The following is a 110,588-nucleotide window of genomic DNA, read 5'->3' on the forward strand; positions in this document are numbered from 1 at the left end:
CACGAGCCCGCAGCAGCTCGCCTTGTACGTGCTCGGCCCTGGCGCGGCGGGTTACCTGCTGCCGAAATACTGGGTCACGCGGCGCGTCGAGGAGCGCAAGGAGGAAATCACCGACGGCTTTCCCGATTCCCTAGACATGCTTCTCGTCTGCGTCGAGGCCGGGCAGTCCCTCAACCAGGCGATCATCCGGGTCGCCAGGGAATTGCGGGCCTCCTTCCCCTCGCTTGCCGACGAATACGAGATCGTCAGCCACGAGATGAAGGCGGGCAAGGACAAGGCGCAGGTTCTCACCGACATGGGCGAGCGCTGCGGCGTCCAGGACGTGTCGAGCTTCGTCACGGTGCTGATCCAGAGCCAGACCTTCGGCACGTCGATCTCCGAAGCGCTCCGGGTCTACGCCGCCGAGATGCGCGACAAACGGGTGATGCGCGCCGAGGAAAAAGCGAATAAGCTGCCGACCAAGATGACGCTCACGACCATGATGCTCACCGTGCCGCCGCTTCTGATCATCCTCATCGGCCCCTCGGCCATCGGCATCGCGAAGCTGGGCGAGATGTCCGGCAACTAGCGATGAGGCGGGCGGGGGCGCTTACGACGATATCGCTGACGCTCGCCCTCGGCGCCTGCTCCGTCCTTCCCGGTGCGCCCGACGAGGCCACCCCCTTCGCCCCTGCCATCGATCCGCGCGGCGAGGCCGTCGACGGGCTGGTGGTCGGCCACCGCCTGATGGAGGCCGGAGAATACGAGCTTGCCCTCGATGCGTTCCGGCGCGCGGGAGCGCGCGACGGGCTCACACCCGAGGTGCTGAGTGCGCTTGGATCGGCCAATCTCGGGTTGGGGCGCCTCAATCAGGCCGAAACGCTCCTGCGGCGCGCAACCGACAGCGGCGACGCATGGCCCGAGGTCTGGAACAATCTCGGCGTGGTGCTGCTGGAACGCGGAAATACGGCCGAGGCGGTGCAGATCCTGCGAAAAGCCTACGCGCTCGACGATGGCGAAAGTGACGCGATTCGCGACAATCTGCGACTTGCGCTCGCAAAACTCGACGAAACCGCGTATGCTGTGGACGCTGAGCAGCAAAATTACAAGCTGGTGCGCCGCGGAAGCAGCGAATACCTGATCCGCCGCGTACCTTGAGAGGCAAGAGCAGCAAAAGGACGCAGGCAAATGCGCCACCCCATCTTCGTGTCCCTCTGCCTAGCGGGGGTCGTCGCCCTGTCCGGCTGCGCGGGGACGAACGGCAATGCCGTGGACCGCAAGCTGGCCGATCTCAACGTCGTCGATGAAAGCAACCTCAACGACGTGATGCTGACATCCGCCGACCCGGGCGAGGCGGTGAACTATTTCCAGCGGGCCAGCGCCGCCGAGCCGGAGCGGATCGACCTCTTGCGCGGTCTCGCCACATCGCTCGTGCGCGCCAAGCGCAACACCGAGGCCGTCCCGGCCTGGGAAAAGGTGGCGGCCCACGAGGAGGCCACCGACGAGGACAGCGTCGCGTTCGCCGACGCGCTGATCCGGGCGGACCAGTGGGGCCGCGCCGGCGAGGTGCTCGACTCGATCCCGCCCACGCACGAGACGTTCCGGCGCTACCGCCTCGAAGCGATGATCGCCGACAGCGAGAAGGACTGGAAGAAGGCCGACAGTTTCTACGAAACGGCGGTGGGGCTGACCACACAACCCGCGAACGTGATGAACAACTGGGGCTTCTCGAAACTCTCGCGCGGCGATTACGCGGGGGCCGAGCGGCTCTTTCTCGAGGCGATCCGGCAGGACGAAAAACTTTTCACCGCCAAGAACAATCTCGTCATGGCCCGGGGCGCACAGGGCAACTACACCCTCCCCGTCATCCCGATGAGCCAGGTGGAGCGCGCCCAGCTGCTGCATACCCTCGGGCTCGCCGCGGTGAAGCGTGGCGATACCGAGACCGGCAAGGGCATCTTCCGCGAGGCCATCGAGACCCATCCGCAGCACTTCGAGGCCGCCGCAAGAAGCCTGGCGGCGCTCGAAGGCAACACCCGCGGCTGACCGGGACGGCTCGCAGATGCTGCAGATCAGCGCCGCGTCAGCGCAGTGGTTCCTGCCCTTCGTGGTGCCGGTCTGCCTTTACGTCTGCTGGTCGGACATGCGCGCCATGAAGATCCCCAACCGGGCGGTGCTGGCGCTTCTGGGCATCTTCCTCGCCGTGGGGCTCGTGGCGCTGCCACTTGCGGAGTACCCCTGGCGGCTCGTGCAACTTGCCGTGGTGCTGGCGCTCGGGATCGTGCTGAACGCGGCCGGCGTCATGGGCGCGGGGGACGCCAAGTTCGCCGCCGCCGCCGCGCCCTTCATTCATCCCGGCGACATGCGGTTTCTGATCGCGCTCTTCGCGGCGGTCCTGCTGGCCGCCTTCGTGTCGCACCGCCTCGTTCGCGCGACGCCGCTGCGCCGCCTCGCGCCGGACTGGGAAAGCTGGCCCCGCGGGCGCGACTTCCCCATGGGCCTCGCCCTGGGCGGCACGCTCGCGGCCTATCTGGCGCTCGGCGCCGTGTGGGGCAGCTGAGAGGAGGGGACGGCACGAAATGCCACGAAAACGCCACCGTTATTCCCTGTCGCGCCCGCGATCCGGACGCATCTTCGCCGCCGTGCAGGCAAAACCGGGGGACCGCCGATGAACATGCAACCCGCCGCGAGCACGAGAGTGGAACCGCCACCGCCGCCCAGGCGCCTGGACGAGATGGAACTTCCGCTCGTGATGATGCGCGACATCCTGCTCAAGACGATGTTCCGCAAGAACCTCGACCTCGCCTCCGATCTCGCCCGCGCGGTCTGCCTTCCGGTGAACGTCACGCAGGAACTCGTGGACCTCGCGCGCCAGCAGAAGCTGGTCGAGGCGACCGGCACGCTAAGCGCCAATGCCGGCAACGAGATGGGCTACCAGCTGACCGACGCCGGGAAGTCCCGCGCGCTCGACGCGCTCTCGCAGTCGGAATATTTCGGTGCCATGCCGGTGCCGCTTCAGGCCTACCGCGAGCAGATGCGCCGCCAGTCGATCCGCGACATCCAGATCACCCGCGCCCAGCTCGTCAACGCGATGGGGCACCTCGTTCTGCCCGAGGATCTGCTCGACCATCTCGGCCCCGCGGTCAGCTCGGGCCGGTCGATCCTGATGTACGGGCCGCCGGGCAACGGGAAATCGTCGATCTCGAACGGCATCCGCGACGCGATGGGCGACAAGATCTACGTGCCCCGCGCGATCGAATACGCGGGCCAGGTGATCACCGTCTACGACCCGATCGTGCACTCCGCCGCCGAGGAGGAAGTTGACGACCCGACGAGCCTGCGCCGCAGACGCACCTTCGACACGCGCTACGTGCGCTGCGAGCGGCCCACGGTGATCACGGGGGGCGAGCTTTCGCTTTCCATGCTCGATCTCGTCTACAATCCCACAGCGCGCACCTATCAGGCGCCGCTTCAGCTGAAGGCCTCGGGCGGCATCTTCATCGTCGACGACCTCGGCCGCCAGGCCGATCCGCCCCAGGCGCTCGTGAACCGCTGGATTGTGCCGCTCGAGGAATCGAAAGACATCCTCGCGTTGCAGTCGGGCGAGAAGTTCGAGGTGCCTTTCGACACGCTGGTGATCTTTTCGACGAACTTCCACCCGAACGAGATCTTCGACCAGGCCGCGCTGCGCCGGATCTTCTTCAAGATCAAGGTGGACGGACCGACGCAGGAGAATTTCCTGAAGATCTTCGCGCTCGTGGCGCGCAAGAAGAAGATGCCGCTCGACGAGGACGCGCTCATCCACCTGCTTCAGAACAAGTATCCGACGATCGGGAACGTCTACGCCAACTACCAGCCGATCTTCCTGATCGACCAGATGATCTCGATCTGCGAGTTCGAGGGCATCCCCTACCAGATGTCGCCCGAACTCGTCGACCGGGCCTGGGCCAACATGTTCGTGCGGGACGAGAAGATCGTGAAGTGAGCCGCCCGGCCCGGGCGGGCGGAAAATTCTTCGAAGAATTTTCCCAAGAGTTTTCGAAAACTCTTGGGCCCCTCCCTATCTATCGCGCATGACCGCCCTGCCCGCCCCGTTTGCCCAATGGTTCGCCGCCCGTGGCTGGCAGGCGCATCCCCACCAGCTGGAGCTGCTGGCGCGCAAGGACGCGCGCGCGCTCCTGCTCGACGAGATCCACGCGATCGCCGAATCGAACGCGGGCTTCCTGCCCTCGCTCGCAGAGCTCGCCGACGGGACGCATCGCGGTCTTCACACGCTCTACGTCTCGCCGCTCAAGGCGCTCGCCGCCGACATCCGCCGCAACCTCGCCCGGCCGATCGAGGAGATGGGGCTGCCGGTGCGCGTGGAAGACCGCACCGGCGACACCGCCCAGAGCCGGCGCACGCGCCAGCGCGCGGACCCTCCGCACATCCTGCTGACGACGCCCGAAAGCCTGGCGCTCCTGACCTCCTACGAGGATGCGCCGCGGATCTTCGCCGGGCTCGAGCGGGTCGTCGTCGACGAGATCCACGCGATCGCCGAATCGAAGCGCGGCGACCAGCTGGCGCTCGCCCTCGCCCGCCTGCAGACGCTGCGTCCGGGGCTGCGCCGCGTCGGGCTTTCCGCGACGGTGGAGGATCCGCCCGCACTGGCCCGCTTTCTCGCGCCCCATCCCGTCCCCTGCGACGTGCTCGCGGCCGATCCGGGGCCCGCGCCCGACATCGCCATGCTGGACACGGCGCAGGCGCCGCCCTGGGCCGGCGGCGGCGGGGTCTACGCCGTGGGCGACGTCCTGCGGGAGATCCGACGCCACCGCACCACGCTCGTCTTCCACAACACCCGCGCGCAGGCGGAGATCTTCTTCCGCGCGCTCTGGATGGCCAATGACGACGGGCTTCCCATCGGCATCCATCACGGCAGCCTCGACCGCGCCCAGCGCGAGCGGGTGGAGACGGCGATGGCGGCGGGCGAGCTCCGCGCCGTGGTCTGCACGGGCTCGCTCGATCTCGGGATCGACTGGGGCGACGTGGACCTCGTCATCCAGGTGGGCGGGCCGAAGAACGTCAAGCGCCTCGTGCAGCGGATCGGGCGCGCGAACCACCGCTACAACGCGCCGTCGAAGGCGCGTCTCGTGCCCGCCAACCGCTTCGAGGTGGTGGAATGCGTGGCCGCGCTCGAGGCGGTGCGCGCGGGCGAGCTCGACGGGGCGCCGCGCGGCCCGGGCCCCCTCGACGTGCTCTGCCAGCACATCCTGCTGACGGCCTGCGCGGGACCCTTCGATGCCGACGCGCTTTTCGCCGAGCTGCGCCGCGCCGGACCCTACGCGGATCTTGCACGGACGGATTTCGACGCCTGTCTCGATTTCGCGGCGACCGGCGGCTACGCGCTGCGCGCCTATGACCGCTGGCAACGGCTTCGGCAGGGGCCGGACGGGCGCTGGGCGCTGCGCGACCCGCGCACCGCACGGCGCATCCGCATGAACGCGGGCACCATCCAGGACGCGGAGCTTCTGAAGGTGCGGATGCGCGGGCGCGGCCCGTCGCTGGGCGAGGTGGAAGAGGCCTTCGCCGCGACCCTGACGCCGGGGGATACCTTTCTCATCGGCGGGCGCGTGGTGCGCTACGAGGGGCTGCGCGAACTGACGCTGGAGGTCTCGAACGCCGCCACCGGCACGCCCAGGATCGCCGTGTTCGGCGGCACGAAATTCGCCACCTCCACGCAGCTTTCCGAACGCATCCTGCGCCTTTTCGCCGCCGGGCGCTGGCCGCAGTTTCCCGCCCACACGGCGGAGTGGCTGGCGCTTCAGCGCGAGGTCTCGCGCCTGCCGGAACCCGGGCGCCTACTGGTCGAGACCTTCCCGCACGAGGGGCGCGCCCATCTCGTCGCCTACGGCTTCGCGGGGCGGAACGCCCAGCAGACGCTCGGGCTTCTCCTCACCAAGCGGATGGAAGAGGATGGCCTTGCGCCGCTCGGCTTCGTGGCCACCGACTACGCCACGCTGATCTGGGGGCTCGAGGCGGTGGCCGACCCCGCGCCGCTCTTCGATCCCGACGCGCTCGAGCGGGGGCTGGCGCGCTGGCTTGCCGCGAACGCGGTGATGAAGCGGACGTTCCGCGCCTCGGCGACCATCGCGGGCCTCATCGAGCGCAACATGCCCGGCCAGCGCAAGACGGGACGGCAGGCCACCTTCTCCTCCGACATCCTCTACGACACGCTGCTCAAATACGACCCCGATCATCTGCTCATGCGCATCACGCGCGACGAGGCGATGCGGGGGCTCGTGGATTTCGGGCGCCTGCGCGCCATGACCGAACGCGTGGCCGGGCGGATCGACCACGTCGCGCTGAACCGTCTCAGCCCGCTCTCGGCGCCGCTCTTCCTGGAGCCGGGGCGCGTGCCGGTGGAGGGGGCGGGGCGCGAGCGCCTGCTCGAGGAGGCCGCGGCGCAGCTGATGGAAGACGCGGGCCTCCCGCCCTGAGGCGCCCGGGCGCGCGCACCTGGCCGCGTCTCTCCCCTTGCCTCGCGCGCTGAAACGGGGCAGGGAACAATGCATGAACGGGTACGCCTTCACCCTCGCCGGCGCGGCGCTTGAGGCGCTGGGCTCCGGCGCGCTCTGGTGGCCGGCGCGGCGGCTCCTCTGCGTCTCCGACCTCCATCTGGGCAAGGCCGAGCGGGTGGCGCGGCGCGGGGGTCCGACGCTTCCACCCTACGAGACGCAGGACACGCTCGACCGGCTCGCCGCAGATCTGGCCGCGACGGGGGCCGCGACGGTGATCTGCCTCGGCGACAGTTTCGACGACGACGACGCGGCCGCCGCCCTGCCCGAAGAGGTGCTGCTGCGGATCGCGCGGATGCAGGCGGGGCGGCGCTGGATCTGGATCGCCGGCAACCACGATCCGGGGCCGGTGACGCTGGGGGGCGCCCATCTCGTGGACGCCGCCGAGCCGCCGCTCGTCTTCCGCCACATCGCGGGGCCCGGTGCGGAGGGCGAGGTCTCGGGGCACTACCACCCGAAGGCGAGCCTTTCGGGGCGCGGCGCGCGCATCACGCGGCCGGCCTTCCTGATCGACACGCACCGCGCGATCCTGCCCGCCTACGGCACCTACACCGGCGGTCTGCGCACGGACGCGGATGCGCTGCAGGCGCTGATGGGGCCGGACGCCCGCGCGGTACTGACGGGGGCGCGGCCCGTGGCGGTGCCCATGCGTCATGGGCGCGCCCGGCCCCGCCCGCTTGCCACATTGGGCCGCGGCGGGCGAAACTGAGCGCGCACTGCAAGGGAGCCTGAGAGCCGATGCCCGATCCCGCCCCGACCCCGCCACTCGGGCCCGCGCGCGAGGCCAGCATCCGTGAAAGCTTCGCCGCGCAGAGCATGATGACGACGCTCGGCGCGCGTCTCGTGCGTCTTTCCGAAGGCGCGGCGGTGATCGAGGCCCCGGTGGTAGAGGGCGCGCGCCAGCAGCACGGCTATGCCCACGCGGCGCTTCCCTTCGCCATCGGCGACAGCGCGGCGGGCTACGCCGCGCTCACGCTCATGCCCGAGGGCGCGGAGGTGCTGACCGCGGAGATCAAGATCAACCTGCTCGCCCCGGCGCGTGGCCCGCTGCTGACGGCGACGGGGCGCGTCGTGCGCGCCGGGCGCCGCCTCAGCGTGGTGAGCGCCGAGGTCTGGGACGCAGAGACCCAGGTGGCGCTCCTGCAGGGCACGATGGTCGCGGTCGCGCCCCGCGGGCAGGGCTAGGCTTCAGGCGGTCAGGCCCTCGGGCTCGAGCAGCCCGTTGGCGCGGCAGCAGGCGGTGAGCGTGTTGGCCAGGAGGCAGGCGATGGTCATGGGGCCGACGCCGCCCGGCACCGGCGTGATGGCGCCCGCGACCGCCGCGCAGCTCTCGAAATCGCAGTCGCCGACGAGGCGCGTCTTGCCCTCGCCCTTTTCGGGTGCGTCCACGCGGTTGATGCCCACGTCGATCACCGTGGCGCCGGGCTTGATCCAGTCGCCCCCGACCATCTCGGGCCGGCCCACCGCCGCCACCACGATGTCGGCGCGGCGCACCACCCCGGGCAGGTCGCGGGTGCGCGAATGGGCGACGGTGACGGTGCAGCTGTCGCCGAGAAGCAGCTGCGCCATGGGCTTGCCCACGATGTTCGAGCGCCCGATCACCACCGCCTCCAGCCCCGAGAGGCTGCCCAGATGGTCGCGAAGCATCATCAGGCAGCCGAGCGGCGTGCAGGGCACCATCGCCTTCTGCCCCGTGCCCAGCAGCCCCACGTTCGAGATGTGGAAGCCGTCCACGTCCTTCGCCGGGTCGATCGCGTTGATGACCTTTTCCGCGTCGACATGGCCGGGCAGCGGCAGCTGCACAAGGATGCCGTGCACCGCCGGGTCCGTGTTGAGCCGGGCCACGAGATCCAGAAGATCGGCCTCGGGCGTGTCGGCGGGCAGGCGGTGCTCGAAGCTTTCCATCCCGGCCTCGAGCGTCTGGGCGTGCTTGTTGCGGACATAGACCTGGCTCGCCGGATCCTCGCCCACCAGCACCACGGCGAGACCCGGCTGGATGCCGTGCGCGTCCTTCAGCCGCGCCACATGCTCCGCCACCTCGCCGCGGATACGGGCAGCGAAGGCCTTCCCGTCGATGATTGTCGCCGTCATGCCGATCCTCGCTCTTGTTCTGCTGTCATGTCCCGCGTCTGCCATAGCGGGTGCGTGCGAGCACGCACCCGACAGCAGCGCCTGGCGCAGGGTGCGTGCTCGCACGCATATTCCCTTTATCCCCCGGTCAGAAGAGCCCCTCGATGAAGCCTTCGTCGCTCAGCCGGATGGTTTCGGCCGCGGGTGCCGAGGGCAGGCCCGGCATGGTCATGATCTCGCCGCAGATCACCACCACGAAGCCCGCGCCGGCCGAAAGGCGCACCTCGCGGATCGGCACGGAGTGGCCGTTGGGCGCGCCGCGCCGGGTGGGATCGGTGGTGAAGGAATACTGCGTCTTGGCCATGCAGACCGGCAGATTGCCGTAGCCCGCGGCCTCCCATTCCTTCAGCTGGGTTCGGATCTTCTGGTCGGCCAGCACCTCGTCCGCGCGGTAGATGCGCTTGGCGATCGTCTCGACCTTCTCGAGAAGGCCCATCTCGTCGGGGTAGAGCGGCGCGAAGTTGGCCTCGCCCTTGTCGGCGATCTCGGCCACGCGGGTCGCCAGTTCCTCGATCCCCGCGGAGCCGTCGGCCCAGTGCTTGCAGAGGATCGCCTCGGAGCCCTGCCCGGCCACGTAGTCCTGCACCGCCGCGATCTCGGCCTCGCTGTCCCCGGCGAAATGGTTGATGCCGACGACGACCGGCACGCCGAAGCTTTTGACGTTCTCGATGTGCCGGCCGAGATTGGCGCAGCCCGCCTTCACGGCGTCGACGTTCTCCGCGCCGCGATCGGCCTTGGCGACGCCGCCGCTCATCTTCATCGCGCGCACCGTGGCCACCACCACCACCGCCGCGGGCGCGAGGCCCGCCTTGCGGCACTTGATGTTCATGAACTTCTCGGCGCCCAGATCGGCCCCGAAGCCCGCCTCGGTCACCACGTAGTCGGCGATCTTGAGCGCGGTGCTCGTCGCCATCACGGAGTTGCAGCCATGGGCGATGTTGGCGAAGGGCCCGCCATGGACGAAGGCGGGGTTGTTCTCCAGCGTCTGCACGAGGTTGGGCTGGATCGCGTCCTTGAGCAGAACCGCCATCGCGCCGTCGGCCTTGAGGTCGCGGCAGGTGATCGGCGCCTTGTCGCGGGTGTAGGCCACGATGATGTCGCCCAGCCGGCGCTCGAGGTCGGAAAGCGAGGTGGCGAGGCAGAGGATCGCCATCACCTCCGAGGCCACGGTGATGTCGAAGCCGGTCTGGCGCGGGAAGCCGTTGGCCACGCCGCCGAGCGAGGTGACGATGTCGCGGAGCGCACGGTCGTTCATGTCGAGCACGCGGCGCCAGACCACCCGGCGCTCGTCGATGCCGAGCTCGTTGCCCCAGTAGATGTGATTGTCGATCATCGCGGAAAGCAGGTTGTGCGCCGAGGTGATCGCGTGGAAATCGCCGGTGAAGTGGAGGTTCATGTCCTCCATCGGCACGACCTGCGCGTAGCCGCCGCCCGCGGCCCCACCCTTCATCCCGAAGCAGGGGCCGAGCGAGGCTTCGCGGATGCAGATCGCGGCCTTCTTGCCGATCCGGTTCAGCCCGTCGCCGAGGCCCACGGTGGTGGTCGTCTTGCCCTCGCCCGCGGGGGTGGGGTTGATCGCGGTCACGAGGATGAGCTTGCCGTTCGCGTTGCCCTGGACCCGGTCGATGAAGGCCTGGCTGACCTTCGCCTTGTCGTGGCCATAGGGCAGCAGGTCCTCGGCCCCGATGCCGAGCTTCGCGCCGATCTCCTGGATCGGTTTCTTCTGCGCCTCGCGGGCGATCTCGATGTCGGATTTGTGGCTCATGGCTCGGCTGTCCTTGTCTCTGGCCGGCGCGTGGCGTCGCGCCGGCGGGGGTCCGGCCCGCCTATACCGCGCGGGCCCCGGGGGGCGGCGCGCGTTTCCGACATTTCCGGTCGCGCTTGCGGCGAGGTGTCGCGGCTCGCGTTTCGGATCGGAAACGCCGCGCGCGCCGGCCGGCTCAGACCGCGGGCCGGGCGTCGGGAGGCGCCCAGGCCGGCTGGTCGGGGACATGCAGGCGCAGCGCGTCGCCGAGGCGGATTGCGCCTTCCCGCTCCACCCAGGCGGTCACGCCGCGCCGGCCGCGCGCGGCTGCCTTGAACGTCCGGCCCTTCCCCGGCGCGACCGCGTCGATGACCTTCGCGGGCAGGTGGCAGGGCCGGTTTTCCATGTCCACCACGAGCGTCGCGCCCGCCGGCGCCTGCAGGCGCGAGGACGGCGGGACATGCGAGAAATCCGCGATCCCCTGCACCACGAGCGACGCGCCGAGCCAGGCGGGATCGAGGGCGGCAAGCCCCAACTCGGCGGCGATCAGGGCGATCTCCTCGGCGGAGAGCACGGAAAGCTGGCGCACGTTGCGGATCTCGGTGCCCTTGGGGTGCTGCGCCACCACGCGCGAGCAGGACCGCCGCGTCAGGCCGCCGTGGCTTTCCCCGGCGATCCCGGCGAAGGTCAGCTCCGCCTCCGCCAGCGGCTCGGCGGCGAGGGCGGCCTCGCGATCGGCCACGCGGCCGATCCAGGTGACGGTGCCGAAGAGCCCCGTGGGCTTGAGCGCGGGCATGGGCGGAACCTCCTTCCGGGTCGGCGCCAGACTGCCGCGCCGGGCGCGCGCCGGCAATCGGAAAGCGGGCCGGTCCGCGGCCTCTGGCCAGCGCCCGGCGCGGTGTCTATCGTGGCCAAGCGTCAGAGGGGAGCATCGCGCCTTGGTCATCGGAACGCTCGCCGACGGGCTGGCCCGCGGGGTCGAAAGCGTCGGCGACAGGATCAGCGAGACCTTCTTCGAGCCCGTCATCCGCCTTGGCGTGACCGGGCTGTCGCGGGCGGGCAAGACCGTTTTCATCACCTCGCTCGTGGCCAACCTGATCGAGCGCGGCCGGATGAGCGGGCTCGCCGCCGCCGCCGAGGGACGGATGGAGGCCGCCTACCTTCAACCGCAGCCCGACGACACGGTACCGCGCTTCGACTACGAGACGCATCTTGCCGCGCTCACCGCCGCCGCGCCGCACTGGCCCGAAAGCACGCGCTCGGTCAGCGAGCTGCGCCTGTCGTTCCGGGTCCGGCCCACGGGGCTTCTGGGCGGGTTGGCGGGGCCGCGCATCGTCCATCTGGATATCGTGGACTATCCCGGCGAATGGCTTCTGGACCTGACGCTGATGGAACGCAGCTACCGCGAATGGTCCGAGGAAACGCTCGCGCGGCTCGACGCGCGGCCGGGTGGCGGGGACTACCTGCGCGCTGCCGCCGCAGCGTCCGGCCGCGCCGACTGGGAAGAGCCCGAGGCGAAGGCGCTGGCAGAGGCCTACACCGCCTATCTGGCCCAGGCGCGCGCGGCGGGGTTCTCGGATCTCTCTCCGGGCCGGTTCCTGATGCCCGGCGACCTCGCGGGCTCCCCGGCGCTGACCTTCGCGCCGCTGCCGCCCGAGGCGTCGCCGCCCCGCCGCGGGCTCTGGCGAGAGATGGAGCGGCGCTACGACGCCTACAAGCGCGCCGTCGTGCGCCCCTTCTTCCGCGAGCATTTCGCCCGGATCGACCGGCAGGTAGTGCTCGTGGACGTGCTCGGCGCGATCCACGCCGGCCCCCGCGCGTTCGAGGACCTGCGGCGCACCATGGCCGACATCCTGTCGGCCTTCCGCCCCGGGCGGAACGACTTCCTGCGCCAGATCCTGCGCGGCAAGCGGGTCGAGAAGATCCTCTTTGCCGCGACGAAGGCCGACCACCTGCACCACACGCAGCACCCGCGCCTCACCGCGATCATCGAAGCGATGATGCGCGAGGCGCGCGAGCACGCCCATTTCGCCGGCGCGGAGACATCCGCGCTTTCCATCGCGGCGTTGCGCGCAACCACCGAGGAGATGGTGACCCACGAGGGAGAGGAATTGCCCTGCGTGCGCGGCCGCCTCCTGGAAACCGGCCGGCAGGCGGTCTTCTACCCCGGCGCGTTGCCCGAAAATCCAGCAGACCTGCTCGCCCCCGCGCGCGAGGGCCGCGCGGAGTGGCTGGAGGCGGACTTTTCCAACATGCGCTTCGCGCCCGCGCCGCTGACCCTGAAACCCGGCGACGGGCCGCCCCATATCCGGCTCGACCGGGCGGCGCAGATCCTCTTCGGGGACCGGCTGTGAAGGTCGCGCTCGCCCCCGCGCGCCCATGGGACGCGCGCCCGCTCGCCCGGATCCTCGGCGCGCGGAGCCGCGAGACGCCCTGGATGCCGGAGCCGTTCGGCACCATCGAGGACCGCGCCGCCCTCGCCCGCCTGATCCGTGAGAAAGGGGTGATCACCCTGCGCGGCCGGCGCGGCCCGGTGGCCTTCCTCGCCCGCCGCGACGCGGAGATCCATGCGCTTTACGTCGCGCCCGCCGCGCGCGGGCAGGGCCTTGGAAAGCGGCTTCTCGACGAGGCAAAGGCGCGATCCGACCGGCTGACGCTCTGGACCGCGCAAGCCAATGACGGGGCGCGGCGGTTCTATGCCCGCGAGGGGTTTCACGCCGTGCGCCTCGGCCGCGGCGAAGGCAACGACGCGCAGCTGCCGGACATGCGGCTCGCCTGGCAGCGGGAGGAGGCGGGATGACCCGCAAGCAAGGTCCGGTCCTGATCGAGATCGACGAGGAGCAGGCGCCCGGCGCATCGCCCGCGGACGCGCCGCCCGTTCCCGACCTCGACGCACCCGCCGCCGAGGGGCGCGCGATGCAGACGGCCGCGACGCTCGCCGCGCGCCGCGGCGGACGGCTCGGCGCGTGGTTCTGGGGCCTTCTGCTCGCCTTCGTGGCCACGGCGGTGTCCCTGGCCGCGTGGGATTTCGTCACCGGCCTCATCGCGCGGCTGCCGGTGCTGGGCTGGACGCTGGCGGGGATGGGCGCCGCGATCCTGATCCTGCTCGCCGTGATCGTCGTGCGGGAGGCGGCCGCCATCGCGCGGCTCGGGCGGATCGACCGGCTCCAGCGCGAGGCCGACGCCGCGCTCGCGGGTCAGGATCTCGACGGTGCCCGCGCGGTGATTCGCCGTCTCGAGGGGCTTTACCGCCAGCGTCCGGATACCGGGTGGGCGCGCGCGCGGCTGGCCGAGCGCGAGGCCGAGATGCTCGATGCCGACGCGCTTCTGGGGCTCGCCGAGGCCGAACTGCTCGCCCCGCTCGACGCCGCCGCCCGCCGCGAGATCGAGGCGGCGGCGCGGCAGGTGGCCGCCATCACGGCCATCGTGCCGCTGGCGCTTGCGGACGTGATCGGCGCGCTCACCGCCAACACCCGCATGATCCGGCGCATCGCGGACATCTACGGCGGCCGGTCGGGCACGCTGGGCAGCCTGCGTCTCTTGCGCGCGGTCTTCACGCACCTGGTGGCCACCGGCGCGGTGGCCGTCGGCGACGACATGCTGTCCTCCATCGCGGGCGGCGGGCTGGTGAGCCGGCTGTCGCGGCGCTTCGGCGAGGGCGTGGTGAACGGCGCGCTGACCGCGCGTGTGGGCGTGGCCGCGCTGGAGGTCTGCCGCCCCCTGCCCTTCCGCCGGCTGTCCCGGCCTTCGGTGAGTTCGATCGTGAAGCGCGCGCTGACGGGGCTTTTCGCCTCGCCCCGCTGACCCGACGCGGCACGCCATCCGCGCGTGACGGAAAGGAAAATCGCGCCCGAAGGCGCGATGGAGGCCGGAGTGCATCCGGCGGTGCGGGGACCGGGGCGCGCATTCTGCCCGCCGCCGGCGCCCGTCATGGCGCTTGGGGCCTGGGGCTCAGGCGATCTCGACCAGTTCGATGTCGAAGCTCAGATCCTTGCCCGCCAGCGGGTGGTTGGCGTCGAGCACCACCTCCGCGTCGGTGACTTCTGCCACGGTGACGGGCATCACCTGCCCCTGCGGCGTCTGCACCTGAAGCTGCGTGCCGACGTCGAGCGGGATGTTGTCGGGGATCTCTCCGCGCGGGACGGATTGACGGGCGTTCGGGTCGTGCTGGCCATAGGCATCGTCCGCGACGATATCGACCTTCTTGGTGTCGCCGACGGTCATGCCCGGCAGGGCCGCCTCGAGCCCGGGGATGATCTGGCCCGAGCCCACGGTGAACTCCAGCGGTTCGCGCCCCTCGCTCGAGTCGAAGGTGGAGCCGTCGGCCAGGCGGCCGGTGTAGTGAATGCGGACGGTATCGCCCTGTTTGACCTCGGTCATGGTAATTCCATCAGTTGTTTTGGGGGGAGTCGTGCTTTCGAGGCCGCGTCTCACGCCGCGGGTTCTCGTGTTGATCGCCCAAAGGTGAGGTTTCCTTCCCCGGATGTAAACCCCGCCGCCCCGGCTTTTCGCCTTTCCCGCTGCGGCGCGCCGTGCCAGTCTCCGGGCCCGACCGGGAGGGAAAGCATGGCCATCACCACCTGCGTGTTCGACGCGTACGGCACGCTTTTCGATGTCTCCGCCGCTGCCCGCGAGGCCGCCGGGGAGCCCGGCCGGGCGGCACTGGCCGAACGCTGGGCGGCGCTCGCCGAGGCGTGGCGGCGCAAGCAGCTGGAATATTCGTGGCTCCGGGCGGTGACCGGCGCACATGCCGATTTCTGGACCGTGACCGCCGAGGCGCTCGACTGGACGCTCGAGGCCGAGGGGCTGGACGGAGACGACGAGCTGCGGAGCAGGCTTCTCGCGCTCTACCGCGAACTCGGCGCCTATCCGGAGGTGGCGGGGGTGCTCGGCGCGCTGAAGGCCGGCGGCAGGCGATGCGCGATCCTGTCGAACGGCAGTCCCGACATGCTGGCCGGTGCCGTGGAGAGCGCCGGCATCGGCGACGCGCTCGACGCGGTGCTTTCGGTCGAGGAGGTCGGAATCTTCAAGCCGGCGCGCGCGGTCTACGACCTCGTCGAGGCCCGTCTCGGCGCGGCGCGGGGCGAGGTGCTTTTCGTGTCGTCGAATGGCTGGGACGCCGCGGCCGCCGCGGGATACGGCTTCGTGACGGCCTGGGTGAACCGCGCGGGCGCGCCAATGGACCGCCTGCCGTGGCGGCCCGCCCATGTGCTTCGGGACCTCTCCGACATCCCCGAACTCGCGAGGTCGGCATGACGCGACAGTTCCGCTCCGATGACGGGCGCACGCTCGCCTATGACGACACGGGCACGGGCCACCCGCTGCTGTGCCTCGCCGGGCTCACCCGGAACATGGAGGATTTCGCGCCCGTCGCGGAACGCTTCGCCGGGTGCGCGCGGGTGATCCGGCTGGACAGCCGCGGCCGGGGCCGGTCGGACCACGATCCGGACTGGCGCAACTACACCATCGTCCGGGAGGGGCAGGACGCGCTCGCCCTGCTCGACCATCTCGGGATCGCCTCGGCGAGCATCCTCGGCACCTCGCGCGGCGGCCTGATCGCGATGTGGCTCGCCGCGGCCCATCCCGAGCGCGGGCGCGGCATCATCCTGAACGACATCGGCCCGGTCATCGAGCCCGACGGCCTGGCCGCGATCATGGACTATCTCGGGCGCCGCCCCGCCTATGCCACGATCGCGGAGGCCGCGCGGGCGCTGCGCGCGGCGATGGCCCCGGGGTTTCGCACCGTGCCGGCAGAGACCTGGCGCGCCCATGCCCAACGGCTCTGGACCGAAACGCCCGAGGGGCTCGAGATCCGCTACGACGCGCATTTGCGCGACGCCGTTCTGGAGCAGTCGGCCACCGGGTCGCTGCCCGATCCCTGGACCCTTTTCGACGGTCTGGGCGATATCCCGCTCGGCCTCGTTCGCGGCGCGAACTCGGACCTGCTGAGCGCCGCCACGGCGGCCGAGATGCGCCGCCGCAGGCCCGACATGCTCTTCGCAGAAATCCCGGACCGGGGGCACGTCCCGTTCCTAGACGAGCCCGAGGCGGTGCGGCTGATCGAGACCTACCTGGAGCGCGCGGCATGACGCCCGAACTGGTAACCGCTGCCGAGGCGCGGCTCGATGGGGTCGTGCGGCGCACGCCGCTTCTGTCCTCGCCCTTTCTCGACGAGATCGCGGGCCGGCGCGTGCTGGTGAAGCCCGAATGCCTTCAGCACACCGGCAGCTTCAAGTTCCGCGGCGCATGGTCCGCCCTTTCGGCGCTGGAGCCCGAGACGCGGGGGCGCGGCGTGATCGCCTATTCCAGCGGCAACCACGCGCAGGGCGTGGCGCTGGCGGCGCGGAGGCACGGGGTGCCGGCGGTGATCGTGATGCCCAAGGACGCGCCGCGCCTGAAGATCGAGAACACCCGCGCGCTCGGCGCCGAGGTGGTGCTTTACGACCGCGCGAATTTCGACAGCCGCGAGGAGATCGGCGGCCGCCTCGCCGCCGAACGGGGCCTCACCCTCGTGAAGCCCTACGATGATCCGCAGGTGATCGCGGGACAGGCGAGCGCGGGGCTCGAGATCGCGGCGCAGGCGGCGGAGGAGGGGATCGAGGCGGCCGACGTCCTGGTCTGCTGCGGTGGCGGCGGGTTCTCGGCGGGCATCGCGGTCGCGCTGGAGATGCGCGCGCCGGGGCTGCGCGTGCGCACCGTGGAGCCCGAGGATTACGACGATACGGCGCGCTCGCTCGCCTCGGGGCGGCGGGAGCGCAACGCGGCCGAGGCCGGCGGGCTCTGCGACGCGATCCTGACGCCCTCGCCCGGCGAGCTGACCTTCCCCGTCCTCCGGCGCCTCGCCGGGCCCGGCCTCGTGGTGACCGACGCCGAGGCGATGCGCGCGATGGCGCTGGCCGCCACGCGGCTCAAGCTGGTGGCGGAGCCGGGCGGCGCGGTGGCGCTGGCCGCCGCGCTCTTCCACGCCGACGAGATCGAGGGGGACGCCGTGATCGCGACGATCTCTGGCGGCAACGCGGATCCCGGGATCCTCGCCCGCGTGCTGGAACGCTTCGGCTGAGCCCGGCGCGCATTGACTTGCCTTGGCCGAGCGGATTTCCTCCGCGCAGGAAATCCAGGGAGGGCACATGCGCACGCAGGTCGCGATCATCGGGGGCGGGCCGTCGGGGCTTCTTCTTTCGCAGCTTCTGCACAGCGCGGGGATCGAGAGCGTCGTGCTCGAACGCCGCTCGCGCGACTACGTGCTCTCGCGCATCCGTGCGGGCGTGCTGGAAACCGGTCTCGTGGACCTGATGCACGAGGCGGGCGTGGGAGACCGGATGGAGCGCGAGGGCTTCGTCCATGACGGCACCCTTCTCGCCAACGGGAACGAGCAGTTCCGGATCGATTTCAAGGCGCTCACGGGCAGGCACGTCATGGTCTACGGCCAGACCGAGGTGACGCGCGACCTCTACGAGGCGCGCGATGCCGCGGGCGGCACCGTGATCCATGAATGCCGGGGCGTGCAGCCCCACGACCTCGACACCGCGGCGCCCTTCGTCACCTTCCTCCACGACGGGAAGGTGAACCGGCTCGACTGCGATTTCGTGGCGGGCTGCGACGGCTACCACGGCCCCTCGCGCCAGGAGATCCCGACGGCCGAGCGGACCGAATACGAAAAGACCTCCCCGTTCGGCTGGCTCGGCGTCCTGTCCGAAACGCCGCCCGTCGCCGAAGAGCTCATCTACGCCAATTCCGAGCGCGGCTTCGCGCTCTGCTCCATGCGCAACGACAGCCTGTCGCGCTACTACATCCAGTGCGACCTCTCCGACAGCCCGGACGACTGGACCGACGACATGTTCTGGGACGAGCTGAAGCGCCGCATCCCGGAAGAGGCCGCCGACCGGCTGGTGACCGGGCCGTCCATCGAGAAGTCGATCGCGCCGCTGCGCAGCTTCGTCTGCGAGCCGATGCGCTGGGGGCGGCTTTTCCTGTGCGGGGACGCGGCGCATATCGTGCCGCCGACCGGCGCGAAGGGGCTGAATACCGCCGCCTCCGACGTCCACTACCTCTTCAACGCGCTCAGGCACTTCTACCACGACAGGGACGATGAAGGGCTGGAGAAATACTCCGAGACCGCGCTTGCGCGGATCTGGAAGACCGAGCGCTTCAGCTGGTGGTTCAGCTCGCTCATGCACCGCTATCCCGACCAGTCTGGGTTCGACCTGCGCATGCAGCAGGCCGAGCTGGCCTTCCTGCGCGACAACGAGGCCGCGCAGAAGGCCATGGCCGAAAGCTACGTGGGGCTGCCCTACTGATGCGCGCGGCGGACGTGAACGGGGTGCGCCTGCACTGGCGCGAGGACGGCGACCCCGAGGGCGCGCCGGTGGTCTTCGCCAACTCGCTCGGCACCGATCTGCGGCTCTGGGACGCGGTTCTCCCGCACCTGCCCGCGGGGCTCAGGATCATCCGCTACGACAAGCGCGGCCACGGCCTTTCCGAGGCGCCGCCCGCGCCCTATGCGATGGGCCAGCTCGTGAGCGACGCGGAGGCGCTGCTCGACCATCTGGGCGTGCGGAACTGCGTCTTCGTCGGGCTCTCGATCGGCGGGATGATCGCGCAGGGCCTCGCCGTGAAGCGGATGGACCAGATCCGCGCCGTAGTCCTGTCGAACACCGCCGCCAAGATCGGCACCAAGGAGATGTGGGAGGACCGCATCGCCACGGTGCGCGCCCAGGGCATCGAGGGCCTCGCCGACCCGGTGATGGAGCGCTGGTTCTCGGCCGCGTTCCGCGTCACGCCCGAGCTCGCGCTCTGGCGCAACATGCTGGTGCGGCAGCCGGCCGACGGTTACGCCGGCTGCTCGGCGGCGATCTCGGGCACCGAGCTCTACACGCCGACGAGCGGGCTGCGCCTGCCCACGCTCGGCATCGCGGGGGACGCCGACGGCTCCACCCCGCCCGACCTCGTGCGCGAGACGTTAGAGCTCATCCCCGGGGCGGAGTTCCGGCTCATCCGCGGCGCGGGGCACCTCCCCTGCGTCGAGAAGCCCAGGGAATATGCCGAGATCCTCGCGGAGTTCCTGCGGCGCGTGGGGCATGTCTGAGCTCCTGCTGGTCCACGGCTCCTGCCACGGCGCGTGGTGCTGGCGCGACGTGATCCCGGCCCTCGCCGCGCTGGGCCACGAGGCGCGCGCCCTCGACCTTCCGGGCCACGGGGCGGACGCCACGCCGCTCGCGGAGGTCACGCTCGACGCCTATGCCGACACGATCCTCGCCGCGCTCGACCGCCCGGCGATCCTGGTCGGCCATTCCATGGCGGGCTTCGCGATCACCGCGGCGGCCGAGAAGGCCCCCGAGAAGATCGCGCATCTCGTCTATCTCTGCGCCTACGCGCCGCGCAGCGGCGTCTCGCTTGTCGAGATGCGGCGCGAGGCGCCGCGCCAGCCGCTTCTTGATGCGCTCGAGAAATCGGCCGACGGGCAGAGCTTCACGGTGCGCCCCGAGGCGGCGGCGGGCGTCTTCTACCAGGACTGCCCCGAGGAGGCGGTGGCCTTTGCCGTCCCGCGGCTCTGCCCGCAGGCCATCGCGCCGCAGGCCATGCCGATCACGCTGACGGACCGCTCCACCAGCCTGCCCAAGAGTTACATCTGCTGCACCGAGGACGGCACCATCCCCTACGAGTACCAGGTGACGATGACCGAGGGCTGGCCGGGAGGCAGCGTCGAGGACATGCCGACCGGCCACTCGCCCTTCTTCGCCGATCCCGAAGGACTCGCCGCCCGCCTCGCCCGGATCGCGGAGCGTGGGCGATGAGCGGGACGTCCACGCTTTACGGGCGGCTCTTCGCAGCGGGCGAGGGCGCGCGCCTCTTCACCGACGCGGCGGAGCTGCGCGCAATGCTCCTCGTCGAAGGCGCGCTGGCGCAGGTGCAGGGCCGGCTCGGCGTGATTCCCGAGACGGCGGGCGCCGCGATCCACCGTGCATCGCTCGAGGTGACGCTCGATCCGGCGGCGCTGGCCGAGCCGACGCGCCGGAACGGCGTCACCGTGCCGGGGCTCGTGGCCGCCTTCCGGGAGGCGATGGGCGCGCCCGAGCACGCGCAATACGTCCATTGGGGGGCGACCAGCCAGGACATCCAGGACACCGCCCTGATGCTGCGGCTGCGGCAGGCCCTGACGCTCGCCGAAAACGCCCTCGCGGAGACGGCGGGCGCGCTCGGGGCGCTCGCGGAGGCCCATGCCGAAACGCCGATGGCCGCGCGCACCTACGGCCAGGTCGCGACGCCCACGAGCTTCGGCGCGGTGGCCGCCGGGTGGGGCTGGCCGCTCCTCGAGCTCGTCGAGGAGCTGGAGGCGCTGCGGCCGCGATGCCTCTGGGTGTCGCTTTCGGGCGCGGCAGGGACGGGGGCGGCCCTCGGCGCCATGGCCGCGGACACCCGGGCGGGCCTCGCCGCGGCGCTCGGACTCGAGGATCCGGGACGCAGCTGGCACGCCGACCGGGGCCCGGTGCTGCGCCTCGCGGGCTGGGCGGAACGGCTCGCCGCCGCGCTCGGCAAATTCGCCGAGGATCTCCTGCTCATGACCCAGAGCGGCCTTGCCGAGCTTCGGCTGGGCGAGACGGGCGGCTCCTCCACCATGCCGCAGAAGGCGAACCCCGTCGGCCCCTCGGCGCTTCTCGCGCTGACGCGGAAGGCGCGCGCGGAAGCGGCGCTTCTGGCCCAGGCCGGCAGCCCGCGGCAGAACCGCGACGGCGCGGCCTGGTTCACCGAATGGCTCGCCCTGCCCGCGCTCTGGCGCGCCATTCTCGCCGCCGCGACCCGCGGGCAGGACATCGCCGGAACCCTCGCACCCGACACGGGCGCCATGGCCGCGGCCCTCGCGGCGGGCGGCGGCGCGCCCTATGCCGAGGCGCTGAGCTTCGCGCTCGCCGGGGAGATGCCGCGCCCGGAGGCGCAGGCCGAGGCCAGCCGCCTCGCCGCCGAGGCCGCCGCACGGGGCCGCCCGCTCGCGGAGCTCGCGCGCGCGGCCCATCCCGGGCTCGACCCCGCACTCTTCACGCCCGCGCGGCAATTGGGCCAGGCGCCCGCCGAGGCGCGGGCCTTCGCGGCGGCGGTGGCGCGGCGCGGGGCATGAGCGCCCCGGGCGAGGCCGGGGCGGCGAGCCCCCGCCTGCCGATCCTCTTCATCATGATGACGGTTATGATCGACTCCATGGGGATCGGCCTCATCCTGCCGGTGCTGCCCGATCTCATCCTCGAGCTGAACGGCGGCACGCTCGCCGCCGCGGCGATCTGGGGCGGCATCCTCTCGACCTCCTTCGCGGTCATGCAGTTCCTGTGCGGGCCGCTTCTGGGAACGCTGTCGGACCGCTACGGGCGGCGGCCCGTGCTTCTCGTCTCGGTGGGCGTTATGGCGCTCGACTACCTCGTGATGGCGCTGGCGGGCACCATCTGGCTTCTGCTCGGGGCGCGCGTCGTCGCCGGCGTCACCGCCGCCACCCAGTCCACCGCCACGGCGTTCCTGGCCGACATTTCCGCGCCGCACGAAAAGGCCGCGCGCTTCGGTCTTGTCGGCGCGAGCTTCGGCCTCGGCTTCGTGCTGGGCCCGCTCCTCGGCGGTCTGCTCGGCGAGATGGGGACGCGAGCGCCGCGGCGCTCAACCTCGCACTGGGCTGGCTCGTCCTGCCCGAGACGGTGACCGACGCGACCCGCCGCGCCTTCCGCTGGCGCGCGGCCAACCCGCTTGGCGCGGTGCGCCATCTCGGGCGGCTGGACGGCGTGCGCGTGCTGCTTGCCGTCTATTTCCTCTACCAGCTGGCCTTCTACGTCTATCCCGCCACCTGGGCCTATTTCACGCAGGCGCGGTTCGGCTGGGATCCGGGCCTCATCGGCGTGTCGCTGGCCGTCTTCGGCATCTCGATGGCCGGCGTTCAGGGTGTCCTCATCCGGCCCGCCCAGCGCCGCCTCGGCGAGCCGCGCATGGTGCAACTGGGCCTCTCGCTCTGCATCGCCGCCTTCATCACGCTCGCTGCGCTCACCGACGGGCGGGTCGCGCTCGCGCTGATCCCGGCGGCAGCGCTCGGCGCGGTGGTGGCGCCCTCGCTTCAATCGCTGATGTCGCGCGCCACGCCGGGCGACGAGCAGGGCGCGCTGCAAGGGGTGCTGACCAGCGTGAACGCGGTGGCGGTGATCCTCGCGCCGCTTGTCATGACGGGCACCTTCGCCGCCTTCACCCACCCCGCCGCGCCCGTCTACCTGCCCGGCGCGGCGTTCCTGCTCTCGGCCGCGCTGGTCGCGCTGGCCCTGGGCCTCTTCCTGCGCCGCGGGCCTGCGTCCGGCTAAGCGGCCCGGAACGAAGACCCGGCGCGAAAGCAGGCCGCGGCGCACCCACCGGGCCGGTTCGGGACGCCGGCGATCGGCTTGCAGGGGGCGTTGCGCCGGACATGGGCGCTGGCGGCGCGCGGCGAAACGTGATCGTCTCGGCGCGGCATGCAGCGCGACAGCGAAAGGAGCCCGGATGAGACTGGCCGACCTCGACGTCATCGTGACCGCGCCGCCGGCCCCCGGCTGGGGCGGGCGCTACTGGAGCCTCGTGAAGGTGACGACGGACACCGGCATCACCGGCTGGGGCGAATGCTACGCAAGCGCGGTCGGCCCCTCGGCGATGGATGCGGTGATTCGCGACGTCTTCGCCCGCCACATGGAGGGCGAACACCCCGAGAACGTCGAGCGCATGTTCCGCCGTGCCTACTCCGCGGGCTTCACCCAGCGCCCGGACCCCACGGTGATGGGCGCCTTCTCGGGGCTCGAGATCGCCTGCTGGGACATTCTCGGCAAGGATCGCGGCCGCCCGGTCTGGGCGCTGATCGGCGGGCGGATGAACGAGCGCGTACGCGCCTACACCTACCTCTACCCGCGCCCGGGCCACGACATGACGGCTTTCTGGACCTCGCCCGAGATGGCCGCCGAGAGCGCCGTGGCCCTCGTCGAGGAGGGGTACACGGCGGTGAAGTTCGACCCGGCGGGCCCCTACACCATGCGCGGCGGGCACCAGCCGGCGATGTCGGACATCTCGCAATCGGTGGCCTTCTGCCGGGCCATCCGCGAGGCGGTGGGCGACCGGGCGGACCTTCTCTTCGGCACCCACGGGCAATTCACGACCGACGGCGCGATCCGGCTCGGCCAGGCGCTCGAGGCCTACGCGCCGCTCTGGTTCGAGGAGCCGATCCCGCCCGACAACCTTCTGGAATTCCAGGAGGTCGCGCGCGCAGTGCGGATCCCGGTCGCCACCGGGGAGCGGCTGACGACCAAGGCGGAATTCGCCGCACTTCTGCGCACGGGCGGGGCGCGCATCCTGCAACCCGCGCTCGGACGCGCGGGCGGCATCTGGGAGGCCAAGAAGATCGCGGCGATCGCCGAGGTCTTCAACGCGCAGATGGCGCCCCACCTCTATGCCGGCCCGGTGGAATGGGCCGCCAACATCCACCTCGCCGTGTCGATCCCGAACCTGCTCGTGGCGGAGACCATCGACACGCCGTTCCATCGCGACCTGATCCGCGGCGCGATCGCCGTGGAAGACGGCTTCGTGCCCGCGCCCGAGGCGCCGGGGCTGGGCATCGAGGTGGACGAGGCGCTGGCGCGCGCGCATCCCTACACCGGCGGGCAGCTGCACCTCGAGATGCAGGAGGCGCCCTGCAATTACCGTGATGGAAATGTCTTCCTCGGAGGCGCGCCACCAGAGCTCCCTTGATTCGCGCCCGCCTCGCGTCATATTCTTTCCATGTGATACGAATGGAGTCGCTTGCCATGGCCGATCCGGCAATGGAAAAGATCGCGGCGATGTTGGCGCCGGCCGCCCCCCCGGACGAGATGGCGCGCAACGCAGCCGACGCCGCGGCCTACCTGAAGACACTGGCCCACGAGGGCCGGCTGATGATCCTGTGCCATCTCGGATCGGGCGAGAAATCCGTGGGCGCGCTGGAGCAGTTGCTGGACATCCGTCAGGCGGCCGTAAGCCAGATGCTGGCCCGGCTTCGCGACGAGGGGCTGGTGCGGACGCGGCGCGAAGGCAAGACCATCTACTATCGCCTCGCCGACGACGGCACGCAGGAGGTCATCGGCCTGCTCTACCGGCTGTTCTGCGAACGGCGGGCGGGCTGACACCACCCCCCGCGCCGAGACATCCTAGGCAGCAGTGCCGGCCTGCGCGGGAACCCGCTGCCACGGGCGGGTGAAGGCGCCGAGGACATGCCCGACGGCCTCGTCGTCGGCCGTGCCCTCGACCTGCGCCACCAGTCCGCGCTTCTTGTCGTCCACGACGTCCACGATGCGCGCGTCGAGGCCCGCCTTCTCCAGCGCCTCGCCGTAGACGCGCCGGATGGCGCGCTTGCGGAGGTCCGGCTTGAACACCTTGCCGACCGCCGTCTTCGGCAATTCGTCGAGCACCTCGATATGCTTGGGGAAGGCCGCGCGTTCGTGGATGTGCACCTTGCAATGCTCCATCAGCTCCTCGGCGCTCACGCTTCCGCCCTCGACGAGTTCCACGAAGGCGCAGGGCAGCTCCCCGGCATAGGCGTCGGGTTGACCGATCGCGCCGGCGAAGGCCACGTCGTGATGGGCCAGCAGCGCTTCCTCGATCTCGCCCGGATCGATGTTGTGCCCGCTGCGGATGATGAGGTCCTTGGCGCGGCCGGTGATCCAGAGATACCCGTCCCCGTCCACCCGGCCCAAGTCGCCCGTCCGCAGGTAACGCCCCTCGTGGAAGAGATCGCGGTTCTTGTCGTCCTCGGTGTAGGTCTTCCCGGCATAGACGCCCGGATTCGAGACGCAGATCTCGCCGATCTCGTCCACGTCGCATTCGCGCGGCCCGCCGTTCTCCTGCTTGACGATCTTGACGTCGGTGTAGGGGAACGGAATCCCGATGGAGCCCACCTTCTTCGTGCCCTCCGGGGGGTTGCAGGAGACGAGGCAGGTGGCCTCGGTCAGCCCGTACCCCTCGACGATGGTGACCCCGCTGGCCTTCTCGAAACGGTTGAACAGTTCGAGCGGCATCGGCGCCGATCCCGAGAAGGACGTCTTCACGCTGGAGATGTCGGCGTCCACCTTGCGCTGCATCAGCGCCGCCACGGCGGTCGGCACGGTGATGACGAAGGTGGTGCGCCACCGCTCCACCAGCTTCCAGAAATTGTCGAACACCCCCTCGCCGCGATAGCCCGCCGGCGTCGGGAAGACGACATGCGCGCCGGAGGCGAGCGCGGCCATCACGATGACGTGGCAGGCGAAGACGTGGAAGAGCGGCAGCGGGCACATGATCGAGTCCTCCTCGGTGAAGAGGAGGCGCTTGCCGACCCAGCCGTTGTAGATCATTCCCGAATACCGGTGCTGCGCCACCTTGGGCATGCCGGTGGTGCCGCCCGTGTGGAAATAGGCGGCAACCCGGTCGCCTGACGCGTCCTCGAACCCGAGCGTGTCGGAATGGCGCGCCACCTCCTTCGCGAAATCCTTCACGTCGGCGTGGTGGCCGTGCGGCGGCTTCGGACGGATGAGCGGCACGATCCAGCTCTTGGGCGGGGTCAGGTAGCGATTGAGGTCGACCTCGAGCACGGTGTGCACGCGCGGCGCGTGGCGCACGGCCTCGGCCACCTTTTCCGCGACGTCGGTCTTGGGGAAGGGCTTCAGCGTCACGACGACCTTCGCGTCGGTCTCGCGCAGGATCGCCCCGATCTGCTCGGGCTCGAGCAGCGGGTTGATCGGGTTCACGACGCCCGCGACCATGCCGCCCAGAAGCGTGACGATGGTCTCGTTGCAGTTGGGCATGACGTAAGCGACCGTGTCGGTCTCGCCCACGCCGAGATCCCGGAAAAGGTTGGCGGCGCGGTTCACCCGCGCGCGCAGCTCGCGCCAGCTCAGCGTTTCCGCCTTGTCCTTCGGGCCCGACAGGATCTGGAAACTCGTGGCCGGGCGGTCGGGAAACTTCCCCGCCACGGCGTCGAGAAAGCCATGGATCGTCCTGGGAAGGTCGCGCGCCTCCCAGCTCATCTCGTTCTCTATGGCGTGCTTGTCCTCCAACGACGCGAAAGCCATGCGGTGTCTCCTCCCTCCAGGGCCAGGGGCCCGACACGCGTCCATGCGACACAAAACCCGCCGGCCGCGCAACCGCGCAAATCGCCCTGGCCGCGACGTCACCGCGGGCGCGGGCGTGTCGCGGTGCGGCTCTATTCCGCCGCCATGCCGTCGGTGAACTGAAGCCGCGCGAGACGCGCGTAAAGCCCGTCCTCGGCGACGAGCCGGTCATGCGGCCCCTCCGCGACGACGCGGCCCTGTTCGAGCACGACGATCCGGTCCGCCTTCTTCACGGTCGCGAGGCGGTGCGCCACGATGATCGTCGTGCGATCGCGGCTCAGCCGGTCCACGGCCTGCTGCACCGCGCGCTCGCTTTCCGCGTCGAGCGCCGAGGTCGCCTCGTCCAGAAGCAGGACCGGCGCGTCGCGCAGGATCGCGCGGGCGATGGCGATGCGCTGTTTCTGCCCGCCCGACAGCATCACGCCGCGCTCGCCGAGGTAGCTGTCATAACCCTCCGGCAGACGCTCGACGAAATCATGCGCGGCGGCGGCGCGGGCGGCGGCCTCCACCTCGGCGTCGGTCGCGTCGGGCCGCCCGAAGCGGATGTTCTCGCGCGCCGAGGCGGCGAAGATCACCGGATCCTGGGGCACCAGCGCGATCGCGGCGCGGAAGTCGCGGCGGCGCATCGCCGCGAGATCGGTCCCGTCGAGCAGGATGCGCCCCTTGTCGGGATCGTAGAAGCGCAGCAGAAGCTGGATGATCGTGGTCTTGCCCGCCCCCGACGGTCCGACGAGCGCCACGGTCTCTCCCGGCGCGATGCGGAGGTCGACGCCGTCGAGCGCGGGATCGCCGGGCCGCGCGGGATAGGCGAAATGCACGTCCTCGAAGCGGATCTCGCCCGCCACCGGGGCCGGCACGGGCGCGGGCGTCTCGGGGGCGCGCACCGCATCGGTCGCACGCAGAAGCTCCACCAGCCGCTCGGTCGCGCCCGCGGCGCGCTGCAACTCTCCCCAGATCTCCGACAGCGCGCCGACCGAGCCCGCGACCATCACCGAGTAGATCACGAACTGCACCAGCGTGCCCGGCGTCATGCCGCCGCCTCGCACGTCGCGGGCGCCGATCCAGAGCACGCCGACGATGCCGGTGAAGACCAGGAAGATCACGATCGCCGTCATCAGCGCGCGCGTCTCGATGCGCCGCCGCGCGGCGTCGAAGCTCTTTTCGGTGACATCGGCGAAAAGCCCGCGGGTCTGGCGTTCCTGGGTGAACGCCTGCACCGTCTGCACCGAGGAAAGCGCCTCCGACGCGCTGCCCGAGGAGGCGGCGATCCAGTCCTGGTTCTCGCGCGAGAGCGCGCGCAGCCGCCGGCCAAGCAGGAGAATCGGGAACACCACGGCCGGCACGATCAGCAGCACCATCGCCGTGAGCTTGGGCGAGGTGGCCAGCATGAGCGCCAGCCCGCCCACGAAGATGAGCGTGTTGCGCAACGCGATCGACACCGAGGATCCGATCACCGACAGGATCAGCGTGGTGTCCGTGGTGATGCGCGACAGCACCTCGCCGGTCATCAGCTTCTCGTAGAAGGCCGGGCTCATGCCGATCACCCGGTCGAACACGCTCTTGCGGATGTCGGCCACCACCCGCTCGCCGAGGCGCGTGACCAGCATGTAGCGCACCGCGGAGCCCAGCGCGAAGAGCCCCGCGATGGCCAGCGCCGCGGCGAAATACTGGTCGAGGATGCGGCCGTCCTCCACGCCGAAATTGTCCACCACCCGGCGGACCGCCAGCGGCAGGATCAGCGATACGACCGCCGTCGCCACCAGCATGACGAGCGCGGCGCCCAGCAGCACGCGGGAAGGGGCGATGAAGGGCCAGAGCTCGGACAAGGCGCCGATCCGGCGCGACTTCGCGCGATCGGCATCCTGCTTCGGCGGGGCGTCGGCCATGCAATTCTCCTAAGACACCGCCTGTTAATGCCACGCCGGGCGCGGGGGTCAAGCGGGGTCGGGCGGAGCGGCGGGTTCCGGGGCTGGAGCGGGCAGCGGGAATCGAACCCGCACCAAGAGCTTGGAAGGCTCGTGTGATACCATTTCACCATGCCCGCGCCGATCTCGTGACTAAGACATGGCGCGGGGACGGTCAAGATACCGGCGCCCTCGGCGCGGGCTCACGCCCCGTCGTCGAGCGGCTCGATCAGCCCGGGCCCTCCCGCGCGGTTCGAGTTCACCCGGCGGTCCACGCGCCAGGCGCGCAGCGTGCCTTCGGGCGCCGGCCGCATGAGCCGCGCCGCGCCGTGGCCCGCCTCGCCCAGCCAGAGCGCCCAGTCGTCAGGGGACAGGATGACCGGCATCCGGTCGTGGATGTGGGCGATGTCGGCGCTGGCCGGGCAGGTGACGATGGCACAGCTGCGCACCGTCTGCGTGCCGTCGGTCCAGTCGCGCCAGATCCCGGCGAAGGCCATGCCACCCTCGGGGCCCGCGAGATACCAGGGCAGCCGCGCGCCGCTTTCGTCCTTCGTCCATTCGTAGAAGCCCGAGGCCGGCACGAGGCAGCGGCGCTCGCGCGCGGCGCGGGCGAAGGCGGGCTTCTCGGCCACCGTCTCGGCGCGGGCGTTGATCAGAAGCGGCCCGTCCGTCGGCGTGTCGTACCAGTGCGGCAGGAACCCCCAGCGCATCGCGCCCAGCCGCCGGCCCGTCTCCTCCCGCCAGACCGCGGCCACCCCCGTCGTCGGACAGATGTTGTAGTCGGGCAGCGCCGGCAGGTCGTTTGCGGGCTGCGCCTCGAAGACGCGCGCCATGGCGTCGGGGGGCAGGGTCAGGGCATAGCGTCCGCACATGGGTCGCGAGCCTAGCGCGCGGCGCCGGCACGCTCCAGCCCCGCGCGGACGCGGCGCACGCCCCGGCCCCGCATGGGGGCCGGGGCGCGGCAGATCACTTGCGGGTGATGCGGCCCTCGGTGAAGGGCGTGTAGGGGCCGTTCCGGGCCAGGTAGTCGGCCACCCCCTCCTCCAGCCCGGGACCGTAATCATAGGCGTTCATGGCCTCGCTGGCGAAGACCGAGTAGCCGTCGCCACCGCCCCGCATGTAATTGTTGGACACGACGCCATAGGTGGCCTCTGGGTCGAGCGGCTGCCACGCGCCGTCCACCATCACCTGCACGTCGCTCACCCGCGCGCCCGGCGCCGCCGCCGGGTCGAACGCATAGCGCAGCCCCGCCACCTGCGGGAACCGGCCCGCGCCCTCCTCGATCTGGCTCACGCCGTTCTCCAGCGCGGTCAGAACGTCGGCGCCCCCGAGCTGGAAGGTGGCGAGCGTGTTCTGGAAGGGCAGCACGGTCAGCACCTCGCCCATGGTCACCGGGCCCGCGTCGATCGAGGCGCGCAAGCCGCCGCCGTTCTGGATCGCGATCTGGATGCCCTGGTCGCGAACCCGCGCCAGCATGGCGTCGGCCACCAGGTTGCCCATCTCGCATTCGCCCGCGCGGCAGCTCGACCGGTCGCCGTCTATCGCTGCCGCCGTCTCGGCCACCAGCCGCGCCTTGATCTCCTCCAGCGGCTGGGCGAGCTCCGCGACCCGCGCCGCGATCGCCGCGTCCTCGGGCACGGAGGCGTCCAGAAGCAGTGTGTCGCCCTCGGCCGAAACGACCTGACCGGCCGCATCGAAGGTGACGACGAGATGCCCGAGATACTTGCCGTAGGCATAGGCCTGCGCGATCGGCACGCCGTTTTCCAGCTGAGGATAGGCAAGCGCGCCCTCGGTGGTGTTGGACATCAGCGTATGGGAGTGCCCGCCAAGGATGACATCGATCCCCGGCACCGCGCCGGCGATCTCGCGGTCCTTCGGCAGCCCTACATGGGTGAGCGCCACGATCCTGTCCACGCCCTCCGCCTCGAGCGCCTCGACCTGCGCGCGCAGGCTCTCGATCTCGTCCTGGAAGATCACGGCGGGGCCCGGGCTCGCGGTCTCGGCGGTGTCGGTGGCCAGCGCGGAGACGATGCCGATCCTCTGCCCGCCCGCCTCGATCACCACCGCCCCGCCGACCCGGCCCTTGAGCAGGTTCGAGCGCGACAGGTCCAGGTTGCCGGACACGACCGGGAAACTCACGTTGTCGAGCAGGACGGAAAGCCCCTCGGGGCCGTCGTCGAATTCGTGGTTGCCGACCGCCATGGCGTCGAAGCCGATCCGCTCCATCATCTCGGCCGCGACCCGGCCCTTGTAGGTCGTGTAGAAGAGTGAGCCCTGATACTGGTCGCCCGCATCCAGCACCAGAAGCGGCGCATCGCCGATCTCGGCGCGTTTCGCCTCGATCGCGGCGGCCAGCCGGGCCGCGCCACCGAAGCACTCTCCGGCGGCGTTGTCCTCGGGCGCGCAGGTGCTGTCGAACCTGTTGATCGGCTCGATCCGGCTATGGAAATCGTTGACGTGCAGGATGTGCAGCATGTCGTCCGCAACCGCCGCCCCCGCGTTAAGGGCCAGGGCCGCGGCGCCGCAGAAGAATCTTGGAAGCATCTTGTGTCCTCACTCGCGGGTTCTTGCCGCGAAACGGTGCCGCGCGCGGGAGCGCGTGGCAACGGTATTCTGGGCCGCCGCCCGTCGCGGAGCGCGCCCGGGCGCCGGAGCGCTTGACCGCCGCCCGCCCGCGCGGCAGGAGTGCCGCCATGTTGATCTACAAGATCCTGAGGCCCGCGGAGTGGGCGGCGCTCGACGCCCGGGGCGAGACACGCGGCGCGCCCGTGGACGTGGACGACGGATTCGTCCATTTCTCCACCGCCGAGCAGCTTCGCGAGACGGCGACGAGGCATTTCGCCGGCGAGGAGGACCTCGTGCTGGTGGCGATCGAGGCCGACACCCTCGGCGCGGCGCTCCGCTGGGAGCGCTCCCGCGGCGGCGCGCTCTTTCCGCATCTCTATGCCCCGCTGCGCCGGGACGCGGTGCTGTGGCACGCGCCGCTGCCCCTCGGCCCGGACGGGCGCCACCGCTTCGGGCGGGACATCCCGTGAGGGCCGTGGAACGCGCGGGGCTCGCGCTCCTGCGCCGGATCGACGCCGAAACAGCGCACGGTCTCGCGCTTCGCGCGCTTCGGGCCGGCGCGGTGCCCATGCCCGGCCTCGTCACCTCGCCGCGGCTGCGCACGAGCATCGCTGGGCTTGCGCTTGCGAACCCGATCGGCCTTGCCGCCGGTTTCGACAAGAACGCCGTCGCGTTGCACGGGCTCGGGCGCGCCGGCGTCGGTTTTCTGGAGGTGGGCGCGGTGACGCCCCGCCCGCAGCCCGGCAACCCGCGCCCGCGCCTTTTCCGGCTGCCGGAGGCGCAGGCCGTCATCAACCGCTTCGGCTTCAACAACGACGGGATGGAGGCGGTGGCGGCGCGCCTCGCCGAGCGCCCGCGCGACACGGTGATCGGCCTCAACCTCGGCGCGAACAAGGACAGCGCCGACCGCGCCGGCGACTTCGCCCGCGTGCTCTCCCATTGCGGCCGCTGGCTGGATTTCGCGACGATCAACGTCAGCTCGCCCAATACCGAACGGTTGCGCGAGCTTCAGGGCCCCGAGGCGCTTGCCGCGCTCGTCGCGGGCGTGCTCGAGGCCCGTGACGCGCTCGCGCGGCCGGTTCCCGTGTTCCTGAAGATCGCGCCAGACCTGTCGGGCGCCGAGCTTGCCGATATCGCCGCGGTGGCGGACGCGGCCGGCGTCGACGGGATCGTGGCGACGAACACGACCGTCTCGCGCATCGGCGTCTCGGGCCCGGTCGCGGAGGAGACCGGGGGCCTTTCGGGCCGGCCGCTCTTCGAGCGATCGACCATGGTGCTGGCACAGCTGTCGCGGCTCACGGACGGCGAGATGCCGCTGATCGGGGTCGGCGGCGTCGCGTCGGCGCGCGACGCCTACGACAAGATCCGCGCCGGCGCCTCGGCGGTGCAGCTCTATACCGCGCTCGCCTATCGCGGCCTGTCGCTCGTGGAGGACATCGCCCGCGGCCTCGACGACATTCTGGCCCGGGCGGGGTTCGCGAATGTCGCCGAGGCGGTGGGGACGGGCCGGGACGACTGGCTCTAGCGCGCCGCCGCCCGCTCGAGCGCGGGGTAGCGAAGCCCGAGCGTGACGCCGCGCGCCACGAAGGACACCAGCAGCGCTGCCCAGAGCCCGTGATTGCCGTAGGCAGGCACGAGCGCCAGCGCGGCCGCCAGATAGATCGCGAAGCTCAGCGCCATCATGTTGCGCATGTCGGCGGTGCGGGTGGCGCCGATGAAGATGCCGTCGAGCATCCAGCTTGCCAGCCCGAGAAGCGGCGCGGCGACCATCCAGGGCAGGAAGACGCGCGCCTCGGCCCGCACCTCGGGCGCGGTCGCCATCAGGTCGATGATCGCGGGGCCGCCCAGCGCGAAGGCCACCGCCATGCCCGCCGAAGAGAGCCCGCCCCAGATGCTGGAGACGATCGCGCCGCGCCGCAACGCGGCCACGCTCCGCGCCCCCATCGCCTGGCCCACGATCGCCTCGGCGGCGAAGGCGAAGCCGTCGAGGGCGTAGGCCGTGATCTGCAGGAACTGCATCAGCACCTGGTTCGCGGCCAGCGTGACATCCCCGAAATCCGAGCCCACGAAGACGAAGGACACGAACACCGCCTGCAGGAGCAGCGACCGGATCAGGATGTCGGTGTTCACCACCGCCATGCGACGCAGGCGCTCGCCGTCCATGACGCGGGCCCAGTCGCGCCACTCGGGCCGGCGGAAGGCGTCGCGGCAGAGCCAGAGGCCCAGCGCCAGCGCGGACCACTCCGCCAGGAAGGTGGCGAAGGCCACCCCCTCCACGCCCCAGCCGAGGCCGAGGACGAACCAGAGATCGAGCAGGATGTTGACTCCGTTCATCCAGACCTGCAGCACCAGCACCGCGCGCGTGCGCTCCAGCGCGATCAGCCAGCCGGTCAGCCCGTAGATCGCGATCGCGGCGGGCGCGCTCCAGATGCGGACGGAGAGGTAGCCCTGCGCGAGCGCCTCCACTTCGGCGCTTGCCGGGGCGAGGCCCAGCGCGGCCGCGAAGAGCGGCAATTGCAACAGGAAGAGCGCCGCGCCGGCCGCGAGACCGATCAGGACGACCCGCGTCAGAAGCGCCGCCACCTCCGCGCCGTTCCCCGCCCCCTCGGCCTGCGCGACAAGGCCCGTGGTGCCCATGCGCAGAAAGCCGAAGACCCAGTAGACGGCCGATATGACGATGGCCCCGATGCCCACCGCACCGATCGGCGCGGCCTCGCCCATCTGGCCCACCACGCCGGTGTCCACCGCGCCCAGAAGCGGGATCGTCGCGTTCGAGATCACGATGGGGATCGCGATCTTCAGCACACGGGCATGGGTGACGGGGCGCGGGCTGCGCGGCGTCGCCTCAGCCGTCATCGTCGCGCGGGGGCATCAGGAAATGGCCGGTGGCCTGCGCGAAGAGGCGTGAGCGGTTGTCCTGCCACGCCTCCACGTGGACGCTGGCATAGCGCCGGCCCGAACGGTTGACGCGCGCCCGGGCATAGGCGTCGCGCGGCAGGCCCGGGCGCAGGTAATCCACGGTGAAGTCGATGGTCTTTGGCAGGCGCGGCAGTTCACCGGCGGCCAGCCTGTCGGGGTCGAGCGCGCCCGCCTCGATGTCGGGCCAGAGCATCTGCCACGACAGTTCGATGACCGCGGCGACCTCGAGGAAGGCCGCCGTCACGCCGCCATGGATGGCCGGCAGCATCGGATTTCCGATCAGCTTCTCGTCGAAGGGCAGAAGCGCGGTCAGCTCGTCGCCCCGGCGGTCGAACCGCACGCCCAGATACTGGATGTAGGGCACACCCTCGACGAGCGCGGTGAGCGCCGCGTCGCGCCGCTGCTTCACCGCCTGCACCGGGTCGGGTCGGGGCGCGCTCATCGCGGGGCTTCCACCGTGAAGGCGCCGGTCGCCGTGGCCACGGGGCGGCTCTCGTCGTCGTCGAAGGCCGTCGCGCGCACGAAGGCGACCGAGCGGGTCACGCGGTAGCAGGTCGCGTGGGTGCGGATGTCCTGCCCGGGCGTCGCGGGCCGCATGTAGTCGATCCTGAGGTCGATGGTGGCGGTCGCCCCGGGCGAGGCGGGATGGCTCATCACCGCCGCGCCTGAGCAGGTGTCCATCAGCGCGGAGACCGCGCCGCCGTGAATCACCCCGGTCTCCGGGTCGCCCACGAAGCGGGCGTCGTAGGGCATCCGCATGGACGCCTCGCCCTCGCCGACATGGGTGAACTCCATGCCGAGCGCCCGGGCGTGCGGGATCGCCTCGGTGAACTGCCGGGCCATCCTGGTCTTGTCCACGGCCATGTGCCGACCTCTCGGGGATGCTGCGCCGGCAGTCTCGCGCCCTGCGGCCGGGGGCGCAAGGGGCAGACAGTTGCTCCGGCACCGCCCCCGGCCTAGGTTGCGTTAGGAGGGAGATCCCGATGACCGACCGGTTGTCCTTCAAGGAGATGTGCGCGGCGTTCGACGTGACCCCGCGCACGCTGCGTTACTACGAGTATATCGAGCTTCTCCAGCCCGAGCGGGAGGGGAGGCAGCGCTTCTACGGCCCGCGCGAGCGCGCCCGCATGACCCTCATCCTGCGCGGTCGCCGCTACGGTTTCCAGCTCGAGGAAATCCGCCAGTGGTTGCAGATCTACGAGAACGAGGGCACCGTGGCGCAGATGCGCGCCTTCGTGGACCTGGCCGATCGCCAGCTCGACGACCTGGAGCGCCAGAAGGCGCAGATCGAGGACGCGATCGAGGAACTTCGGCAGATGCGGGCGCGGTCGGCCCGCGAGGCCGGCCTGCCGCCACGCCGCGCCTGACGGCCCCACGCCCCCGCCCCAGCGCCCGATTGCCGCGACGCAATCTTGCCTTGCAGCCATCGCGCGAATTCGAAAAGTTGCGGCTTTACGGAAGTGACGCGGCGTCCCGCTTACGTCAACCTCGGATCCTGTTGTAACCGGTGTTCACGAGGATCATGTCGGACGGCGTCACCGAGAGCAGGAGTTACAAGGAAAAAAGACGATGTCCGAAGAAACGATGACGATCCGCGAAATGTGCGACGCGTTCGACGTGACGCCGCGCACCCTGCGCTTCTACGAAGCCAAGGAACTGCTTTTCCCGATGCGCGAGGGCCAGAAACGCCTGTTCACGCGGCGCGACCGTGCCCGGCTGAAGCTCATCCTGCGGGGCAAGCGGTTCGGCTTCACCCTGGAGGAGATCCGCCAGTTGCTGGACCTTTATTACCTGGGCGACCAGCAGCACACCCAGCTCGCGCGCAGCTACGAGCTGGCCCGCGACCGCCTCGCGGATCTCGAGCGGCAGCGCGAAGAACTCGACGCCGCGATTTACGATCTCAGAGACCAGCTCAAGTGGGGTGAGAAGATGCTCGCCTCCCTCGATGGAACGAAAAAGGCAGCCGAGTAGAAAGCCGATCCGCTCGCGGCCGCCGCATGGAGGAAAGAGATGCCGATCTACGAAGCCCCCATCAAGGACATGCAATTCGTCCTGCATGACGTGCTCAACGTCGCCGAGGCGGACATTCCCGGCTACGACGAGCTCGACCGGGGGACCACCGCGGCGATCCTCGAGGAGGCCGGCAAGCTTTCCGAGCAGGTCCTGGCGCCCCTGAACCCCGTCGGGGACGCACAGGGCTGCACGCTGGAAAACGGCGTGGTCCGGACGCCCGACGGCTTCAGGGACGCCTACGAGCAATTGCGCGCCGGGGGCTGGCTGGGCCTCGATGCCGATCCCGACTACGGCGGGCAGGGCATGCCGTATCTCATGGGCTCCGCGGTGGGCGAGATGTTCGTCTCCGCCAACATGGCCTTCAACATGTATCAGGGCCTGACCCACGGCGCCTATTCCGCGATCCACGCCCACGGCTCCGAGGCGCAGAAACGCACCTATCTGCCCAAGCTCGTCGACGGCATCTGGTCGGGCACGATGAACCTGACCGAACCGCATTGCGGCACCGATCTCGGCCTCATCCGGACGAAGGCCGAACCGCAGGACGACGGCACCTACCGCGTCACCGGCCAGAAGATCTGGATCTCGGCCGGCGAGCACGACCTGTCGGAAAACATCATCCACCTGGTGCTCGCCAAGGCCCCCGGCGGCGGCGAGGGCACGAAGGGGATCTCTCTCTTCATCGTGCCGAAATACATGGTGAAGGAGGACGGCTCGCTCGGCGAACGCAACGCGGTCTCCTGCGGCGGGCTCGAGAAGAAGATGGGCATCCACGGCAACGCCACCTGCGTGATGAACTACGACGGCGCGACCGGCTACCTCGTGGGCGAACTCCACAAGGGGATGCGCGCGATGTTCACCATGATGAACGAAGCCCGTATCGGCGTGGGACTTCAGGGCTACGCACAGGGCGTGGTCGCCTACCAGAACGCGCTGGCCTTCGCGAAGGATCGCCTGCAGGGCCGCGACGTGACCGGGCCCAAGAACCCCGACGGCCCCGCCGACCCGATCATCGTCCATCCCGACGTGCGGCGGAACCTGATGCACCAGAAGAGCTTCGTCGAGGGCGCACGCGCCTTCACCTTCTGGGGCGCGCAGATGATCGACCGCGCCCACCGCAACGGCGACGACGAGGCCGAGGCGATGATCTCGCTGCTTACCCCGGTCATAAAGGGCTTCCTGACCGACAGGGGCTTCGAGACCACGGTGCTCGCCCAGCAGACGCTGGGCGGCTCGGGCTTCACCCGGGAATGGGGGCTCGAGCAGTTCGTGCGCGACGCGCGGATCACCATGATCTACGAGGGCACGAACGGCATCCAGTCGCTCGACCTCGTGGGCCGCAAGCTGGGCCAGAACGGCGGCAAGACGATCATGGCCTTCTTCGAGATGGTGAAATCCTTCGCGAAGGAGCACGCAGGCCAGGACGACGCGTTCGACCGGGACTATCTCGAACCGCTCAAGGCAGCGTCGAAGGACCTGCAGGCGGCGGGCACGTTCTTCATGCAGAATGGCATGAAGACCCCCAACGCCGCGCTCGCGGGAAGCTACGACTTCATGCACCTCTTCGGTCATGTCTGCCTCGGGCTGATGTGGACGAAGATGGCGCTCGCGGCGCGCAAGGCGATCGAGGCCGGTGCGGACGACACCGCCTTTCACGAGGCCAAGCTCGCCACGGGGCGCTACTACATGGCGCGCCAGCTCCCGGCGACGGGCATGCACCTCGCGCGGATCGAGAGCGGTGCGGAGCCCGTGATGACGCTCGACGCGGCGAATTTCTGACGGGGGCGGTGCGTGCCGAGCACGCACCCTACGCCCGCGCACGCACCGGCAAGGGAGGAGACATGCCGAAACGGTTCCGCCTGACCCGCCGCTTCCAGGTCGCGATGACCGAGGACGGGCACCGCCGCCTGCGCCGCTTCGCGCAGGAGGCCGGGCTCGACGAGGGCGAGGCGCTCTCCTTCCTTTTCGAAAACTTCGATAGCGTCACCGACGACGACAACCTCACCCACAGGCTCCGGCTCTTCAATGCCGAGCTCGACGCGCGGAAGCGCTGACGAGGCAAGGCTCGCATGACGATGACCAGCGACGGGACGACCAAGAGGGACCGCGCAAGGGCGACCGGAACGTCGGCGCCCGTCCCGGCCCCGATGGCCGCATCGCATACGACCGCCGAAAGGCGCGACGTACGCGACCGCGTGGCGCGGCGATCGTTGGAAGACTTCCCCGTCACCGGCCGCGCCGCGTCGCGCCCCACCCGCAACCACCAGGAGACGCGCTCACGGGACGGAGCGGTCCTTCCGGCAGGGCGCTCCGCAATGACCCGGAATGGGCGTCCTGCGGCCGATCGGGATACGGCGCTCCCCCCCAAGGAACGCTTACTCACGCGGTGCCGACAACGGCCGCGCCCTGCCTTGTTAACCCGGAGCGCGGTTTGGGTCACGGAGTCTTGGGATCGACCGGCCTCTGCGGACGCCAATCCGGCGATGTCGCCGATAGCATCGCGACGGTCCCGATCGCGCCTCCACACAGAGGAAACCAGCCCCGGCGCAGCGCGACAGGCATCGCCGCAGGTGGGAGCTTCGCGCCCCCACACCCCCGCGGAGTATTTCCGGCCAAGAAGAAGAAACAGGACCGCACATCGGACCCTGAGGTCGCCGCGGGCAGCACTCGGTCCACTCCGCCGCGCGACCCGGGCATGCAGCACGAGCGGCACGGCGGAGCTTCTCCTTGGGCGGTCATCGGCGCTCCCGCCTGTACCGCAGAGTCCGGATAGACCGACGGTGGTTAAAAGCAGGTGAACAGGAAACGTCACGTCCTTCTTCTTGGAAAAATACTCCACGGGGGTCCGGGGGTGTGAAACCCCCGGCGCCGCCGAACAAGGGAGCGCAAGCCCATGACCATCCAGCTGCACTGTTTCGGAGAAAGCGGGAACTCCTACAAGGCCGCCCTGCCCCTCGAACTCTCGGGCCTCGACTGGGAGGCAGTGAAGGTGGATTTCTTTGCGGGCGCCACGCGCTCCGAAGACTACCGCGCGCTCAACCCCATGGGCGAGGCGCCGGTCATGGTGGACGGTGACGACGTGCTCACCCAGTCCGGCGCGATCCAGGATTACTTCTCGGAGAAATCGGGCAGGTTCGGCGGGCGTGACGCAAGGGAACGGCGCGAAATCCTGCGCTGGGTGCTCTGGGACAACCACAAGCTCTCGAGCGTCGCGGGCATGACGCGGTTCCTGATGAATTTCCTGCCCGAGGAAAAGCGGCCCGCCGAGGTGATCGGCTTCATGCAGGGCCGGCTGAAGAGCGCCTACCAGGTTCTCGACCGCCATCTCGAGGGCCGGGACTGGATCGCGGGCTGCGGCCCCAGCAACGCCGATTTCTCCTGCTGCGGCTATCTCTACTATCCCGAACCCTTCGGGTTTGACAGGGCCCACTGGCCCGCCATCGACGCCTGGCTCGGGCGCATCGCGGCGCTGCCGGGCTGGAAACATCCCTATGACCTGATGCCCGGCCGCCCCGCGGACCGGGCCTGAACGGAGGCTTCCCATGACCGACGCCTACATTTTCGACGCCGTGCGCACGCCGCGCGGCAAGGGCCGCAAGGACGGCAGCCTGCACGAGGTGACCGCGCTTCGGCTTTCGACCACCGCGCTCGACGCGCTCAAGGCGCGCAACGCGCTCGACGGCCATGCCGTGGAGGACGTGATCTGGGGCAACGTCACCCAAGTGGGCGAGCAGGGCGCGTGCCTCGCGCGCACCGCCGTACTCGCCTCGGAGCTCGACGAGTCGATCCCGGGCGTCTCGATCAACCGCTTCTGCGCCTCCGGGCTCGAGGCGGTGAACATGGCCGCGAACCAGGTGCGCGGCGGCGCGGGCGGGGCCTATATCGCCGGTGGCGTGGAGAGCATGAGCCGCGTGCCCATGGGCTCGGACGGCGGCGCCATCGCGGCGGACCCCTCGGTCGCGATGAAGATGTATTTCGTCCCGCAGGGCATCGGGGCGGACATCATCGCCACCGAATACGGCTTCACCCGCGACCAGGCGGACGAACTCGCCGTCGAGAGTCAGAAGCGCGCGAAGGCGGCCTGGGACGACAGACGGTTCACGAAGTCGGTAGTGCCGGTGCGCGACGTCAACGGGCTCACGATCCTGGACCGCGACGAGCACATGCGCCCGGAGACGGACATGCAGTCGCTGGGCGCGCTCAAGCCCTCCTTCAAGGACCAGGGCGAGGTGATGCCGGGCTTCGACAAGGTGGCCATGCTGAAATACCCGCATCTCGAGCGGATCGAGCACATCCATCACGCCGGCAATTCCTCGGGCATCGTGGACGGCGCCGCGGCGGTGCTCATCGGCTCGAAGGAATGGGGCGAGGCAAACGGGCTAACTCCCCGGGCCCGCATCCGGGCGACGGCCAAGATCGGCACCGATCCGACCATCATGCTCACGGGCCCGGTGCCGGTGACGCAGAAGATCCTTCGGGAAAGCGGGATGGAGATCGGCGACATCGACCTTTTCGAGGTGAACGAGGCCTTCGCCGCCGTGGTCATGCGCTTCATGCAGGCCTTCGAGGTCGACCCCGCGAAAGTCAACGTGAACGGCGGCGCGATCGCCATGGGCCACCCGCTGGGTGCCACGGGCGCGATGATCCTGGGCACGCTGCTCGACGAGATGGAACGCTCGGACCGCGAGACCGGGCTCGCCACGCTCTGCATCGGCTCGGGCATGGGCGCGGCCACCATCATCGAACGCGTGTGAGGGGGAGAGACGAGATGACCGACTTCACCATGGAAACCGGCGCCGACGGCGTCGCCATCATCACCTGGGACGTGCCCGGGAAATCCATGAACGTCCTGAGCCTCGAGGGGCTTTCGGATCTCGACCGGCTGATCGACGCCGCGCTCGCCGACGACGCGGTGAAAGGCGTCGTGATCACCTCGGCGAAGAAGGACTTCGCGGGCGGCATGGACCTCAACATCCTCGCCCGGATGCGGGACGAGGCGGGCGACGACCCGGCCAGGGGCCTCTTCGAGGGCATCATGCGGATGCACGGGCTTCTGCGGAAGATCGAGCGCGCGGGCATGGACCCGAAGACCCTGAAGGGCGGCAAGCCGATCGCGGCGGCGCTGCCGGGCACGGCGCTCGGCATCGGGCTCGAGATCCCGCTTGCCACCCACCGCATCTTCGCCGCCGACAATCCCAAGGCCAAGATCGGCCTGCCGGAGATCATGGTGGGGATCTTCCCCGGCGCAGGCGGCACCACGCGGCTCGTGCGCAAGCTCGGCGCCATGGCCGCCTCTCCCTACCTGCTGGAAGGCAAGCTGGTCGATCCGAAAAAGGCGAAGGGCGCGGGCCTCATCGACGAGGTGGCCGAGGACCCGGTGGCCGCGGCGGCGGCCTGGGTGCTCGAAGCCAAGGACGCCGACATCGTGAAGCCCTGGGACAGACAAGGCTACAAGATGCCGGGCGGCACGCCCTATCACCCCTCGGGCTTCATGACCTTCGTGGGCGCCTCGGCGATGGTGAACGCGCAGACCTTCGGGGCCTTTCCGGCGGCGAAGGCGCTCCTTTCGGCCGTCTACGAGGGCGCGCTCGTGCCCTTCGACACCGCGCTGAAGGTCGAGGCGCGCTGGTTCACCAACATCCTGATGAACCCGACCTCGGCCGCGATGATCCGCTCGCTCTTCATCAACAAGGAGGCGCTCGAGAAGGGCGCGAACCGGCCCGAGGCGCCCGACCAGACCGTGAAAAAGCTGGGCGTCCTCGGCGCGGGCATGATGGGCGCGGGCATCGCGCTCGTCGCGGCGCAGGCGGGCATCGAGGTCGTGCTCGTCGACCAGGCCCAGGAGGCCGCGGACAAGGGCAAGGCCTACAGCGAGAGCTATCTCGACAAGGGCATCAAGCGGGGCAAGACGACGCCGGAGAAGAAGGAAGAGGTGCTCGGCCGCATCACCGCGACGACCGACTACGCGGCGCTCGCGGGCGCGGATCTCGTGATCGAGGCGGTGTTCGAGGATCCTGCCGTCAAGGCCGAGGTCACGAAGAAGGCCGAGGCCGTGCTGGGCGAGGACGCGGTCTTCGCCACCAACACCTCGACCCTGCCGATCAGCGATCTGGCCCGGGCCAGCGCGCGGCCCGGACAGTTCATCGGCATCCACTTCTTCTCTCCCGTCGAGAAGATGCTGCTGGTGGAGATCATCAAGGGGCGCGAGACCGGCGACCGCGCGGTGGCCAAGGCGCTCGATTTCGTGCGTCAGATCCGCAAGACGCCCATCGTGGTGAACGACGCGCGCTTCTTCTACGCCAACCGCTGCATCATCCCCTACATCAACGAGGGCATCCGCATGGTGGGCGAGGGCGTCGCGCCCGCCCTGGTGGAGAACGCGGCGCGCCAGCTCGGCTTCCCGGTGGGGCCCTTGCAGCTGGTGGACGAGACCTCGATCGACCTCGGCGTGAAGATCGCCAAGGCGACGCGGGCCGCGATGGGCGACGCCTACCCGGATGGCGCGGTGGACGAGGTGCTCTTCTGGATGGCCGACGAGGGCCGGCTGGGGCGCAAGGCCAATGCCGGTTTCTACGCCTACGACGAGAGCGGCAAGCGGCTCGGTCTCTGGGAGGGGCTTTCCGGGAAATATCCGGAAGCCGAGGCGCAGCCCGACCTGCAAGCGGTGCAGCATCGGCTGATGTTCGCGCAGGTGCTGGAGGCCGTGCGCGCGCTCGAGGAGGGCGTGCTCGAGGACATACGCGAAGGCGACGTGGGCGCCATCCTCGGCTGGGGCTTCGCGCCGTGGTCGGGCGGGCCCTTCGGCTGGCTCGACATGCTGGGCGCGCCCTACGCGGCCGAGCGCTGCGACGCGCTCGAGGCAGCACATGGCGCGCGCTTCGCCTGCCCGGCGCTGCTGCGGGAAATGGCGGAGAAGGGACAAAGCTTCTACGGCCGCTTCGGCCCCGGATCGGCAGAGGCCGCCTGACGCGGCAATCACGGTCGGGCCGCCGCTCCGGTGCGGGGCATCGGGGCGGCCGGATGCGGTCTCTTCGCCACAGGCGCGGGATCAACGACGCCAGGGCGGATATCGGGACGAGGGACCGGCGCCGGCCGGGTCCGTCGCGCCCGGACGGCGCCCCGGCCCGGGCGCGACGGACGGCTTTGCCGTCCGCCGGATCGCTACGCTTCAGCCGTCGAAGGTGTAGCCGAAGCGACGGATATCCTCGGCGCAGAGATCGCCCACGAGCGCGGCCGTTTCGTCGCTGTAGTAGCCGCGCCAATCCCGGTCGCGGTCTGAGGCGTTCACGCGGGGCAGGTCGATGCGGACCCCCAGATGGGCGAAAAGCGGCGCGGCGTCCTCCTCGAACCGTTCGAGCCGGATGTAGAGGTCGGCCCGCTCCCGCCCGCGCGCGTCGGTCATGTAGTGCCCGTAGGGCGCGGCGCGCAGGCTCGCCTGCGTGTGCGGATGGGCGAGAAACGCCGCGAATTCCAGCTTTCGCGCGAGGCGAACCGCCTCGTGATCGAAACGCTGCGCGCGCAGCCAGCAGTAGTAGCTGACCAGCCGGTCCCAGGGATTGCGCACCAGCGTGAAGGCGAAAAGCCTGTCGAGATCTTGGACGCTGACGAGCCCGTCGATGTCGGCGAGCGTCGCGTGCTTCCAGAGCCGGCCGCGGGTCCGCACGCTCTCGAGGCGCCTTTTGCGGCGCCGCGCCTTGGGCGTGTCGCCGATCAGGATGTCGTCCCGCATCGCCCGCGCCTCCAGCGCGAGCGCAAGCGACGTGCCGCCGGTCTTGGGAATGTGGACGAAGACATAGGTCCGCCCGGGCGAGAGGATCATCGCTGCCTCGCGCTCTCTTCCGATCCTGTCGCAAGGCCGTCTTGCGGCGCAACAATATTTCCCTATAGGCTCCGCCCGTGCAGGGAAAGGGAGGGTCCGACATGGGTTGGCTGGCCGACGAGACCGGGCTGGAAAAGAACGTGGCGAACTACACGCCGCTCACGCCGCTGTCGTTCCTGAAGCGCGCGGCCGCGGTCTTTCCCGACGAGGATGCCGTGGTCTACGGCCCCGTCCGGCGAAGCTACCGGGATTACGCGGCGCGGGTCACGCGCCTGGCCTCCGCGCTTCAGGGCATCGGGGTTCGGCCGGGCGACGTGGTGGCCACGCTTCTGCCCAACGTGCCCGCCCAGGCGGAGGCGCATTTCGGCGTGCCCGCCTGCGGCGCGATCCTGAACACCATCAACGTGCGCCTCGACGCCGACACGGTGGCCTACATCCTCGATCACGGGCAGGCGCGCGTGCTGCTCTGCGATGCGCAGTTCATCCCGCTGGCGGCCGATGCGATCGAGCGGATGGAAGGCCCCGCCCCCGCCGTGATCGAGGTGGCCGACGATGTGGCCGGCGCCCATCACCTGGGCGAGTATCCCGAATACGAGGAGGTTCTGCGCACCGGCGCCGAGGACTTCGAGTGGATCATGCCCGAGGACGAGTGGGAGAGCATCGCGCTCAACTACACCTCCGGCACGACGGGGCGGCCCAAGGGCGTCGTCTACCATCACCGCGGCGCCTACCTGAACGCCATGGGCCAGGTGATCTCCTGGCGGATGACGCTGCGCCCGCGCTACCTGACCATCGTGCCGCTCTTTCACTGCAACGGCTGGTGCCACACCTGGATGATGCCCGTGGTGGGCGGCACCGTGGTCTGCTGCCGCGACATCGCCGCGAAACCCATCTTCGACGCCATCGCCGACGAGAAGGTCACCCATTTCGGCGGCGCGCCCATCGTACTCAACATGCTGATCAACGCCAAGCCCGAGGAGCGTCGCGAGTTCGACCACACGGTCGAGGTCTTCACTGCGGGCGCGCCGCCCGCGCCGGCGACACTGGCCGCGATCGAGCCCATGGGCTTCAACATCACCCATGTCTACGGGCTGACCGAGACCTACGGCCCAGCCACGGAGTGCACATGGGGCCCGCAATGGGAGGCGCTAGAGGGCGACGACCGCGCGGCGACGAAGGCCCGCCAGGGTGTCGCCATGCCCTTCATGGAGCATGTGGGCGTCGTCGACGAAACCGGCGGCCAGGTGCCGATGGACGGCCGCACCCAGGGCGAGATCGTCTTTCGCGGCAACGGGGTGATGAAGGGATACCTCAAGAACCCCGAGGCCACCCGGGAGGCGTTCCGCCACGGTCTCTACCATTCCGGCGACATCGCGGTGCAGCACCCGGACGGCTATCTGAAGATCCAGGACCGCGCCAAGGATATCATCATCTCGGGGGGCGAGAACATCTCGTCGGTCGAGGTGGAGGGCGTGCTGATGGCGCATCCGGCCGTCCTGCTTTGCGCCGGCGTGGCCAAGCCCGACGATAAATGGGGCGAGGTGCCCTGCGCCTTCGTGGAACTGAAGGACGGCGTCGAGATCGGCGAGGAGGAGCTGATCGCCTTCACGCGCGAACGTCTCGCGGGCTTCAAGACGCCGAAGGCCGTCGTGTTCCGGGAGCTTCCCAAGACCTCCACGGGCAAGATCCAGAAATTCGAGCTGCGCAATCTCGCGCGGGGCGGCTAGCCCCCGCGCGGGGCCCCGCGGCCTGCCTTGGGGTGGGCGGCCTCGTAGACCTCCATCAGCCGCGCGGTGTCCACGCCGGTGTAGACCTGCGTCGTCGAAAGCGAAGCATGACCCAGAAGATCCTGGATCGCGCGCAGGTCGCCGCCCGCGCTCAGCAGGTGGGTGGCGAAGCTGTGGCGCAGCGCGTGCGGCGTGGCGGAGGCCGGCAGGCCAAGCTGCATCCGCGTCGCCGCCATCACCTTCTGCACCGCCCGGGGGCCGAGCGCGCCGCCGCGGGCCCCACGGAAAAGCGGCGCATCGGGCGCGGGCGGCCACGGGCAAAGCTCCGCGTACCGCGTCACCGCGGCGCGCGCGGCGGGGATCACCGGCACGATGCGCTCCTTCCCGCCCTTGCCCCGGATCCGCAACGCCTCGCCCATGGGCAACGCGGCCCCGGTGAGCGAAAGCGCCTCCGAGACGCGGAGACCGCAGCCGTAAAGCAGCGTCACCACGGCGACGTCACGCGCCGCGATCCAGGTGGTCGGGTGCTGCGCCCCGACGCGGTCCAGAAGATCCCGCGCCGCATCCGCGGCCAGCGGGCGCGGCAGGCGCGGAGGGTGCTTGGGCGCGCGCGCGGACAGCACCGCCGAGGGATCGAACCCTTCCCGGTCGGCGAGCCAGCGCATGAAGCTCTTCACCGCCGAAAGCCGGCGGGCCATCGTGCGCGGCCCGGCGCCCTCGGCCCGGCCCCGCGCGAGCCACGCCCGCATGTCGGAGATGTCGACGCGGGCGAGCGGCGCGAGCCCCTCCGCCCCGCCGTGATGCATCGCCATGAAGGCCAGGAACCCCGCGATGTCGCGGCCATAGGCCTCCACCGTGTTCTCGGCGGCGCCGCGCTGCGCGCGTTGCGCGGCAAGAAAGTCCTCGAGCGCGTCGCGCGCGGCCGGAGAGATCAGCCCGTCCGGCCCGGTCACGACAGCCAGCGGCGCAGGCAGCGCTCGAACACCCCGCCGAAGAAGGCCAGAAGGTCGGTGCCCTGCTGCGGCGAGAACTGGTGCGGATCCTCGGCCCCCATGGCCAGAAGCCCGGGCAGCCGGCCTTCGCCCAGATCGAGGCGGATGCAGGCCTCCGAGCGCACCCAGGCCGCCGCCTCGCCGTAGATCGCGGACTGCCCCTGCTGGATCTGGCGCAGAGTGACCGGCCGGGTCGCGCCGCCGCGGCCCCCGGTCAGGTAGCCCTCGATCGCGCCGGGGGGCGCGGTGCGCAGCACGTGGCTGAAGCGGCGCAGCACAGGGTCCTCGCCCACCTGCGCCGTTTCCAGCACAAGGCGGATGCAGTCCACGCGAAGAATGCCGGCCACATCGCCGCCGAGATCCGACAGGAAGCCCTCGAATTCCATCGGGTCGAGCATGCGCAGGATGGCGCGGTGCACCTGGTTCGTGCCGGCGAGATTCTCGTAGGCGGCGGCGATCACCGCCCGGTGCGTGTCCTCCAGCCGGTCGAGGCGCGCCTCCATGCGCTCCATCGCGATGCCCCGCAGGTCCACGATGTTGCCGCCCATCGACTTCTCGTTGGCCGCGACGAGCGCGCGCATGAGGTCGGTGTCGTCAAGGATGCTTTCGGGCTCCGCGATGATGCGCGCACGAAGACTGTCATCGATCACGGCGGAACTGCTCATGCCGGCCTCTTGAAACGTTGTTTTCTGTCGACCCTAGCAGAGGGCGCGGGGCGGCGCCGCAATTTTCTGCGCCGCGCCGCGCGGTCAGAGGATCTTCTGACCGGTCTTTGCCCAGTCGGCGAGGAAGGCGTCGAGACCCTTGTCGGTCAGGGGATGCTCGGCCATCTTCTTGATGACCGCGGGCGGTGCCGTGGCCACGTCCGCGCCGAGCTTCGCGCATTCGCTCATGTGATTCACCGTGCGGATCGAGGCGGCCAGCACCTCGGTCTCGTAGCCGTAATTGTCGTAGATCTGCCGGATGTCCGCGATCAGCTCGAGCCCGTCGATATTGATGTCGTCGAGCCGGCCGATGAAGGGCGAGATGAAGCTCGCACCCGCCTTGGCGGCGAGCAGCGCCTGGTTTGCCGAGAAGCAGAGCGTGACGTTGACCATCCGGCCCTCGCCCGAGAGCACCTTGCAGGCCTGAAGCCCCGCCCAGGTCAGCGGCACCTTGATCGCGATGTTGTCGGCGATCTTCGCAAGCTCGCGGCCCTCTGCGATCATGCCGTCGGCGTCGGTCGCCACCGTCTCGGCGCTCACCGGGCCGTCCACCCTCGCGCAGATCTCCTCGGTGACCTCGCGGATATCGCGGCCCGACTTCATGATGAGCGAGGGATTGGTGGTGCCCCCGTCCACCATCCCGAGCGCGTTCAGCTCGGCGATGGCGTCGATCTCGGCGGTGTCCACGAAGAATTTCATGCGCGCGCTCCCTGGCATGGCGTGAGGCGGCTTGGCCTCGGTCGCCCCCGCGTTTACTCCAGTCGTCACGATGAGCAAACCCCCGACCGGAGACCGGCCCTCCTTCTTCGACGAAGGTGCGCGCGTGGGCGTGCTGACCACCCAGCCGCTCGACCGGGTGCTTGACTATCTCGCGCCCGAGGGCGGCTGCTGGGCGGGCGCCTTCGTGGAAGTGCCGCTTGGCCCGCGGCGGGTGACGGGCGTGGTCTGGGGGCCCGGCGAGGGCGACTTTCCGGCGGCGAAGCTGCGGCAGGTCAACCGCGTGCTCGACGCCGCGCCCATGCGCGAGGAGTTGCGCAGCTTCCTGATCCGGGCGGGCGAATACACGCTGACGCCGCTTTCCGCCATGCTGCGCCTGGCCACGCGGGTGCCGGGGCTCGGCGATCCGCCCTCGATGCGCAAGCTCTACAGGCCCGGCGCCGCGGAGCCCGCCCGGATGACCGACGCGCGCGCCCGCGTGCTGGAGACCCTCGAGGCGCAACCCGGCCTGACGCTCAAGGAGCTGACCGACGCCGCGGGCGTGTCGCCCTCCGTCGTCAAGGGGCTCGTCGCCCGCGGCGCGGTGGAGGAGGTGGACACGCCGCGCGACACGCCGTTTCCGCGCCTCGATCCCGACGCGCCCGGCAAGCCGCTGACCGAGGATCAGGCGCGGGCGGCAGGGGCGCTTTGCGCGGGTCTGCGCGCGGGCGGCTACGGCACGACGCTTCTGAAGGGCGTGACCGGATCGGGCAAGACGGAGGTCTATCTGGAGGCGGTCGCCGAATGCCTGCGGCAGGGGCGGCAGGCGCTGGTGCTTCTGCCCGAGATCGCGCTCACTGCCGAGTTCATCGCGCGGGTCGAGGCGCGATTCGGCGCCCGGCCCGCCGAGTGGCATTCCGGCGTCACCATGGCCGAGCGGCGGCGCGCGTGGCGCATGGCCGGCGAAGGCGGCGCGTCGATGGTCGTGGGCGCGCGATCGGCCCTCTTCCTGCCCTTCCGCGAGCTCGGGCTCGTCGTCATCGACGAGGAACACGACACCTCCTACAAGCAGGAGGAAGGCGCGCTCTACCACGCGCGCGACATGGCGGTGCTGCGCGCCTCGCTCGCGGGCGCGCGGGTGGTGCTGGCCTCCGCCACGCCCTCGCTCGAGACATGGGCCAACGCCGAGGCCGGCAAGTATGCGCGGCTCGACCTGACGGCGCGGTTCGGCCCCGCCGCCCTGCCCGCGATGCGCGCCCTCGACATGCGCGCCGAGACGCTGCCTGCCAACCGCTGGATCTCGTCCAAGCTGGCGCGGGCGGTCGAGGCGCGGCTTGCGGCGGGCGAGCAGGCGATGCTTTTCCTCAACCGCCGCGGCTACGCGCCGGTGACGCTCTGCCGGGCCTGCGGGCACCAGATCGGCTGCAAGCACTGCGACGCGCGGATGGTCGAGCACCGCTTCCTGAAGCGCCTCGTCTGCCACCAGTGCGGAGAGAGCGAGCCCATTCCCGCCGCCTGCCCCGCCTGTGGCGCGGAGGACCGGCTGGCCCCCGTCGGTCCGGGTGTGGAGCGGCTGGCCGAGGAAACGGCGGAGCGGTTCCCCGACGCGCGCCTCGCGGTACTGAGTTCGGATCTTTTCGGCTCGGCGCGCGCGCTCAAGGAAGAGATCGCGCGCATCGCCGAGGGCGGCGCCGACATCGTGATCGGCACGCAGCTCGTGGCCAAGGGCCACAACTTCCCGCTGCTTACGCTGGTGGGCGTGATCGACGCCGATCTCGGCCTTCAGGGCTCGGACCTGCGCGCGGCCGAGCGCACCTTCCAGCTGATGCGGCAGGTCGCGGGGCGCGCCGGCCGGGCCGAACGTCCGGGCACGGCGCTGCTGCAGACGTTCCAGCCCGAGCACCCGGTGATCCGCGCGATCCTGGCCGGCGACGAGGAAGGGTTCTGGCGCGCAGAGGCGGCCGAGCGCGAGGCCGCTGGCATGCCGCCCTACGGGCGCATGGCCGGGATCATCCTCTCGGGTCCGGAGTTGCAGGAGCTCTTCGATCTCGGCACCGCGCTCCTGCGCGCCGACGCGCCGCTGCGCCGCGTGGGCGCGCAGGTCTTCGGCCCCGCCCCCGCGCCCATCGCGCGCATCCGCGGCCGCCATCGCGTGCGGCTGCTCGTGAAGGCCCCGAAGAGCGCGGCGCTTCAGCCCGCGCTCGCGGACTGGGTGGGCCAGTTCCCGGTGAAGGGGGAGCTGCGCCTCGCCGTGGACATCGACCCGCAGAGCTTCTTCTGAGCGGTGGCGGTCAGGCCGGCTGCGCCAGCCCCCGCTGGTCCACCAGAAGATCGGTCAGCATCGCGCCGATCCACATACAGAAGAGCGCGGTCCAAGCCGTGGCCACGAAGATCGAGCCGCCGGTGACGCCCGCGCCGATGGCGCAGCCCCCCGCCAGCATGCCGCCGAAGCCCATCAGCGCCGCGCCGATCATCGCCTTGCGCATGTTGACCTCGTTCTCGAAGCCCTGAAACTTCAGCTCGCCGGCCCACCAGGCCGCGGCAAAGGCGCCGAGAAAGACGCCCGGGACAAGCCCCACGTCGAACTCCAGCAATGCGTAACGGTCCAGCGTGAACATGAGCGTGCGCGCCGACGGGCCGGTGAAGGTGACGCTCTCGATCGGCACCGGCTCGAAGGCGATCTGGCTGAGCGCGAAGGTGAAGACCCAGCCCACCGCCACCGCGAAGCCCACGCCGGAGGCGAAGACGAGCCACGAGACACCGATCCGGTTGCGCCGCGCGATCTCGAGCGCGAGGACGGCGAACCCCGCGCCCAGCGCGAGTCCGCCCCATTGCGGCAGCCCCGCCCAGGTCAGCAGGTTCACGTTCTGCCCACCCTCGGTGATCCAGAGCGCGGCAAGCCGGTCGCGCGCCGGGGCGAGCCAGCCCGAAAGCGTCATCTGCGCCACCACCGCGAAGATCAGGCCGGAGACGACCGAGCGCAGGTTGCCCGTGGCGGCAAGCACCAGAAGCCGCCCGGAGCAGCCCCGCGCCAGCACCATGCCCGCGCCGAACATCAGCCCGCCGATGATCGCGCCCGACCAGCTTCCGGGCACGGCCATCATGCGCGCGTCCTCGGGCCGCATGAAGCCCAGAAGCGCGGCGGCCTGCACCCAGACGAGCGCGGTGGAGAAGGTCAGAAGCCAGACCGCCACCCTGTCGCCCATCGCGCCGCGGGCGAATTCCACGGTCGCCGCGCGCAGGCAGAAGCGCGAACGCTGCGCCGCCACACCGAAGATCACACCGGTCGCAAGCCCGAAGAGCGCCGCCGCCGGGCCTTCGCCGATCCATTCCACCAGCGGGATGATGTCCATGTTCTGCGCCTTCATCGACAGTTCGAAATCATCGTGGCACCCTGAACCTTCCGGCGCGGTCCCGCCTTGATGCAGATCAGACGGCGGCGCGGCCTTGGATGAGGGCCCCCGCGCCCGCACGTAACCGCGATCGTGAACAGGATCACCTCGAGGGGCCGGGTGCGTCGGCGTCCCGCAACGGCGCGCCTCATCCTCGCGGTCTCGCGCTCGGACCCGGCCGCAAGCCTCCCCGCGGCACGCCGGATGCGCAAGCTTCGGGGCGCGCGCGGCCGAGCGCGCTCGAAAACGACGCGGGCCGTGTCGCGCGCGGGCGCGAGCCGCCTTCCGGCACCGCATAAACGCCGTCTCCAGGAGCGGAGAAGGGTCGCGCGATGAGCGAGTTGCAGAACATCGATGAGGTCATCGCCGGCGCGATGAAGGTGCGCCCCCAGGCGCCCGTCGTGGTGGATTGCGCCCAGGCGCCGCTCGAGCACGACCAGGCGGGCGGCTTCGGGACCGTCCGCTGGCGCACGCTCATCTGCGCCGACCGGACACCGAGCGACGAGATGGTTCTCGGCGTGGCGGAGTTCGGCCCGGGCGACCGGCTGGAGCCGCATCGCCACAGCCCGCCCGAGCTCTATTTCGGCCTCTCCGGAGAGGGCACGGTCTGGATCGAGAGCGAAACCCACCGGATCGCGCCGGGCGTGGCGATCTACATCCCGCCCCGCGCCGAGCACGCCGTCGAGGGCGGGCCGGATGGGCTGCGCTTCGCCTACGGCTTCCCGCGCGCGCGCTTCGTCGACGTCGACTACAGCTTCTCGGGCATGGCAGAGGCCGACTGACGCGGCGCCGGCCGCCGACCTCCCGGGCCGCCTCTCGCCAAGCGGCACGAGGCGGCGTATAGCCCAAGGATGCGTCTTTCCCGCCTCTCCCCGGGCTTCGTCCCGCTCGCCGGGTCCGGCGAGCTGCCCGCGTGGCGGCGGCCGGTGGCGCTCTTGTTCCTCATGGCTGCGGCGATGCCCATCGCCTTCGCCACCTGGTCTGCGCTTCTGAACAACTTCGTGGTCGAGATGGCGGGCTTCGACGGCTCGGACATCGGCTGGCTGCATACCGTGCGCGAGATCCCGGGCTTTTTCGCCATCGGGGTCATCGCGCTCATCATGTTCATCCGCGAGCAGGTGCTGGCGCTGGTCTCGCTCATGCTCCTCGGCGCGGCGACGGCGATCACCGCGTGGTTCCCCAGTCTCGGCGGGCTTCTTGTGGTCACGATGCTCTCCTCGATCGGGTTCCACTACTACGAGACGGTGAACCAGTCGCTGCAACTGCAATGGCTGCCCAGAGACCGCGCGCCGCAGATGCTGGGCTGGCTGGTCGCCGCGGGCTCGGGCGCGACGCTCGTCGCCTACGGCGCGCTCGTGCTGACATGGCGCGCCTTCGATCTGAGCTACACCGCGGTCTACCTCGCCGCCGGCGGCACGACGCTGGCGCTCGCCACGCTCGCGCTGTTTCTCTACCCGCAATTCGAGGCGCCCGACCCGCAGGTGAAGCGCATGGTCCTGCGCCGGCGCTACTGGCTCTACTACGCGCTGCAGTTCATGTCCGGCGCGCGGCGGCAGATCTTCGTGGTCTTCGCGGGCTTCATGATGGTGGAGCGTTTCGGATTCGAGGTGCACCACGTGGCCGGCCTTTTCCTCGTGACGCTCGTGGTGAACATCGCCGCCGCGCCGCTCATCGGCCAGGCGGTCGCGCGCTGGGGCGAGCGGCGCGCGCTGATGGTGGAATACGCGGGGCTCGCCTGCGTCTTCCTCGCCTATGGCGGGATCTACTGGTTCGGCTGGGGCGTCGCGCTCGCCGCGGTGCTCTACGTGATCGATCACGTGCTCTTCGCCATGGCGCTGGCGCTCAAGACCTATTTCCAGAAGATCGGCGACCCGGGGGATATCGCGCCCACGGCGGCGGTCGCCTTCACCATCAACCATATCGCGGCGGTCTTCCTGCCCGCGGCGCTCGGCTATCTGTGGCTGATCTCGCCCGGCACGGTCTTCGGCCTGGCCGCGGGCATGGCCGGGATCTCGTTCCTGCTGGCCACGCTCATTCCACGCCATCCCGAGCCGGGGAACGAGACGGTGCTGGCGCGGCCGCTGCCCACCCCGGCGGAGTGACGCCGTGACCGCGGCGCAGGGGCGGTTCCTCGACGGGCCGACAATGGGCCACGTGGTGCGCATGACGCTCACCGGGGCGACCGGCATCACCTTCGTCTTCCTCGTGGACGCGGCCAACCTCTTCTGGATCTCGCGGCTGGGCGAGCCGGTGCTGATGGCGGCCATCGGCTTCGCCTTCGCGATCCAGTTCTTCTCGGTCTCCTCCGGTGTGGGCCTGATGATCGCGGCCACCGCGCTCGTCTCGCGCAGCATCGGCACGGGCGAGCGCGCCGCCGCGCGCGAGCAGGCGAGCGCCGCGGCCATCCTCGCGGTGGCGACGCAGGCAGGGGTGGCCGCCCTGGTGGTGGGGTTCCGCCACGACCTCGTGGCCCTCGCCGGCGCCGAGGGCGAGGCGGCGCGGCTCGCTGCGCGCTACCTCGCCCTCTCGGTGCCGTCGCTGGCCTTCATGGCCGCCGGCATTGTGGCGACCGCCGCGCTGCGCGCGGAGGGCGACGGCGCGCGGGCGATGTACGTCACGCTGATCTCGGGCTCGGTGGCGCTCGTGATCGACCCGGTGCTGATCTACCGGATGGGCCTCGGCCTCGACGGCGCGGCGGCCTCGGTGGTGATCACCCGCGCCGTGCTCTGCGGCAGGGGCCTTCTCTTCGCGATCCGCGCCCACGACCTCCTGGCGCGGCCGCGCCTCCACGCCCTGCGCGAGACGTGGCGGCCCTATTTCGCCATCGCGCTGCCGGCCATCGCGACGCAGATGTCCACGCCTTTCGGCAACTACGTCATCACCGCGGTCATCGCGGGTTTCGGGGACAGCGCCGTCGCCGCCTGGGCGGTGATCTCGCGGCTCACGGTGGTGGCGTTCGGCGGGCTCTTCTCGCTCGCCGGCGCGATCGGGGGCATCTTCGGACAGAACTACGGGGCGGGGCTCTACCCGCGCCTGCGCAGCGCCTATCGCGACGCGCTGATTTTCGCGGCAGGCTACGCACTCGTCGCCTGGGCGGTGCTCGCCGCGGCGAGCGATCCCGTCGCGCGCGGCTTCGGGCTCGATGCGGAGGGTGCGCGGGTGCTGCGCGCCTTCACCCATCTCGGCGCGGGCGCCTTCGCGGTCTCGGGCGCGCTCTTCGTCGCAAACGCCGCCTTCAACAGCCTCGGGCGCCCCGGCCGGGCCACGCTGGTCAACTGGGTGCGCGACGGGGTGCTCACCTACCCCGCCGCGGCGGGGCTCGGAGCCGTTCTGGGCGCGGCGGGGGTGATCTACGCCCAGGCGCTCGTCGGCGTTCTGGCGGGCGCCGCGGCGGGGTTCTGGGGATGGATGTTCCTGCGCGGCCTCGACGCGGCGCCGCGTCCGGCGCTTGACCCTGCGATCCGGCGGGCCTACCGCGATCCCAACCGCTACAGGAGGCGCTGATGCCCACCTTCACCGCTCTGACGACCCTGCCGGGGCGAGAGGCCGCCGAGGCGCTCGGCGACGCGCTCGAGACGCTGGAGCCCGCCGCCAGCGGCGTCGGCGTCTTCGAGATCGAGGACGGGTCGGGGCTTTGGGAGGTGGGCGGATACTTCGACGCCGCGCCCGACGACGTGGCGCTGGCGCTGCTGGCCGCGGCTCATGGCGCGAGGCCCTTCGCGGTGTCGGAACTTCCCGAGACCGACTGGGTCGCGAAGGTCCGGCGCGAGCTTTCGCCGGTGCGGGCCGGGCGCTTCTTCGTGCACGGCGCGCATGACGCGGACACCGTGCCCGAAGGCGCCGAGGCGCTGCTGATCGAGGCGTCCATGGCGTTCGGGACGGGCCACCACGGCACGACGCAAGGCTGCCTCGCCGCGCTCGACGCGCTGGCCCGGGACGGCGTCGTGCCCTCCGCGGTGGCCGATATCGGCTGCGGAACGGCGGTTCTCGCCATGGCGGCGGCGCGGCTCTGGGGCGGCGCGTCGGTGATCGCCTCCGACATCGACCCGGTCGCGATCGACGTGGCCGCCGCCAATCTCGCCGCGAACGACCTGTCGGACCGGGTGCGGCTGGTGGAGGCCGCAGGGTTCGAGCATCCCGCCCTCGACGCCGCCGCGCCCTTCGACCTCGTTCTCGCCAACATCCTGAAGGGCCCCCTCCTCGCGCTGGCCCCCGACATGGCCGCGAGGACGGTGGTCGGCGGGCACGTGATTCTCTCCGGGCTTCTCAACGAACAGGCCGACGAGATCGTCGCGGTCTACGCGCGTGCGGGCTTCGAAGCCCTGTCCCTGGAAAAGATCGGGGACTGGACGACGCTTTGTCTTCGCCGCGCGCCATAATTGGCCCCACGATACAACGCGTTGAATCGATCTTCCTTATTTCCGCCACATTTTTGTCCTAGAAATCTGGCACTCCGGTGGGGGCAAAACCCGGAGGCTGCCATGGCCTTTCTAGAGTTCGACCGCAGGTTGCGTCGAATAGAGCGCAAGCATCGCCGCATGTCCAACGGCCGCGTCGCCGTCGTGGACGACAACGGCCTGATCACCTATCGCGCGCGCCGGCGTGCGCCGCGCCTGCCCTTGCGCGGGCTCTTCCTGCTCGCCATGGGGCTGCTTGCGTTCAAGGGACTCGTGCTGACGCATCTGGGGGCGCAGACCTACGACCTCCGCATCGAGGCGCTGAAGTCCGGCACCGTGGTCGAGCAGGCCGGCGCCTGGCTGATGCAAGCCGACCCGGTGACCGTCTGGATTTCCGAGAACGGCTGGTCGCGCATCTTCTGATCGCGCCCGGGCATGAAAAAGCCGCGCCACCCGGAAGGTGACGCGGCTTTATCGTCGTGCCTGCGACGACGGTGCGGCAGGTCGCTCAGTAGCGACGGGCGCTAACCGTGTCGATGTCGGCGCGGCTGAGGCCGATATCGTCCAGTTCGCGATCGCTGAGGCGCGACAGCGCCTTGCGGGTCATGCGCGTGTCGTTCCATGCTGCGAGCGAGCCGAGCAGGGAAGCGAACCCGGGGGCGATACGGCCGGCATTTCCAGCCGTTCCGATGCGCGGGCGGTTGGTGTCGAATGCAGCCATACCTGTGTTTCCTTCTACATGCGTGCGTTCGGAGGCCCTGCCTCCACGACGCGAATTATGCCGCGCGGCAGGGCCCCGCAAGCCATGGTGACGGCATGGGTCCCATGCGATTTCCGCATAGGTCGGGAAGGGCGCAAACCGCTGATAAAACGGTAGGAATTTGCCGGGTCCGGCGTCGCTCCCAAGCCTGCAGATGTCGTGATCGGGCCATTGCCGGCCATTTGCGGCGCACCCCCGGCAAGGGCGCGCGCCACGCCTTTGCGCTTGGCTCGTGTTCGCGTTTCGTGCTAGTGGGACCGGAACGCAACAAGAGCAGGTGAAAATGCGGGTTCTGGGGATCGATCCGGGCTTGCGGAACCTCGGCTGGGGCGTGATCGAGGTCTCGGGCAGCCGACTCTCCCATCTCGGAAACGGCGTCTGCCGCTCGGGCGATGGAACGCTCGCCGCACGTCTGCTCACGCTTCACGACCAGCTCTCCGACGTGATCGCCCGCTTCGTCCCCGAGGAGGCCGCGGTGGAACAGACCTTCGTGAACAAGGATGGCGCCGGCACGCTGAAGCTTGGCCAGGCGCGGGGCGTCGCGCTTCTGGTGGCCGCCCGCGCCGGGCTCGAGATCGGCGAATACGCGCCCAACCAGGTGAAGAAGACCGTCGTGGGGGTGGGCCATGCCCAGAAGGAGCAGATCGCCCACATGGTACGCCTGCAACTGCCCGGCGTGGATCTCGCCGGGCCGGACGCGGCCGACGCGCTCGCCGTCGCCATCTGCCACGCGCATCACGCGCGCGGGCGCCGCCTGCGCGCCGCAGCGGGGATCGGCGCATGATCGGGCGGCTGGCCGGACGGATCGAGTACCGCGCGGAGGACCACGTGCTGATCGACGTGCGCGGTGTGGGCTATGTCGTCCAGTGCTCGGAACGCACCATGGCCGCCCTGCCCGGCCCGGGCGAGGCGGCGGCGCTCTGGACCGACCTTCTCGTGCGAGAGGACCTGCTGCAGCTCTACGGCTTCCTGACGCTGGCCGAGAAGGAGTGGCACCGCCTGCTAATGAGCGTCCAGGGCGTGGGCGCCAAGGCGTCGCTTGCGATGCTCGGCGCGCTCGGCGCGGACGGGGTCAGCCGCGCCGTGGCGCTCGGCGACTGGACGGCGATCAAGGCGGCCAAGGGCATCGGCCCCAAGACCGCCCAGCGCGTGGTGAACGAGCTCAAGGACAAGGCGCCCGCCGTGATGGCGCTCGGCGCGGGCATGGCGGCGCCGGCGCAGGTCACGGAGCCGGAGCCGGCACCGGAGTTCGCCGACGCGCCGCCCGCCCCCACCCCGGCGGCCGCGGCGCAGGCCGCCGGCGCGCAGGCAGAGGCGCTCTCGGCGCTCGGCAATCTGGGCTACACGCCCGGAGAGGCCGCCCAGGCCGTGGCGCAGGCCGCCGGCGAGGCGCCGGAGGCCGACACCGCTGCCCTCATCCGCGCCGCGCTTCGGCGCCTCGCGCCGGGAGGCTGAGCGATGCAGAGTGGCCGCCAACCCCTCGCCCCGCCTGACCCTCGCGCCGGTGCGCGCGCATGACGGGCCCCGATCCAACGCTGCGGCCCGACCGGCGTCCCGAGGACGCGGACCGCGCACTGCGGCCGCTCTCGCTCGACGAATTCGTGGGCCAGGCCGAGGCGCGCGCCAACCTGCACGTGTTCCTGCAATCCGCGCGCACGCGCGGCGAGGCGATGGACCACACGCTCTTCCACGGCCCGCCCGGCCTCGGCAAGACGACGCTCGCGCAGATCATGGCGCGCGAGCTCGGCGTGAGCTTCCGCATGACCTCGGGGCCGGTGCTCGCCAAGGCGGGCGACCTCGCCGCGATCCTCACGAACCTCGAGGCGCGCGACGTTCTCTTCATCGACGAGATCCACCGGCTGAACCCCGTGGTCGAGGAAGTCCTCTACCCGGCGATGGAGGATTTCGAGCTCGACCTCGTCATCGGCGAAGGTCCGGCCGCGCGCACCGTGCGGATCGAGCTTCAGCCTTTCACGCTCGTCGGCGCGACCACGCGGCTGGGGCTTCTGACGACGCCGCTGCGCGACCGCTTCGGCATCCCCACCCGGCTTCAGTTCTACGAGGTGGCGGAACTGTGCGAGATCGTGTCGCGCAACGCGGTGAAACTCGGCGTGGCCATCGACCCCGACGGCGCGGAAGAGATCGCGCGCCGCGCCCGCGGCACGCCGCGCATCGCCGGGCGGCTTCTGCGGCGGGTCGTCGATTTCGCGGTGGTGGAGGGCGACGGCCACGTGACGCGCACGCTGGCCGACGGGGCGCTGACCCGGCTCGGGGTGGACGGGCTCGGCCTCGACGGGGCGGACCGACGCTATCTCCGGCTCATCGCCGAGAACTACGCGGGCGGCCCCGTCGGGATCGAGACCATCGCCGCGGCGCTCAGCGAAAGCCGCGACGCCATCGAGGAGGTGATCGAGCCCTACCTGCTGCAGCAGGGCCTGATCCAGCGCACGCCGCGCGGGCGGATGCTGGCCGGCAAGGGCTGGGCGCATCTCGGCCTTCCCGCGCCCCGCGATCCCGGCCAGCCGGGACTCTTCGAGGCGTGAGGGTTTCCGCCGCCGGCCGGAGGGTCTAGGTCACGCGCATGGACGCCAAGGATATCGAAGCCCTCTTCACGCGGTCGGATGGCCAGTATCTCTGCGCGCGCTGGGGCCGCCCCATCGCGCCGGTGGTGTTCGGCGTGGACGCGCCGACGCTCGAAACCGTGAAGGGCGCGGCCGAGGCGATCACCGCGCTCGCGGGCCACCCTATGGCCGAGACGGACCCGGAACTCGGCGTGAACCTGATGGTGTTCTTCTTCCGCGACTGGCAGGAGTTGCCCGAGGTGCCGGGGCTCGACCGGCTGGTGCCGGATCTCGGCCCGCTGGTCGAGCGCCTCGCGCGCACGGGCGCCAACCAGTACCGCCTCTTCCGCTTCGACGCGGAGGGCGGCATCAAGGCGGCCTTCGTCTTTCTGCGCATCGACGCGGAACTCTCGGAGGTGCCCGCGCAGACGCTCGCGCTGGCGCAGATGGCGCAGACCATCCTGCTGTGGTCCGACACGGCCTTCACCGATACCGCCCCGCTTGCCCGCGCCGCCGACGGGACGGTGATCCTGCGCCCCGAGATCGCGGGCGTGATCCGCGCGGCCTATGATCCCGTCATGCCGGTCGCGGCGACGGACCCGTCCCACGCGCTGCGGCTGCACGCACGGCTGTCGCGGCCGGCCTGACCGGCCCGCCGCGGCCGATCGCGGACCGTCACCGCCTCAGCCGTAATGGGCCACCGGCGTGCCCGCGATGGCCGCCATGTTCAGAAGCCCGCGGGCCGTGATCGAGGGGGTGACGATATGCGCGCGGTTGCCCATGCCCATGAGGATCGGCCCCACCTCGAGCCCCTTGGCGCGCATCTTTAGGATGTTGCGCACGCCCGAGGCGGCGTCCGCGTGGGCGAAGACCAGAACGTTGGCCGCGCCCTTCATCCGGTTCCCGGGGAAAACGCGGGCCCGCAATTCCGGGTCGAGCGCGGCGTCGATGTTCATCTCGCCCTCATAGGAGAAATCCGGAGCCTCGGCGTCGAGGAGTGCCATCGCCTCGCGCAGCCGCGCGCCGCTGCCGTCGGTCATCGAGCCGAACTGCGACTGGGCGCAAAGCGCGATGTTGGGCTCTATCCCGAAGCGGCGGACATGCCGCGCGGCGCCGATCGCGGTCTCGGCGATCTGCGCCGGGGTCGGCTCGGCATGGACATGGGTGTCCGAGATGAAAAGCGGCCCGTCCTCCAGGATCATGAGCGACAGCGCGCCGTGCGGGCGCAGCCCGCCCCGTCCCAGAACCTGCGAGACGTAGTTCAGATGCCAGCGGTATTCCCCGAAGGTGCCGCAGATCAGGCTGTCGGCCTCCTCCCGGTGGACCATCACGGCGCCGATCGCGGTGGTGTTCGTGCGCATGATGGCCCGGGCGAGATCCGGGGTCACGCCGCTGCGGCACATGATCCCGTGGTAGGTCTCCCAGTAGTCGCGGTAGCGGGGGTCGTTCTCGGGATTGACGATCTCGAAATCGCGGTCGGGCCGGATTTCCAGCCCCATGCGCTCGCAGCGCCGGTCGATCACCTCGGGCCGGCCGATCAGGATCGGCGTCTCCGTCGTTTCCTCGAGGATCGCCTGCGCGGTGCGCAGGACGCGCTCGTCCTCGCCCTCGGCGAAGACGATGCGCCGCCGCGCCGTGGCCGCCGCCTCGAAGACCGGCCGCATGAGGAGCGCGGAGCGATAGACCGACGCGTCGAGCCGCCGGCGGTAGGCATCGAGATCCTCGAGCGGGCGGACCGCCACGCCCGTCTCCATCGCCGCCTTCGCCACGGCGGTCGAGACCACGCCGGACAGCCGCGGATCGAACGGTTTCGGGATGAGGTAGTCGCGCCCGAAGGTCAGCTTCTCGCCCTGGTAGGCCGCCGCCGCCTCCGCCGAGGTCGTCTGGCGGGCGAGTTCCGCGATCCCCTCGATGCAGGCGATCTGCATGGCGTCGTTAATCTCCGTCGCGCCCACGTCGAGCGCGCCGCGGAAGATGAACGGAAAGCAGAGCACGTTGTTGACCTGGTTGGGAAAGTCGCTCCGCCCGGTGGCGATGATGGCGTCCGGCGCGACCTCGCGCACCGCGTCGGGCAGGATCTCGGGCATCGGGTTGGCCAGCGCGAAGACGATCGGCGGGTCGCTCATCCGTGCGACGTGATGCGGCTTCAGCACGTCGGGGCCCGAGAGGCCGAGGAAGATGTCGGCCCCCTCGATCACGTCGTCGAGCGTGGCCGGCCCGCCCGGCTGGGCAAAGGCGGCCTTCTGGGGCGTCATGTCCACCTCGCGCCCCTCGTGGACGAGGCCGTGCAGATCGACAAGCCACACGTTCTCGCGCTTCAACCCGAGCTTCAGCAGCATGTTGAGGCAGGCGATCCCGGCCGCCCCGCCCCCCGTCGAGACAAGCTTGATGTCCTCGAAGGACTTGCCCGCCACGCGCAGCGCGTTGGTCGCCGCCGCGCCCACCACGATCGCGGTGCCGTGCTGGTCGTCGTGGAAGACCGGGATGTTCATCCGCGCGCGGCAGATCTGCTCGACGATGAAGCAGTCGGGCGACTTGATGTCCTCCAGGTTGACGGCGCCGAAGGTCGGCTCGAGCGCGCAGATGATCTCGGCCAGCTTCTCGGGGTCGGGCTCGTTCACCTCGATGTCGAAGCAGTCGATCCCGGCGAAGGTCTTGAAGAGAACCGCCTTGCCTTCCATCACCGGCTTGGAGGCCAGCGCCCCGATGTCGCCGAGGCCCAGGACCGCCGTGCCGTTCGAGACGCCCGCCACCAGGTTGGCGCGGGCGGTGTAGCGCGATGCCGCCGTTTCGTCCTTCACGATCTCGAGGCAGGCCTCCGCCACGCCGGGGGAGTAGGCGCGGGCGAGATCGCGGCCGTTGGCGAGCGGCTTGGTCGCCCGGATTTCCAGCTTCCCGGGTTTCGGCTCGGCGTGGTAGAGCAGCGCCGCCTCGCGCAGCGTCTCGCGGGTGGGGTCGGTCATCTCGCCTCTCCTCCGGCCTTTGGTTCAGCGTTAAACCACCACCAGCCGCCTGAAAAGCCGCCCGCTGCCACGCCGGGCCGCGCGCGGCGCCCTTGTGCCGCCGCTCCGACGCGGTAGGCTGTCCCGGCGCGCCGATGGCCGCCCCTGCCGATGCCGCCCCCTGGGGGGGGGGCGGTCCGATAGGGGCGGAGACACGGCGGAAGGAGGACGACATGTGCGGGTTCGTGGCGCTCTGGAACATCGGCGACGAGGCGCTCGCCCAGAAAATGGTGACGAAGATCGCCCATCGCGGGCCCGACGCGGTCGAGGTCGTGCGGGGCCGCGGCGCGCCGGTGGTGATGGCGCATTGCCGGCTTTCGATCATCGGACCCGAGGACGGCCGCCAGCCGATCTATGACGCGGGCGATCTTCTGGTCGCCAACGGCGAGATCTACAATCACGCCGACCTGCGCGCGATCCTCGGTGAAAGCGCCTTCGAGACCGAAAGCGACAGCGAGTCGATCCTGCACCTCTTCCGCGCGGGCGAGCTGCGCTGGGTCTCGCGCCTCGACGGGATGTTCGCCTTCGTCCTGGCGACGAAAACCCGGATCATCGCGGCGCGGGATCCGCTGGGCATCAAGCCGCTCTACATGGCGCGGATCGGCGAGGGGCTGGCCTTCGCCTCCGAGCTCAAGGCCTTCGACGGGGTGGCGCTGGACGCGGTGGAGTCGATCGGGCCGGGCATGCTCTACGACAGTCGCGACGGGCTCCGGCAGTGGTATCGCACGCCCCACGGCGCGGCGGAGGAGGAGCCCGGCCTCGACATCGAGGCGGTGGCGGGCGAGCTGCGCCTCGTGCTCGAGGAGGCCGTGGCCAAGTGGATGCTCGCCGACGTGGAGGTGGGCAGCTTCCTCTCGGGCGGGCTCGACAGCTCGATCATCGCCGCGCTCGCCGCGCGGCTCTCGCCATGCCCGCTCAAGACCTTCGCCGTGGGCACGGAGGGGAGCGACGATCTGCGCGCCGCGCGCGAGGTGGCGCGGCATATCGGCTCGGACCACTACGAGGATGGCTTCACGCCGGAAGACGTCGCGCGGGTTCTGCCCCATGTCATCTACCACCTGGAATCGGCCGACGTGGATCTGGTGCGCTCCGCGGTGCCCACCCATTTCGCCGCGCGCCTCGCCCGGCGGCACGTCAAGGCGGTGCTGACCGGCGAAGGCGCCGACGAGCTTTTCGCGGGCTACACCTACCACCACGCCTATGTCGATCACCCGCGTGAGCTGGCCGACGAGCTCACACGCTCGCTCAACGCGATGCACAACATCAACCTCCAGCGGGTGGACCGCGTGACCATGGCCGAAAGCTTGGAGGCGCGCACGCCCTTCCTCGACCGCGACCTGATCGATTTCGCGCAGTCGATCCCGGCGACGCTCAAGATGCGCCGGACAGATCCGGCGGCGCGCGAGTCCACCGGCGAGACCACGGAGAAGTGGATCCTGCGCAAGGCGGTGGCCGACCTGCTGCCCGAAAGCCTCGTCTGGCGGAAGAAGGCGCAGTTCGATGAGGGATCGGGCCTTGTCGCCGCTCTCGACGAGGCGCTCCGGATCGTCACCGGATCCTCCGCGCCGCTCGACCGGGCGGCCGAGGGGGCACTCTACGAGCGCCTGCTGCGCGAGGCCTACGAGACGCCCGAGCGCATCCTCGCGCAGGCGGGCACATGGGAGAGCGCGGAGCGCGTGACCGCCGGCTGAGCCCCCTTGCATCCCACCCGCGACGCCCGCACAACTTGGGCCCGGCACCCTGACGGAGGCGATGCGATGACCCTGCGCGATGCGGCAATGACGGCGCGCGAGAACGCCTACGCGCCCTATTCCGGCTTCAAGGTGGGCGCCGCCCTGCGCGGCGCGGGGGGAGGCCTCTTCGGCGGCTGCAACGTCGAGAACGTCGCCTACCCAGAGGGCACTTGCGCCGAGGCCGGCGCGATCGCGGCCATGGTGACGGCGGGAGAGACCGTGATCGCCGAGGCCTATGTCGTGGCCGACAGCCCCGAACCCGTAACGCCCTGCGGCGGCTGCCGGCAGAAGCTCGCCGAATTCGCCGCGCCCGACGTCAGGGTGACACTGGCCACGACCTCGGGCGTCGAGACCACGACCACGGTGGGCGCGCTTCTGCCCGGCGCCTTCGGCGCGGACCACATGGACCGCGGCTGAATGGAGGCGCGCGCGCTTCTCTCCGAGCTCCGCCGCGGCGAGGCGCCCACGGGCGATGCGCTCGCCTGGGCGGCGGAGGCGCTCGCCGACGGGCGGATGAGCGACGCGCAGGCCGGCGCCTTCGCCATGGGCATCTGCCGCATGGCGCTGCCCGAAAGCGCGCGCACGGCGCTCACGCTCGCCATGCGCGACAGCGGCGAGGTGCTGCGCTGGGATCTCGACGGCCCGGTGCTCGACAAGCACTCGACCGGCGGCGTGGGCGACTGCGTGAGCCTCGTCCTCGCGCCCGCTCTGGCGGCCTGCGGCGCCTACGTGCCGATGATCTCGGGGCGCGGGCTCGGCCACACCGGCGGCACGCTCGACAAGCTGGAGGCGATCCCGGGGCTCCGGGTCGATCTCGACGCCCAGCGCCTGCGGGAGACCGTGGCGCGGGCGGGTGCTGCCATCGTCGCGGCCTCGGCGCGGGTCGCCCCGGCCGATCGCCGGCTCTACGCCGTGCGCGACGTGACCGGCACGGTGGAAAGCCTCGATCTCATCACCGCCTCGATCCTGTCGAAGAAGCTCGCCGAGGGGCTCGATGGCCTCGTGCTGGACGTGAAGCTCGGCTCCGGCGCCTTCATGAAGACCCGCGAGGACGCCCGCGCGCTCGCCCGCGCCCTCGTCACCACGGCGACGGCGGCGGGCTGCCCCGCCACCGCGCTCGTCACCGACATGAGCCAGCCGGTCGCCCCCGCCCTCGGCAACGCGCTCGAGATGGCCAAGGTGATGCGCGCCCTGACCGGGCAGGAGGCGGGCGCGCTCGGCGCCCTGTCCGCCGCGCTCGGCGGCGAGCTTCTGGCCGGCGCAGGGCTCGCCACGGACGCTGCGGAAGGCGCGGCGCGCATCGCGGAGGCCATCTCGTCGGGCGCGGCGGCCGAACGCTTCGGCCGGATGGTGGCCCATCAGGGCGGCCCGGTGGCCTTCGTGGAGGAGTGGCCGCGCTTCCTGCCCGAGGCTCCGGTGATCCGCGAGGTGGCGGCCGGCGAGGCGGGCCATGTCGCCGTGATCGACGGGGAGGCGCTCGGCCTCGCCGTGGTCGATCTCGGCGGCGGCCGGAAGGTGGAAGGCGACCGGGTCGATCCGGCGGTGGGTCTTTCGGATGTGGTCCGCCTCGGCCAGCGCGTGGCGAAGGGCCAGCCCCTCGCCCGCGTCCATGCCGCCCGCGAAAGCCAGGCGGAGGCGGCGGTGCGCGCCGTGCGCGCGGCCGTCACGCTCGCCCCCGCGGCGCCCGAGCCGCCGCCGCTCGTCCACGAGAGGCTCGCGCCGTGACGCGCGCCTTCCTCGTGGTGATGGACAGCGTCGGCATCGGCGGCGCGCCGGACGCGGCGGAGTATTTCAACGGCGACGTGCCCGACACCGGCGCCAACACGGTGGCCCATGTCGCGCAGGCCTGCGCCCGCGGCGCGGCCGAGGAGGGGCGCAGCGGGCCGCTTTCGCTGCCGCACCTGGACGCGCTCGGCCTCGGCGCGGCGGTGCGGCTTGCGAGCGGGGCCGAGGCGCCGGGGCTCGGCGCGGAGCCTTCCGGGCTCTGGGGCGCGGCGACGGAGACGTCGCGTGGGAAGGACACGCCCTCGGGCCACTGGGAGCTCGCCGGCCTGCCCGTGCCCTGGGACTGGACCTATTTCCCCGATACCGAGCCCGCCTTCCCGGAAGAGCTCGTCGCCGAGGTGTGCCGGCTGGCCGGAACGGAGGGCATCCTCGGCAACCGCCACGCCTCGGGCACCGAGATCGTGGCCGAGCTCGGCGAGGCGCATCTGAAAACCGGCTGGCCGATCTGCTACACCGCGGCCGACAGCGTGTTCCAGATCGCCGCCCACGAGGAGGCGTTCGGCCTCGACCGGCTCTTGGCGCTTTGCGAGGCGCTGGCGCCGAGGCTCCATGCCATGCGCGTGGGCCGCGTCATCGCGCGACCCTTCCTCGGCGATCCCGAGGGCGGCTTCGCCCGCACCGCCAACCGGCGCGACTATGCCGTCGCGCCGCCCGAGCCGGTGCTCACCAAATGGGTGCAGGAGGCCGGCGGGCGCGTCATCGCCATCGGCAAGCTCGGCGACATCTTCTCGATGGCGGGCATCGACGCGCTGCGCAAGGGCACCGACGCCGAGCTCATGGACCATCTCGCCGACTGCATCGCCAAGGCGCCGGCGGGCAGCCTCACCTTCGCGAATTTCGTGGAGTTCGACCGCCTCTGGGGGCATCGCCGCAACGTCTCCGGCTACGCCCGCGCGCTCGAGTGGTTCGACGCGCGTCTCGGGCGGCTCCTGCCGCGGCTTGGCCCAGAGGATCTCCTGATCCTGACCGCCGATCACGGCAACGACCCCACCTGGGCCGGCACCGACCACACGCGGGAGCGCGTGCCCGTGCTCTGCGCGGGGGCGGCCACGGGCAGCGCGGGGCTCGTGGCCTTCGCGGACGTGGCCGCGAGCGTGGCGGCCCATCTGGGCGTGCCCGCCCGCGGCCCCGGGCGGAGCTTCCTGTGAGCCTCGCGGCGCTTCCGAAGGTGGAGCTGCACCTTCACCTCGAGGGCGCGGCGCCGCCGGAGTTCATCCGCCGGGTCGCGGCGGAGAAACGCGCCGACATCTCGCGGGCCTTCGGGCCGGACGGCGGTTATGCCTTCGCGGATTTCGCCCGCTTCCTCGAGGTCTACGAGGCCGCGACGAGCGTGCTGACGACGCCCGAGGCCTATCACCGTCTGACCCTCGCCGTGCTGGAGGCGAGCGCCGCCGCGGGCGTGATCTACACCGAGGCGTTCCTCAGCCCCGATTTCTGCGGCGGCGGCGACGTGGCCGCGTGGCGCGAGTATCTCGCCGCGATCCGCGAGGCGGCCGTGACCGCCCGGGCGCGCCACGGCATCGAGATGCGCGGCGTCGTCACCTGCATCCGCCATTTCGGCCCCGACACGGCGAAGCGCGCCGCGCTCTGCGCCGCCGAGACCACGGGCGATTTCGTCACCGGCTTCGGCATGGGCGGCGACGAACGGCGGGGGCGGCAGGGCGATTTCGCCTACGGCTTCGACATGGCGCGCGAGGCCGGGCTCGGCCTTACAACCCATGCCGGGGAATGGGCGGGCGCCCATTCGGTGCGCCAGGCACTCGACGATTTGCGGGTGGCCCGGATCGGCCACGGCGTCCGCGCCGTCGAAGACCCCGACCTCGTGGCGCGCCTCGCGGAGGGGCAGATCACGCTCGAGGTCTGCCCCGGCTCCAACGTGGCGCTGGGGCTCTACGCATCCGTCGCGGACCATCCCATCGCGGCGCTTCGCGCGGCGGGGGTGCCGGTGACCGTCTCCACCGACGACCCGCCCTTCTTCCGCACCGCCCTGACCGCGGAATACGCCGCGCTGCACGCGGCCTTCGGCTGGGAGGAGGAGGATTTCGCCGAGTTGAACCGCACGGCCCTCGGCGCCGCGTTCTGCGACGCGGAGACCCGCGTGCGGCTTCTGAAGCGGATCGGCGGCGCGGCCTGAACGGCCGTCATGTCCGGCCCCGACGCGGGGCAAGCGGGCGGGACGGCCGTTCGGGCGCCGCGCATCGGCGGTTTCCGCCGCGCGCGGGAGGCTCTAGAAAGGGGCCGACAACAGCGCAGGATCGCCCGATGACCGACACCGCCCGTCACGAAACCCTCACGATCGTCACGCATCCGCTGGTGCAGCACAAGCTCTCCCACATGCGGGACAAGAGCACCTCGACCGCGGGGTTCCGGCGCCTCCTGCGCGAGATCAGCCAGCTTCTGGCCTACGAGGTCACCCGCAACCTGCCGCTCACGACGATGCCGATCGAGACGCCGATGGAGGAGATGGACGCGCCGGTGCTCGCCGGCAAGAAGCTCGCGCTGATCTCGATCCTGCGGGCGGGCAACGGGCTCCTCGACGGGGTGCTCGAACTCGTGCCCTCCGCGCGGGTGGGATTTGTCGGGCTCTACCGCGACGAGGAGACGCTGCAGCCCGTCCAGTACTACTTCAAGGTGCCCGACGGGCTCGGGGACCGGACGGTGATCGTGGTGGACCCGATGCTGGCCACGGGCAATTCCTCGGCCAAGGCGATCGACCTGCTGAAGGAGGCCGGCGCGCGGGACGTGCGATTCCTCTGCCTGCTCGCCGCCCCCGAGGGCGTGGAGCGGATGCGCGAGGCGCATCCCGACGTGCCGGTGATCACGGCGGCGCTAGACGAGCGGCTGAACGAGAAGGGCTACATCGTGCCGGGGCTTGGGGATGCCGGGGATCGCATGTACGGCACAAAATGAGGGAGATATCCCCGTGATGCTGGGGATGCGCGCTTTACGAAGCGCCGATCTTGGGGCATCCTCACGTCAAGCTTGAGGGGGCCGCCATGTCATTCTGCCGATCGCTGCCCGCAGCCGCCGTCGCGTTCTGCGTCCTGTTCACCGCCACGCCGGGCCTGTCCCAGGCGCTGCGCGACGCCGGCCCGCCGGCCGAACTGCCGCCGGCATCCTTTGACGGGCGCGAATATGTCGACAGCCGGGGCTGCGTCTACATCCGCGCGGGACTCGACGGAAACGTCACCTGGGTGCCCCGCGTCACCCCCGACCGCCAGCACATCTGTGGCGCGGAGCCCACCTTCGCCCAGGCCGCCCCGGCGGCACCCCCCCAGACCGAGCCGCAAGTCGCCGAAGCCGCGGAAGAGCCCGTCAGCACAGCGCCCGTAGCCGACGCGCAACAGGCCGCGGAGGACCGGCGCGCGGCCACCGCCCAGCGACAGGCGGAAGCGCGCCGGCAGGCCGAGGCGCGCCGCGCCGCGGCGGCACGGCAGGCCGAGGCCCGGCGCAAGGCGGAGGCGCGGCGGCAGGCCGAACTCTCGGCGCAGCTGCGCGCCTCGGCGGGAAAGCGCGTGCGGATCCTCACCTGCGATGCGGTGGCGGAGCGCGGCGGCGCCAGGGTGGCCGCGGCGAACGGCGTGCGCCGGCGCTGCGGGCCCGGCGCCGCGGCGAAAACCGGCCGCGTCGCGGACCTGGGCGGCCATCGCCGCGAGATGCCCGGCCACAGCACGACGATCATCTACCGGACCGCGGACGGGCGCACCGTTTCCGGCAAGGCCCGCATCGTTCCGCGCCGCGTCTACCAGGCCGCGGACGCATCGCACCGGCGCGTCCGGGTGCCCGAGGGCTACAAGCCGGCCTGGCAGGACGACCGGCTGAACCCGCAGCGTGGAGAGCGGACGGCGGAAGGACGTGCGGCGATGCGCCTGGTCTGGACGGACACCGTGCCGCGGCGCCTCGTCGATCCCCGCACCGGCCGCGATGTCAGGGACCGGAATCCGGAGCTCTTCTACCCCTTCACCGACATGGAAACGCAGGAGGCGTACCTGTCGATGCGGGGCCGGGTTCTCGTGCTGAAAGCCGCCGACGGGCGGGTGAAGCTGGTGCCGCGACGCGATGCGGACGCCGCCGCCGGCACCGTCTCGAGTCGCTCCGCGGCCGCGGTTCGCCGCCCCGCGACGCAGGGCGGGGACGGGTTCGGCACGCTCGATCACCGCTACCTTCAGATCGGGCTCTTCGGCAGCCGCGACGAAGCCTACGCCGCCGGGCGGCAGCTTGCCGGGCTGGGGATGACCGTGCGGTTCGGCACGCTCGTGCGCGGAAGCGAGCGGACGCCGACCCTCGTCGCCGGCCCGTTCGCCGATGCCGCCGGCCTGTCGCGCGCCGCGCAAAGCGCCCGCGCCGCGGGCATGGACCACATCGTCCCGCGGCGCTGAGCGCGCCGTTCCTTGGTCAGTTGCCGCAGATTGCCTGCAGGCGCAGCCAGTCCGGGTCGCCGAGCACCGGGCGCGGCGTGATCCCCGCGTCGGGGTCCGCCTCGACGAGGCCGAGCACGCTTTCGCCCGTCACGTCGCGGGCGAAGGCGTAAGGCGTGCTGCTGATCCCGGCGGCCTGAAACGCCGCGAGCAGCGCCTCGTCGGGAACCGGTGCGGGCTCGGCGGACAGAAGCGTTTCGGTGTGCCGCTCGAGCAGCGGCTCCGGCAGCGTCCCGGTCGTCAGAAGCCGCAGGCTCGCTCCCATCCCGCCCTCGGACAGCAATCGGCGCAGCGGATCGCCCCGGGCCTCTCGCACCGCCTCGGCCAGCACGTAACCGGCCGTGACATCCGGCTGGTCGGGACCCTCGACCAGGGCCCGCCCGAGCAGGATCCTTCCGCCGGGCAGGTGCGCCGTGACCGCGGGCGCGTCGCTCAGCACGACGAGATCGCGGCGGCGCGTCTCGCCCAGCACACGGGCGGCCAGCCGCTGCAACGCGGCGACACCCTCGGGATCGTTGCAGGGCGCGCCCGCGACCCGGCCGACATGACCCAGAAGCGCCGCGCCGATCTCGGCGCGCTTGGCCTCTGGAACCACCGAAACCGTGTGCCCGAGCAGCGCGCCGGGAAGCCACACGGCCCCGAATGCGAGGATCGCGAGCGCGCTGCCGAGCCCGGCGGCAAGGCGAAGCCGGCCGCGCTGCGGGCGGCGTCGGTCGATCGAGCGCATGAGCCGCCCGATCGCGTCGATCATCACCGTTTCATCGGCGGGCAGTTCCAGCTCCTCGTCCGGATCGCCGTCGGGATGGAAGATCGCCGGAAGCTCGCCCGGATTGGCCCGCGCCACCGCCGCGAGCGACCAGTGCGCGAGCGGCCGGTCGGACATGTCCGTGATGGTCAGCGTGGCATCGCCGAGCGAGACGATCACGTCACGGCGCTGCGACGCGGCATCCGCACGCCACACCCCCGAGGCCTCGAGCCTCTCGAACTCCTCGAGCGCGGTCATGGGGGCTGCCCGGCCTCCTTCTGCGTGTTGGCGCAACGGTATCACGCTTCGCGCGCGAGGAGCAATCTGCCCCCCGGCCCCGCCATTGCACACCGTCCGGCGATGGGCCATGACGGTTTCATGACGCCCGGTCTTCTCGCGCTCTTCGTCCATGTCTTCACCGCCACCGGCGCGGTCTTCGCCATGCTCGCAATGCTGGCGGCGGCCGATGCCGACTGGCCCATGATGTTCCTGTGGCTCGTGGTGGCCTTCGCGGTGGACGGCGTGGACGGCCCGCTCGCCCGCCGCTACCACGTCAAGCGGAACGCACCGCGCTTCGACGGCGAACTGCTCGACCTGATCATCGACTACCTGACCTACGTCTTCATCCCGGCCTTCGCCCTTTTCAAGTCGGACCTGCTGCCGGGATGGACGGGCTGGGTGGCGATCATCCTCATCACCTTCGCCTCCGCGCTCTACTTCGCGGACACCCGGATGAAGACGGAAGACAAGTCCTTCTGCGGATTTCCCGGCGCCTGGAACATGGTCGCGCTGGTGCTTTTCGCGGTACGGCCGGATTTCTGGGCGATCCTCGGACTGGTCAGCGTGCTTGCGGTGGCGATGTTCCTGCCGGTGAAATTCGTCCACCCGGTGCGCACCCGGCGCTGGCGCGCGGTGACCCTGCCGGTGGCGCTTGCATGGACCGGATTCGCGGGCTGGGCGGCCTGGGTGCAGTTCGACCCCGAGACATGGGCGCACTGGGGCCTGATCGTCTGCTCGGTCTATCTGCTGGGGGCGGGAGCCGCGCAGCAGATCCTGCCGGCCCGCCGCTGACGGCGTCTGGACGCGGCGCGACGGAACGGGCATGCCCCACGGCATGCAGCCCGCCGCAAACCCCGCGCTCGCCGCGCTTCTGACCACAGCCGCCGCGGCCTTCGCGGCCGGCACGACGCTTCTGGCCAAGGCGCTGGGCGCGGGCGCGCTCGGCCCCGAGCTTCATCCGCTGCAGATCAGCCACGGGCGCTTCGTCTTCGCGCTGCTCGCCATCGGCCTCGCGGCGCTGGTGCTGCGCCCGCGCCTCATGCGACCGGACCTGTCCACCCACGCGGTGCGCTCGCTTTGCGGCTGGGGCGGCGTCACGCTCATGTTCGCGGCGGCGGCCCACATCCCGCTCGCCGACGCGACCGCGATCAGTTTCCTGAACCCGGTCTTCGGGATGCTCCTCGCCATCCCGCTGCTGGGCGAGCGGGTGGGCCGCATCCGCTGGGCCGCCGCGCTGATCGCGCTTGCCGGCGCGGCCATCCTCCTGCGGCCGGGGCCGGAAAGCTTTCGCCCGGCCGCCCTGCTCGCCCTCGGTGCGGCGCTCGCCATGGGGCTCGAGCTCATCTTCATCAAGCGCCTCGCCGGCCGGGAGCCGCCGCACCAGATCCTTCTCGTGAACAACGCGATCGGGCTTGCGATCTCCTCCGTCGCGGCGATCTGGATCTGGGTCGCGCCGTCGCCCGCGCAATGGGCGGCGCTCGCCGGGATCGGGGTGCTCATGGCCGGGGCCCAGGCCTGCTTCGTCAACGCGATGGCCCGCGCCGACGCGAGCTTCGTCGCGCCCTTCTTCTACGCCGCGCTGATCTTCGCCGCGCTTTACGACGCGGCCGTGTTCGGGGTGCGGCCGGACGCGGTGTCCGTGGCCGGGTCCGCGGTGATCGTCGCGGGCGCCGCGCTACTCGCCTGGCGCGAGGGCCGCCGCCGGGCGCCGCCGCCGCCGGTCATGCCTTCAGCCGGTATCCCGTCCGGAAGAGGACCCAGCACAGAAGACTGACCACGAGTGTCGCGCCGCCACAGATCACCAGCCCGAGCGCGGGCGAGCTGTCGGACACGCCGATGATCCCGTAGCGCGCCCCGTCGATCAGGTAGAAGACCGGGTTCACATGCGTGATCTCCCACATGACGGGCGGCAGGGCCTCCACCGAGTAGAAGGTGCCCGACAGGAAGGCGAGCGGCGTGATGACGAAATTGGTGATCGCGGCCATCTGGTCGAACTTCTGGGCGAAGAGACCCGCAAGCAGCCCCAGCCCGCCCAGAAGGGCCGAGCCCAGCACCACGAAGCCGAGCGCCCAGACGGGATGCGCCACGCCGAGGCCCAGGAAAAGCAGGTATCCCGCACCGATCGAAAGCGCCACGAAAAGGCCGCGGGCCACCGCGCCGGCCAGGTAGCCGATCACCATCTCCCCCGCCGAGAGCGGCGGCATCAGCGTGTCCACGATATTGCCCTGCACCTTCGACACCACGAGCGAGGACGAGGAGTTCGCGAAGGCGTTCTGGATCACCATCATCATCAGGATGCCGGGCGCGATGAAGGTGGTGAAGGCCACGCCCATCACCTCGCCCCGGGTGGGGCCGATGGCGATGGAGAAGATCACCATGAAGAGACCCGCGGTGACCAGGGGCGCCATGAGCGTCTGCAACCAGACCGCAAGAAAGCGCTGGATCTCGCGCAGCGACAGCGTCCAGAGACCGAGCCAGTTGACTCTTCCGAACCGCCGCACCCCCATGCCGTGCGCACCCGTCCCGCTCATGCCGATCTCCCTTTGGCTTTGCCGCCCCCGCGGGCGAGTCGCGGCCTTGTAACCCGCTCGCGAAGGGTTAGAATAGAGGTCCGACCGGAAAGAGGCGGGCGGCGCGGCGACGCGACCGCCCCTTTCATTGCATTACTCCGAGGAAACCGCATGTCCTGGACCGAGGAACGCGTCGAGCTGCTGAAGAAGATGTGGAGCGAGGGCCAGTCCGCCTCCCAGATCGCCAAGGAACTTGGCGGCGTGACCCGCAACGCGGTGATCGGCAAGGTGCACCGGCTGGGCCTGTCGAACCGCGCCGGCGCCGCGACGGCGGCGGCGGCGGCCGCGGCGCCGCAGCCCGCCGCGGACGCAAAACCGGCCAAGGCGCCCAGGGCCGACACGCCCAAGGCCGACGCCAAGGCCAGGCCCGCCGCGCAGCCCGAGCCGAAACCGGTCGAGGCGGAGCCCGCCGCGCCGCCGCAGCCGGCGGAGCCCGCCGCGCCGCCGCAGGTCGCGCGCAAGGCGATCGTGCCCGCGGGCCAGCCGCTGCCGCCGCAACCCTCGGCCAACGAGATCAGCCCCGAGGCGCTCGCCCGCGTGTCCGAGATCGAGAAGAAGGCGCGCAAGCTCACGCTGATGGAATTGACGGAACGCACCTGCAAGTGGCCCGTGGGCGACCCCGCGACAGAGAATTTCTGGTTCTGCGGCCTTCCCGTCCAGCCCGGCAAACCCTATTGCGAGGCGCATGTCAGCGTGGCCTTCCAGCCGATGAGCTCGCGCCGCGACCGGCGGCGATAGCACCGGGGCCGGCTCTGGCCGGCCGCCCTCTCACGTCATTCTTTGAAGACCACTCCGCGTGTCACCGGGGCCGGAAGATGGCCTCGAGGGCGCGAAGCCGCGTGGCAAGGCGCTTGGAAGCGCCTTGCGCGGCGCCTTGTGCCGGCGGGCCGCGGCATCCTATATGCGCCCTCATGACAACGAACCCGCCCGATCTGCGCCCCGACCTCGCCCGCGCCTGCCTGACCGAGGCGCGGCGCGCCGACCAGCCGACCATCGGCATGGTCTCGCTCGGCTGTCCCAAGGCGCTGGTGGACAGCGAGCGCATCCTCACGCGGCTCAGGGCCGAGGGCTATGGCATCTCGCCGGAGTATGCTGGGGCGGACGCGGTCATCGTGAACACCTGCGGTTTTCTGGATAGCGCCAAGGCGGAGAGCCTCGACGCGATCGGCGAGGCGCTGAAGGAAAACGGCCGGGTGATCGTCACCGGCTGTCTCGGCGCCGAGCCCGATTACATCACAGGCACGCACCCCAAGGTTCTCGCCGTCACCGGGCCGCACCAGTACGAACAGGTGCTGGACGCCGTGCATGCCGCCGTGCCGCCCGCGCCGGACCCGTTCGTCGACCTGCTGCCGGCTTCGGGCGTGACGCTCACGCCCCGGCATTACAGCTATCTCAAGATCTCCGAGGGCTGTAACCACAAGTGCCGCTTCTGCATCATCCCCGACATGCGCGGAAAGCTCGCCTCGCGCCCGCACCGCGCCGTGATGCGCGAGGCCGAGAAGCTGGTCGAGGCCGGAGTGAGGGAGCTTCTCGTCATCAGCCAGGACACCTCCGCCTACCTGACGGACGCGGAGCGGCTGGGAGAGGAGGCCCCGATCACGCGTCTTGCCCGCGATCTGGGATCTCTCGGCGCATGGGTGCGCCTGCATTACGTCTATCCCTACCCGCATGTCCGCCAGCTGATCCCGCTGATGGCGGAGGGGCTCGTGCTTCCCTATCTCGACATCCCGTTCCAGCACGCCCATCCCGAGACGCTCAGGCGCATGGCGCGCCCCGCGGCCGCCGCAAGGACGCTCGACGAGATCGCCGCCTGGCGGAAGGTCTGCCCGGATCTGGCGCTCCGCTCCACCTTCATCGTGGGCTATCCGGGCGAGACCGAGGAAGAATTCCAGACCCTGCTCGACTGGCTGGAGGAGGCGCGGCTCGACCGCGTGGGGTGCTTCAAGTACGAGAACGTCGCCGGCGCCCGATCGAACGCCCTGCCCGACCACGTTCCCGAAGAGGTCAAGGCCGACCGCTGGAACCGCTTCATGGAAAAGGCGCAGGCGATCTCCGAGGCGAAGCTCGCGGCGCGGGTCGGGCAGCGCATGGAGGTGATCGTGGACCTCGTCGAGGACGACGCCGCCACCTGCCGCACGAAGGCCGACGCGCCCGAGATCGACGGATGCCTCTTCATCGACGAGGGGCACGAGCGGCTTTCGCCCGGCGACATCGTCACCGTCGAGGTGGACGAGGCGGGCGAGTACGATCTTTGGGGCAGGATCGCATGAGCCGCGACGCACCGACGCGCGCCCTTGCCGCCGCCGGATCGCGCGACATCTCCGGCTCATGACGAGCGAAAACGATACCCGCGTGCTCTACAACGCCGAGTGCCCGGTCTGCTCCTTCGAGATCGGCCATTACCGCGACTACGCCGAGGCGCGCGACCTGCCGATCCGGTTCGACGACCTGAACGGCCCGGAGCGCGCCCAATGGGGGCTGTCGGAGGACGCCGCGGCGCGGCGGCTCTACGTCCTGAAGGACGGCACGCTGCACGGCGGGCTCGACGCGTTCCTCGTGCTCTGGCGGCAGATGCCCCGTTACCGCTGGCTCGCACGGATGGTCGCGCTGCCGGGCGTGCGCCAGGCGGCCTCCGCGCTTTACGACTATGTGCTCGCCCCGCTCATCTACCGGTGGCATCTGCGCCGAAACGCGCGCGCCCGCGCCTGAGGCGGCTTGCATCGCCGCCGCGCCTCGCCGAAGAACGCGGGCATGGCGAAGCTCCATTTCCATTACTCGACCATGAACGCCGGCAAGTCGACGCTGCTCTTGCAGGCGTCGCACAACTACCGCGAACGGGGCATGGACACCTATCTTCTGACGGCGGCCCTCGACACGCGCGCGGGCCGGCGACGCATTGGCTCGCGCATCGGCATCGGATCCGAGGCCGATACCTACGCGCCGGGCGAGGACCTTGAGGCGAAGATCGCGGCACGGCGCACCGCGGGCCCGCTCGCCTGCGTCTTCGTGGACGAGGCCCAGTTCCTGGAGCCGGACCAGGTCTGGCAACTCGCGCGCGTGGTGGACGATCTCGACCTGCCGGTCATGTGCTACGGGCTGCGCGTCGATTTCCGGGGCGAGCTTTTCCCGGGCTCCGCGGCGCTTCTGGCGCTGGCCGACGAGATGCGGGAGGTGCGCACGATCTGCCATTGCGGGCGAAAGGCCACCATGGTCGTGCGCCGGGGCGCGGATGGGGCGGCGCTGACCGAGGGCGCACAGGTTTGCATCGGCGGCAACGAGACCTACGTCTCCCTATGCAGGCGCCATTGGCGGGAAGAGATGGGCGACCGCCGTCTCTGATCCCCGCGCCGGGAAATCCACACGAGCGAAAGGAGGCCCAATTGGACCGCCTGAGCATCTTTCTCACCCTCCCAAGCGGCCCCGTCGCCGCCGGCAGCCTCGTGATCGCGGTGCTGAGTCTGGGCTACTACAACTGGCTCGCGATCGGCATCGCGGCCGCGATCGGCTTCGCGCTGGCGTGGCCCACGGCCTACCTGATCTCCCGCAGGATCAAGCGCCGCGACCCGGACTGGAAGCCCGACGCCGAGCCCGGAGATTACGGCCCGCTGCCGCCCCGCGACGCGCCGGAGGTCTAGGGCGAAGAAAGGTTTTCGATCGAAAACCTTTCGCCGTGCACAAGCCCGAGAGACCCGCCGCGAAGGTTCGATCGAACCTTCGCGCTAAACGGGGTTGGGCACGTCCCGCCCGTCGAAGAACGCGACAAGGTTGTCCACCGCCATCAGCCCCATCGATTCCCGAACCTCGAGGGCGGCCGTGCCGAGATGCGGCAGCAGCGTGACGTTCTCCAGCGCGTTGAGCGCCGCGGGCACCTTGGGCTCGCGTTCATAGACGTCGAGCCCGGCGCCGGCGATCTCGCCCGCCTGGAGCGCCGCGATCAACGCGTCCTCGTCCACGATGTCGCCCCGCGCGATGTTGACAAAATGCGCATGGCGCGGCATCGCCGCGAACACCTCGGCGCCGATCATGTGGCGGGTCTCTGCCCCGCCCGGCAGCGCGACGACCAGAACATCGACCGTTTCCGCCAGCGTCGTGAGCGTGTCGCAGCGGCGCGCCGGGAAGTCGAGGTCCCGCGCGGAGCGGTTGAAATAGGCGACCTCCATCCCGAAGCCATGATGGCAACGCCGCGCGATGGCCTGCCCGATCCGGCCCATGCCGACGATGCCCGCGCGTTTGCCGGTGACGTGGAGGCCCAGCATCTGCGTCGGATGCCAGCCCTCCCACATGCCCGCACGCACCATCCGCTCGCCTTCGGACGCGCGGCGACAACTCATCAGGATCAGCATCATGCCGATGTCGGCGGTGGCATCCGTGACCGCGCCGGGCGTATTGGTCACGGCAAGGCCGCGCGCCCGGGCCGCCTCGACGTCGATGTGGTTGTAGCCCACTCCGAAATTGGCGAGGATCCGGCAGCGCGGTTGCGTGAACTCTGCGAAGACCTCTTCGGAATACCGGTCGCCGAGCGTGGGCAGCACACCGTCGTATAGCACCAGGGACGACCGCATCTCGGCCACGCTCATGGGCGCCGTGTTCCGGCGCACCTCCACCTCGAAGCGGTCGGTCGCGGCCTCGATCACGCGGTCTGGCAGCGGGCGGGTGATCAGGATGCGGGTCATTGCACGCGCTCTCCGTTGGGAACCGGCCGATCCGGCGAGACGAGGACGATGGCGCCATCGGCGTCCGCGAAACCCAGCACCAGCACCTCCGAGAGGAACCGGCCGATCTGCCGCGGCGGGAAATTCACCACGGCCGCGACCTGCCGCCCGGGCAGGGTATCGGGATCGTAATGCACTGTGATCTGCGCCGAGCTTTTCCGTTCCCCGATCTCCGGCCCGAAATCGATCCAGAGCTTCACGGCCGGCTTCCGCGCTTCGGGGAAGGGGGCCGCGCGGGTCACGGTGCCCACGCGGATATCGACGGCAAGGAAGTCGTCCATGCCGATCTCAGCCATCGCGCAGTTCCCGCGAGCGGCGCGCCGCCGCCGAAACGCTGCGGCGCAAGAGCGGACGCAGGCCCGCCGCCTCGTCCATCAGGACCGAAAGCCCCGCCTCGGTCGTGCCGCCCGGGCTCGTGACGTTGCGGCGCAGCTGGTCCGGCGCCTCCTCGGCAGCCTCGGCGAGCGCGCCGGCCCCGGCGACCGTGCCCTTGGCAAGCTCCATCGCGAGCGCGGGCGGCAGGCCCTCGGCCTCCCCCGCGGCGGCGAGCGCCTCGATCATGTGGAAGACGTAGGCGGGACCCGACCCGGAGACGGCGGTCACCGCGTCCATCTGGTCTTCGCTGTCCAGCCGGACGACCTTGCCCACCGCCGAGAGCAGCACCTCCGCCCGGTCGAGCGCCGCCCGGCCCGCCACGGCATTGCCGACGATGGCGGTGATGCCCCGGCCCACGGCCGCGGGCGTGTTCGGCATGGCGCGCACGACCGGCGTTCCCGGGCCGAGCGCATCCTCGAAGAAACGGATCGGCGTGCCGGCCGCGACCGACACGAAAAGCGTCTCGCCCCCCGCGTAGCCCTCGAGCACGGGAAGCGCGTCGCGCATCATCTGGGGTTTCACGGCCACGAGGGCGACCGCGGGCGGCGCCGCCGGCATCTCGTTCAGGTGCACGCCCTGCCGCGTCAGCCAGTCGGACGGGTTCGGGTCCGTGACCCAGACCGCCTCCGGCGGCAGCCCGCGGGACAGCCACCCCGCGAGCATCGCGGACCCCATCTTGCCGCAGCCCAGAAGGACGAGGCCGCGCCGCGCGATGTCGTCGAAGTCCATCGGCCCTCCGCCAGTTCCCGCCGCCAGGCCCCGGTTTTACGCGCGGCCGTAGGCCTCGGCAATGGCGACCTGCAGCGCCTGCGGCGGGGTCTTGTCACCCCAAAGCACGAGCTGGAAGGCCGGGTAGTAGCGCTCGGCCGACAGTACCGCGGCGGTGATCATGGTGTCGATCTGCTCGGGGCTCGCCACCTGCTCGCCGGCGAGAACGAGGCCGTAGCGGTAGACCATGAGCTTCTGCGCCTGCCACCATGTGAAGGCCCCGGCCCAGCAGCGATCGTTGACGAGGTTGAGCGTCTCGTGAAGCGCCGGCAGGCGCTCCGCAGGGGGCTCCATCTCGAAGGTGCAGATCATCCGCAGCGTCTCGTCATAGGCCGACCAGGCCAGCGTGATGGAGTAGGTGCGCCACTGCCCCTCGACCGCCATGGCGATCTGGTCTTCCGCGATGCGGTCGAAATCCCAGTCGTGGTGCTCGGCCAGGTGCTCGACGATGTCGATGGGGTGAATGTCTTCTTCCAGGAACTGCTCGGACACGGACATGGGGCCACCTCTCTGCCTGTGCGCCGGGGCAAGCCCGCCCCAAGCGCTTGGTGCCTGCTCAAGGAAAAGCGGTTCATGGCCGCTTGCCTCCCCAAATATGGTGCTGCGTGCATGATGGGCTGTAAAGCGATATTTTCGTGAACACCCCAAGAAGTTGGGGGGCAAGGGATCGCCTACCGCAATAAAGGGCGGTGCGCCGCACGCGCCGACGATCTGGAAGTTGCCCGCGGCGGCGCCCGCACGGGGGTGCAATCAGGGCGTGGCCCGCCGGGGCGGCCCGCGTCTTGCGCGGCGCCGGTTCACGCGGGCGACGGGGCGCCGGCCGCGGCCACCGCCCGCTTCTCGCGCGGCTCGCCGAGGATCAGCATGGCCGGCGTCAGCACCAGCGTCAGCACCGTGGCCACCGTCAGGCCCCCCGCCACCGCCGCGCTCAGCTCCGTCCACCACTGGGTGGAGGGCGCGCCGTAGACGATCTCGCGGCCGACGAACTCGATCTTGAGCCCGATCACCATCGGCATCAGGCCGAGCGCGGTGGGCACCGAGGTCAGCACGACGGGGCGGAGACGTTGCGCGCCCGCGCGCAGCGCCGCCTCGAGCGGGCTCTGCCCCGCCCGTTTCAGGTCGTTGTAGGTGTCGATGAGGACGATGTTGTTGTTCACGACGATGCCGGCCAGCGCGATGACCCCGATGCCGCCCATCACCACGCCGACGGGCCGTCCGGTGACGACGAGCCCCAGAAGCACACCGGCCACCGAGAAGACGATCGCCGACATCACCACGAAGGCCTGGTAGAAGCTGTTGAACTGCGTCACCAGCACCGTGAACATCAGCGCGATGGCGACCGCGAAGGCGATGCTGAGGAATTGCATGGCGTCCTGCTGCTCCTCGGCCTCGCCGCCGAAGGACCAGGTGACCGAGGGCGGCAGATCCGCGCCCTCAAGCGCCGAGCGCAGCGCGGTGATCTGGTCGTTGACCAGTAGTCCCGGCGCCACGTCCGCCTCGACGGTGACGACGCGGTTTCGGTCCACACGCTTGATCGTGCCGGTGCGCGGGACCGGATCGAAACTCACGAAATTGCCGATGGGCACGAGCCCGGACGAGGTCGGCACGCGCAGGCCGCGCAACTCCTCGAGGCTGCGGGCCGAGGCGGGAAACCGCACGCGGATGTCCACCGAACCGTCGGCGTAGTCGGGGCGGTAGTCGGCCACGGTGATGCCGCGCGTCAGAAGCTGCACGGCCTGTCCGAGCAGCGTCACGTCCGCGCCGAAACGCGCGGCCTCGCTGCGGTCCACGCGCAGCGCCCATTCGACACCCGGCAACGGGCGCGAGTCGGAGATGTCGGTGAAGCCGCCGATCCGCGCCATCTCAGCCAGCACCGTCTCGACGGCCCGCGCCTGCGTCTCGGGATCGGCCACGCGCAGCTCCAGCTGCACCGGCTTGCCCTGGCTCGGGCCCTGCTCCTGCGTCTGGACCTGCACGGCGATGCCGGGGATCTCGGCCATCTCGGCGCGGATGTCGGTGCCGATCTCCGCCGCGGGGCGGCGGGTGTCCCACTCGGCAAGCTCGAGCTGAATCGTGCCGATCACCTCCTCGTCGTCGCGCTGCCCGCCGCCGGTGCGGGCATAGACCGAGGCGATCTCGTCGCGGGACACGAGCCGCCGCTCCGCTTCGCGCACCAGCGCGTCCTGCTCGTGGATCGAGAAATTGTCGCGGGCGCGCACGGTGACCTGCATGAAATCCGGCTCGGGCGAGGGAAAGAAGCTGATGCCCCGTCCGAACTCGCCGTAGAGCGCGAAGGCGCCCAGCAGCACCGCGAGCGCGAAGCCCAGCGTCGTGCCCGGCCGCAGCACCGCCCGCTCCACGAAGCGGGCATAGCGCCCCGTCCAGCCGCCCGCGCGGCGCGGGTCGCCGCGTTCGGCCGCCTCCAGCGCGGCCTTCTCGGAGGCGGTCTGCGGCTGCACCCGCCCGATCAGCCCGCCGAGGACCGGGATGAAGATCAGCGCCATCGCGAGCGATGCCGTGAGCGTCAGGATCACGGTGATCGGCAGGTATTTCATGAATCCGCCCACCGTGCCCGTCCAGAACAGGAGCGGGAAGACCACGCTGAGCGTGGTGATCGCCGAGGCGATCACGGGCCAGGCCATGCGCGTGGCGGCGAAGGCGTAGGCCTCGGGCGGGGCAAGCCCTTCCTGAAGCTTCCGGTCCGCGAGTTCGGTGGTCACGATGGCGCCGTCCACCAGCATCCCCACGACGAGAATCAGCGAGAACAGGACCACGATGTTCATCGTGTAGCCCATCGCCCAGAGCACGCCGACGCCGGTGAGGAACGCGCCCGGTATCGCCAGCCCCACCAGAAGCGCCGACCGCAGCCCCAGCGCCCACACCACCACCACCATGACAAGGATCACGGCCGTGATGACGTTGGCCTGCAGGTCGCCCAGCACCTCGCGCACCTGCTCGGACTGGTCCTGCCGGTACTCCACGCGCAGCGAGTCGGGCCAACCCGCGCGGGCCTCCGCCACGGCGGTCTTCACGTCCTCCACCGTCTCGATGATGTTGGCGCCCACGCGCTTCTTCACCTCGAGCGCAAGGGCCGGCTGCCCGTCGATCCGCGCGAAGCTCGTCGGATCCTCGAAGCTGCGGCGGATCGTGGCCACGTCGGCGAAGGTCACGACGGTGTCGCCGCGCACCTTCACGGGCAGGTCCATCACGTCCTGGACGTTCTCCACGAGGCCCGGCACCTTGAGCACGATGCGCCCCGCCCCGGTCTCGATCGCGCCCGCGGCGACCAGGCGGTTGTTGCGCTGGATCTGGCCGATGAGCTCGTCGAAGGAAATGTTGTAGGTCTCGAAGACGGTCGGATCGATCTCGACCTCGAGAAGCTCGTCGCGCGCGCCGCCCACATCCACCTCGAGCACGCCCGGCAGTGCCTCGATGCGGTCCTGCAGGCGCTCCGCCAGCTCGTTGAGGGTACGTTCGGGAACCGGCCCCGAGAGGATCACCGTCAGGATCGGGAAGAGCGCCGTGTTGACCTCGTTGACCGAGGGCTCCGTGGCGTCGGAGGGCAGGTCGGCCTTGGCGCGGTCCACCGCCTCGCGGACCTCGTCGAGCGCCTCGCCGCTGTCGAAGCCCGGGTCGAACTCCATCGTGACCGAGGCATAGCCCTCGCCCGCGCTGGCCTGCATCTCCTTCACCCCGTCGATGGAGGCGAGTTCCGTCTCGAGCGGGCGGACGAGCAGGCGTTCGGAATCCTGCGGCGCGATCCCCTCGAGCGTGGTGACGACGTAGACCACCGGGATCGGCACCTCCGGCGCGCTTTCCTTGGGGATCTGGACATAGGCGACCGTTCCGAAGGCCAGCAGGAACACGAGCGTCATGACGACGACCCGCGTGCGGGCGAAGGCGGCGTCGATCACGCTCATTCCGTGTCGTCCCCGGCCATGGCGGGGCGCACGTCCTCGGGCGCGCGGGAGACCGCGGCCTCGGATTCGGGCCGTGGCGCGACCTTTTCGCCCGCGTTCACGAAGCCCTGCCCCACGGTGATGATCCGCGCCTCGGCGGGCAGGCCCGAGACCCAGACACCGTCCGTCTCGGCGCGGACGATCTCGACCGGATGGAAGGCGACGCGATCGTCCTCCTCGACGACCTTGACCCCGAGCCGGCCATCGGGATCGAGCGACAGGATCGCAGGGGACAGGAAATGCGCCTCCACCTCGCCCGTGGGAACGCGGACGCGCGCGCTCAGCCCCGCGGGGATCGCGCCATCGGCGTTTTCCACCTCGATCTCGGCTGCGAAGGTGCGGGTCTCGGCGTCGGCCGCCGCGGCGACGAAGCTGACCGTGCCGGGCCGCGTCTCGCCCGTGATGAACCGGACCTCGGCCGCCTGGTCCTTCTGCACGCCCGCGAGGATCTGCTGGGGCACGCGAACGGTGACGGTGAGCGGGTCCAGATCGACCACGCGCGCCACCGCCCCGCCGGCCTGCACGAATTCCCCGCTCTCGACCGTCAGCGCCTCGAGCCGCCCGTCGAAGGGCGCGCGGATCGCCGTGTCGCGCAGCGCCTCCCGCGCGGAGGCGAGTTGCGCCTCGGCGGCGGCGAGCGCGGCGCGGGTTTCCGCGACCCGGTCCACGGTCGCGACGCCACGCTCCAGTAGCGTCTCGGCATTCTCGTAGTCCCGCCGCGCGCGGGCGAGTTCCTCTTCCGCGCGGGCCAGATCGGCTTCGCGCTGCGCGGGGGCGATGCGCGCGATCACGTCGCCGGCGCGAACGTCCGCGCCCTTGCGCACCGGCACCTCGGCCACGCTGCCGGAGGTTTCGGCACGCACCTGCGTATCGCGCTCGGGCACGCCCTCGCCTTCGGCCACGAAGACCGTGGTCACGGACTCCGCGCGTGACGCGCGCACCGCCACGCTGACCGCCTCGGGCGCGGCGTCGCGCCCGGGCGCGGCCGCCTCGTCGCCGCTGGAACCGGGCAGCAGGTAGCCGCTGCCCATCCACGCCACGAGCGCGACGACCAGGAGCGCCGCCAGCCATTTCGAGCGGCGAGAGCCCGGATCGTCGTCGAAACGAAGCCGTTCGGCCCCGCCGCCGCTGTTGTCGTCGCTGGCAGTCATGTCGGTCCCGGGTTGATGCGAGTCGCCTCGCGTTTACCACCGCCCACCCGGGCCGGTCACGCGGAACCACGCGCCAACGACGTCACTCCGCCTCGTCGGCCGGTACCGCGTTGAGCAGGCCGTAACGCTCTTCTCCGAGCTTCTCGAAGAGGTCGAGCTGCGTTTCGAGGAAGTCGATGTGCCCCTCCTCGTCCGCGATGAGCGTCTCGAAGAGATCCTTCGTCACGTAGTCGCCGACGCTTTCGCAGTGCTCCCGCGCCTCGATGTAGAGCGTCCGCGCCTCGTGTTCGGCCGCAAGATCGCATTCGAGCGTGTCGCGAAGGGTCTGGCCGATGCGAAGCGGGTCGAGCTTCTGAAGGTTCGGGTGCCCCTCAAGGAAGATGATGCGCTCGATCAGGCGATCGGCGTGATGCATCTCCTCGATGCTTTCCTCGCGGGATTTCCTGGCGATCCGCCCGAAACCCCAATCATCCTGAAGCCGGTAATGCAGCCAGTACTGGCTGACCGCGGTCAACTCGCTGCGCAGCGCCTTGTTAAGATACTCGATGACCTTCTCGTCGCCCTTCACGCCTGTCTCCTTCCGTGGGTTGCGATCGCAGATTGCTAAGCTCGGCCGGAACTTTCAAGCTTTCGCATCGCCGCATCGCGTCCACGAAAAGTGGCAGGCATCCGCCGCAATCGGCCTTCTTGCCGAGCGCCCGGTAAACCTTGCCGGGCGTGATGAGCGTTTCGGGATCCGAGGCGCGCATCCAGTCCACCGCCTTGCGGATCTCGTCCTCGCTGATGGCCATGCAATGGCAGACGATCATGTACGCTCCTCCTGCGCCGTGGCCGGGCCTTCTCCTCGGACGACCTTTGGCGCGCCTGCCCGGCCGCGCCTTGATCTCGCGCAAGGTGCGGGATCCGCGCCCCGTGGGGCGCCCGGGCGACTCAACCGACCGATCTGCCGACTGACCTCGTTACCTTATTGCTGACGAAAACAGTTGGTCTTGTCAAGCGCCGCTCGTCCCCCCGGCGCGTTCGTGGCATAGACGGCCAAAGGCGAGGGAAAGGCGCATGGACGGGCTGGCCATCTTCACCGATCTCGACGGCACGCTTCTCGACCACGAAAGCTATGATGCCGGCCCCGCGCGGCCCTTGCTCGGGCGGCTTTCGCGGGCCGGCATCCCGGTGGTGATCGCCAGTTCGAAGACGGCCGCCGAGATCGCGCCGCTTCGCCGGGCGCTGGGGCTCGCGGCCTCGCCCGCGATTTTCGAGAACGGCGCCGGGGTGCTGGGCCCCGGGGCGGAGCCGCCCGAGGATACCACCGCCCGCGATCGCCTCCTTGCCGCGCTCGCCAGCCTGCCACCGGACCTGCACGCGGGCTTCCGGGGCTTTGCCGAGATGAGCGTGGCCGAGGTCGCGGCCTGCACGGGCCTGCCCTCTGATGCGGCCGCCCGCGCCCGCGCCCGCACTCACACCGAGCCGGGGCTCTGGACGGGGCCTGAGCCGCGGCGCCGCACCTTCATCGACGCCCTCGCCGCGCGGGGCGTCGCCGCGCAGGAGGGCGGGCGCTTTCTCACGCTGTCCATGGGCGGGACGAAGGCCGGCCGGATGGCCGGGCTCGCCGCGCGTCTCGGGGCCCGCGTCACCGTGGCCCTCGGCGATGCGCCGAACGACGTCGAGATGCTGGAGACCGCCGATCACGGCATCGTCGTCGCGAACCCGCATCATGCCCCGCTGCCGGAGCTGGCCGGAGAGCGGCAGGGGCGCATCACCCGGACGGCGAAGCCGGGACCGGACGGTTGGGCCGAGGGGCTGGAGGCGCTACTCTCGCGTCTCGGGGATCGGATCTGAGGCGGAGGGAGAGATGGCGGATTTCCACCAGAACGGACAGGTCGCCACCCTGCACGACCTGCGGTCCGTGAACCCGGACACGCTGTCCCATGCCGTCGCCACCTTCGCGCGCGACCGCCCCGTGACGCTGGTTCTGCCCTCGCTCTATTCCGAGATCGAGGGCCCGGCGCTTTCCGGCATCCTCGACGAGCTGGCCCAGGTTCCCTACCTGCACCGCATCGTCATCGGGCTCGACCAGGCCGACGCCGCGCAATACGCCCACGCCATCGAGTTCTTCGCACGTCTGCCGCAGGATCACGTCGTGATCTGGAACGACAGCCCGCGGCAGCGCGCGCTGGGCGAAAGGCTGAAGGCGCACGGCCTCTACCCCTCCGAGCCCGGCAAGGGAAAGAATGTCTGGACCTGCCTCGGCTACGTGCTGGCGCGGCGCGACACGGCGGTGATGGCGATCCACGACTGCGACATCACCACCTACTCGCGCCACATGCTGACGCGGCTCGTCTATCCGCTGGTCAACCCGAACTTTCCCTACCAGCTTTCCAAGGGGTTCTATCCCCGGATCGGCGAGGGGCGGATCAACGGACGGGTGACGCGGCTGCTGGTCAGCCCCCTTCTCGTGGCGCTGCGCAAGGTGATCGGCGACCGCGACTACATCGATTACCTGCGCTCCTTCCGCTACCCGCTCTCGGGCGAGTTCGCCATGCGCAGCGTGATGCTGCCGGATCTGCGCATTCCCTCGGACTGGGGGCTGGAGATCGGCGTGCTGTCCGAGGCGTGGCGCAACCTCGCCCCCAAGGCTGTCTGCCAGGTCGAGATCGCCGACGCCTACGACCACAAGCACCAGGACCTGTCGCCGGACGACGCGGCCACCGGGCTCAACCGGATGTCCACGGACATCTGCAAGGCGATCGTGCGCAAGCTCGCCGCGGACGGGACGGTGTTCACGCAGAACACCTTCCGCACGCTCAAGGCCGTCTATTACCGCGCCGCGCTCGACATGCTGGAGAGCTACTACAACGATGCCGCGATGAACGGGCTCTCGATCGACCGCCACAAGGAAGAGCAGTCCATCGAGCTTTTCGCCGAGAACATCATGCGCGCAGGCCACGTCTTTCTCGAGAACCCGTTCGAAACGCCGTTCATCCCGACCTGGTCGCGCGTGAACTCGGCCGACCCGGAGCTCCTTTCCGACATGCTGCGGGCGGTCGAGGAAGATCTGGCCGACATCGCATGAGACCGCCGCGAAACGTCGCGACGAGGCGGGCGGTCGCGTGGCGTTGACGGTGATCAATGAACCGCCGCGCATCCGCGTCAATCTGGACGGGCCGCCCGGGGTCAGGCCCGGCGGCGCGCGCGAGCAGGGGGGATAGGGGTATGAAAGATCTGGTGCTTCTGGCGATCGCCGCCTGCCTCGCGGCAGCCCCGGCGCAGGCGCAGGATACGTCATCAGGCGAGACCGAATTGGGACGCAAGGAGTACGTGGTGGCCTGCGCCGGCTGCCACGGCGCAACGGGCAAGGGCGACGGTCCGATCGCGCAGCTCATCGACATCACGACGCCCGATCTGACCCGGCTTTCCGCACAGGCCGGGGGGCGCTTCCCGTTCCGAGAGACGCTTCTGACCATCGACGGTCGGAACGACCTCAGGGCCCATGGCAGCGAGATGCCCGTCTGGGGCGACCGCTACATGAGTGCCTCCGAAAGCGTGGCGATGGCGCAGTTCCCCGGCATGAGCGCCGAGGTCGCGCAGGCGATCACCCGCGGCCGGCTTCTGTCGCTGGTCTACTACCTGGACTCGATCCAGCAGGAGTGATCGGCCCCGATCGCGCCCGGGCTTCCGACACGGTCCCCGACGTTTCTTGCGGTTATGCGCGGCGTCGACTTTCGGCTCGCCGACCACTGAGCGGCGCCTTCCTGGCCGTCGCCGACCGGGGTGCCCGGCGCGACCGCGCCCGGAACAACGCCCCGGCGGCCACCGCCCTTCGCACAATGCGCCCGCGTCCCGAAAGCGCACCGGTGGCGCCGGCGACGAGCCCGGTCTGGAGGCGTCTCGGATATTGACAGCAAAGCCGCCCGGCGATTACTGACTAAAATTGTCAGTTATAGGGCGTAGCCAGATGCACGCAGTCGATTCGCTCTCGCAACAGGAACCGGCGGGATCGCACGGAGACCGAACGGCCCGCGGGCCGGGTTCTTCCCCGGGCGAGAAACTGCGAACGGAAAGAGCGTGCTTCGACGGTGAACGGCCCCTCGCTGGCGACAGGACCCCGTAACCGGGCCGGCGGCCGTGCCGGCCCGTCCACATGAAGGAAAGGACCAGACCATGACCCGTTTTGGAGGTTTCGCCGCCGCCGCTCTGGCGCTCGCTGCCGCGCCCGCCCTCGCCTCGGACGAGATCGATCACTACGCCGCCGAATCCTCGGAGACGATCGAGGAGGCGGTCACCAACTTCGTCGAATATAACGAGAAGGTACGGGCGTTGCTCGACCGCGACGACCTTTCCGAGGCCGACATGGAGGAGATCCACCAGTACACCTACACGATCGAGGCGGCGCTGGCGAAGATGAACGAGGACTTCTCGGCGCTGGCCGTCACGCTCGAGGACCTCCACCTCGCCTCGGAAGACTACGACGAGGCCGAGGTGCGCAGCATCTCGGAGGTGTATTTCGAGACCGCGGACGCGCTCGCGCGGTGACCGCCGCGCGCCGGAGCCTCACCCCCGGTTCGAGATCCACCGGCACTGGTAGGGCCGAAGCCTGATGGCGTCGCCCACCGGTGCCACGGGCTCGCCCGACAGCAGATCGCGCCAGGCGTCGCCCTCGATCAGGTTGACGGCCGTCGGATCGATCTCGACCTCCTGCGCGCTCACGTTGTGCAGCGCGAAGACGGACTGCGCGCGATCGAGGCTTTGCCGCCAGAGGCCGAAGACGCGCTCGTCGAGCTGAAGCGTGAACTGCGTGGCGTTGGGGTGGAAGGCCGGCTGGCGGGCGCGCAGGGCCATGCGCCGCTTGAGCTCGCCCAGCACGCGCGCCTGCACGGAGGAGGGATCCTTCAGCCGCGCCTGAAGGTCGGGATAGTGCCAGCGGTGACGGTTGATTGCCCGCGCGATGCCGGTCTTTTCGACACCCGCATGATCGTTCCCGGTGGCCAGCAGCGCGTGGATGTAAAAGGCGGGAATGCCTTCCATCGCCATGACGATGGTCTGCGAGGCGAGGAAGCGTTCGACGTGATACGCGGTTTCGCCGTCGAAGGTCGCGCCCAGCGCGTCGAAGAAGGTGATGTTGAGTTCGTAGGGCTGCTGGGAGCCGTCCGGCATCGTCCGCATCGACACGAGCCCGCCCTGCCCCTTCGCGCAGGCGGTCATGCGCGCGATCTCCTCGGCGGGCAGGACGCCTTCGGCCGGGCGCATGCCGATCCCGTCATGGCTGGCCGAGAAGTTGAGGTAGGCGCAGCCCATCTGCGCGGGCGGCATCGTCGCCTGCCAGCGGATGAGCCAGCGCGCGGTGCCCGACTGGAGGGCATGCAGCAGAAGCGGCGGCAGCGAGAAGTTGTAGACCGCGTGCGCCTCGTTCCGGTTTCCGAAATAGGAAAGATTCTCGGCCTTCGGCACGTTCGTTTCCGTGAGCAGGATGACCGGCTCTACCGCGTAATCGCAGAGAAGCCGCATCAGCCGCACGATCGCATGGGTCTGCGGCAGGTGGATGCAGGGCGTGCCGATCTCCTTCCAGAGGAAGGCCACCGCGTCGAGGCGCAGGATGCGCACGCCCTGGTCGATGTGCAGCCGCATGATCCGCAGGAACTCCAGCAGAACCTCGGGGTTGCCGAAATCGAGGTCGACCTGGTCGTGGCTGAAGGTGCACCAGACATGGCGCGGCCCGTTCGCCGTCTCGACCCGGCGCAGCAGCGGATGGGTGCGCGGGCGCACCACCATCGAAAGATCCGCCTCCGGGTCCGCCTCGAGGAAGAAGCGGTCGTAGGGCGCGTGCCCCTGAAGATAGGCCGTGAACCAGGGCCCCTGGCTCGAGACGTGGTTCAGGACGAGATCCGACATCAGCTTGAAGTCGCCGGCGATGCGCCGGATATCGGACCAGTCGCCCAGCGCGCGGTTCACGGCGCGATAATCCGTCACCGCGAAGCCGTCGTCGGAGGCGAAGGGAAAGAAGGGCAGGATGTGCACCCCGTCCACGGTGCCCTTCAGGTTGCGGTGCAGGAAATCCTGCAAGAGGTCGAGCGGCTTGTGCACCCCGTCCACGATGGAATTGCCGTAGGTGATGACGAGCGCGTCGCGTTCCGACCAGAAGTTGTTGGACGGCACGCGCGCGCGGCGCCGCCTCGGCCGGTCGTCGGGCCAGAACGCGTCGCGAATTTCCGCCGCGAGGGCGGCTCCGTCCGCCTCGGGATAGATGGCGGAAATCAGGTCGGCAAGGCGCGCGTCGAAGGTCGAGGTCATGGGTCGGGTCGGACGCTCCGGTCTGGCATTTCGCGCCACAATAGACACTCTCGGCCGGCGCCCAACCCCCGGTCTCGTTGACGAGGCGCCCAACAAGTGGGCATCGTGCCTTCGATTGCCGCGGCATCCAGCGCGTATCGGCTTTTCGGCGTGCTGCGCCGTTTCCCCGGCGGCGGGCGCGCCATCTGATGAAGGCGACGGAACGGACGGAGTCGGATGGACGCGAACTTCTTCAACGAGATGTACCAGGCAGGCGCGCCCCGGCAGCCCTACCGCGCGCTGGAAGCGTGGCACCGCGAGATGCCGGGCGAGCTGCGGCATCTCAAGCAGGTCGAGGCAGAGGCGCTCTTTCGCCGCTTCGGCATCACCTTCGCGGTCTACGGCGAGGGCGGCGATCCCGATCGCCTCATTCCCTTCGACATGTTCCCCCGCGTGTTCACGGCCACGGAATGGCGGCGGCTCGAACGCGGCATCAAGCAGCGGGCCCGGGCGCTGAACGCGTTCCTGTCGGACATATACGACCGGGGCGAGATCGTGCGCGCGGGCCGCATCCCGGCCCGGCTGGTCTATGGAAACGAGGCCTACGAGATCGCGGCGGCCGGCGTGCGGCCTCCGCTCGGCGTCTACAGCCACATCGTCGGGATCGACCTCGTGCGCACCGGGCCCGACCAGTTCTACGTGCTCGAGGACAATTGCCGCACGCCCTCGGGCGTTTCCTACATGCTGGAGAACCGCGAGATCATGATGCGCATGTTCCCGCAGCTTTTCCAGGAGATGCGGATCGCGCCGGTGGACGGGTATGCGCGGCTGCTCAAGCGCACGCTGGCCTCGACCGCGCCCGCGAGATGTCCGGGCGATCCCCGCATCGTCGTGCTCACGCCCGGCCCCTACAACTCCGCCTATTACGAGCACAGCTTCCTCGCCGACCTGATGGGCGTGGAACTCGTGGAAGGACAGGACCTCTTCGTCGAGGGCGACCATGTCTGGATGCGCACCACCGAGGGGCCGCAGCGGGTCGACGTGATCTACCGGCGCATCGACGACGCGTTCCTCGATCCGCTCTGCTTCCGCCACGACAGCGCGCTGGGCGTTCCCGGCCTCATGAACGTCTACCGCTCGGGCCGGGTGGCGATCTGCTCGGCGCCGGGCGCGGGCGTCGCCGACGACAAGGCGGTCTATTGCTACGTGCCCGAGATGATCCGCTTCTATCTCGGAGAGGCGCCGCTTCTGGAGAACGTGCCCACCTGGCGCTGCGGCGAGCCCGACAGCCTGGCCTACGTGCTCGACCGGCTGGACGAGCTCGTGGTCAAGGAGGTGCACGGCTCGGGCGGCTACGGGATGCTCATCGGCCCCAAGGCCGACGCGGCCACGCGCGCGACCTTCGCCGCGAAACTGCGCGAGGCGCCGGCGAACTACATCGCGCAGCCGACGCTTTCGCTCTCGACCTGTCCCACCTTCGTGGACGAGGGCGTCGCGCCCCGGCATGTCGACCTGCGGCCGTTCTGCCTCGTGGGCGAAACCGTGGAGCTGGTGCCGGGCGGCCTGACCCGGGTCGCGCTCGCCGACGGGTCCCTCGTGGTGAATTCCAGCCAGGGCGGCGGCGTCAAGGACACATGGGTGATCGCGGAATGAGCCGATGCTGAGCCGCACCGCCGCCAACCTCTTCTGGATCGCACGCTACCTCGAGCGCGCCGAGACGACCGCGCGGCTTCTGGACGTGGGCTTCCGCAACGCGCTCCTGCCCAACACCGACGGCGGGTTGCGCAACGAATGGGAGGCCATCCTCCAGGCCAAGGGCGTCGCGCAGCGCTTTTCCGAGAAATACGGCGATCCGGTGCAGCGCAACGTCGAGACCTTCCTCTTCTTCGACCTCGACAACCCGTCCTCTGTGGGCGCCTGCCTCGCCTCGGCCCGCGAGAACGCGCGCATCGTGCGCACCGCGCTCACCAGCCAGGTCTGGGACGCGATCAACAACGGCTTCCAGGAGTTCCGGGAGATGACCCGGACCGAACGCTCCAAGCTGCCCCTGCCCGAACTCACCGACTGGGTGACGCGGACCACGGCGCTGATCCGCGGTGCGATCGACGCCACGCAGCTGCGCGACGACGGCTACCATTTCCTCAACCTCGGCTACGCGATCGAGCGCGCCGACAACACGGCGCGGCTGCTGGACGTGAAGTATTACGTGCTGCTGCCCAGCGTCACCTATGTCGGCTCGGGTCTCGACAACTACCAGTGGACCACGCTGCTGCGCGCGATGTCGGCGCACCGCGCCTACAACTGGGCCTATGGCGGAGAGCTTTCGGCCACGCGCATCGCCCATTTCCTGCTCCTGAACCGCGCCCTGCCGCGCTCGCTGCTGACCTGCGCCGGGATGGCGGCAGAGCACCTGGAGGCGCTTTCGCGCGGCTACGGGCGCTCCACCACGGCGCAGGCCCGCGCGCGCGCGCTACTCGCGGGGCTCGCCGAGGCGCAGGTCGAGGAGATCTTCGACGAGGGGCTGCACGAGTTCCTCACCCGCTTCATCGGCGAGACCGCCTCGCTCGCCCAGGCCGTGCACGACGTCTACCTGACCGGGGAGGCCCGATGAGGATCCGGATTTCCCATCTGACCCGCTACCGCTTTGCGCAGCCCGTGCGCGGCGCGGTCCAGAGCCACAACCTCACCCCCGTCGACACCGACGGCCAGCGCGTCGTCGACTGGTCGGTGGAGGTCGAGGGCGCGACCTGGGGCGCGCCCTTCCGCGACGGTGCGGGCAACAGCATCCGCACGATGAGTGTGCGCGGCCCGATCAGCGAGGTCGCGGTGGCGATCCTGGGCACGGTCGAGACCCGCGACACCGCCGGCGTCCTGCGCGGCCACCGCGAGGCGGTGCCGCCCCTGGCCTATACCCGGCACACGCGGCGCACGCAGCCCGACCGCGCGCTGGCCGAGCTGTCGCGCGCCGCGCTTGCGGGCCTAGACGGCGCCCCGGCGCGCGAACGGGCGCATGCGCTCGCGGCGGCGGTGGCCGACGCGATCGCCTACCGCCCCGGCGAAACCTCGGCCCACACCACCCCTGCAGAGGCGCGCGCGCAAGGCGCGGGCGTTTGCCAGGATCACGCGCAGGCGCTGATCTCCGTGGCGCAGTTCGCGGGGATCCCCGCGCGCTACGTCACCGGATATCTCTTCGCCAGCGCCGACGGCACCCCGCACGAGGCGAGCCATGCCTGGGCCGAGCTTCATGTCGCAGGCCTCGGTTGGGTGGGCTTCGACCCGGCCAACCGGTGCTGCCCGGACGGGCATTACGTGCGCCTCGGCTCGGGGCGGGACGCGGCCGAGGCCGCGCCGATCCGCGGCGTGGTGCGCGGCGATGCGAGGGAAGAACTCGAGGTGCGGGTCGCGGTCGAGGACGCGCAGCAGTAACCCCGTTGCGGGCCGCGCCGGCGCGCCCTATCGTTCGCGCCAATCGAAGGGGAACGGTCCATGACCTACTGCGTGGGCTTGCTGTTGAAGGCGGGCATGGTGCTGCTGTCGGACACCCGCACCAACGCGGGCCTCGACAATATCGCCACCTACCGCAAGATGTTCACCTTCGAGCGTCCCGGCGAGCGCGTGATCGCCATCATGACGGCGGGCAACCTGTCGGTCACCCAGACCACGCTGGCGCGTCTCGCCGAGGCGGCGAACGACCCCGAGGCCTGCGAGGCGCGCTCGATCCTGCGGGCGCCGACGATGCTGGACGTCGCCGGCATCGCCGGCGAGATGCTCTCGCAGGTGATGGTCGAGACGACCCAGCGCATGGACCGCATGCATCAGAGCGCCACGGCCTCGCTCATCGTGGTGGGCCAGCGCCAGGGCGGCCCGATGCGGATGTTCCTCGTCTATCCCGAGGGAAACTTCATCGAGGCCACGGAGGACACGCCCTACCTGCAGATCGGAGAGCACAAATACGGCAAGCCGATCCTCGACCGCGTGGTCACCGCGGACACGTCGCTTGCCGACGCGCGCAAGGCGGTGCTTTTGTCGATGGACTCCACCCTGCGGTCCAATCTCAGCGTGGGGATGCCGCTCGATCTCGTGGTGATCGAGCGCGATACCTTCGCGGTGGCCGAGGAACGCCGCATCGAGCCCAGCGACGAGGCTTTCGCGGCCATGAGCGCGGCATGGAGCGGGGCGCTCCGCGAGGCGTTCACACAGATCGGCGAACGCTAGTGCCAGCGCGCCCCGGCCGCCCTGCGCGGCCGGGCGTCGGGTCGGCCGGTCGCCTCCTCCGGGGTCGTGTCGCAGACGGCAAGGGCCAGCCCAGCGACCTCGGCCGCGGCGGCCAGCGCGCCCGCCATGTCGGCGCGCACGAGCAGGCAGGCGATCAGCATCGCGTCCTCGCGCTCGCCCGCGGCGGCCGAGGCGCAGAGCCGCGCGAAGGCGGCCTCGTCCCCGCCCACGCAGGGGCAGTTCGCAGAATGGCGCGCGAGTGGCCGGCGCGCGTGGCCCGTGACGATGCGGCAACAGGTATCGAGACCCGAAAGCGCCGCAGCCGCGCGGCGCGGGCCGAACCGCGCCTTGAGTGCCGGGCCGAACGTGGCGAGCCCCTGCGGACCGTCGCACCAGTGGCGGAACGCCTGCACGACCCGCGCCTCGCCCGCGCCGAGCTCGTCGAGCCGCGCCACGGGGGCACCGCCCCTCATCGCGCCGCCCGTTCTATGCGCTCGAGGACGGTTTCGAGATCCGGCTCGCCGGGCAGCGCGCCGTCAAGCGCCTGCTGGACCACCGCGTGCCAGCCGGGCAGTGGCTGTCGGGACGCCTGCCGGGGCTGGGGTTCGGTCCTTTCCTGCATGGCAGATCCTCCACTCTGACGTGACGGGCGGGCCCGCGCGGCCCTCTTCACGAAATCCTGAGCGTTTCACTTTGCCGAGTCAATCCTGATTTTTTTTGTCGCCATAAAATCGGAGAATGGCGCAGGCCGATCGATCCGGCCCGCGCGAGCGGCGCCTAGAGGCACTCCGCCATGCTGGCCGCCATGCCGCGCAACAGCGCGGCGTAGAACGCCGGGCCGGGCTCCAGCGCCACGCCGAGCGGGTCGATCACCGCGGTGTCGAGTTCGCTTTCCGAGGCGACCGCCGCCACGAGGCCCGGGTCGAACTGGGGTTCCGCGAGAACGCAGGACACGCCGCGCTCCGCGATCGACCGGCGCAGCGCGGACAGTCGTGCCGGCCCGGGATCGGTCGCATCAGCAAGGGCGATGGCCCCCGCCGCGTTCAGGTCGAAGCGATCCTCGAAATACTGGTAGGCGTCGTGGAACACCACGAAGGTGCGGTCCCTCACCGGCGCGAGCGTCTTCTCGATGTCCGAAACGGCGGCGTCGATCGCCTCACGGCCCGCGTCGGCGTTGGCGGCATAGGCCTCCGCATTGGCCGGATCCGCGTCGGCGAGCGCGTCCGCGATCAGGCCGAGCCAGGCCTTCGCGTTCTCAGGGTCGAGCCAGGCGTGGGGGTCCGTCCCGTCATGGGCGTGATCGTGCGCCCCCGCATGATCGTCATGAGCCTGCTCGTCATGGGCATGGTCATCATGGCCATGGTCCTCGTGTGCATGCTCCTCGTGGCCATGGTCCTCGTGTGCATGATCGTCGTGGCCGTGCGCGTCGTGGTCATGCTCTCCGTCAACCGGCTTGCCGCCAAGGAGCACCGTCTGGCGGAAGGGAAGCGTCCGTGTCTCCTCGGCCTCGAGAAGTTCCAGCACCACTGCGCCCTCGGCCAGCGTCCCGACCGCGCGCCCGAGCTGCGGCGACAGGTCCTCGCCGATCCAGACCACCAGCTCGGCCTCGGACAAGGCCCGCGCCTCGGACGGGCGCAGCGCGTAAGCGTGCGGCGACGCGCCCGCAGGCATCAGCAGCGACGGTGTGCCGACGCCCTGCATCACCTGCGCGACCAGCGAGTGCACCGGCGCGATGTCGGCGGCGACGCGCGGCGGCTCTGCCAGCGCAGCATGAGAGGACGCGGCGCCGAGCGCGGCGGCGGCGAGAAGACGCTTGAACATCGGAAGGCCCCTTGTGATTGTGTAACATATCGCCTAGCTGATAATTGGTATATTATAACATCGCAAGCCCTGAAACGAGAGCCGCATGTCCCTCATCGGATTCGAGCACCACAACCACGCAAGCTGTATCGAAAGCGCCGTCGCCGCCGCGGAAGGCTATTGCGCCGAGAACGGGCTGCAGTTCACCCCGGTGCGCCAGCGCGTGCTCGAGCTGCTGCTCGCGCAGCACCGCGCCATGGGCGCCTACGAGATCCTCGACGTGCTTCGCGAGGAAGGACTCGGCGCGCAGCCGCCCGTCGCCTATCGCGCGCTCGATTTCCTCGTGCGGCACGGATTCGCCCACCGCGTCGAGAAGCTGAACGCCTTCACCGCCTGCGCCCATCCCGGCGAGACCCACAGCCCCGTCTTCCTGATCTGCCGCGCCTGCAACACGGTGGCCGAGGCGCAGGCCCAGGGCGCGACCGGGATGCTCGCTTCCGCCGCGCGCGACAGCGGGTTCCGGGTCGACCGCGCCGTCGTCGAGGCCGAGGGCGTCTGTGCGCGTTGCCGCGAAGGCCACGCGGGATGAGCCTGATCGAGACGCGCGACCTGACCGTCCGGCTTGGCGGGGACACGGTGTTGAAGGACGTGAGCCTGGCGATCGCGCCGGGCGAGATCGTGACCGTGGTAGGCCCCAACGGATCGGGCAAGACGACGCTTCTGCGCGCGCTCATCGGCGCGGTCGGGGCTGCGGGAGGCACTGTCACGCGCACGCCCGGCCTGCGGATCGGCTATGTGCCGCAACGCCTGTACATCGACGCGACGCTGCCGCTGACGGTGACGCGGTTCCTGAACCTGCCCCGGCGCGTGCCCCGGGCCGAGGCGGATGCGGCGCTGGCGCGCGCGGGCGCCGGCGGTCTCGGCGGGCGGCAGATGTCCGATCTTTCCGGCGGGCAGTTCCAGCGCGTGCTTCTGGCCCGCGCGTTGCTGGAGCGGCCCGACCTGCTGATCCTCGACGAGGCGACTGCGGGGCTCGACCAGCCCGGGCAAGCGGCGTTCTACCGCCGGATCGAGGAGGTGCGGCAGGAAATGGGTTGCGCGGTGCTGATGGTGAGCCACGAGCTTCACGTCGTGATGAGCGCGTCGGACCGCGTGATCTGCCTGAACCGCCACGTCTGCTGCGAGGGCCGGCCCGACGCCGTCGCCTCCGCCCCGGAATACCGCGCGCTGTTCGGTACCGGGACCCAGGGCGCGCTCGCCCTCTACCGCCACGAGCACGACCACACCCACGACCTGCCGGCCGCGCACGAGACCGCGAAAGAGGCGGTCGGCTGATGCTCGACGATTTCCTGCTGCGCGCGGCGCTTGCCGGGGTGGGTGTCGCGCTTGCCGCCGCACCGCTGGGCTGCTTCGTGGTCTGGCGGCGCATGGCCTATTTCGGCGACGCCACCGCCCATGCCGCGATCCTCGGCGTGGCGCTGGCGCTCGCCTTCGACATCTCGATCTTCGCCGGCGCACTGGCCATGGCGCTCGCCATGGCAGGCACGGTGTCCACGCTGTCCGGGCGCGGCTTCGCCATGGACACGCTGCTTGGCGTGCTGGCCCATTCCGCCCTGGCGATCGGGCTCGTGTCGGCCTCCTTCCTCAGCGGGGTGCGGATCGACCTGATGGCCTATCTCTTCGGCGACATCCTCGCCGTCAGCCGCACCGACCTCGCGGTGATCTGGGCGGGCGCGGCGCTGGTGGTGGCGCTGATGGGCTGGCGCTGGCAGGCCTTGCTGACGGCGACCCTGAACCCGGACCTCGCACGGGCGGCGGGCATCCGGCCTGGACGCGAACAGCTTGTCCTCACCGTGGCGCTGGCCGTCGTGGTCGCGGTGGCGATCAAGGTCGTGGGCGTGCTTCTGATCGCCGCGCTTCTCATCATCCCGGCCGCCGCCGCGCGCCCCTTCGCGCGCACGCCAGAGACGATGGCCGCCATCGCCGCGCTGATCGGCGTCGCCGCCGCGCTCGGAGGGCTGCAGGCCTCCTTCGCCTTCGACACGCCCACCGGGCCCACGATCGTCACGGTGGCCGCGCTGATCTTCGCGGTGTCCGGCGTGGCCAGCCTCGCGCTTCGCGCCGCGCGCTGAGGGGGGGGCACGGGATCAGGCGCGGCGCGCGTCGCTTCGCGCCGGCCCGTCCGAGCCGCCGCGCGCCCGCAGCCAGTTCCACGACAGCACGGCAAGGATGACCGCGGCGCCCAGAACCTCGACGCGGAGGTCGGGATAGAAGATCGCCACCGTCGCCGGGATCACCGCCACGCGCGAGAAGATGTCCATCCGGCCGAACAGCCAGCCTTCGATGGCAGCGGCGAAGGCGGCCAGCGCGAGGATCGCCGTGACGCCCGTCCAGAGCACGACCAGAGGCGGCCCGCCCAGCACCATCTCGGGGTTGTAGACCATGAAGAGCGGGATGAGGTAGAGGCCCTTTGCGAACTTCCACGCCTGAACGGAGGTGGCCATGGGCTTCGCCCCCGCGATGGCCGCGCCCGCGAACCCCGCAAGCGCGATGGGCGGCGTCACGTTGCTGTCCTGCGAGTACCAGAACACCACCAGATGCGCGATGATGAGCGGGATGCCGAACTCCTGCGTGCGCGCCGGCCCCACCAGCACGATCAGCACGATGTAGGCCGCCGTCACCGGCAGCCCCATGCCCAGCACGAGGCTCGCGATCAGCACGAGGAACAGCGCGAGCACCATGTTCCCGCCCGAGAATGCCACCATCATGGACGAGAACTTAAGCCCCAGCCCGGTGAGCCCGACGACGCCGACGATGATGCCCGCCACGGCGCAGGCCACCGAGACCGCGACCGCGTTCCGCGCGCCCAGCGCCAGCGCCTGCGCCACCAGGCGCGCCCCGTTGCCAAGCGCGGTCCGGATCCGCTCGGCCGTGGCCGGATGTCCCGCCCGCGGCTCGAGCACGAAGATGTCGAGCGCCGCGCGGAGCCCCGCGACACCCAGTATGGCGAGGATCGCCCAGCACCCCACCCGCATGGGCGAAAGGTTGCTCAGCAGCAGATAGACCCGCTGGAAAAGCGGGATGACGAATTGCCAGCCCTCCGCCATGACCCGGGCGAAGGTCGGAAGCTCGTCCCGCGGCATTCCCTTCATCCCCGCCTTCATCGCGACGATGTGCACGAAGAGATAGACCGTGCCGAGATAGAGGAAGGCCGGAAAGATCGACATCAGCACGATCTCGACATAGGGAATCCGGGTGTATTCCGAGATCAGGAAGGCGCCCGCCCCCATCAGCGGGGGCGTGATCTGTCCGCCGGTGGACGCCGCCGCCTCGATGCCGCCCGCCTGCGCGGGGCGGTAGCCCAGCCGCTTCATCAGCGGGATGGTGAAGGCCCCGGTCGTGACGACGTTGGCGATGGCCGAGCCCGAGATCGAGCCCATGCCCGCTGAGGCGACCACCGCGGCCTTCGCAGGCCCGCCCGGCCGATTCCCCGTGGCGGCGTAGGCGAGGTCGATGAAGAATTTGCCCGCGCCCGTGACCTCTAGAAACGCCCCGAAGAGCACGAAGATGAAGACGTAGGTCGCCGCCACGCCGAGCGGCAGGCCGAAGATCCCCTCCTGCCCGAGGTAGAGCTGCCCCACCAGCCGGTCGAGCGAGGCGCCGCGATGTTCCAGGATGCCGGGCAGCCACTCGCCGAGCCAGGGCAGTTCCCCGCGCGAGCCCGCGAGCGCGTAGAGGATCGCGGCGAGCCCGATCACGGTCATGCCCAGGCCCACCGCGCGCCGGCTCGCTTCCAGCACGGTGACGGTGGCGAGGATGCCCATCCAGATATCGGTCTGCGACCAGAACCCCGCCCGGTTGATGATCGCGTCGAGGTTCCAGGCGATGTAGCCGCCGGCGAGCGCGCCCGCCACGAGGAAGGCCCCGTCGACCAGCCACGCCACCGGGCCGCGCGGGCGGTCCGGCCCGGTGACCGGGAAGATCAGGAAGGCGAGCACCAGGATGAAGCTGAGATGGATCGTGCGCTGGTAGAAAAGCCCCAGCGGCTCGATTCCCGCCCCGTAGAGCTGGAAGAGCGAAAGCGCGATCCCGACAAGGAAAACCGCCACCGCGACCGCGCGGGGCTGCGCGCCCACTGGGGCGACGAGGCGGGTCGTGTCGGCGGGGATGGCGCTCATCCGATCAGTCCTCCGGCACGAGGCGGATCGTCACCCGTGCGCCGGCGGCCCGCGGCGACAGTCGGTGCGCCGCGCCGCCGGTGACGAGGCGGTGATCGACCCGCTCGGAGCCCACCCGGAGGCTGAGCGCGTTGTCGGGGATCGCCTCGCGGAGGCCCTCGATCCAGTAGCCGCCGCGCGGCGCCGAGACGAGCCGGCCGCCGCGCCCCTCGACCGTGCCGAGACCTGCGGCGAAATCATGCAGGTAGGACCGCCGAAGCACCATCTGCCCCCCGTCGTTCACGAAACAGTCCGCCACCTCGCCGCCCGTGACCGAATGGTTCCAGCGCAGGCACCACTCCCCGCCCTCGGGCGCGCGTTCCGCCAGCAGGACGTGGCCGTCCGCGCCTTCGACCGTCAGCATGTCGGCCATGGCGGGCGCGGCGGCAAGGAAAAGGGCGGCCGCAACCGGCCGCCCCCATCGGCGTTGCACGGCTCAGTCGCGCAGACGGTCGGGAATCTCCGCGCCCGTCTCCTCGTAGTAGCGCAGGGCGCCCGGGTGCATCGGGATCGGCGTCGCGCCGAGGGCGAATTCCACCGTGGTGTCGTTCGCCGCCGGGTGCACCGCGATCAGCTCGTCCACGTTCTCGAACATGTTCATGGTGATCTGGTAGGCCAGTTCCTCGTCCATGGCCGCATTCACCACGAGCACGTTCGGCACCGCGATGGTCGGCACCGGCGCCTCGACGCCTTCGTAGATGCCGGCGCGGAGCGTGTAGGCCGCGAAGGTGCCGTGCTGCTCCTGGCCCGCGGCCACCTCTTCGTCCGTCAGCGGCACGAGGCGGATGTCGCGGGGCGCGGCGCGGTTCATGATCGACGAGGTCGGCGGCCCGACCGACCAGAAGCCGGCGTCGATGTCGCCGTCGCGCAGCGCGTCCGCGGTTTCGTTGAAGTTCAGCCGCTGCTCGTCGATGTCGTCGTAGGTGATGCCGTTCGCCTCGAGGATGCGGCGGGCGTTCACCTCCGTGCCCGAGCCGGGCGCGCCGACCGAGACGCGCTTGCCCACGAGATCCGAGAGGCCCTCGATGCCGCTGTCGGCAAGCGTCACGATCTGGATCGCGTTGGGGTAGATCGAGGCGAGCGCGCGGGCGTCCACGGCGCGTCCCTCGAACTGGCCCGCGCCCTCGTAGGCATCCACCACGGTGTCGGCGAGCGCGATGGCGATGTCGACGTCCTGGCGCGAGATGAGCGCCATGTTCTCGACCGAGGCGCCGGTGACCTCCGCTGTGGCCGAGGCGCCCTCGACGTGGCGGCCGATCAGCTCGGCAAGGCCGCCGCCGTAGGGATAGTAGGTGCCGCCGGTGCCACCGGTGGCGATGGCGAGATCCTGCGCCTGCGCGCCGGAGCCGAGCGCCACGGCAGCCGCCGCGGCGAGCATGAATCGTTTCATGGTCGTCCTCCCAGTTGCCGGGAGCGGGTGTGCCCCGCCCCTCGTTTGCGCGCCCAGTTCATTGCCCGTGGGCAGAGATGTCAAGCTCTGGCCCCATGGGCCCCTGTGGCGAAGAGCGGCTGCCCGCGCTCAGAAGAGCCCGTAATACTCGCGCTGCTCCCATTCGGAGACGGTGGCGAGGTAGCGCCGCCATTCCGCCCGCTTGATCGTGGAAAGCCACCGGACGGTATCCGCGCCCCAGACGGCGGGCCAGAGGTCGGAGGCCTCGAACGCGTCGACCGCAGCGCCCAGATCGGCCGGAAGCCGTGGCGCGTCGCTGCCATAGGGATCCTCGACCGGCTCGGGCGCCGGAAGCCCGCGCGCCGTCCCGTCTCGTCCCGCCTCGATCTGCGCGGCGAACACCAGGTGCGGGCAGGCGGCCGGTTCGGCCACGCGATTCTCGACCCGGCTCGCCGCGTCGCCCGGCGCGATCAGCGCGCGGATCATGGCCCCCTTGTTGTCGCGGCCCCACTGGATGCGGTCCGGGGCCAGCATGAAGGGCTGGTAGCGCTTGTAGCCGTTGACCGTGGGCGTCGTGAGCATGCAGCTTTCCTCTGCCCGCTCCAGAAGTCCCGCGATCCAGCCCGACGCCGTCGGCGTCAGCCCCTCGCCCTCGGGCGCGAAGAGGTTGCGGCCGCCCGCGTCGCCCACCGACTGGTGCAGGTGCCAGCCGCAGGGCACCACGCCCTCGAGGCGCGGGCGCGACATGAAGCTCGCATGGAGGCCCATGCGGCGGCAGACCTCCTTGGTGGCGTGGCGGAAGAGCACCATCGCGTCGGCGTGCGCCAGCGGATCGGCCGGCTCGAACGTCATCTCGCACTGCGACGGCCCGAACTCGACCTCCATCGAGCGCACGGGCAGGCCGAGCTTCTGCGACGCGCGGCGGATCGCGTCCATCGCCTCTTCCAGCGCGTCGTAGCGCGCCTCGGTGAGATACTGGTAGCCTTGGGCAAGAAGCGCCGTCTCGGGCGGGGCGCCGGGCATGCCGGCATCGGCGTGGGCGAGCCGGGCGTTCTCGACCCGGTGGACGTGAAACTCCACCTCGAGCCCGCAGGTCATGCGCAGGCCGTCGGCGGCAAGGCGCGCGACTGACCGCTTGAGGATCGAGCGCGGGCAGAACGGCATCTCGCCGCCATCGGCGTAACGCAGATCGCACAGCATCCAGCCGTTGTGCTGCGACCAGGGCAGGACACGGAAGGTTTCCGGATCGGGCAGCATCAGCATGTCGCCCGCGCCGTTGAGCCGGCCGTCTCCGATGCCGGGGCCGCCCTCCCAGACGGGGAAGACGGTGCGGTGCGACGTGTCCTTCAGCAAGAGCGTGGAGGTCATCGCCACGCCGGAGCGGAAGGCCGAGGCAAGCGCCGCGGCCGCCAGCGCCTTGCCGCGCAGGATGCCGTGCTGGTCCACGAAGGAGAGGCGGACCACCTCGAGCCCGCGGCGCTGCACCTCCTCCAGCACCTCGGCCGCCCGCGCGAGCGCGGCCGCGTCGTAGAGGCCAAGCCGCGCCGTGCGCCCCCCTTCGAGGTCTCCAGCGCTCATTCCGCGGCGAGCGGTGCGGACCAGTCGCAACGGGCGCGGCGATGGGCGTCGGCCTCGCGCCAGAGCGCGTCCCAGCGATCGGTCGGCCCGATGGCGTCGATGGACACCGGCCCCTGCACCCGTTCCGCGCCCGCGCCGCGCAGCGGCAGGTCGTCGATCTCGCCCGCCTCCACCTTGTCGATGGCCGCGCGCAGCATCCGGCGGTAGCGGATGATGGCGACGTCGGTCTTGCCCAGGTGCTCCTGCGTGCGGTCCTGGATCGCACCCATGCTCTCCACCGCCCACTGGTCGTGCACGTTGATGTCGAGCCCCATGCCCGTGTAGGTCTCGCGCGCCTGCTCCTCGGGGTCGTAGCCGTAATTGTTGCGCCGGTTCTTGAGCGGCGCGTAATCTGGCAGCCGGTGCTCCTTCAGGCGCTGCTCGCGCATCAGTTCCCGGTTCACCGGGTCCGTGTAGCTGGTGAACATCGAGAACCAGTAACAGTGGGTGTCATCCACCGGCACGTGCCACTGGGTGATGGGCATCTCGTTCGAGATCGGGATGCAGATCGCCTCGGGGAAGACCTGGTTGGTCACGCGGACATGGCTGCGCCCGTCCTCCATGTGCCGCAGCGCGACAAGGCGCAGGCCGTGATCGGTCTCCTCGCCCCTGATCTCGGGGCGCGGATACTCCCGCAGAAGCTGCGTCATCGGCATGTCGGTCTGCCCCGCCCGGTCGCGGAACTGCTTGCCATAGCTCTCGGCCGGGTCCTCGTCCTGGAGGAAGCGGTGCAGGAAGGAGGCGTGCACCGGGTCGATGCCCACCTCCATCGCTTGCAGCCAGTTGCACTCCCAGAGGCCCTTGAAGGCGAAGACGTGGCTTTCGGGTGCGCGGAAGCAGTCGAGATCGGGGAAGGCCGGCGGCTCGCCCGGCCCCATGTAGGCCCAGACGATCCCGTTCTTCTCGACCACCGGGTAGGCGGTGGTGCGGATGTTCCCGGCAAGCGGTGAGCCCTCGGGCTCGCCCGGCGTATCCACGCACTGGCCGGTCCGGTCGAAATGCCAGCCGTGGAACGGGCAGCGCAGGCCGCCATCCTCGCGCCGGCCGTAGCAGAGGTCGGCGCCGCGGTGCGGGCAATGCCGTCCGATGAGCCCGAGCTCGCCGGACGTGTCGCGGAACAGCACGAGGTCCTCGCCCATCAGCCGCACGGGAATCACCGGGCGCGGCCCCGACAACTCTTCCGAAAGCGCGGCGGGCTGCCAGTAGAGGCGCAGGACGGCCCCTGCGCCGGTACCCTGCTCCACGCGCGTGATCCTGTCATTGAGTTCCTGGCTGATCATCCGGGCCTCCTTGCCAAGCGTGAATTGGCATTTGCGCGAAAATCGCACTGGCGATACATTATCGGAATGTTGAGTCAGCCGCGCGGGACTGTCAAGCGCGCGAAGGAGGGTCGCGGCGATGGCCGGAACCACAGAGATCTCCACCTCGGACACGTCGCTCACCTTCGCCAAGGGGCTGTGTGTGCTGAAATGCTTTGACGCCGACGCGCAGCAGCTCACCATCCCCGAGATCGCCCGGCGATGCGGCATCGACCGCGCGGTGGCGCGCCGGCTCGTGCTCACGCTGGTGCGGCTGGGCTATGTCCGGCAGACCGGGCGCAGCTATTCCCTGTCGCCGCGCATTCTCGTCCTGGCGGGCGGGTTCCTGCAGGGGCGCCGCTTCGGCCTTGCGATCCAGCCGGTGCTCGAGGGATTCGCCGCGCAGTGCGGGCAGCCGCTGTCCATGGCGATGCGCGACGGGGAAGACGCGATCTTCCTCGCCCACACGGGCGGCGACGGGCTGGCGCCGCGGCTGGGCTTCACCGTGGGCAGCCGGCTGCCGCTTCTCGCCACCGCGATGGGCCGCGCCCTCGTCGTGCAGGAACCGCCCGAGCGCCGCGCGCAGCTGGTGGCCGAGGCACCGGTCGCGGCTTGGACCGAGAAGACCATCACCGACCGCGCCGCCGTGATGCGCCTCATCGAGGGGGCCGCGCCCAGCGGGATCATGCACTGCGACGGCGAGTTCGAGCCAGGCGTCACCGCCACGGCGATCGGGTTTCGCTGCTCGGGCGGGGAAATCGCCGCGGTCGGCCACTCCGCGGAAGGGTCCTTTTACGAGATGCCGGGATTCCGGCCGCGGATCGAGGCCACGCTGCAGCGTTGCGCCTCGGCGCTGCGGGGGCTTCTCTAGCCGTCCTGCAGGCGCGGCATGTAGGTCGGCTGCAACGCGCCGAGCGCCTCGCGCACCTCGGGGGACGGATCGCCATAGACCGTCATGCGCAACGGACGCACCAGCGCAAACAGCGGGCGCGCGAAACGCCGCGTGAACCCCTGCAGATGCTCGACCACGGCGGTATCGTTCGAAAAGCCCATCAGCAGATGCAGCCGTTCGCCATCCTCCGAAAGATGGACATCGCATTGCAGCGTGCCCGCCTCCTCCTCCCGGGCCTGGTAGAGCAGGTCCTGCGCGATCGCGGCCAGATCGTCGTCCGGCGCGCCGCGCAGTTCGGTCTCGAGCACCCAGCGCAGATAAAGCGTCATTGCGCACCCCTCCCGCGCCGCGACGGTGCAGCTCGCTTCGGCATCATCCTCGTCATCATCAGGCCCCGAGTTTCCAGTCGGGGCGAGGCATAAGACAGAATCGCTGCCGCGCTAAGCCGAAAAGCGACAGCGCGGCGCCGTGGCCGCCGCCGGGTCGAACGCGCTTGACAACCGCGCCGGGCGGCGGGCACCTTCGCCCTGCTTCGGTTCCGGCGTTTCGGCGTCGGATGAAAAGGGAACGCAGTGAGGATCCGGCTTCGCGCCGGCCCGAATCTGCGGCTGCCCCCGCAACTGTGAGCGGAGAGCGAAGCCGGAACATGCCACTGCGGCGCCTAGGGGCGCGGCGGGAAGGCCCGGCCAAGCGACGACCCGCAAGCCAGGAGACCTGCCGAGGCGATCACCCTGTCCTGGCGCGGGGCGCGCCACGGGCAACGGACCCTTCCGTCGAGGTGACAATCGTTTCGTCGTCCGCGAGGGGCCGGTCATGCCGTCCGTCGCGGGCATTCACCGGCCGTCGGCCCCCGGGCCGCCATGAAGGGACAGATCCATGACCCGCCTTCCACTCTCCGCATCCGCCGCCGTCGCGGCGCTTCTTTCCGCCTCCCAGGCCCTGGCCCAGGAAAGCTTCGATCTTGGGGAGATCGTCGTTTCCGGCGCGCTCGTCCCGCAAGAGGTCAACCGCACCGGCGCCATCGTCGACGTCCTCGACGAAGAGGCGCTCGACGAGGCGCCGCTGACGCTCGAGCGCACGCTCGATCGCATTCCCGGCGTGTCCTTTTCCTCCAACGGCGGCCTCGGCAGCGCCAGCACCGTGCGGATTCGCGGCCTCGGCAGCGCCTATGTCGGCGTGCGCATCGACGGCATCGACGTGAGCGACCCGTCGGCGGTTCAGCTCGGCTTCGACTTCGGCGGCCTGACCAGCGCGGGCCTGCAACGCGTCGAGGTGGTGAGGGGCTCGCAATCGGCGCTTTACGGCTCCGAGGCGATCGCGGGCGTGGTGGACGTGACCACCTTCCGCGCGAGCGAGCCCGGCACCTTCGTCAAGGGCTTCGCCGAGGGCGGCAGTTTCGGCACGGCGCGGGGCTCGGTCGGGGTGGCCACCCGCGGCGAGCGCGGCGCGCTCGCCTTCAACCTCGCGCGCACCGAGACCGACGGCATCTCGGCCCGCGCGGGCGATTCGGAGGACGACGGCTACGAGGAGACGTTCCTGTCGCTCTCGGGCGATTACGAGGTGGGCGAGGGTGTCGTGCTCGGGTTCTCCGCCTTCCACCGTGACGCCGAGGCGGAAATCGACCGCTCGACCACCGACAACAGCGGCACCAATTTCCTGGAGCAGACCGGCGCGCGCGTCTTCGCGGAAATCGCGGCCTTCGGCGTGGATCACACCTTCAGCTATTCGACCTTCCGCGCGGAACGCCGCGACCCGGGCGGCGTGATCAAAGCGTTCGACGGCGACCGCGACCAGCTTTCCTATCTCGGCACGACCGAGCTGTCGGGCGGGACCACGCTCAGCTTCGGGCTCGACCGCACCGAGGAGGAGTACGAGACCGATTTCGACGCGGGCTCTTCGGTGACGACCTCGGCGCTGGCCGAGGCGATCTTCCGTCCGCGGGACGACCTCGATGTCGCGGTTTCGCTGCGCTACGACGACAACGACGATTTCGGCGGCAATACCTCCGGGCGCGTCGCGCTCGCCTGGCGCGCGCGGCCGGACACGACGGTCCGCGCCGTGGTCGGCACCGGATTTCGCGCGCCGTCGCTCTTCGAGCGGTTCAGCGCCGCGGGGGATCCGACCCTGAAGGTCGAGAAAAGCCGCAGCGTGGAGCTTGGCGTCGAGCGGCGCTTCGGCGAGGAGCGCTTCGTGCAGGCGACGGCCTTCTACGCCGAGATCGACGACCTGATCGGCTTCGACGGCGCCGCCACGGCCTGCGGCAGCGGCTTCGGATGCTACAACCAGGTTCCCGGCACCACGGTCAGCAAAGGGCTGGAGATCGAGGGGCGCTACGCCTACACCGACCGCGTGGCCGTCTTCGGCGCCTATACCCTGACGGACGCGGAAACCGACGGCACGCGGCTCGCGCTCGTGCCGCGCCACGACCTCACCCTCGGGGTGGACGTCGATTTCACCGACCGCCTTCGCGGCACCTTCGACGTGCAGCGCGTGGCCGACGTGGAGCCCAGCGCCTTCGCGCCGCCGAACAACGACGTGGGCGACTACACGCTGGCCAACCTGGGCTTTTCCTACGCGGTGACCGACACGGCGGAGGCCTATCTGCGCGTCGAGAACCTCTTCGACGAGGATTACGAGACGGTGGGCGGCTACAACATGCCGGGCCGGGGGATCTATGTCGGGCTGCGCGCGTCGTTCTGATCGGCGGCTCCGGCGCGCCGCGGCGGCGCTCGGGCTCTGGCTCGGGCTGTCCGTCGCGGCGGCGGGCCCGGGCGGCGCGGACGAGGCGCCGCCCGCCCGCGTCGTCTCGATCAACCTCTGCACCGACCAGCTCGCCATGATGCTCGCGGCGCCGGGGCAGCTCCACTCGGTGACGAACCTCGCCACCGATCCGCGCGTCTCCGCCATGGCCGAAGAGGCGGCCGCCTTCCCTTCGAACCGCGGCGCCGCGGAGGACATCTACCTCATGCGGCCCGACCTCGTGCTCGCCGGGCGCTACACGGCCCAGCCCACGGTCGCCATGCTTCGCCGCCTCGGGATTCCGGTCGTCGTGTTCGATCCCGCGCTCTCTCTCGACGACGTGCGGACCCGGATGGTCGAGATGGGCGCGGCGCTGGGACAGGAAGAGGCCGCCGCGCGCGCGGTCGCGATCTTCGACGCGCGCCGCGCCGCGCTGCGCGAGTCCGTTTCGCGCCGGCCAAGCGCGGCGCTCTACTACGCCAACGGCTACACGGCGGGCGACCGCTCGCTGGCCGGCGAGATCCTCGCCGCCGCCGGCTTCGAAAACGTGGCCGAGGCGGCCGGCCTCTCGGCGGGCGGGCGGATGCCGCTCGAGGTGCTGGCGCTGGCCGCGCCTGAGGCCGTCGTGACCGCCCGGCCCTATCCCGGCGCCTCGCGCGCCGAGGATATCCTCGACCATCCGGGGGTGCGCGCCCTGCGCGAGGGCCGTGCCGCGGGCGCCTTCGCCGACCGCGACTGGATCTGCGGCACGCCGCATGTGCTGGCGGCCATCGAGTCGCTGGCCGAGCTGCGCCGCACCCTGCCGCCGGGGGGGGCGGAGTGACGCGCCTCGCGCTTCTTCTCGGTGCGCTCGTCACGGCCCTCTTTCTGGGCTCGCTCACCATCGGGCCGGCGGGCGTGGGCGCGGGCGAAAGCCTTCGCGCCCTCGTCGCGGGCGATGCCGGCCCGCTCACCCTCGTGATGCGCGAGATCCGCCTGCCCCGCGCGCTCCTCGCCGCCATCGTGGGGGCGCGCCTCGGCCTCGCGGGCGCGGCCATGCAGGGCTACCTGCGCAACCCGCTGGCAGAGCCGGGGCTCATCGGCGTCTCGGGCGCCGCGGCGCTCGGCGCGGTGATCGCGCTTCAGACGGGCCTCGCGGCGAGCTGGGCGCTCGGCCTGCCCGCCACCGCGCTCGCCGGGGCGCTCGCCGCCGTGCTTCTCGTCGTCGCGCTCGCGGGCCCGCGCGGCACCTCGCTCACGCTCATCCTCGCCGGCATCGCGATCTCGGCGCTCGCCGCCGCGCTCACCTCGCTGGTGCTCAACCTCTCGCCCAACCCCTTCGCGGCGAGCGAGATCGTCTTCTGGATGATGGGCTCGCTCGCCGACCGCTCGATGAGCGATGTCTGGGTCGCGCTGCCCTTCACCGCGCTCGGTTGGGCGCTTCTGATGACGATGGGGCGGGGGCTCGACGCGCTCACGCTGGGCGAGGACGCGGCGGGCGCGCTCGGCATCCGGCTCGGGCGGCTTCAGGCCGCGCTCGTCCTCGGCCCGGCGAGCGCGGTGGGCGCGGCGACCGCGGTGGCGGGCACCATCGGCTTCGTGGGCCTCGTGGTGCCACATCTTCTGCGCCCGCTCGTGGGCGCGCGGCCCTCGCGGCTTCTGTGGGCCTCGGCGCTCGGCGGGGCAGCCATGGTGCTCGCCGCCGACATCGCGGTGCGCCTCGT

107 protein-coding genes, 1 tRNA gene, 1 pseudogene and 1 riboswitch (2 of these 110 only partly in view) are annotated in these 110,588 nt (G+C 70.6%); of the genes and pseudogenes, 70 read left to right on the forward strand and 39 right to left on the reverse strand.

The window, feature by feature from the left end:
* The 8 genes from AB6A65_RS03780 to AB6A65_RS03815 all read left to right on the forward strand — a co-directional run.
* Positions 1–568 carry the 3' portion of a type II secretion system F family protein gene (locus AB6A65_RS03780; RefSeq protein WP_371037023.1) on the forward strand. It extends 419 nt beyond the left edge of the window, so only the last 568 of its 987 coding nucleotides appear in the window; its start codon lies beyond the left edge, outside the window; the stop codon is at positions 566–568.
* A gap of 2 nt (positions 569–570) precedes the next feature.
* Complete coding sequence (locus AB6A65_RS03785) at positions 571–1,137, forward strand: tetratricopeptide repeat protein (protein WP_371037024.1); 567 nt, start codon at positions 571–573, stop codon at positions 1,135–1,137.
* Between the two features lie 30 nt (positions 1,138–1,167).
* The gene (locus AB6A65_RS03790; RefSeq protein ID WP_371037025.1) at positions 1,168–2,025 is read left to right on the forward strand and encodes a tetratricopeptide repeat protein; all 858 of its coding nucleotides are present in this window, start codon (positions 1,168–1,170) and stop codon (positions 2,023–2,025) included.
* 16 nt (positions 2,026–2,041) lie between these two features.
* Entirely contained in the window at positions 2,042–2,539 is a 498-nt protein-coding gene (locus AB6A65_RS03795; protein WP_371037026.1) for a prepilin peptidase, read from the forward strand.
* Between the two features lie 108 nt (positions 2,540–2,647).
* On the forward strand, positions 2,648–3,964 hold the full coding sequence (locus AB6A65_RS03800) for an ATPase (RefSeq protein ID WP_371037027.1): 1,317 nt from the start codon (positions 2,648–2,650) through the stop codon (positions 3,962–3,964).
* 88 nt (positions 3,965–4,052) lie between these two features.
* On the forward strand, positions 4,053–6,455 hold the full coding sequence (locus AB6A65_RS03805) for a ligase-associated DNA damage response DEXH box helicase (RefSeq protein ID WP_371037028.1): 2,403 nt from the start codon (positions 4,053–4,055) through the stop codon (positions 6,453–6,455).
* Positions 6,456–6,528: 73 nt separating this feature from the next.
* On the forward strand, positions 6,529–7,242 hold the full coding sequence (gene pdeM / locus AB6A65_RS03810) for a ligase-associated DNA damage response endonuclease PdeM (protein WP_371037029.1): 714 nt from the start codon (positions 6,529–6,531) through the stop codon (positions 7,240–7,242).
* Between the two features lie 29 nt (positions 7,243–7,271).
* Positions 7,272–7,718: a PaaI family thioesterase gene (locus AB6A65_RS03815; protein WP_371037030.1), complete on the forward strand. Its 447-nt coding sequence runs from the start codon at positions 7,272–7,274 to the stop codon at positions 7,716–7,718.
* A gap of 3 nt (positions 7,719–7,721) precedes the next feature.
* Here the strand turns inward: AB6A65_RS03815 and folD are convergent, their stop codons facing one another.
* The 3 genes from folD to AB6A65_RS03830 form a co-directional block, all read right to left on the reverse strand.
* The gene (gene folD / locus AB6A65_RS03820; RefSeq protein ID WP_371037031.1) at positions 7,722–8,624 is read right to left on the reverse strand and encodes a bifunctional methylenetetrahydrofolate dehydrogenase/methenyltetrahydrofolate cyclohydrolase FolD; all 903 of its coding nucleotides are present in this window, start codon (positions 8,622–8,624) and stop codon (positions 7,722–7,724) included.
* Between the two features lie 127 nt (positions 8,625–8,751).
* Positions 8,752–10,428, reverse strand: coding sequence for a formate--tetrahydrofolate ligase (locus tag AB6A65_RS03825; RefSeq protein WP_371037032.1), 1,677 nt, complete (start codon positions 10,426–10,428; stop codon positions 8,752–8,754).
* A 175-nt stretch (positions 10,429–10,603) separates the two neighbouring features.
* Entirely contained in the window at positions 10,604–11,203 is a 600-nt protein-coding gene (locus AB6A65_RS03830; RefSeq protein WP_371037033.1) for an MOSC domain-containing protein, read from the reverse strand.
* A 142-nt stretch (positions 11,204–11,345) separates the two neighbouring features.
* Here AB6A65_RS03830 and AB6A65_RS03835 point away from each other — a divergent pair, with 142 nt between their 5' ends.
* The 3 genes from AB6A65_RS03835 to AB6A65_RS03845 are packed head-to-tail and all read left to right on the forward strand — an operon-like array spanning position 11,346 to position 14,211.
* Complete coding sequence (locus AB6A65_RS03835) at positions 11,346–12,761, forward strand: YcjX family protein (protein ID WP_371037034.1); 1,416 nt, start codon at positions 11,346–11,348, stop codon at positions 12,759–12,761.
* Positions 12,758–13,207, forward strand: coding sequence for a GNAT family N-acetyltransferase (locus tag AB6A65_RS03840; protein ID WP_371037035.1), 450 nt, complete (start codon positions 12,758–12,760; stop codon positions 13,205–13,207). Before AB6A65_RS03835 ends, AB6A65_RS03840 begins: the two co-directional genes overlap by 4 nt.
* Positions 13,204–14,211 carry a YcjF family protein gene (locus AB6A65_RS03845; protein WP_371037036.1) on the forward strand — a complete coding sequence of 336 codons (1,008 nt, stop codon included), beginning with the start codon at positions 13,204–13,206 and terminating at the stop codon, positions 14,209–14,211. The genes AB6A65_RS03840 and AB6A65_RS03845 overlap by 4 nt, the downstream gene beginning before the upstream one ends.
* A 147-nt stretch (positions 14,212–14,358) precedes the next feature.
* Here AB6A65_RS03845 and AB6A65_RS03850 read toward each other — a convergent pair whose 3' ends face one another.
* Positions 14,359–14,787 (reverse strand): peptidylprolyl isomerase, encoded by a 429-nt coding sequence (locus AB6A65_RS03850; protein WP_371037037.1) that lies wholly within the window; start codon positions 14,785–14,787, stop codon positions 14,359–14,361.
* 186 nt (positions 14,788–14,973) lie between these two features.
* Here AB6A65_RS03850 and AB6A65_RS03855 point away from each other — a divergent pair, with 186 nt between their 5' ends.
* The 10 genes and pseudogenes from AB6A65_RS03855 to AB6A65_RS03900 all read left to right on the forward strand — a co-directional run bounded on the left by AB6A65_RS03855 (position 14,974) and on the right by AB6A65_RS03900 (position 24,545).
* Positions 14,974–15,663, forward strand: coding sequence for a haloacid dehalogenase type II (locus tag AB6A65_RS03855; RefSeq protein WP_371037038.1), 690 nt, complete (start codon positions 14,974–14,976; stop codon positions 15,661–15,663).
* Complete coding sequence (locus AB6A65_RS03860) at positions 15,660–16,496, forward strand: alpha/beta fold hydrolase (protein WP_371037039.1); 837 nt, start codon at positions 15,660–15,662, stop codon at positions 16,494–16,496. The genes AB6A65_RS03855 and AB6A65_RS03860 overlap by 4 nt, the downstream gene beginning before the upstream one ends.
* Complete coding sequence (locus AB6A65_RS03865) at positions 16,493–17,467, forward strand: threonine/serine dehydratase (protein WP_371037040.1); 975 nt, start codon at positions 16,493–16,495, stop codon at positions 17,465–17,467. Before AB6A65_RS03860 ends, AB6A65_RS03865 begins: the two co-directional genes overlap by 4 nt.
* Before the next feature lie 67 nt (positions 17,468–17,534).
* The gene (gene pobA, locus AB6A65_RS03870) at positions 17,535–18,704 is read left to right on the forward strand and encodes a 4-hydroxybenzoate 3-monooxygenase (RefSeq protein ID WP_371037041.1); all 1,170 of its coding nucleotides are present in this window, start codon (positions 17,535–17,537) and stop codon (positions 18,702–18,704) included.
* Entirely contained in the window at positions 18,704–19,492 is a 789-nt protein-coding gene (pcaD, locus tag AB6A65_RS03875) for a 3-oxoadipate enol-lactonase (protein ID WP_371037042.1), read from the forward strand. The genes pobA and pcaD overlap by 1 nt, the downstream gene beginning before the upstream one ends.
* On the forward strand, positions 19,485–20,201 hold the full coding sequence (locus AB6A65_RS03880; protein ID WP_371037043.1) for an alpha/beta fold hydrolase: 717 nt from the start codon (positions 19,485–19,487) through the stop codon (positions 20,199–20,201). The genes pcaD and AB6A65_RS03880 overlap by 8 nt, the downstream gene beginning before the upstream one ends.
* Complete coding sequence (locus AB6A65_RS03885) at positions 20,198–21,520, forward strand: lyase family protein (RefSeq protein ID WP_371037044.1); 1,323 nt, start codon at positions 20,198–20,200, stop codon at positions 21,518–21,520. Before AB6A65_RS03880 ends, AB6A65_RS03885 begins: the two co-directional genes overlap by 4 nt.
* A pseudogene (locus AB6A65_RS03890) lies at positions 21,517–22,727 on the forward strand (MFS transporter). Before AB6A65_RS03885 ends, AB6A65_RS03890 begins: the two are co-directional and overlap by 4 nt.
* 175 nt (positions 22,728–22,902) lie before the next feature.
* The gene (locus AB6A65_RS03895) at positions 22,903–24,135 is read left to right on the forward strand and encodes a mandelate racemase/muconate lactonizing enzyme family protein (RefSeq protein ID WP_371037045.1); all 1,233 of its coding nucleotides are present in this window, start codon (positions 22,903–22,905) and stop codon (positions 24,133–24,135) included.
* 56 nt (positions 24,136–24,191) lie between these two features.
* Entirely contained in the window at positions 24,192–24,545 is a 354-nt protein-coding gene (locus AB6A65_RS03900; RefSeq protein ID WP_371037046.1) for a metalloregulator ArsR/SmtB family transcription factor, read from the forward strand.
* Between the two features lie 24 nt (positions 24,546–24,569).
* Here the strand turns inward: AB6A65_RS03900 and AB6A65_RS03905 are convergent, their stop codons facing one another.
* From AB6A65_RS03905 to AB6A65_RS03925, 5 genes are all read right to left on the reverse strand, one after another.
* Positions 24,570–26,468: an acyl-CoA synthetase gene (locus AB6A65_RS03905; RefSeq protein WP_371037047.1), complete on the reverse strand. Its 1,899-nt coding sequence runs from the start codon at positions 26,466–26,468 to the stop codon at positions 24,570–24,572.
* A 131-nt stretch (positions 26,469–26,599) separates the two neighbouring features.
* Complete coding sequence (locus tag AB6A65_RS03910) at positions 26,600–28,393, reverse strand: ABC transporter transmembrane domain-containing protein (RefSeq protein WP_371037048.1); 1,794 nt, start codon at positions 28,391–28,393, stop codon at positions 26,600–26,602.
* A gap of 84 nt (positions 28,394–28,477) precedes the next feature.
* Positions 28,478–28,551, reverse strand: a tRNA-Gly gene (locus AB6A65_RS03915).
* A 63-nt stretch (positions 28,552–28,614) separates the two neighbouring features.
* Positions 28,615–29,283: an SOS response-associated peptidase gene (locus AB6A65_RS03920; protein ID WP_371037049.1), complete on the reverse strand. Its 669-nt coding sequence runs from the start codon at positions 29,281–29,283 to the stop codon at positions 28,615–28,617.
* Positions 29,284–29,377: 94 nt separating this feature from the next.
* On the reverse strand, positions 29,378–30,955 hold the full coding sequence (locus tag AB6A65_RS03925; protein WP_371037050.1) for a bifunctional UDP-sugar hydrolase/5'-nucleotidase: 1,578 nt from the start codon (positions 30,953–30,955) through the stop codon (positions 29,378–29,380).
* Between the two features lie 149 nt (positions 30,956–31,104).
* On the opposite strand from AB6A65_RS03925, the gene AB6A65_RS03930 reads away from it, so the two are divergent.
* The gene (locus AB6A65_RS03930; protein ID WP_371037051.1) at positions 31,105–31,446 is read left to right on the forward strand and encodes a DUF952 domain-containing protein; all 342 of its coding nucleotides are present in this window, start codon (positions 31,105–31,107) and stop codon (positions 31,444–31,446) included.
* Positions 31,443–32,501, forward strand: coding sequence for a quinone-dependent dihydroorotate dehydrogenase (locus AB6A65_RS03935; RefSeq protein ID WP_371037052.1), 1,059 nt, complete (start codon positions 31,443–31,445; stop codon positions 32,499–32,501). Before AB6A65_RS03930 ends, AB6A65_RS03935 begins: the two co-directional genes overlap by 4 nt.
* Here AB6A65_RS03935 and AB6A65_RS03940 read toward each other — a convergent pair.
* From AB6A65_RS03940 to AB6A65_RS03950, 3 genes are read right to left on the reverse strand one after another with little or no spacing between them, the layout of a single operon-like run.
* The gene (locus tag AB6A65_RS03940) at positions 32,498–33,832 is read right to left on the reverse strand and encodes an MATE family efflux transporter (RefSeq protein ID WP_371037053.1); all 1,335 of its coding nucleotides are present in this window, start codon (positions 33,830–33,832) and stop codon (positions 32,498–32,500) included. The genes AB6A65_RS03935 and AB6A65_RS03940 overlap by 4 nt on opposite strands.
* Positions 33,822–34,337 (reverse strand): PaaI family thioesterase, encoded by a 516-nt coding sequence (locus AB6A65_RS03945; protein WP_371037054.1) that lies wholly within the window; start codon positions 34,335–34,337, stop codon positions 33,822–33,824. The genes AB6A65_RS03940 and AB6A65_RS03945 overlap by 11 nt, the downstream gene beginning before the upstream one ends.
* Entirely contained in the window at positions 34,334–34,759 is a 426-nt protein-coding gene (locus tag AB6A65_RS03950; RefSeq protein ID WP_371037055.1) for a PaaI family thioesterase, read from the reverse strand. Before AB6A65_RS03950 ends, AB6A65_RS03945 begins: the two co-directional genes overlap by 4 nt.
* A 119-nt stretch (positions 34,760–34,878) precedes the next feature.
* On the opposite strand from AB6A65_RS03950, the gene AB6A65_RS03955 reads away from it, so the two are divergent.
* From AB6A65_RS03955 to AB6A65_RS03985, 7 genes are all read left to right on the forward strand, one after another.
* Entirely contained in the window at positions 34,879–35,262 is a 384-nt protein-coding gene (locus AB6A65_RS03955) for a MerR family DNA-binding transcriptional regulator (protein WP_371037056.1), read from the forward strand.
* Between the two features lie 202 nt (positions 35,263–35,464).
* A complete protein-coding gene (locus AB6A65_RS03960; RefSeq protein WP_371037057.1) occupies positions 35,465–35,866 on the forward strand; it encodes a MerR family DNA-binding transcriptional regulator in 402 nt (133 codons plus the stop codon).
* Between the two features lie 39 nt (positions 35,867–35,905).
* The gene (locus AB6A65_RS03965) at positions 35,906–37,687 is read left to right on the forward strand and encodes an acyl-CoA dehydrogenase C-terminal domain-containing protein (protein ID WP_371037058.1); all 1,782 of its coding nucleotides are present in this window, start codon (positions 35,906–35,908) and stop codon (positions 37,685–37,687) included.
* A gap of 62 nt (positions 37,688–37,749) precedes the next feature.
* Positions 37,750–37,962, forward strand: coding sequence for a hypothetical protein (locus tag AB6A65_RS03970; protein WP_371037059.1), 213 nt, complete (start codon positions 37,750–37,752; stop codon positions 37,960–37,962).
* An 839-nt stretch (positions 37,963–38,801) separates the two neighbouring features.
* Complete coding sequence (locus tag AB6A65_RS03975; RefSeq protein WP_371037060.1) at positions 38,802–39,437, forward strand: glutathione S-transferase family protein; 636 nt, start codon at positions 38,802–38,804, stop codon at positions 39,435–39,437.
* 13 nt (positions 39,438–39,450) lie between these two features.
* A complete protein-coding gene (locus tag AB6A65_RS03980) occupies positions 39,451–40,662 on the forward strand; it encodes an acetyl-CoA C-acetyltransferase (protein WP_371037061.1) in 1,212 nt (403 codons plus the stop codon).
* Positions 40,663–40,676: 14 nt separating this feature from the next.
* Positions 40,677–42,875 (forward strand): 3-hydroxyacyl-CoA dehydrogenase NAD-binding domain-containing protein, encoded by a 2,199-nt coding sequence (locus AB6A65_RS03985; RefSeq protein WP_371037062.1) that lies wholly within the window; start codon positions 40,677–40,679, stop codon positions 42,873–42,875.
* Positions 42,876–43,076: 201 nt separating this feature from the next.
* Here the strand turns inward: AB6A65_RS03985 and AB6A65_RS03990 are convergent, their stop codons facing one another.
* A complete protein-coding gene (locus tag AB6A65_RS03990; RefSeq protein WP_371037063.1) occupies positions 43,077–43,727 on the reverse strand; it encodes a sulfotransferase family 2 domain-containing protein in 651 nt (216 codons plus the stop codon).
* 101 nt (positions 43,728–43,828) lie between these two features.
* On the opposite strand from AB6A65_RS03990, the gene AB6A65_RS03995 reads away from it, so the two are divergent.
* Positions 43,829–45,454, forward strand: a complete 1,626-nt coding sequence (locus AB6A65_RS03995) for an AMP-binding protein (RefSeq protein ID WP_371037064.1) — start codon at positions 43,829–43,831, stop codon at positions 45,452–45,454.
* On the opposite strand, the gene AB6A65_RS04000 is transcribed toward AB6A65_RS03995, so the two are convergent.
* From AB6A65_RS04000 to fsa, 3 genes are all read right to left on the reverse strand, one after another.
* Positions 45,451–46,389, reverse strand: coding sequence for a tyrosine recombinase XerC (locus tag AB6A65_RS04000; protein WP_371037245.1), 939 nt, complete (start codon positions 46,387–46,389; stop codon positions 45,451–45,453). The genes AB6A65_RS03995 and AB6A65_RS04000 overlap by 4 nt on opposite strands.
* 14 nt (positions 46,390–46,403) lie before the next feature.
* Positions 46,404–47,111, reverse strand: a complete 708-nt coding sequence (locus AB6A65_RS04005) for a DUF484 family protein (RefSeq protein WP_371037065.1) — start codon at positions 47,109–47,111, stop codon at positions 46,404–46,406.
* A gap of 84 nt (positions 47,112–47,195) precedes the next feature.
* Positions 47,196–47,849, reverse strand: coding sequence for a fructose-6-phosphate aldolase (gene fsa / locus AB6A65_RS04010; RefSeq protein ID WP_371037066.1), 654 nt, complete (start codon positions 47,847–47,849; stop codon positions 47,196–47,198).
* A 70-nt stretch (positions 47,850–47,919) separates the two neighbouring features.
* Between fsa and AB6A65_RS04015 the strand changes: the two genes are divergently transcribed.
* Positions 47,920–50,127, forward strand: coding sequence for a primosomal protein N' (locus AB6A65_RS04015; protein ID WP_371037067.1), 2,208 nt, complete (start codon positions 47,920–47,922; stop codon positions 50,125–50,127).
* A 10-nt stretch (positions 50,128–50,137) separates the two neighbouring features.
* On the opposite strand, the gene AB6A65_RS04020 is transcribed toward AB6A65_RS04015, so the two are convergent.
* Complete coding sequence (locus AB6A65_RS04020) at positions 50,138–51,199, reverse strand: YeeE/YedE family protein (protein WP_371037068.1); 1,062 nt, start codon at positions 51,197–51,199, stop codon at positions 50,138–50,140.
* Between the two features lie 371 nt (positions 51,200–51,570).
* On the opposite strand from AB6A65_RS04020, the gene AB6A65_RS04025 reads away from it, so the two are divergent.
* From AB6A65_RS04025 to AB6A65_RS04045, 5 genes are all read left to right on the forward strand, one after another.
* Positions 51,571–52,020 (forward strand): cupin domain-containing protein, encoded by a 450-nt coding sequence (locus AB6A65_RS04025; RefSeq protein ID WP_371037069.1) that lies wholly within the window; start codon positions 51,571–51,573, stop codon positions 52,018–52,020.
* A 69-nt stretch (positions 52,021–52,089) separates the two neighbouring features.
* Positions 52,090–53,340, forward strand: coding sequence for an MFS transporter (locus AB6A65_RS04030; protein WP_371037070.1), 1,251 nt, complete (start codon positions 52,090–52,092; stop codon positions 53,338–53,340).
* Positions 53,341–53,344: 4 nt separating this feature from the next.
* Positions 53,345–54,742, forward strand: a complete 1,398-nt coding sequence (locus AB6A65_RS04035; protein WP_371037071.1) for an MATE family efflux transporter — start codon at positions 53,345–53,347, stop codon at positions 54,740–54,742.
* Positions 54,742–55,617, forward strand: coding sequence for a 50S ribosomal protein L11 methyltransferase (locus AB6A65_RS04040; protein WP_371037072.1), 876 nt, complete (start codon positions 54,742–54,744; stop codon positions 55,615–55,617). The genes AB6A65_RS04035 and AB6A65_RS04040 overlap by 1 nt, the downstream gene beginning before the upstream one ends.
* A gap of 102 nt (positions 55,618–55,719) precedes the next feature.
* The gene (locus tag AB6A65_RS04045; protein ID WP_371037073.1) at positions 55,720–56,058 is read left to right on the forward strand and encodes a hypothetical protein; all 339 of its coding nucleotides are present in this window, start codon (positions 55,720–55,722) and stop codon (positions 56,056–56,058) included.
* Between the two features lie 85 nt (positions 56,059–56,143).
* Here AB6A65_RS04045 and AB6A65_RS04050 read toward each other — a convergent pair whose 3' ends face one another.
* Positions 56,144–56,356 (reverse strand): DUF1127 domain-containing protein, encoded by a 213-nt coding sequence (locus AB6A65_RS04050; RefSeq protein WP_371037074.1) that lies wholly within the window; start codon positions 56,354–56,356, stop codon positions 56,144–56,146.
* A gap of 322 nt (positions 56,357–56,678) precedes the next feature.
* Here AB6A65_RS04050 and ruvC point away from each other — a divergent pair, with 322 nt between their 5' ends.
* Genes ruvC through AB6A65_RS04070 form a run of 4 tightly spaced genes read left to right on the forward strand, consistent with a single transcriptional unit; the run spans position 56,679 to position 59,603 of the window.
* The gene (gene ruvC, locus AB6A65_RS04055) at positions 56,679–57,179 is read left to right on the forward strand and encodes a crossover junction endodeoxyribonuclease RuvC (RefSeq protein ID WP_371037075.1); all 501 of its coding nucleotides are present in this window, start codon (positions 56,679–56,681) and stop codon (positions 57,177–57,179) included.
* On the forward strand, positions 57,176–57,850 hold the full coding sequence (gene ruvA, locus AB6A65_RS04060) for a Holliday junction branch migration protein RuvA (protein ID WP_371037076.1): 675 nt from the start codon (positions 57,176–57,178) through the stop codon (positions 57,848–57,850). Before ruvC ends, ruvA begins: the two co-directional genes overlap by 4 nt.
* 59 nt (positions 57,851–57,909) lie before the next feature.
* Positions 57,910–58,938, forward strand: a complete 1,029-nt coding sequence (ruvB, locus tag AB6A65_RS04065; RefSeq protein ID WP_371037077.1) for a Holliday junction branch migration DNA helicase RuvB — start codon at positions 57,910–57,912, stop codon at positions 58,936–58,938.
* 38 nt (positions 58,939–58,976) lie between these two features.
* Positions 58,977–59,603, forward strand: a complete 627-nt coding sequence (locus AB6A65_RS04070) for a hypothetical protein (RefSeq protein ID WP_371037078.1) — start codon at positions 58,977–58,979, stop codon at positions 59,601–59,603.
* A 36-nt stretch (positions 59,604–59,639) separates the two neighbouring features.
* On the opposite strand, the gene AB6A65_RS04075 is transcribed toward AB6A65_RS04070, so the two are convergent.
* On the reverse strand, positions 59,640–61,919 hold the full coding sequence (locus AB6A65_RS04075; protein ID WP_371037079.1) for an NADP-dependent malic enzyme: 2,280 nt from the start codon (positions 61,917–61,919) through the stop codon (positions 59,640–59,642).
* Between the two features lie 212 nt (positions 61,920–62,131).
* Between AB6A65_RS04075 and asnB the strand changes: the two genes are divergently transcribed.
* From asnB to AB6A65_RS04110, 7 genes are all read left to right on the forward strand, one after another.
* Positions 62,132–63,649, forward strand: coding sequence for an asparagine synthase (glutamine-hydrolyzing) (asnB, locus tag AB6A65_RS04080; protein WP_371037080.1), 1,518 nt, complete (start codon positions 62,132–62,134; stop codon positions 63,647–63,649).
* 66 nt (positions 63,650–63,715) lie between these two features.
* Positions 63,716–64,108 (forward strand): cytidine deaminase, encoded by a 393-nt coding sequence (locus AB6A65_RS04085; RefSeq protein ID WP_371037081.1) that lies wholly within the window; start codon positions 63,716–63,718, stop codon positions 64,106–64,108.
* Positions 64,109–65,416, forward strand: a complete 1,308-nt coding sequence (locus AB6A65_RS04090) for a thymidine phosphorylase (protein WP_371037082.1) — start codon at positions 64,109–64,111, stop codon at positions 65,414–65,416. It begins immediately after the preceding gene.
* Positions 65,413–66,624: a phosphopentomutase gene (locus AB6A65_RS04095; RefSeq protein ID WP_371037083.1), complete on the forward strand. Its 1,212-nt coding sequence runs from the start codon at positions 65,413–65,415 to the stop codon at positions 66,622–66,624. Before AB6A65_RS04090 ends, AB6A65_RS04095 begins: the two co-directional genes overlap by 4 nt.
* The gene (locus AB6A65_RS04100) at positions 66,621–67,610 is read left to right on the forward strand and encodes an adenosine deaminase (RefSeq protein ID WP_371037084.1); all 990 of its coding nucleotides are present in this window, start codon (positions 66,621–66,623) and stop codon (positions 67,608–67,610) included. Before AB6A65_RS04095 ends, AB6A65_RS04100 begins: the two co-directional genes overlap by 4 nt.
* Before the next feature lie 128 nt (positions 67,611–67,738).
* On the forward strand, positions 67,739–68,386 hold the full coding sequence (gene upp / locus AB6A65_RS04105) for a uracil phosphoribosyltransferase (RefSeq protein WP_371037085.1): 648 nt from the start codon (positions 67,739–67,741) through the stop codon (positions 68,384–68,386).
* 86 nt (positions 68,387–68,472) lie between these two features.
* A complete protein-coding gene (locus tag AB6A65_RS04110; protein WP_371037086.1) occupies positions 68,473–69,855 on the forward strand; it encodes an SPOR domain-containing protein in 1,383 nt (460 codons plus the stop codon).
* Positions 69,856–69,871: 16 nt separating this feature from the next.
* On the opposite strand, the gene AB6A65_RS04115 is transcribed toward AB6A65_RS04110, so the two are convergent.
* Entirely contained in the window at positions 69,872–70,897 is a 1,026-nt protein-coding gene (locus AB6A65_RS04115; protein ID WP_371037087.1) for a hypothetical protein, read from the reverse strand.
* Between the two features lie 120 nt (positions 70,898–71,017).
* Between AB6A65_RS04115 and AB6A65_RS04120 the strand changes: the two genes are divergently transcribed.
* Both AB6A65_RS04120 and AB6A65_RS04125 read left to right on the forward strand, forming a co-directional pair.
* A complete protein-coding gene (locus AB6A65_RS04120; protein ID WP_371037088.1) occupies positions 71,018–71,710 on the forward strand; it encodes a phosphatidylcholine/phosphatidylserine synthase in 693 nt (230 codons plus the stop codon).
* Positions 71,711–71,741: 31 nt separating this feature from the next.
* Positions 71,742–72,692 (forward strand): DMT family transporter, encoded by a 951-nt coding sequence (locus tag AB6A65_RS04125; RefSeq protein ID WP_371037089.1) that lies wholly within the window; start codon positions 71,742–71,744, stop codon positions 72,690–72,692.
* Here the strand turns inward: AB6A65_RS04125 and AB6A65_RS04130 are convergent.
* Complete coding sequence (locus tag AB6A65_RS04130; RefSeq protein ID WP_371037090.1) at positions 72,640–73,449, reverse strand: ABC transporter permease; 810 nt, start codon at positions 73,447–73,449, stop codon at positions 72,640–72,642. The genes AB6A65_RS04125 and AB6A65_RS04130 overlap by 53 nt on opposite strands.
* 150 nt (positions 73,450–73,599) lie before the next feature.
* Between AB6A65_RS04130 and AB6A65_RS04135 the strand changes: the two genes are divergently transcribed.
* The 5 genes from AB6A65_RS04135 (at position 73,600) to AB6A65_RS04155 (ending at position 77,123) form a co-directional block, all read left to right on the forward strand.
* A complete protein-coding gene (locus AB6A65_RS04135) occupies positions 73,600–74,226 on the forward strand; it encodes a GcrA family cell cycle regulator (protein ID WP_371037091.1) in 627 nt (208 codons plus the stop codon).
* A gap of 173 nt (positions 74,227–74,399) precedes the next feature.
* Entirely contained in the window at positions 74,400–75,758 is a 1,359-nt protein-coding gene (gene rimO, locus AB6A65_RS04140; RefSeq protein WP_371037092.1) for a 30S ribosomal protein S12 methylthiotransferase RimO, read from the forward strand.
* A 58-nt stretch (positions 75,759–75,816) separates the two neighbouring features.
* Positions 75,817–76,197, forward strand: a complete 381-nt coding sequence (locus tag AB6A65_RS04145) for a thiol-disulfide oxidoreductase DCC family protein (protein WP_371037093.1) — start codon at positions 75,817–75,819, stop codon at positions 76,195–76,197.
* A 42-nt stretch (positions 76,198–76,239) separates the two neighbouring features.
* On the forward strand, positions 76,240–76,827 hold the full coding sequence (locus tag AB6A65_RS04150; RefSeq protein WP_371037094.1) for a thymidine kinase: 588 nt from the start codon (positions 76,240–76,242) through the stop codon (positions 76,825–76,827).
* A 41-nt stretch (positions 76,828–76,868) separates the two neighbouring features.
* A complete protein-coding gene (locus AB6A65_RS04155) occupies positions 76,869–77,123 on the forward strand; it encodes a hypothetical protein (protein WP_371037095.1) in 255 nt (84 codons plus the stop codon).
* Between the two features lie 84 nt (positions 77,124–77,207).
* On the opposite strand, the gene AB6A65_RS04160 is transcribed toward AB6A65_RS04155, so the two are convergent.
* The 8 genes from AB6A65_RS04160 to AB6A65_RS04195 form a co-directional block, all read right to left on the reverse strand.
* A complete protein-coding gene (locus AB6A65_RS04160) occupies positions 77,208–78,161 on the reverse strand; it encodes a 2-hydroxyacid dehydrogenase (RefSeq protein WP_371037096.1) in 954 nt (317 codons plus the stop codon).
* Positions 78,158–78,496, reverse strand: a complete 339-nt coding sequence (locus AB6A65_RS04165) for a tRNA-binding protein (protein WP_371037097.1) — start codon at positions 78,494–78,496, stop codon at positions 78,158–78,160. The genes AB6A65_RS04160 and AB6A65_RS04165 overlap by 4 nt, the downstream gene beginning before the upstream one ends.
* On the reverse strand, positions 78,489–79,304 hold the full coding sequence (gene proC / locus AB6A65_RS04170) for a pyrroline-5-carboxylate reductase (RefSeq protein ID WP_371037098.1): 816 nt from the start codon (positions 79,302–79,304) through the stop codon (positions 78,489–78,491). The genes AB6A65_RS04165 and proC overlap by 8 nt, the downstream gene beginning before the upstream one ends.
* Before the next feature lie 36 nt (positions 79,305–79,340).
* Positions 79,341–79,841, reverse strand: a complete 501-nt coding sequence (locus AB6A65_RS04175) for a YbjN domain-containing protein (RefSeq protein ID WP_371037099.1) — start codon at positions 79,839–79,841, stop codon at positions 79,341–79,343.
* A gap of 299 nt (positions 79,842–80,140) precedes the next feature.
* A complete protein-coding gene (locus AB6A65_RS04180; RefSeq protein ID WP_371037100.1) occupies positions 80,141–83,263 on the reverse strand; it encodes an efflux RND transporter permease subunit in 3,123 nt (1,040 codons plus the stop codon).
* On the reverse strand, positions 83,260–84,453 hold the full coding sequence (locus AB6A65_RS04185) for an efflux RND transporter periplasmic adaptor subunit (protein ID WP_371037101.1): 1,194 nt from the start codon (positions 84,451–84,453) through the stop codon (positions 83,260–83,262). The genes AB6A65_RS04180 and AB6A65_RS04185 overlap by 4 nt, the downstream gene beginning before the upstream one ends.
* An 82-nt stretch (positions 84,454–84,535) precedes the next feature.
* Entirely contained in the window at positions 84,536–85,021 is a 486-nt protein-coding gene (bfr, locus tag AB6A65_RS04190) for a bacterioferritin (RefSeq protein ID WP_371037102.1), read from the reverse strand.
* The gene (locus tag AB6A65_RS04195) at positions 84,987–85,262 is read right to left on the reverse strand and encodes a bacterioferritin-associated ferredoxin (protein WP_371037246.1); all 276 of its coding nucleotides are present in this window, start codon (positions 85,260–85,262) and stop codon (positions 84,987–84,989) included. Before AB6A65_RS04195 ends, bfr begins: the two co-directional genes overlap by 35 nt.
* 247 nt (positions 85,263–85,509) lie before the next feature.
* Here AB6A65_RS04195 and AB6A65_RS04200 point away from each other — a divergent pair, with 247 nt between their 5' ends.
* The 4 genes from AB6A65_RS04200 to AB6A65_RS04215 all read left to right on the forward strand — a co-directional run bounded on the left by AB6A65_RS04200 (position 85,510) and on the right by AB6A65_RS04215 (position 88,983).
* The gene (locus AB6A65_RS04200; protein WP_371037103.1) at positions 85,510–86,289 is read left to right on the forward strand and encodes an HAD-IIB family hydrolase; all 780 of its coding nucleotides are present in this window, start codon (positions 85,510–85,512) and stop codon (positions 86,287–86,289) included.
* 13 nt (positions 86,290–86,302) lie between these two features.
* A complete protein-coding gene (locus tag AB6A65_RS04205) occupies positions 86,303–87,523 on the forward strand; it encodes a glycosyl transferase (RefSeq protein WP_371037104.1) in 1,221 nt (406 codons plus the stop codon).
* A gap of 140 nt (positions 87,524–87,663) precedes the next feature.
* A complete protein-coding gene (locus AB6A65_RS04210) occupies positions 87,664–88,101 on the forward strand; it encodes a cytochrome c (protein WP_371037105.1) in 438 nt (145 codons plus the stop codon).
* A 510-nt stretch (positions 88,102–88,611) separates the two neighbouring features.
* Positions 88,612–88,983 carry a DUF6746 family protein gene (locus tag AB6A65_RS04215; RefSeq protein ID WP_371037106.1) on the forward strand — a complete coding sequence of 124 codons (372 nt, stop codon included), beginning with the start codon at positions 88,612–88,614 and terminating at the stop codon, positions 88,981–88,983.
* Positions 88,984–89,001: 18 nt separating this feature from the next.
* Here AB6A65_RS04215 and AB6A65_RS04220 read toward each other — a convergent pair whose 3' ends face one another.
* Positions 89,002–90,738: an alpha-amylase family glycosyl hydrolase gene (locus AB6A65_RS04220; RefSeq protein WP_371037107.1), complete on the reverse strand. Its 1,737-nt coding sequence runs from the start codon at positions 90,736–90,738 to the stop codon at positions 89,002–89,004.
* Positions 90,739–90,954: 216 nt separating this feature from the next.
* Here AB6A65_RS04220 and AB6A65_RS04225 point away from each other — a divergent pair, with 216 nt between their 5' ends.
* The 4 genes from AB6A65_RS04225 to AB6A65_RS04240 are packed head-to-tail and all read left to right on the forward strand — an operon-like array spanning position 90,955 to position 94,932.
* Positions 90,955–92,370, forward strand: coding sequence for a circularly permuted type 2 ATP-grasp protein (locus tag AB6A65_RS04225; RefSeq protein ID WP_371037108.1), 1,416 nt, complete (start codon positions 90,955–90,957; stop codon positions 92,368–92,370).
* A gap of 4 nt (positions 92,371–92,374) precedes the next feature.
* Positions 92,375–93,328, forward strand: coding sequence for an alpha-E domain-containing protein (locus AB6A65_RS04230; RefSeq protein ID WP_371037109.1), 954 nt, complete (start codon positions 92,375–92,377; stop codon positions 93,326–93,328).
* A complete protein-coding gene (locus AB6A65_RS04235) occupies positions 93,325–94,143 on the forward strand; it encodes a transglutaminase domain-containing protein (RefSeq protein ID WP_371037110.1) in 819 nt (272 codons plus the stop codon). Before AB6A65_RS04230 ends, AB6A65_RS04235 begins: the two co-directional genes overlap by 4 nt.
* Before the next feature lie 60 nt (positions 94,144–94,203).
* Positions 94,204–94,932 (forward strand): peptidase, encoded by a 729-nt coding sequence (locus AB6A65_RS04240; protein ID WP_371037111.1) that lies wholly within the window; start codon positions 94,204–94,206, stop codon positions 94,930–94,932.
* On the opposite strand, the gene AB6A65_RS04245 is transcribed toward AB6A65_RS04240, so the two are convergent.
* The 3 genes from AB6A65_RS04245 to AB6A65_RS04255 form a co-directional block, all read right to left on the reverse strand.
* Complete coding sequence (locus tag AB6A65_RS04245) at positions 94,929–95,405, reverse strand: hypothetical protein (protein ID WP_371037112.1); 477 nt, start codon at positions 95,403–95,405, stop codon at positions 94,929–94,931. The two genes, AB6A65_RS04240 and AB6A65_RS04245, sit on opposite strands and share 4 nt — an antisense overlap.
* Entirely contained in the window at positions 95,402–95,554 is a 153-nt protein-coding gene (locus tag AB6A65_RS04250) for a hypothetical protein (RefSeq protein ID WP_371037113.1), read from the reverse strand. Before AB6A65_RS04250 ends, AB6A65_RS04245 begins: the two co-directional genes overlap by 4 nt.
* 155 nt (positions 95,555–95,709) lie before the next feature.
* On the reverse strand, positions 95,710–96,753 hold the full coding sequence (locus tag AB6A65_RS04255) for a zinc ABC transporter substrate-binding protein (RefSeq protein ID WP_371037114.1): 1,044 nt from the start codon (positions 96,751–96,753) through the stop codon (positions 95,710–95,712).
* Between the two features lie 85 nt (positions 96,754–96,838).
* Between AB6A65_RS04255 and AB6A65_RS04260 the strand changes: the two genes are divergently transcribed.
* The 3 genes from AB6A65_RS04260 to AB6A65_RS04270 are packed head-to-tail and all read left to right on the forward strand — an operon-like array spanning position 96,839 to position 98,864.
* A complete protein-coding gene (locus tag AB6A65_RS04260; RefSeq protein WP_371037115.1) occupies positions 96,839–97,321 on the forward strand; it encodes a transcriptional repressor in 483 nt (160 codons plus the stop codon).
* Positions 97,318–98,067 carry an ATP-binding cassette domain-containing protein gene (locus tag AB6A65_RS04265; protein WP_371037116.1) on the forward strand — a complete coding sequence of 250 codons (750 nt, stop codon included), beginning with the start codon at positions 97,318–97,320 and terminating at the stop codon, positions 98,065–98,067. Before AB6A65_RS04260 ends, AB6A65_RS04265 begins: the two co-directional genes overlap by 4 nt.
* Positions 98,067–98,864, forward strand: a complete 798-nt coding sequence (locus AB6A65_RS04270; RefSeq protein WP_371037117.1) for a metal ABC transporter permease — start codon at positions 98,067–98,069, stop codon at positions 98,862–98,864. The genes AB6A65_RS04265 and AB6A65_RS04270 overlap by 1 nt, the downstream gene beginning before the upstream one ends.
* Before the next feature lie 15 nt (positions 98,865–98,879).
* Here the strand turns inward: AB6A65_RS04270 and AB6A65_RS04275 are convergent, their stop codons facing one another.
* The 5 genes from AB6A65_RS04275 to AB6A65_RS04295 all read right to left on the reverse strand — a co-directional run bounded on the left by AB6A65_RS04275 (position 98,880) and on the right by AB6A65_RS04295 (position 105,236).
* Positions 98,880–100,910, reverse strand: a complete 2,031-nt coding sequence (locus AB6A65_RS04275; RefSeq protein WP_371037118.1) for a TRAP transporter permease — start codon at positions 100,908–100,910, stop codon at positions 98,880–98,882.
* 4 nt (positions 100,911–100,914) lie between these two features.
* Positions 100,915–101,322: a DUF1850 domain-containing protein gene (locus AB6A65_RS04280; protein WP_371037119.1), complete on the reverse strand. Its 408-nt coding sequence runs from the start codon at positions 101,320–101,322 to the stop codon at positions 100,915–100,917.
* Between the two features lie 63 nt (positions 101,323–101,385).
* On the reverse strand, positions 101,386–102,339 hold the full coding sequence (locus AB6A65_RS04285) for a TAXI family TRAP transporter solute-binding subunit (RefSeq protein ID WP_371037120.1): 954 nt from the start codon (positions 102,337–102,339) through the stop codon (positions 101,386–101,388).
* Between the two features lie 129 nt (positions 102,340–102,468).
* Entirely contained in the window at positions 102,469–103,917 is a 1,449-nt protein-coding gene (locus AB6A65_RS04290; protein WP_371037121.1) for a glutamine synthetase family protein, read from the reverse strand.
* Complete coding sequence (locus tag AB6A65_RS04295) at positions 103,914–105,236, reverse strand: Rieske 2Fe-2S domain-containing protein (protein WP_371037122.1); 1,323 nt, start codon at positions 105,234–105,236, stop codon at positions 103,914–103,916. The genes AB6A65_RS04290 and AB6A65_RS04295 overlap by 4 nt, the downstream gene beginning before the upstream one ends.
* Before the next feature lie 118 nt (positions 105,237–105,354).
* Between AB6A65_RS04295 and AB6A65_RS04300 the strand changes: the two genes are divergently transcribed.
* Positions 105,355–106,125, forward strand: a complete 771-nt coding sequence (locus AB6A65_RS04300) for a helix-turn-helix domain-containing protein (RefSeq protein WP_371037123.1) — start codon at positions 105,355–105,357, stop codon at positions 106,123–106,125.
* On the opposite strand, the gene AB6A65_RS04305 is transcribed toward AB6A65_RS04300, so the two are convergent.
* Complete coding sequence (locus tag AB6A65_RS04305; protein WP_371037124.1) at positions 106,122–106,475, reverse strand: hypothetical protein; 354 nt, start codon at positions 106,473–106,475, stop codon at positions 106,122–106,124. The genes AB6A65_RS04300 and AB6A65_RS04305 overlap by 4 nt on opposite strands.
* A gap of 187 nt (positions 106,476–106,662) precedes the next feature.
* Positions 106,663–106,883, forward strand: a riboswitch (cobalamin riboswitch).
* A gap of 139 nt (positions 106,884–107,022) precedes the next feature.
* Between AB6A65_RS04305 and AB6A65_RS04310 the strand changes: the two genes are divergently transcribed.
* The 3 genes in view from AB6A65_RS04310 to AB6A65_RS04320 are tightly spaced (each overlapping or abutting the next) and all read left to right on the forward strand, a layout consistent with a single transcriptional unit that may run on beyond the window.
* Positions 107,023–108,846: a TonB-dependent receptor plug domain-containing protein gene (locus AB6A65_RS04310; protein WP_371037125.1), complete on the forward strand. Its 1,824-nt coding sequence runs from the start codon at positions 107,023–107,025 to the stop codon at positions 108,844–108,846.
* Entirely contained in the window at positions 108,821–109,708 is an 888-nt protein-coding gene (locus tag AB6A65_RS04315) for an ABC transporter substrate-binding protein (protein ID WP_371037126.1), read from the forward strand. The genes AB6A65_RS04310 and AB6A65_RS04315 overlap by 26 nt, the downstream gene beginning before the upstream one ends.
* Positions 109,705–110,588: the 5' portion of a FecCD family ABC transporter permease gene (locus AB6A65_RS04320; RefSeq protein ID WP_371037127.1), read on the forward strand. The gene runs 100 nt beyond the window's last position; the window shows 884 of its 984 coding nt (coding positions 1–884); it begins with the start codon at positions 109,705–109,707; the stop codon falls past the right edge of the window. Before AB6A65_RS04315 ends, AB6A65_RS04320 begins: the two co-directional genes overlap by 4 nt.

The sequence above is a fragment of the Rhodosalinus sp. FB01 genome (assembly GCF_041365715.1).
GTDB lineage: Bacteria > Pseudomonadota > Alphaproteobacteria > Rhodobacterales > Rhodobacteraceae > Rhodosalinus.

Excerpts from the sequence above, each read along its gene's own strand:
- AB6A65_RS03785 (WP_371037024.1), top strand. The coding sequence starts at position 571 with ATGAGGCGGGCGGGGGCGCTTACGACGATATCGCTGACGCTCGCCCTC.
- AB6A65_RS03790 (WP_371037025.1), top strand. The coding sequence starts at position 1,168 with ATGCGCCACCCCATCTTCGTGTCCCTCTGCCTAGCGGGGGTCGTCGCC.
- AB6A65_RS03795 (WP_371037026.1), top strand. The coding sequence starts at position 2,042 with ATGCTGCAGATCAGCGCCGCGTCAGCGCAGTGGTTCCTGCCCTTCGTG.
- AB6A65_RS03800 (WP_371037027.1), top strand. The coding sequence starts at position 2,648 with ATGAACATGCAACCCGCCGCGAGCACGAGAGTGGAACCGCCACCGCCG.
- AB6A65_RS03805 (WP_371037028.1), top strand. The coding sequence starts at position 4,053 with ATGACCGCCCTGCCCGCCCCGTTTGCCCAATGGTTCGCCGCCCGTGGC.
- pdeM (WP_371037029.1), top strand. The coding sequence starts at position 6,529 with ATGAACGGGTACGCCTTCACCCTCGCCGGCGCGGCGCTTGAGGCGCTG.
- AB6A65_RS03815 (WP_371037030.1), top strand. The coding sequence starts at position 7,272 with ATGCCCGATCCCGCCCCGACCCCGCCACTCGGGCCCGCGCGCGAGGCC.
- folD (WP_371037031.1), bottom strand. The coding sequence starts at position 8,624 with ATGACGGCGACAATCATCGACGGGAAGGCCTTCGCTGCCCGTATCCGC.
- AB6A65_RS03825 (WP_371037032.1), bottom strand. The coding sequence starts at position 10,428 with ATGAGCCACAAATCCGACATCGAGATCGCCCGCGAGGCGCAGAAGAAA.
- AB6A65_RS03830 (WP_371037033.1), bottom strand. The coding sequence starts at position 11,203 with ATGCCCGCGCTCAAGCCCACGGGGCTCTTCGGCACCGTCACCTGGATC.
- AB6A65_RS03845 (WP_371037036.1), top strand. The coding sequence starts at position 13,204 with ATGACCCGCAAGCAAGGTCCGGTCCTGATCGAGATCGACGAGGAGCAG.
- AB6A65_RS03850 (WP_371037037.1), bottom strand. The coding sequence starts at position 14,787 with ATGACCGAGGTCAAACAGGGCGATACCGTCCGCATTCACTACACCGGC.
- AB6A65_RS03855 (WP_371037038.1), top strand. The coding sequence starts at position 14,974 with ATGGCCATCACCACCTGCGTGTTCGACGCGTACGGCACGCTTTTCGAT.
- AB6A65_RS03860 (WP_371037039.1), top strand. The coding sequence starts at position 15,660 with ATGACGCGACAGTTCCGCTCCGATGACGGGCGCACGCTCGCCTATGAC.
- AB6A65_RS03865 (WP_371037040.1), top strand. The coding sequence starts at position 16,493 with ATGACGCCCGAACTGGTAACCGCTGCCGAGGCGCGGCTCGATGGGGTC.
- pobA (WP_371037041.1), top strand. The coding sequence starts at position 17,535 with ATGCGCACGCAGGTCGCGATCATCGGGGGCGGGCCGTCGGGGCTTCTT.
- pcaD (WP_371037042.1), top strand. The coding sequence starts at position 18,704 with ATGCGCGCGGCGGACGTGAACGGGGTGCGCCTGCACTGGCGCGAGGAC.
- AB6A65_RS03880 (WP_371037043.1), top strand. The coding sequence starts at position 19,485 with ATGTCTGAGCTCCTGCTGGTCCACGGCTCCTGCCACGGCGCGTGGTGC.
- AB6A65_RS03885 (WP_371037044.1), top strand. The coding sequence starts at position 20,198 with ATGAGCGGGACGTCCACGCTTTACGGGCGGCTCTTCGCAGCGGGCGAG.
- AB6A65_RS03895 (WP_371037045.1), top strand. The coding sequence starts at position 22,903 with ATGAGACTGGCCGACCTCGACGTCATCGTGACCGCGCCGCCGGCCCCC.
- AB6A65_RS03900 (WP_371037046.1), top strand. The coding sequence starts at position 24,192 with ATGGCCGATCCGGCAATGGAAAAGATCGCGGCGATGTTGGCGCCGGCC.
- AB6A65_RS03905 (WP_371037047.1), bottom strand. The coding sequence starts at position 26,468 with ATGGCTTTCGCGTCGTTGGAGGACAAGCACGCCATAGAGAACGAGATG.
- AB6A65_RS03910 (WP_371037048.1), bottom strand. The coding sequence starts at position 28,393 with ATGGCCGACGCCCCGCCGAAGCAGGATGCCGATCGCGCGAAGTCGCGC.
- AB6A65_RS03920 (WP_371037049.1), bottom strand. The coding sequence starts at position 29,283 with ATGTGCGGACGCTATGCCCTGACCCTGCCCCCCGACGCCATGGCGCGC.
- AB6A65_RS03925 (WP_371037050.1), bottom strand. The coding sequence starts at position 30,955 with ATGCTTCCAAGATTCTTCTGCGGCGCCGCGGCCCTGGCCCTTAACGCG.
- AB6A65_RS03930 (WP_371037051.1), top strand. The coding sequence starts at position 31,105 with ATGTTGATCTACAAGATCCTGAGGCCCGCGGAGTGGGCGGCGCTCGAC.
- AB6A65_RS03940 (WP_371037053.1), bottom strand. The coding sequence starts at position 33,832 with ATGACGGCTGAGGCGACGCCGCGCAGCCCGCGCCCCGTCACCCATGCC.
- AB6A65_RS03945 (WP_371037054.1), bottom strand. The coding sequence starts at position 34,337 with ATGAGCGCGCCCCGACCCGACCCGGTGCAGGCGGTGAAGCAGCGGCGC.
- AB6A65_RS03950 (WP_371037055.1), bottom strand. The coding sequence starts at position 34,759 with ATGGCCGTGGACAAGACCAGGATGGCCCGGCAGTTCACCGAGGCGATC.
- AB6A65_RS03955 (WP_371037056.1), top strand. The coding sequence starts at position 34,879 with ATGACCGACCGGTTGTCCTTCAAGGAGATGTGCGCGGCGTTCGACGTG.
- AB6A65_RS03960 (WP_371037057.1), top strand. The coding sequence starts at position 35,465 with ATGTCCGAAGAAACGATGACGATCCGCGAAATGTGCGACGCGTTCGAC.
- AB6A65_RS03965 (WP_371037058.1), top strand. The coding sequence starts at position 35,906 with ATGCCGATCTACGAAGCCCCCATCAAGGACATGCAATTCGTCCTGCAT.
- AB6A65_RS03970 (WP_371037059.1), top strand. The coding sequence starts at position 37,750 with ATGCCGAAACGGTTCCGCCTGACCCGCCGCTTCCAGGTCGCGATGACC.
- AB6A65_RS03975 (WP_371037060.1), top strand. The coding sequence starts at position 38,802 with ATGACCATCCAGCTGCACTGTTTCGGAGAAAGCGGGAACTCCTACAAG.
- AB6A65_RS03980 (WP_371037061.1), top strand. The coding sequence starts at position 39,451 with ATGACCGACGCCTACATTTTCGACGCCGTGCGCACGCCGCGCGGCAAG.
- AB6A65_RS03985 (WP_371037062.1), top strand. The coding sequence starts at position 40,677 with ATGACCGACTTCACCATGGAAACCGGCGCCGACGGCGTCGCCATCATC.
- AB6A65_RS03990 (WP_371037063.1), bottom strand. The coding sequence starts at position 43,727 with ATGATCCTCTCGCCCGGGCGGACCTATGTCTTCGTCCACATTCCCAAG.
- AB6A65_RS03995 (WP_371037064.1), top strand. The coding sequence starts at position 43,829 with ATGGGTTGGCTGGCCGACGAGACCGGGCTGGAAAAGAACGTGGCGAAC.
- AB6A65_RS04005 (WP_371037065.1), bottom strand. The coding sequence starts at position 47,111 with ATGAGCAGTTCCGCCGTGATCGATGACAGTCTTCGTGCGCGCATCATC.
- fsa (WP_371037066.1), bottom strand. The coding sequence starts at position 47,849 with ATGAAATTCTTCGTGGACACCGCCGAGATCGACGCCATCGCCGAGCTG.
- AB6A65_RS04015 (WP_371037067.1), top strand. The coding sequence starts at position 47,920 with ATGAGCAAACCCCCGACCGGAGACCGGCCCTCCTTCTTCGACGAAGGT.
- AB6A65_RS04020 (WP_371037068.1), bottom strand. The coding sequence starts at position 51,199 with ATGGACATCATCCCGCTGGTGGAATGGATCGGCGAAGGCCCGGCGGCG.
- AB6A65_RS04025 (WP_371037069.1), top strand. The coding sequence starts at position 51,571 with ATGAGCGAGTTGCAGAACATCGATGAGGTCATCGCCGGCGCGATGAAG.
- AB6A65_RS04030 (WP_371037070.1), top strand. The coding sequence starts at position 52,090 with ATGCGTCTTTCCCGCCTCTCCCCGGGCTTCGTCCCGCTCGCCGGGTCC.
- AB6A65_RS04040 (WP_371037072.1), top strand. The coding sequence starts at position 54,742 with ATGCCCACCTTCACCGCTCTGACGACCCTGCCGGGGCGAGAGGCCGCC.
- AB6A65_RS04045 (WP_371037073.1), top strand. The coding sequence starts at position 55,720 with ATGGCCTTTCTAGAGTTCGACCGCAGGTTGCGTCGAATAGAGCGCAAG.
- AB6A65_RS04050 (WP_371037074.1), bottom strand. The coding sequence starts at position 56,356 with ATGGCTGCATTCGACACCAACCGCCCGCGCATCGGAACGGCTGGAAAT.
- ruvC (WP_371037075.1), top strand. The coding sequence starts at position 56,679 with ATGCGGGTTCTGGGGATCGATCCGGGCTTGCGGAACCTCGGCTGGGGC.
- ruvA (WP_371037076.1), top strand. The coding sequence starts at position 57,176 with ATGATCGGGCGGCTGGCCGGACGGATCGAGTACCGCGCGGAGGACCAC.
- ruvB (WP_371037077.1), top strand. The coding sequence starts at position 57,910 with ATGACGGGCCCCGATCCAACGCTGCGGCCCGACCGGCGTCCCGAGGAC.
- AB6A65_RS04070 (WP_371037078.1), top strand. The coding sequence starts at position 58,977 with ATGGACGCCAAGGATATCGAAGCCCTCTTCACGCGGTCGGATGGCCAG.
- AB6A65_RS04075 (WP_371037079.1), bottom strand. The coding sequence starts at position 61,919 with ATGACCGACCCCACCCGCGAGACGCTGCGCGAGGCGGCGCTGCTCTAC.
- asnB (WP_371037080.1), top strand. The coding sequence starts at position 62,132 with ATGTGCGGGTTCGTGGCGCTCTGGAACATCGGCGACGAGGCGCTCGCC.
- AB6A65_RS04085 (WP_371037081.1), top strand. The coding sequence starts at position 63,716 with ATGACCCTGCGCGATGCGGCAATGACGGCGCGCGAGAACGCCTACGCG.
- AB6A65_RS04090 (WP_371037082.1), top strand. The coding sequence starts at position 64,109 with ATGGAGGCGCGCGCGCTTCTCTCCGAGCTCCGCCGCGGCGAGGCGCCC.
- upp (WP_371037085.1), top strand. The coding sequence starts at position 67,739 with ATGACCGACACCGCCCGTCACGAAACCCTCACGATCGTCACGCATCCG.
- AB6A65_RS04110 (WP_371037086.1), top strand. The coding sequence starts at position 68,473 with ATGTCATTCTGCCGATCGCTGCCCGCAGCCGCCGTCGCGTTCTGCGTC.
- AB6A65_RS04115 (WP_371037087.1), bottom strand. The coding sequence starts at position 70,897 with ATGACCGCGCTCGAGGAGTTCGAGAGGCTCGAGGCCTCGGGGGTGTGG.
- AB6A65_RS04120 (WP_371037088.1), top strand. The coding sequence starts at position 71,018 with ATGACGCCCGGTCTTCTCGCGCTCTTCGTCCATGTCTTCACCGCCACC.
- AB6A65_RS04125 (WP_371037089.1), top strand. The coding sequence starts at position 71,742 with ATGCCCCACGGCATGCAGCCCGCCGCAAACCCCGCGCTCGCCGCGCTT.
- AB6A65_RS04130 (WP_371037090.1), bottom strand. The coding sequence starts at position 73,449 with ATGAGCGGGACGGGTGCGCACGGCATGGGGGTGCGGCGGTTCGGAAGA.
- AB6A65_RS04135 (WP_371037091.1), top strand. The coding sequence starts at position 73,600 with ATGTCCTGGACCGAGGAACGCGTCGAGCTGCTGAAGAAGATGTGGAGC.
- rimO (WP_371037092.1), top strand. The coding sequence starts at position 74,400 with ATGACAACGAACCCGCCCGATCTGCGCCCCGACCTCGCCCGCGCCTGC.
- AB6A65_RS04145 (WP_371037093.1), top strand. The coding sequence starts at position 75,817 with ATGACGAGCGAAAACGATACCCGCGTGCTCTACAACGCCGAGTGCCCG.
- AB6A65_RS04150 (WP_371037094.1), top strand. The coding sequence starts at position 76,240 with ATGGCGAAGCTCCATTTCCATTACTCGACCATGAACGCCGGCAAGTCG.
- AB6A65_RS04160 (WP_371037096.1), bottom strand. The coding sequence starts at position 78,161 with ATGACCCGCATCCTGATCACCCGCCCGCTGCCAGACCGCGTGATCGAG.
- AB6A65_RS04165 (WP_371037097.1), bottom strand. The coding sequence starts at position 78,496 with ATGGCTGAGATCGGCATGGACGACTTCCTTGCCGTCGATATCCGCGTG.
- proC (WP_371037098.1), bottom strand. The coding sequence starts at position 79,304 with ATGGACTTCGACGACATCGCGCGGCGCGGCCTCGTCCTTCTGGGCTGC.
- AB6A65_RS04175 (WP_371037099.1), bottom strand. The coding sequence starts at position 79,841 with ATGTCCGTGTCCGAGCAGTTCCTGGAAGAAGACATTCACCCCATCGAC.
- AB6A65_RS04180 (WP_371037100.1), bottom strand. The coding sequence starts at position 83,263 with ATGAGCGTGATCGACGCCGCCTTCGCCCGCACGCGGGTCGTCGTCATG.
- AB6A65_RS04185 (WP_371037101.1), bottom strand. The coding sequence starts at position 84,453 with ATGACTGCCAGCGACGACAACAGCGGCGGCGGGGCCGAACGGCTTCGT.
- AB6A65_RS04195 (WP_371037246.1), bottom strand. The coding sequence starts at position 85,262 with ATGATCGTCTGCCATTGCATGGCCATCAGCGAGGACGAGATCCGCAAG.
- AB6A65_RS04200 (WP_371037103.1), top strand. The coding sequence starts at position 85,510 with ATGGACGGGCTGGCCATCTTCACCGATCTCGACGGCACGCTTCTCGAC.
- AB6A65_RS04205 (WP_371037104.1), top strand. The coding sequence starts at position 86,303 with ATGGCGGATTTCCACCAGAACGGACAGGTCGCCACCCTGCACGACCTG.
- AB6A65_RS04210 (WP_371037105.1), top strand. The coding sequence starts at position 87,664 with ATGAAAGATCTGGTGCTTCTGGCGATCGCCGCCTGCCTCGCGGCAGCC.
- AB6A65_RS04215 (WP_371037106.1), top strand. The coding sequence starts at position 88,612 with ATGACCCGTTTTGGAGGTTTCGCCGCCGCCGCTCTGGCGCTCGCTGCC.
- AB6A65_RS04220 (WP_371037107.1), bottom strand. The coding sequence starts at position 90,738 with ATGACCTCGACCTTCGACGCGCGCCTTGCCGACCTGATTTCCGCCATC.
- AB6A65_RS04225 (WP_371037108.1), top strand. The coding sequence starts at position 90,955 with ATGGACGCGAACTTCTTCAACGAGATGTACCAGGCAGGCGCGCCCCGG.
- AB6A65_RS04230 (WP_371037109.1), top strand. The coding sequence starts at position 92,375 with ATGCTGAGCCGCACCGCCGCCAACCTCTTCTGGATCGCACGCTACCTC.
- AB6A65_RS04235 (WP_371037110.1), top strand. The coding sequence starts at position 93,325 with ATGAGGATCCGGATTTCCCATCTGACCCGCTACCGCTTTGCGCAGCCC.
- AB6A65_RS04240 (WP_371037111.1), top strand. The coding sequence starts at position 94,204 with ATGACCTACTGCGTGGGCTTGCTGTTGAAGGCGGGCATGGTGCTGCTG.
- AB6A65_RS04245 (WP_371037112.1), bottom strand. The coding sequence starts at position 95,405 with ATGAGGGGCGGTGCCCCCGTGGCGCGGCTCGACGAGCTCGGCGCGGGC.
- AB6A65_RS04250 (WP_371037113.1), bottom strand. The coding sequence starts at position 95,554 with ATGCAGGAAAGGACCGAACCCCAGCCCCGGCAGGCGTCCCGACAGCCA.
- AB6A65_RS04255 (WP_371037114.1), bottom strand. The coding sequence starts at position 96,753 with ATGTTCAAGCGTCTTCTCGCCGCCGCCGCGCTCGGCGCCGCGTCCTCT.
- AB6A65_RS04260 (WP_371037115.1), top strand. The coding sequence starts at position 96,839 with ATGTCCCTCATCGGATTCGAGCACCACAACCACGCAAGCTGTATCGAA.
- AB6A65_RS04265 (WP_371037116.1), top strand. The coding sequence starts at position 97,318 with ATGAGCCTGATCGAGACGCGCGACCTGACCGTCCGGCTTGGCGGGGAC.
- AB6A65_RS04270 (WP_371037117.1), top strand. The coding sequence starts at position 98,067 with ATGCTCGACGATTTCCTGCTGCGCGCGGCGCTTGCCGGGGTGGGTGTC.
- AB6A65_RS04275 (WP_371037118.1), bottom strand. The coding sequence starts at position 100,910 with ATGAGCGCCATCCCCGCCGACACGACCCGCCTCGTCGCCCCAGTGGGC.
- AB6A65_RS04280 (WP_371037119.1), bottom strand. The coding sequence starts at position 101,322 with ATGGCCGACATGCTGACGGTCGAAGGCGCGGACGGCCACGTCCTGCTG.
- AB6A65_RS04285 (WP_371037120.1), bottom strand. The coding sequence starts at position 102,339 with ATGAAACGATTCATGCTCGCCGCGGCGGCTGCCGTGGCGCTCGGCTCC.
- AB6A65_RS04290 (WP_371037121.1), bottom strand. The coding sequence starts at position 103,917 with ATGAGCGCTGGAGACCTCGAAGGGGGGCGCACGGCGCGGCTTGGCCTC.
- AB6A65_RS04295 (WP_371037122.1), bottom strand. The coding sequence starts at position 105,236 with ATGATCAGCCAGGAACTCAATGACAGGATCACGCGCGTGGAGCAGGGT.
- AB6A65_RS04300 (WP_371037123.1), top strand. The coding sequence starts at position 105,355 with ATGGCCGGAACCACAGAGATCTCCACCTCGGACACGTCGCTCACCTTC.
- AB6A65_RS04305 (WP_371037124.1), bottom strand. The coding sequence starts at position 106,475 with ATGACGCTTTATCTGCGCTGGGTGCTCGAGACCGAACTGCGCGGCGCG.
- AB6A65_RS04310 (WP_371037125.1), top strand. The coding sequence starts at position 107,023 with ATGACCCGCCTTCCACTCTCCGCATCCGCCGCCGTCGCGGCGCTTCTT.
- AB6A65_RS04315 (WP_371037126.1), top strand. The coding sequence starts at position 108,821 with ATGTCGGGCTGCGCGCGTCGTTCTGATCGGCGGCTCCGGCGCGCCGCG.